The sequence below is a fragment of the Planomicrobium soli genome, from assembly GCF_003014655.1.
Classification (GTDB): domain Bacteria; phylum Bacillota; class Bacilli; order Bacillales_A; family Planococcaceae; genus Planococcus; species Planococcus soli_B.
Window position 1 is genome coordinate 112,700 of the sequence record NZ_PYAT01000005.1, and the last position, 115,343, is coordinate 228,042.

A 115,343-nucleotide genomic window follows, 5' to 3' on the forward strand; every position below is an offset into this window, starting at 1 on the left:
GACAATCGTGTCGATGAAACAAGAGCTGGCTAACGGCAAAGGATTGTCTCCTGCTTTTATCGAACGGCACCAGGAGAAATTGTCGTGGAGCTGCCTGTCGCTCTGCCAGAATTTGCCCATGCAATTGATTAGCCGCCATCAGCAAAAAGTGGATTGGCATGTGATTACCCGAGTGCAAGTGCTGTCAGAAAAATTTATCGAAAAACATCGGGGAAAAGTAGAATGGGCAACCATTTCCTTCCATCAACAGCTATCAGAACGCTTCATCAACAAGCACCAAGAGAAAATGAGTTTCATCTCAGCAGAACAGAAACGCTCAGAAGCTTTTTTATATACGCATTTGGATAAGATGGACGCCGCTTCTATTATCGAAAACCAAAACTTGTGCACTGTAAAAAAGTATGCGGAAATGGATGTTTATGTAATAGCAAAAAATAGGCGGAAAAAATACATCATTCAGTTCCATAACCCAGCAGACACTCATGAATTCCATAAAGTGGGAGAAGAAGAGCTGTTTGAGTACTTGGCGGAAAACGATATGTTTGAAGTTATTGAAAAGGACTTCCCTGAACTTACTCTTGCAGAAAGCGAAGGGTAAAAATAAGGACACTCCAGTTCTCTGCTTAAAAGATAATGTTGGAGGCACTAATGGCTTGAAATTTCTTTATCTGTGGCCATTCTTTCGGCAAAGCTGATTTGGAAGTAAGGGGATTGCTCTTCTTTAAAATAGAAGTCTTTTCGATATTTAAAGCCAATCAAATCCGTACTAGTTTTTCATTGTTGGATTTTGTCATTTTGTTCACTTGCTCTTCACATTTTGATAATCAGCATGGCTATATGATTTACAAATCTTCCACGAAGAGTATAATTACAAGTGGAATGAGGCATCAATCTAAAGTTTTTATTGAACTCAAGATGATCCAAACCTTTTAATGAAAAGCTAGCAGTTTTCTCATCATTGGAAGCAGCATGTTTCCTCGAGTTAACGAAGTAGGTGGTTAATATATGGATAAGCAAGAAACAGTTGTTGAACATTTAGCGGAGTTGAGGAAACGGCTAATTATTATTGTCGTAGCTTTTGCAATCTCTTTGGGAATTGGTTTTGCAACTGCTGAAAGAACTTTACAGTTTATTAAAATGCAGCCGACTGCTGCCCATGTAGAATGGAACGTATTTGCTTATACAGACGGAATCATGATTTACTTGAAATGTGCGTTGCTGTTGGCGCTGCTGATTACATTGCCGATTGCATTGTATCAAATTTGGCAATTTGTAAAGCCAGGTTTATCCCAACAAGAAGCAAAAGGCACATTCTTTTTTATACCAGCTTCTTGCCTGCTGTTCGCGGCCGGTGTTAGCTTTAGTTATTTCATTTTGTTTCCACTAATGCTAAATTTCATGTCCGGCATTAACCAATCTATTGGTGCGACGGAAACATATGGAATGAGCCAATACTTTACGTTTATGTTCAACCTAATTATTCCTGTCGGCATTGTGTTTGAAATGCCGGTCGTCATCATGTTCTTGACGAAATTAGGAATTGTCACTCCTTTTACTTTGCGTAAAATGCGTAAAGTAGCGTATTTTGTACTGGTTGTAGTGGGCGTTCTTATTTCACCGCCAGATTTCATTTCAGATATATTGATCATCATTCCGCTATTCATCTTGTTTGAAATCAGTATTTTTGTTTCCAGTTGGACATATAGACGGAAACTCAAACATTACGAAGAGCTTGCTAAATAATACTCGACCCTTAGGAGGGAAATTCATGCAAAACATTGGTGTACCAGGTCTGATCTTAATTCTTATCATTGCTTTGGTTATTTTTGGACCAGCTAAATTGCCGCAACTAGGAAGAGCTGCCGGACAAACGTTAAGAGAGTTCAAAAACTCAACAAAAGGCATTATGGACGATGTAACAGATGAAGTTAAGACAGATGAAAAAAAAGATAAAATCGAAAAATAAATCCTGAAACATAACCGCCTTTCGCATCTGCGAAAGGCGGTTATTCTTTCAATTGGCGCATAACACGTTATAATAGAAGAAAAAAATGAAAGTTGGGCGATTAATGGCGTTTACTGATTTGTCGATAGCGAAAGATGCGAAGATTTTGCCGATACAGACTATTGGAAACCGAGCGGGAATTCCAGAAGATGCTTTAGAGTTATACGGGAAATACAAAGCGAAGATTAATGTAGAGTTATTGCCGGCGGCCGAAAAGCTTGGGAAAGTAGTGCTTGTTACGGCAATTAGCCCAACTCCTGCAGGAGAAGGGAAATCGACGGTAACAGTAGGGCTGGCTGATGCATTTAATCAGCTAGGCGAATCAGTCATTGTGGCATTGCGGGAACCTTCTTTAGGACCAGTCATGGGTGTTAAAGGAGGCGCGACTGGCGGCGGTTTTGCCCAAGTCTTACCGATGGAAGACATTAACCTTCACTTTACTGGCGATATTCATGCTATTACATCAGCCAATAATGCATTGGCTGCATTTATCGATAATCAGTTGCACCAAGGAAATCCGCTGAATTTAGATCCGCGTCGGATTACATGGAAACGCGCTTTGGATATGAATGACCGTGCACTTCGCCAAGTAACAATAGGCCTTGGCGGTCCTGCCCAAGGCATTCCAAGACAAGACGGATTTGATATAACTGTCGCTTCTGAAATCATGGCAGTTTTATGTTTAGCCACTTCAATGGAAGACTTGAAAGAACGGCTTGCACAAATGGTCATAGGCTATACTTACGATAAAGAACCTGTTCTTGTACGTGATTTAGGCGTGGCTGGAGCGCTTGCATTGCTGCTAAAAGATGCTTTTAAACCAAATCTAGTGCAGACGATCGAAGGTACGCCGGCAATTATCCATGGCGGGCCGTTCGCCAATATTGCGCATGGCTGCAATTCACTGATGGCGACGAATACCGCACGTCAGCTTTCAGATGTGGTCGTAACCGAAGCAGGCTTTGGTGCTGATTTGGGAGCAGAAAAGTTTATGCATATTAAATCGAGAAAAGGCGGCTTCCATCCTGATGCTGTTGTAATCGTTGCGACAGTCCGTGCTTTGAAGATGCATGGTGGCGTTGATAAAACGTTGCTTGGAGAAGCAAACAGCGATGCAGTTCGTCGCGGAATGGTCAATTTGGCAAAGCATGTTGATACAATCCGCCAATTTGGCGTAGAGCCGGTTGTGGCATTGAACCGTTTTGTCACTGACACAGCTGAAGAAATTGCGGAAATCATGGACTGGGCAAAAGGCCAAGGTGTGGCAATCGCCCTGACAAATGTGTGGGAACAAGGCGGAAAAGGCGGCCTGGAGCTGGCGAAACTTGTTAAAGCCGAACTGGAAAGACCGACAGACTTTGCCTTCCTTTATGAGGAAACTGATTCGGTAGAAGAAAAACTGCGCGCAATTGTCCAAAAAGTATATGGCGGTGCCGATGTTCTTTTGTCCGATAAAGCGCAAAAACAATTAGTGGATATAAAAAAATACGGGTGGGATGAATTGCCGATCTGTATGGCAAAAACGCAATACTCCTTATCCGACCAGCCGAAATTGCTAGGGCGTCCGGAAGGCTTTACCATTACCATCCGGGAGATTATGCCGAAGCTTGGCGCGGGCTTTTTAGTTTGTTTGACAGGCGACATCATGACGATGCCGGGCTTGCCGAAACAGCCGGCAGCTTTAAAGATGGATGTTGGAGCAGACGGAGAAGCCATCGGATTATTTTAACAACAAAAAGCCCAAAAGCGCTGCTGCTTTTGGGCTTTTTGTTGAAAGGGGGATATATGGATATAAACCATCACGTAACTGTCATTGATTTTATAGAAAAGGGGCATTCGCTTTATGTGCAAGTGGAAGTGTTTGATGGAGAAACAAACAAGCATTTTCGGGAGGAAGTACGTTTTTTGGATGATTTGCTTTACGGCGAATTGGTGCATCCGACAAAATCGCCATTATCCCAACCCTGTCGTACAGTGACGGTTGAATATTTGAGAAACCACTTTGGGCGCTAGGCCAAAGTGGTTTTTTGCAGTTCATTCAAATGCTTTTTGGGTTGTTGATAAAAAGAGATTGACGTCTTCTTGGGTAGTATCAAAAGATGTGACAAGACGGATTTCGTTTTTTTCAATATTCCAGATGGCAAAACCATAGGATTTCTGTAATTGGTGGATATGCTCAACTGGAATGCTCGCGAAGACAGCATTGGATTGAACGGGCTGAGTGAGAGCGATGCCGGGGATTTTCTGCAATCCTTCAGCAAGTTGAAGAGCCATGTTGTTTGCGTGAATGGCGTTTTCAAGCCATAGATTATCAGAAAACAAGGATTCGAATTGAACAGAGATAAAACGCATTTTAGAGCCTAGTTGCATACTTTGTTTGCGGATGTACTTTAACTCTGGCGCAAGTTCTTTTCTTAAGCAGACTACGGCTTCGCCAATCATCATGCCGTTTTTAGTGCCGCCAAACGACAGCATATCAATGCCGGCATCTGTTGTCATTTCTTTCAAGCTGCATCCGAGAAAAGCAGCCGCATTGCTGATCCGTGCACCATCCATATGAACCAATAAGCCGTTGGCATGGGCAAACGAAGTTAATTGCTTTATCTCATCAATTGTATAGACCGTGCCAAGTTCCGTGCACTGGGAGATGGAGATGGCTTTAGGCTGGCTGCGATGCTGGGAACCGATATGCACCAATTGCTGCTCAATTTGCGAAACAGTCAATTTCCCATCTTCTGTCGGTACGGTCAAGAGCTTTCCGCCGATAAAGCCTTCTGCAGCACCGCCTTCATCTGCATGAATATGGGCGCCTTCTGTGCAAATGATCGCTTGATGAGAACGGACCATCGCTTTTAAGGCGATAACGTTAGCTCCCGTTCCGTTGAAGACAAAAAGCACATCACTGTCTTCTCCAAAATGTTCACGGAATTTGATGGCAACGTTTGAAGTAAAAGAATCATCGCCATACGCTGGCGCATGCCCGTCGTTAGCTTTTGAAATTGCTTCTAAAATTAAGGGGTGAATACCGGAATTGTTATCGCTCGCAAACATTTTTTTCGTCATAAAACTCGCCTCCTTTGTTCAGTGTAATGTACTTTCCCATTGGAGGACAGCAGCTGAAGGAAATATATTATGAAGTGATTTCAAGATGGCTTTTACTGAATAATCTATAAAAAATTACTATTGTTAATAAAAATACAGAAATTTTGTGTTATTATAAATTTTATTAAAAGGAGGATGAAATATGGAAAACGCAAAGAAGCAAGGAACGTTTATACGCATCTTAAATGGAATAGAGCGGATTGGCAATAAATTGCCGGACCCATTTATGTTATTTGTTTATTTAGCAGTTCTGGTCATGATTGCATCGTTTATTTTCTCTCAATTTAATGCAGCGGTCATTCATCCGGGGACAGGGGAGAACTTGGCCATCCAAAACCTGTTATCAGGAGCTGGGCTCCAATTTATTTTAACATCAATGCTTGAGAACTTTACTGGCTTTGCGCCGCTTGGGCTTGTGCTTGCAATGATGCTTGGTATCGGGCTTGCCGACAAAGTAGGCCTTCTTGAAACGGCGATTAAGAAATCGGTATTGAAAGCGCCAAAAGCTATTATTACCTATGCAATTGTTTTTGTAGGAATCATGGGTAACATTGCTTCTGATGCTGCCACCATCTTGATTCCTCCTTTAGCCGCAATGGTTTTCTATCGAATCGGGCGCCATCCTTTAGCAGGCTTGGCAGCTGGATTTGCAAGTGCAGGCGCTGGATTTACAGCCAACTTGTTGATTGTAGGAACAGATGCGCTTTTGTCCGGCATTTCAACGGAAGCCGCAAAGATCTTAGATCCCTCAATTGTCGTAACGCCGGTTGATAACTGGTATTTTAATATCGTTTCTGTTTTTGTCCTAACTCTTGTAGGCGGACTTATAACAGAAAAAATTATTGAACCAAAACTTGGTACATATAAAGGGGAAGCTGTTGAAGCAGACATTGGAGAAGAACATCCGAAAGCTTCTAAAGGGCTTCGCAACGCAGCAATTGCGGGACTTTTATATCTAGGCGTCCTCCTTGCGCTTATCCTTCTTCCAGATTCACCGCTGCGCAATGAAGAGGGTGGCATGATTCCATCTCCGTTCCTAAGCGGCATTGTCCCTATCATATTGATTTTCTTCTTGGTTTTAGGCGTTGCTTACGGAAAAACTACGGGCGCCATCAAGCAAATAAGTGACATATCAAAATATATGACAGAATCCATCAAAGACCTGGCCGGCTATATTGTCCTTATTTTCGCAGCTGCCCAGTTTATCGCTTATTTCACTTGGTCCAATATTGGAACTTGGATTGCAGTAAACGGCGCAGAATTTTTGACAAGCATAAACTTAACAGGCATAACGGTAATTATTGGATATAGTGTTTTTACTGCTTTGCTAAACTTCTTAATCACATCCGGTTCTGCGAAATGGGCACTGGAAGCTCCTGTATTTGTACCGCTGTTTATGCAACTAGGTTACCACCCGGCATTTACTCAAGTCGCTTATCGGGTAGCCGATTCATCAACAAACATCATAACGCCGTTAAACCCTTATTTCATCGTGGTTTTATCCTTCATGCGTCAATATGATCCAAAAGCGGGGCTTGGCACGCTGATTTCACTGATGATTCCGTATTCGGTTATCTTCTTTATCACTTGGATCATCTTAATCTTAATTTTCTTCTATGCAGGAATTCCGTTTGGACCGGGAATTACACCATATCTATAAGAGAAAGAAGGAGAGTAAATGGCTACGGATTTACAACAAGCAGTTGAAGAGCTGCGTCCTCAACTTCAGACATGGAGACGCGATTTTCACAAGTATGCAGAGTCAGGATTCTTAGAAATGCGGACAGCTTCTATTGTTGCAGCGTATTTGGAAAAACTGGGCTATAAAGTAAAAGCGGGCAGTGAAGTGATGAAGGCGGAAGAGCGTATGGGGGTTCCGGATGAAGAGGTGCTGATAAAGCACGAGAAATGGGCAAAAGAAAACGGTGCAGATGAAAAATGGCTGCAGAAATTGACGGGTGGAATGACGGGTGTTGTTGGGATTCTTGAGACAGGAAAACCTGGCCCAGTCATTGCATTTCGTGTAGATATGGATGCCCTTGATATTCAGGAGGAACTTAGTGAAGATCATATTCCGTTTGCAGAAGGGTTTGCCTCAGTCAATGCAAACATGATGCATGCATGCGGCCATGATGGCCATACCGCTATGGGCCTTGGCCTAGCTTCCCTTCTTATTCAGCAAAAAGACCGTTTTAAGGGAACCTTCAAACTGATCTTCCAACCGGCAGAAGAAGGGACGCGCGGAGCCAAGTCGATGACGGAAGCGGGCATTGTCGATGATGTAGATTATTTTGTCGCTACCCATTTGGGCACAGGCGTTCCGGCAGGTGAAATTGTCGCGGGCAACGCAGGGTTTTTGGCTACGACGAAAATGGATGTAGTATTCAAAGGGAAAGCTTCTCACGCAGGAGGGCGACCGCATGAAGGGAAAAATGCCTTGATGGCCGCATCTACGGCAGTACTTGGCTTGTACGGGATTCCACGCCATGCCGATGGCGCTTCTAGAGTGAATGTCGGGGTCCTCCAAGCTGGGAGCGGGCGCAACATCATTCCTTCCCAGGCTCTTTTGAAGATTGAGACACGAGGCGAAACTTCCGAAATCAATGATTATATACGGGAGCAAGCATTGAATGTTTTGAACGGAGCCGCGACGATGTATGATACCGAAGTGGCAGTGAACATTGTCGGCGAAGCACGGAGCAGTATGCCAAGCCCGGAATTGGTTGAAATTGTGGCAAAAGCGGCAGGACAATCGCCGTTTGTCGAGAAGGTTACCAAGTTAAGCACCGATGCGGCCGGTTCTGAAGACGCCACTTATTTTATGGAACGGGTAAAAGAAAAAGGTGGTCTCGCTACATACATTATTGTAGGAACACCACTTGCTGCGGGGCATCATAACGAACGGTTCGACTATGACGAAGAGGTATTGCCAACAGGAGTAGACGTGCTAGCCCGAATTGCAGCTTCTCTTGCAACACAATGAAATCAATAAAGCCCGCTAAGAGACTGTGCTTCTCTTAGCGGGCTTGTTTTAATTTTTAATAGCAGATGGTTTTATATCTGCTGGGATTGGACAGACATAAGGGTTTTTTTCCCGTTTCTTTTCATGTTCCTCTTTGATTGCTTTTAACTCATCTGTGTTCTCAAGCAAATAGATTGCTGTCAGCGCCATTGCTGTCCCGGCACGAAGCATTCCGGAATGGGCAAACGGCGTAATGCCTTGTGTAACCATTTGCCAGGTGTGAAGAGGGGTCCCAATCGCCGCTGTTGCCGTCGTACATTGAGCAGTCGGTACAAGCCAGCTTACATCTGAAACATCGGTCGATCCGGAAAGGACTTCATCAGACGGAATGTATTCCGAAACGTCGTCGTATAAATACTTCCCTTCAAATTCAGTTCCGTCACCGGTATAGCCAAAACCTTTAAGTACTTCAACGGCACTTTTTTGTTCACCTTCGTTCAATGATTCCCAAATGGCTTTTGCAAATTGTTGATCTTCTTCACTCGCTGATCCCGCACCTGTCTCCACAAGGTATTGATGGAGTATTCTTTCCAATGCCCGGTTCGGCTCATAATTCGAACACGCTTTGTCGAATTTGACCGTCAACTTTGTCTCGGTCATAAGCGCAGCGCCTTCTGCGACTTTGCAAACGCGTTTATAGATTTCGTCTACCTGCTCAACTTTTGGCGCCCGGATCAAATAAAGGACTTCTGCGTCTGCTTGGACAACATTTGGCGAATAACCGCCTGTATTGGTGACGGCGTAGTGCATGCGGGCATCTGCAGGAACATGTTCCCGCAGGTAGTTGACGCCGACATTCATCAGTTCAACAGCATCCAATGCGCTTCGCCCGAGGTGAGGGGAATTTGCAGCATGGGAGGTAATGCCTTTGAATTGAAAATATACTTGATAATTGGCAAGTGTGCTGAGGTGCATAATGCTGTTCACTGGCGAAGGATGCCAAGACAGCGCTACGTCAAGATGGTCAAACACGCCTTCTCTTGCCATAAAGGTTTTCCCTGAACCGCCTTCTTCGCCAGGGCAGCCGAAAAACTGGACTGTCCCAGGCAAGTTGTGTTCTTCCATATATGCTTTTACAGCAAAAGCGGAAGAAAGGGCGCCTGTGCCGAGCAAGTTGTGGCCGCATCCGTGGCCAATCCCGCCTTCGACAATCGGTTTCTGCTCGGCAATATTAGCTTCTTGGCTCAAGCCGGATAAGGCGTCGAATTCACCTAGAAAACCGATATACGGTGCTCCTTCTCCAAAGGTGCCGACAAAAGCGGTTTCGATACCCGCTACATTTCGCTCAACTGCAAATCCTGCCTCCTCCAGTGCATTCGCCAGAAAAGCTGCCGATGCGTGTTCCTGAAAACGGGTTTCCGGATGGTTCCAAACATAGGAACTGATTTCTTCAAAAAGGCCTCTTTGTTTATTCATGTAATCAGTTACAAATGATTTAGTACTTGTCATTTAATAGCCACTCCTTTAAAAAGTATTATCTTCATTGTACCTGAATTTGAGTGAATTGATAAAAATTTCTGAAAATAAGGCGGGTTGTAGACGAAAAATGTTAGAATGGCCGTAACAGCTGCAATACTAGTCAGAAAAGAACGTAAAGAACGATGTGATCAGACGAACGTCTGCTTTTTCATCACGGCTTGAAAATAGATATACGTTAAGAAAGGGGCGGAATGATGAAGTTCCAGTCAACGGAAAATGATCGAATCTCTTTAGTGATAAGCATTTATCAAGGCGGTTTTGGCATGGTTAAAGAATTGCGTCAAATTACAACTGAGGAAGAAATAAGCGAAATTCACTTTACGGGTATAGCAAGAAACATAGAAGCATCTTCTGTTTTAGTGAAAGGATTCAATGTGCTTGAACAAAGTTATGCTGACGGTGCAATGAGCAAGAATACATTACTCGAAAAATACATTGGGCGTGAAGTAATAGTTCGTAACCAAGATACTGGGGAAGCAATGCAAATCCGCTTGCTGAGCGCTGTGGATGGTCTGATCGGAGAGCGGCCAGATACAAAAGAAATTATCATTGACCCGGCAGGAGAACTGATATTGCCGCCAATGCCGAAAGGACTTCTGGAAAAGCCGATGCTCGTTTGGCAAATGGCTCCTGGCGAGTTGGATCAGCATATCAGCGTGTCCTATATTGTACAAGGCATCGAATGGCGGACGAATTATATAGTGGAAATACAAGGAACCGCGCTATTCCTTACTGGATGGATGGAAATTCGCAATAATACAGGGATTGATTATGAAAATCCGGCAATAAAGCTGATAGCAGGAGAGGTGTACCGTCAACCGAAAACCATAGATTTTTCATTTGAACCGAAAATACACGAAAGTTCAATGAGTTCTTCCCAATTCGAGCAAGCTGATTTTGAAGACCATCCCAGCTACAAACTAGATCGGCCTATTTCACTATTAGATGGCCAGACAAAACAAATCAAGTTCCTGGAAGCGCATATAGAATCGTTTCGGACAATCTATGAAGTAGATAACTGGAGCGAGCGGGCACGCGTGAAAATAGAGTATGACAATAAAAAATCGAACGGCCTCGGCATTTCTTTGCCAAGAGGTGCAGTGAAAATTTTTCGCCACGACAAGAATAAGGAATTGGAATTTGTCGGAGAAAATGAAGTTGAATCTTCAATGGAAGAGGACATCGTTTCAGTCCTTGTAGGAGAAGCATTCGCTATTTCTTGTAGAAGCCATGAGAAAAAGCGGTGGCTACAAGAAGGGGTGGAATATGTAACGTATGGTTATGATTTGATGAACAATAAGCAGGAAAATGTCCGCATCCACATTAGCCATACTATACATGAGCCGATTTGGATAATGGAATCATCCACACATGATTACGAGATCAAAAATGCCGGCCATGTAAAATTCATTGTGCGTACAGCAGCGAAAAAAGCGACGGCGGTTGAATTTACTTACCGTGTGGATAAAAGATGAAGAGTAGATAGCTGTTTAAATTTTTCGGTTTTGAATGGGAAATGGTTCAAAAACCTACAAGATATCCGATCAATCTTCTAATTGAATTTCAGGTTTATACTAAGAGAAAAAGATTCCAGATACTTTTCAAGCTTTTTGGACAATCGAATAAAATAGCACCTCGAAAAGAGGTGCTGTTTGTTCTCCAACAACCAAATTAGTGTTTTTATTTTAACAATTAGTAATTGAACGGCATCCACATTTTCTAAACTCCTTTTTATTTAACCGGAAAAGCCATTACTTCCTCGTCTTCGCCGAAAACTTCGCCAGTTGGACGGAAACCGGAACGCAGATAAAGGGTACGGGCGGCATTATTGTCTTTATGGACGGTCAATCTGATTTCCCGGCATTCCGTGAAGCGGTCTGTAATCCAGCGCATCATCTTTTCTAGAGCAGCTTTGCCATATCCTTTTCCTTGATGTTTCTCATCGATCAGAAAGCCGTTGATCCAGTACATATCGCTTGTTCCTTGCTCATATGCGTGCATGATAAAACCGATCATTTGCTCGTTTTCATAAATGGCAAAAGGCAAATAAGTAACGTGGTCGCCATCTGGTTTAATGGCGATTTTCGCAAGGGATACCGCAACAGCCGGAGTAAAGCTGCGCTGGTCCTCTTTGACCTGAAGCGCCATGGCTTGTTCCCAATTCTTTCGGGTAACAGGCTGTATATGAACGTTCATTCTAACACCTCTTTCCAGTCAGTAAAGTAAAAGTTCGGTACTCTATGGAAAATTCCTTTTCTTTTTAAAAAAATAAAGCATGTTTACTTTTGGGAGGAGAGGAAAGAGTAATACAAAAATGTAAGCGCAAAGAGGAGTGGGAAAGTGGAACTTTTGAAAGTGAATGGGCAGGTTAATGTGAAAAAATTGGCGATCAATGTTTTGGTTCCTGTTGTCGGTGGGTCAATTGTTGGAGCCCTTGCTAACCGTGATTCGCAAGAAAAATACGCTAAACTCAAGAAGCCCTCATTCTCTCCGCCGCCGTGGGTTTTTCCGACAGTTTGGACTACGTTGTATGCAATGGTGGGAATCGCGAAATACCGGGCAGATGAAAAAGCGCAGCTTCATGATAACCGTGTTAAAACGAACATATCCTATGATGTACAGCTGGGCTTAAACTTTCTATGGTCCTTCTTGTTTTTCAAATGGGGACTCCGCGGCACCGCACTGGTTGAAATGGCCTTTTTGCTTGCTGCGGTGACTTTTACAGCATATGAGTTCAATAAACATGATAAAATCGCCGGAGCGCTCATGGTCCCTTACATTGGCTGGGTAGCTTTTGCTTTAGGCTTGAACTACTCTATCGTTAAACTGAATGCACAATAAATTAGGAGGGCATTGCCTTCTGAGCTTGTAGACAAAAGAATAGTTATTGTTTAAAGGAATAAATACACACATTTGATTAGAGCCTTATCGGCACCTCCGCTCCAGGGGGACGCTTTCCGCGGGCTCGCGCCAAACTAACTCGGGCAAGCCCGAGTGGATTTCGGCGCTTCGCTGTCCCGCAGGAAAGACGTTGGCCGATAGCAGTGAGGCCATGTCTTTGCGACGAAGCTAGCGAAGCGATGCAGGAGCACATCTTTGCCCTTCGCCGCCTTCCACTCCGGTGCCTGAAGCAAGAAGGCACGACAGGGCATCTTGCGCCTACCTTTGCTGAATCCCGGAACTTGAATGGAGGAAGTGGCCGGTCCGGTTGGTTTGATGCTTTCCTTTTCATCAATTATAAACTTTGTTTACAGTTTAGGAGGGCATAGCCCTCATTTTTTATTTTTGGGCTGAAGCTTTTTCAGTTCTTTGTTAAACTAGTCGTATTAAGGAAAAGTATTTTTCCAGGCAGAAAAGAGGTTGGATAGATGTTTAAGAAAATGGCTTCAGATGCTTTAGGATTATCGGATATAGGAAAAATCATTGATCCGCAGGATTACGATAAAACAGACGCTGATGATTATGTGATGAATGAGGACGGCGAAAAAATTTACTTTTTGATCAAAACCCGTGCAGATGAATATTGTTTTACGAATTTGGCATTGATCCATGTTGACGGTGACAGCGCTTTGTCCTCCAAACGGACATTGCGCCGCTATCCATATTCACAGTATGCTATTTCAGAAGTGATTCTTGAAACAGCAGGGAAAATCGATTTGGACGTAGAAATTGGCTTCCGTTTAGGTGCTGCAGCTTTCAAGATCGATGTTCAAAAAAACCAGATTGAGAAATTGAAGGATTTGTACAAAACGTTGTTGCGCATTGCTGAGATGACTTACGAAAATGCCATTATGATCGATATGGCAAGCCAAAGCTTGGACAAAGCGGTGACAGTGCTGCAAAACTCCCGTCCATCGAACGTTGAACTGGATGTCCAGTACTCCAAGCTGACCGATTTTGGCTTTACCTGGTTAAGTTCCGTCCGCAATCAATACCACGTAAAAGATTTCGGAGATGTTTTTGAAAAGTACATTAACAATTAAGTGAATAAATAAGAACTGGCATGCCTAAACGCGCATGGCAGTTTTTTTAAATGAACTGTGAGGCTGATAAGGACAGCAGTGTAGCCTTACTTTCCTTGCCAACAAAAAGTTAATATTTTTACAGTCCGGGTATCAATACGGTAACAACAATTTATACGGCGATTAAAACCGTACAAAGGAGAGTGCAAAATGGCGATTAAAGTGGCAGCTATTATAGGTAGTGTAAGGAAGGACTCGAATAACTTGAAGCTGGTGGAATACATGAAATCACGCTACGCGGACCAAATGGATATTGAGCCTATTCTGATCAACGACCTTCCGATGTACAACCCTGATACAGAGGAAAATGCGCCACAAGAAGTGATTGATTTTAGAAACAAGATCAAACAAGCTGATGCGGTTTTATTTGCAGTAGCGGAATATAATTTTTCGATACCCGGATCCTTGAAAAATGCCATTGACTGGCTGTCGCGCGGCGGTTTTGTGTTGCGGGAGAAACCAGCATTTATCGTCGGGTCTTCCATGGGAGTGCTCGGCAGTGTTCGTGCCCAAATTCACTTAAGGGAAATTTTGTCGAACCCATCACTCTCGCCGTGGCTGCTTCCAAACAATGAAGTATACATCGGTTCAGTCCATCAAAAATTGAACGAGCAAAACGAAATGGTTGATTCTGGAACCAGAGGGTTTTTGGATCAAGTAGTCGAAAATTTTCTATCTTTTTATAAGAGAATGGCCTAACTGCGAAATACCGCAAAAGCTTTGCAGCTTTTACGGTATTTTTTTTATTACTAAAAAAAAGTTAACTGATATATTGCATTTAGGTTAATGCCAATAAACCTTGGGAAATACAGGTTTTTGCTTGCAAATGGCGCTAAGACGCTAAAAAATGCCCATTATTTTTTTGGTTTTGATAAATAAAAGCAGTGCTATTTTCTTTGGAAAAGGCTACAATTAAGCTTGCGTGTATCAAGAAAGATGGACTCAAGTTTACTGTTTGTCTTTTGCGAGCAGCTTTTTGGTGAATTGTATCAGGAGGGAAAAACATGTTAAAAGAGATTTTTATCGGATTGTCTACAAATCAAATGTTGACAGCTGCGGCAAAAAAATACGGCTTAAAGCTTGGAGCCCAAAATGTTGTGGCAGGAACAAATGTTGAAGAGACGATTAAAAGCATACGGGAATTAAATGCACTAGGCATCAGTTGCACAGTCGATAACCTTGGTGAATTTGTTTTTGAAAGAGAAGAAGCTTTAAAAGCGAAAGACAGCATTTTAGAAGTAATTGAGGCCATCCATGAGAACGGGGTAGACGCTCACATCTCACTAAAACCTACACAAATCGGTTTAGATATTGATTATGATTTTTGCTATGAGAATTTGAAGGAAATTGTGGCTGCTGCAAGCAAGTATGACATGCACATTAACCTTGATATGGAAGATTATGGCCATGTTCAGCCTTCATATGATCTGCTGGAAACCCTTTTGGAAGAGTACAGCAACGTTGGAACAGTAATTCAATCTTATTTCTATCGTGCACAAGAAGATATTGAAAAACATAAAGATTTGCGTTTGCGTATTGTAAAAGGAGCTTATAAAGAGCCGGTTGAATATGCTTACCAAACACGTGAAGAAATTGATGCGAACTTCGTCCAGTTGATTGAATATCATTTGCTGAACGGGAAGTTCACTTCAATTGCAACCCACGACCACAATATCATTAACCACGTGATTGATTTTGTAGAAGAGCACAACATCTCACGCGAGAAATTCGAGTTCCAAATGCTTTACGGTTTCCGTAAAGACATGCAAGTGGATTTGGCAAAACGCGGCTATAAGTTCTGCACATATGTGCCATTTGGCGACGATTGGTACGGCTATTTCATGCGCCGGCTAGCAGAACGTCCGCAAAACTTGAACCTAGTTATAAAACAAGTGTTCAACAAACGTACTAACACGGCAATTGGCCTTTTTGCAGGCGCCTATGCGCTTGGCCGCCTGACAGCTAAGAAAAAATAACCGTCAAAAAGCGGCTCACCGGAATATTGGTGAGCCGCTTTTTTATTCGTCCGCTAACTTTCTCTTGCTGAAAATGAAAAAGTAATAGGCCGAAGAAATGATATACAGGCAGGCTGTAATGGTGAAAGCGTATGCGTATCCCCAGTAGGAGCCATACAAAATAACAAGGCCGGCTGCAACCGGACCCATTGTTGCCCAACCGACATTGAAGACCATTTGATTGACCGAGTTCGACAATCCTTTGTATTTATCATGGACCAATTCCATAGCGACAGCGCTTTGGATGGGATTAGCCGCATTCATCAATGCCTGACGGAACAGAAAACCGACAGAAGCAAGCAAAAGAGAAGATGTATAGGCAGTTAAAAGCAGAAACGGAATGGAAAGAACCTGAAAAAGAATCAAGGCCTTTACTTTGCCGGTTTTTCTTACAAGCACCGGACCAATCAGCATCGCTACGGCAGTCATAGCGGAACCGAGCGACAAAATCAATCCGATGTAAGCGTTGGATGCTTCGAAGCGGTTGGAAAAGTATAAATTCAGATAAGGAACCACCAATCCGGAACCTATGCCTACTAAAAGACTGGCAAATGAAAAATGGAAGATGATAATCAGGTTCTTCTTGAAATCTATATCAGCAGGATTGATGTCGATATGAGCTTCGGTTTTATCTTTTTTTGCAGCAATTCCGCTATGTAACCGTAAGAGCGGAAGGAGCCCCAGAGCAAAAAGAGCGGCACCGAAAAGCAGTGACCAGCGGATGGCTTCAACTGCGGCCATAGAAAGGAAAATTTGGAACGCATCTGAAATGACACCGCCAAGCAGACTGCCGATAACGTTAGCTATAGTCATCAACGCAAAATAAATGCTGAATAAGTGCACCCGTTCAGCAGAAGTTGAATTTTCTGCCAGGAAGGGAACGCCAGACACTTGGACGAACGCCATAAAAAGGCCGGTGAAGAAGGCTGCATAGACAAGCGGTGTTTCGACCACCGCAAAACTCCGGTAAAAGAGAGTGGCGGCACCTAGGGCAACTCCGCCTATAATAATCCACTTCCTACCGAATTTATCGCTTAAAAAACCTGCAGGGATGAGCGCAATCGCTGATGCTAAAGCGGTCATTGAAATTACTTGACCGTTCACTGTTTCAGGCATTCCCAATTCCTTTATGTATAAATTGTACATCACCATAAATACACCCAAGCCGATCTGGATGAGTACATTGGCTAACATAAACAATTTGATATTCCGGTTGAATGACGTGATTTTCAACTTCCAGTCGCGGAGCCAGCCCGGCATAAAATCCCACTCGTTTCACTAAGTATTTTCTTTTTATTTCGACTCTCTAAATATAAGGTTAAACCCATAGTAAATCAACTTATTTCAGCAAACTATAAATTAAGGGAAAGCCAGTTAAATGAAAATCAACAGTGTATATTTTGGGAAAGGGACCAAATAAAAGTGCAGTTATTCGATTTGAATGCCCACTTGTGAAAAATTATGCTGCTATAAAACCCTTATAGATTTCAGAATTTATTGAATTATATTTTAATTATGTAAACCTTGAAACGGTTTTTTCACGTGCTATAATAAGACCATTCTAATAGATTCACTCATATAATAGCGGGGATATGGCCCGCAAGTTTCTACCGGTTTGCCGTTAACAAACCGACTATGAGAAGCATTGAAATGATAGGACTATGCCTGTGTAAACCGGCATATTTCTTTTCGTTTCCTTTCGGCATCAAGCTCGAAGGACACTGCTCCGCTCATGGTATGAATGGATGCACGTTCTGAGGGCTATTTTTTATGCCTTCGGGCGTGACGAAAGGGGACCAGCTGCATGAAGCAACTACAGGAAAAAATTTTAACGGACGGCAAAGTGCTGTCCGAATCAGTATTGAAGGTTGATTCTTTTTTAAATCATCAAATCGATCCATTGTTAATGCAAGAGATTGGAGATGAATTTGCGGGCCGCTTTGGTAAAGAAGCCATAACGAAAATTCTGACAATCGAGTCATCAGGAATCGCTCCAGCTGTAATGCTTGGGCTGAAACTTGGCGTCCCCGTTGTATTTGCGCGCAAACGGAAATCCCTGACATTGATCGACCAATTGTATACAGCCAGTGTACATTCTTTTACAAAAAATGAAACAAACGAAATTTCTGTCTCCAAAGATTTTATTAAAAGCGACGATGTGGTGTTGATCATCGATGATTTTCTTGCTAACGGACAGGCTGTTCTTGGCCTTGTCGACATTGTGGAACAAGCGGACGCGGCACTTGCAGGCGCCGGCATCGTAATTGAAAAAGGCTTCCAAACAGGCGGCAGTATGATCCGTGAGCGCGGAATCCGTGTGGAGTCGCTTGCAATTATCTCATCGATGGCCAATGGCAAAGTAGAATTTCACCAGGAGGTTCCAACCGTATGAAGAACTCTTTAGGAGCAGCAGCTTTAGGTTTCCAGCATCTTCTTGCCATGTATGCAGGAGCAGTATTAGTGCCATTGATCGTAGGAGAAGCCCTTGGCCTTACACCCGAACAATTAACTTACCTAGTCGCCATCGACATCTTGCTTTGCGGTGTAGCGACCATTCTGCAAATCGTTAACAACCGATTTTTCGGTATCGGCCTGCCAGTAGTTCTAGGTTGTACATTCACGGCAGTTGCCCCTATGATTGCCATTGGAGCTGAATATGGAATATCCGCAATTTATGGTTCTATTTTAGCTTCAGGTTTGTTCGTTGTTCTGATCAGCGGGTTCTTCGGCAGGCTTGTTCGTTTCTTCCCGCCTGTTGTTACAGGGTCTGTAGTAATGATCATCGGAATTACATTGATTCCTGTAGCGATCAATAATATGGGCGGCGGCCAAGGAGCAAGTGACTTTGGTTCAATGACAAATATTGCATTGTCTTTTGGAACTTTGCTGTTCATCATTTTGGTTTACCGTTTCGCGACTGGTTTCATGAGAGCCATCTCCATTTTGCTTGGCTTGATTGCAGGAACAGTTGCGGCAACAATTATGGGGGTGGTTGATTTTACAGCGATCAAAGACGCTTCTTACTTCCATATGGTCGAGCCGTTCTATTTCGGAGCGCCGACTTTTGAATTGTCAGCAATTCTAACAATGTGTTTAGTAGCCATGGTATCGCTAGTCGAATCAACAGGCACTTACTTTGCATTGAGTGATATTACTGAAAAGAAATTGACTGAAAAAGATCTGTCAAAAGGTTACCGGGCAGAAGGTCTGGCTATTGTCCTGGGCGGAATTTTCAATTCGTTCCCATACACGACTTTTTCTCAAAACGTTGGCCTTATCCAGATGTCGGGTGTGAAATCGAGAAAAATCATTTTGATCACCGGATTGATGTTGATCACGCTGGGCTTCTTGCCTAAAGTGGCGGCAGCAACAACGATCATTCCGACTGCGGTGCTTGGCGGAGCAATGATTGCCATGTTCGGCATGGTCATCGCACAAGGCATTAAAATGCTCAGCAAAATCATTTCCGAGTCACAAGAAAACTCTATGATCATCGCTTGTTCTGTCGGTCTTGGCCTTGGAGTTACAGTAGTGCCAGAATTGTTTGCGCAACTGCCTTCAAGCATTCAGATTTTAACAAGCAATGGAATCGTAGCCGGAAGCGTCACGGCAATCGTTTTGAATATTGTCTTCAACATGCTTCCTTCTAAAAGAAAGCAGCAAGTTCGTATGCCGGTGCAAAAAAGTGCAATCAACCATTAATCCATATAAAAGAGCCTTCTGCTGAAGGCTCTTTTTTTAGGTATCAATCGCTTTTCGCCGACAAGAAACTTACTGTCTTTTTTAAAGTTTCCTGAGCATCGATTGTATCCAGTGCGTATTGATATTCGTGTTTCAGCTCTTTGCCGCTCCCTTTGAAAAATACGCTCTCTACTGCGACTCCCTGCAGTCTTAACGCTTGCACCAATTCCTCGGACTGCGAAGCAAACGGATCGCCATCTCCTACTGAAACAAATACTGGCGGAAAATCTGGTGTGATTTGTTTGACTGTCGACATTTCACCGATTCGAGGGAAAGATTCGAAGCGATGGGATCCTGTATATGTATTCAAGAACAAATCAATATTGGGAAAGCCGGTTGCCCTGACCGTATCCATATTGTATAAACCGCACATCAACAAAGCGCCTCTAAGCTGGCCAATCTGGACTGCTGGTTGGATATTCATCGCATTGGCCAACGGTTTGTTGGAAATCACCGCGGCCATTTGGCTGGCTATCTGAGCCCCAGCGGAATCGCCGCCGATAAACAAGCGGCTCATATCGCCGCCATACTTGCTAGCATGGAGCATCATGAATTCGAGTGCAGCATTCGCTTGAAGAATCGGTCCTGGATACAATTGATCGGGCGCTAGAGCGTAATCGATGTTAACCACAACATAACCGGCATTTGCAAGCGCCATGCCGTAATTTTGCCGGCTGTCTTTTGATCCGCCGACATAGCCGCCGCCGTGAATCCATAAAATAACTGGAAGAGGTTCCCTTTGATGAGCCGGACGGTAAATATCCAAAAAACTATTTTTCGTTTCCCCATATATCAAATCTTTCAAGACATGAACTTCTTTTTTTATGGTATTGATATTGGGTGTTGCACTGAAGACCGCAGAACCGGTAATTTGATCGGAAGCGGCAACATTTACAGAAGTCGCGATTTGCTCTGTTGATACGATGGTGAACAAAACGAACATCATGCAAAGAAAGACTCTTATTTTTCTGCGCTTATGAAAGCTTAAATAATTTCTTCTCATGCGACACTTCCTCTAACCCAGTAGTTTCTTTAAAGAATAGTAATCCCATCTTATCCGGGACTTATGGTAAAAAGATAGGGACTTTAGTATCGATATAGCTTTTACAAAAGAGAAATTTACTAAAAAGTGAATTATTATTTGAAATTCGGGTATAGCGGTAAATCATGTGTTTATTTTGCACACATAGAAGAGGGGATTAGATGTTTGGTGTATCAGACTTACTTTCATTAGTCATTTCAGCTTTCATCATTTTACCTGCGGTTGTATTTTTGAGAGAGACAGGATATTTAATTGTCAGTGGAATATTTGGGGTGAAAAATCCGAGGCTTACCATTGGAACAGGTCCACGGATTATTAAATTTGGAATAGTTGATATACGAAAATATTATCACCTTTACAGCTGGTTTTCCTATGATGCGCTTAAATGGAAAAATAATTTCGCATATATATGCATCTATGCAGGGCCTATTTTCATGAACTTGGCGCTGGCTTTAACGCTTAATGCCCTTTTAGCCAATGGAACGATTCAGGAATCTGTAAAGTTTTGGGATCGGTTTGTCTTTTATGCACTCTACTATGTATTATTTGATATTGTGCCAATGAAAACATTTAATGGCAGGCCAAATAATGGACTGATTATTTACGAATTGCTTCGCTACGGAAAGCGGATAGACTATAACCAAGAACCGTTCATCCCATCGACGACTGATGTGGAAAAACAGTATGAAGAAGAAATGGAAAGAATAGAAGAAATAAGAGAGCAGGAAAAAGAAAACACAAGTGTGCAGGAAAATGAGAAGATCGAGCAGCAAAAAGAGCAAGAAAAAGAAGAGTTGAAAGAACAAGAAGAGCAGGAAAAGAAAGAGGTAATCGAACAGCGGCAGAAAGGAAACTGACCATGTGGCCAGACAAGCAAATGCCAATCTGCCAAATAGGCAGTCAAATGCGCCGTATGGCATTGTCTTGAATTCGAGATAAATCGTGTTATACTAAATATTATTGCAACAATCGAACAGGAATTGAAGGAGAGATCATATATGACAAAAAAATCAATGGGCATTCATCACATTACGGCAGTTGTCGGAAATCCTCAGGAAAATGTAGATTTCTATGCAGGTGTCCTGGGATTGCGTCTCGTAAAGCAAACCGTCAACTTTGACGATCCAGGCACTTACCATCTGTATTTTGGCAATGAAGAAGCAGAGCCGGGAACGATCATCACCTTCTTCCCGTGGGGAGACGCCTATAAAGGGCGGATTGGCGATGGTCAAGTAGGCGTGACAACTTATGTTGTTCCGCCCGGCGCTTTGGATTTTTGGGAAAACCGTTTAGCAGGCTTTGATATTCCGGCAACGAAAAGCGAACGGTTCGGTGAGCAGTATTTGAGCTTTGATGATCCGCATGGTCTGCATTTGGAAATCGTAGCCAGACAAGACGGAAGAGACAGCACGTGGAGCTTCGGCGTAATCGGTCCGGACAAAGCCATTAAAGGGTTTGGCGGTGCGACGCTGTATTCTTCGAACGCCGAGAAAACTGCCGAACTATTGGAAACGGGAATGGGATTAGAACGGGTTGGAGAAGAAAGCGATTTGATTCGTTTCCGTTCAACAAGCGAGATCGGCAATATCATTGATTTAAAAAAGGCCCGCAGCAAAGCAGGGAAACTAGGTGTTGGAACAGTCCATCATATTGCATGGCGGGCAAAAGACAACGAAGACCAATTGGATTGGAAGCGGCATATTGAAAACTTCGGCCTTGGGGTTACGCCGGTGCAGGACCGTAATTATTTCAATGCCATCTACTTTAGAGAGTACGGCGACATTTTGTTTGAGATTGCAACGGACTCACCAGGCTTTGCAATTGATGAACCGCAGGAAGCACTAGGCGAAAAATTGATGCTTCCGCAACAATATGAACAGAACCGGGCCCGGCTTCAGCAAGAGCTAGAGCCGATTCAAGTACGTGTGTTGGATTAACTAAAAAACTGCTTCTCCCATTTTAAAACGAGTGGGAGAGGCAGTTTTTATTTTGAAACCATGCTTTTTAATACTAGATTAATGTTTTGTGGACGCTCAGCTAAGCGTCTCATAAAATAGCCATACCAGTCTTGGCCGAACGGAACATATGTGGTGAAGTTATAACCTTCTTTTGCCAGCTCTTTCTGCATCTCCGTGCGGAAGCCGTAAAGCATTTGGAACTCAAAGCGGCTGAACGGGATGTTATTTTGCCGGGCGAACTTTTTCACTTCATCAATGATGTTGTGATCATGTGTGGCAATGGAAGTGAATGCTTTGCCAAGAAGACGGCTTTTGATTAATTTCATGTAATTCTCGTCGATTTCCTGTTTGCCTTGCAAGGAAACTTCTTCGTTTTCTTTGTAGGCGCCTTTGACAAGTCGAAGCCGGACATCCTGCAAGCTTTCCAAATCTTTCTCTGAACGGTACAGGTACGACTGGATGACCGTTCCAACGTTGTCGTATTCCTGCAGCAATTCATCAAGCAAATCGAACGTCTGCTGCAGATGACCATAGTCTTCCATGTCGATGTTGATAAAAATATCGTAGCTGGCAGCAAGAGCAACAATTTCTTTCATGTTTTCAAGACAAAATTTATAATCGACGTCTAAGCCCACTTGAGTGAGTTTAATCGACATATGTGCGTTAACAGCATGAGCTTGGATTGCTTCTAGTGTTTCTAGAATATTTGTTTTCGCATGGAGTGCTTCTTCTCTGCTGTAAACGAATTCCCCGAGGTTATCAATAGTGGCACTAATGCCGTTGCTGTTCAGTTCTTTGACTGATTTCATCATGCTATCGATATCCGTCCCGGCGACAACTTTACTGGCCCCCAGTTTTAATCCCCATTTCTTAGCGCTACTATTCAATAGTTGATTTTTTGACAATGAAATAAAGAAGTCTCTCGTTAATCCCACTTTGTTTCCTCCTATACGTTGATAAGCGCCTGTTTTATATGCATCGCAGCAAAGTGAGCGTCCATAGTCGCTAAGCGGCGATAAAATGAAACTTTCATCAGCGGAGTTTCCTCGTTCCCGCTGTCCGGAAAATCAAGTCATCCATTCATGCTTGGAAAGCAGCGCAGCTGCATCCTAGCCTTTATTATAATCGATAGTTCCCAATCAGCCTAACTTTACCTAAAAGTAAGAAACCAGTAGAAATTCTTTAAGGAGCATTAGTCATATCAACAGAGAAATGAAGGAAACTTAGACAAAAAGCAGACAAAGGGCAACCCTTTGTCTGCTTTCAGTTATCACCAATCTTTTGAGCTTTTTTCCATAATGCCAAGTTCTTTCATTAAGCTCACAAAAAAACTATCGCGATTGCTCTGAAAAGCATTTTCCGTGCACGTGGATTCAGCTGGATAATTCAAATCACGGGCTTCTTGCAGCGTGGATTCTTCAAGGAAGTTTGTCGCGTTCGATTCTTCAAAGCAGGAATAGGCAATGTAGGTCCGGTGTGAGTGTTCCAAAATAACTCGTGTTTGGGGGGATGGCCGGTTATCACGCGGCATGAAAAAGAGCACAAGAAGAACGGCTGCCATCACGGCCGCTATCCATAGCCATTTCTTGTTTTTGCCCATACTTACTCCTCCACCAAGATTTTGATGTCCGAAATGATGTCGTCGACTGGCGGTTTAAGGCCGTCATAGTATTTCATCACCACTCCATTTTTGTCGACAAGAAAAAATGAAGTGCCGTGCATGGCCTGATCTTGATCTTCGGGTTTTCGCGCAATCGTCCTAAAATTTTCCATGGCAAACTGGTCGATCGTTTCCGAAGAATAGCCGGTAAGCAAATGCCAGCTTGATAAATCCGCGCCGTAATTTTCTGCATAGGACTTTAACACTTCAGGAGTATCAAAAGCCGGATCAGCTGTAAAAGAAACAATTTTCACATTAAGCCCTTCTTGTTTCAACTGCGCCTGAAGGTCGGTCATGTTTGCCATCATCGGCAAGCAAACCGTCGTGCAATTTGTAAATACAAAGTCAGCCAGCCATACTTCGCCTTGTAGATCGGCTAGGCCCACTTGTTCATTTTCCTGATTTGTAAATGTGAAATCTTCGACTTCCCAGTTTAATGGATCTTTTATCGATTGTCCGCATCCTGTGAGGATGAGGGAAAGAAGCAACAGTGAAAAAAGCCAGACGTTTTTTTTCAAGGTTCCTCGTCCTCGCTTTCTGTAACTAGTTTTGTTCTCCATAAGCGTAGTAGAAATGCTGCTTTCAAACAAGTGCTTTACAGGGGGAATATGTGTAAACATTTCGAACAGCCTCCATATTTAATGGAAACAATCAATTTTATTAATTATTTTCTGACTATTTTGCATTTTTTCAAGGGATTTCTAAGCTGTTTGTAGAATACTTAGTAAGAAATGACGAGGAGCGGCAGTCCTTTTGGAGGTGTTAAATTGATTAGCCACACAAACTCTTTGACGCAAGAAAAATTATTGGACTTCCATGAAGGTCGAATGATAGATGCTTACCGGTATTTTGGTTCGCATATCAAAGGCGACGAAACAACTTTTACTGTTTGGGCACCAGATGTAACAACAGTCACAGTAATTTGCACCAATATCAAAGATGATATAGAAGAAAGATTTCCAATGGCTACCCATCCGCTCGATTCGACTGTTTGGCAAATATCCGTGCCGAGAATGACGATGGGCTATCGGTATGAATATGAAATCGAAACGCTGCAAAAAGAAAAGCTTCGCAAAGTCGATCCTTTTGCTCGCGCAAGTGAAAAAAGGCCGCAAAGCCGTTCAATTGTGCAACCGGAATCCATATACGTTTGGCCAGATTCGGTTCTTGCCAATAAGAGAGCGCCAAACCCACAACATTATGAAGAGCCGATGGCAATTTATGAATTGCATATCGGCACATGGAAGCGAACAAAGAGCGGCCGATTTTTAACATACCGGGAATTAGCTGAAGAAGTAATTCCATATGTGAAGAAGCAAGGCTTTACCCATATTGAGGTCATGCCCATTACAGAACACCCTTTGGACGAATCGTGGGGGTACCAAACTACCGGCTATTTTTCGCCTACAAGCAGGTATGGTTCCGGGGACGATTTAAAATATTTTGTACAAAAATGTAAAGAAAATGAAATTGGCATTTTTCTTGATTGGGTACCTGGCCACTTCTGCGTAGATCTTCATGCATTGGCTTTATTTAATGGCACGCCGCTATACGAGGAATCGAGGCCGGAGCGCAGGATGAATCCGGATTGGGGGACGTTGAACTTTGATGTGCGCAAGGGGGAGGTAGTCAGCTTTCTCTTATCAAGCAGCCATTACTGGCTGGATGAATTTAAGTTTGACGGTTTTCGGATGGACGCCTTGGTTAATTTGCTGTTTGTTCCAAATGATCCAGATCGAACTCATAACAAGGACGGGGTGGCATTCCTTCGGACGTTGACAGCTTCACTAAGGCACCATCACCCGGAAGCGGTGCTTATTGCAGAAGACGCCTGGCATTATCCGAAAGTAACCGGGGACATTGAAGAAGGCGGAGTGGGATTCCATTACAAATGGAATTTTGGCTGGATGAATGATGTCCAGGAATATATGAAAACGCCGCCTGCAGAGCGCTCCCGTGTTCATGGCAATATAAATTTCTCGATTTTTTATCATTACGAAGAACGTTTTATCTCGACTTTTTCACACGATGAATTTGTACATGGCCAAGGATCTTTGCTTAACAAACTTCCTGGCACTTATGAAGAGAAATTTCATCAACTGCGTCTGCTTCTTGGGTTTTGGGTTGCGCATCCAGGAAAGAAGTTGCTGTTTATGGGACAGGAGTTTGGCCATTTTGACGAATGGAAGTTCCAGCCTCAATTAGACTGGCACTTGTATGATTTTAAAGCCCATCGGCAAATGGCGTTATTTACAAAAGAATTATTAACTTTCTATAAAGGGGAAAAAGCCTTGTTCGAGCTGGACGATAAACGGGAGGGCTTCCAGTGGCTTGATGCAGACAACAGCAAGCAAAGCGTGGCTTCGTTTGTCCGCAGAGGGCGCTCGCCGGAAAATGAGTGCATCATCATCTGCAATTTTTCAGACAAGCATTACCCGGATTTCCAGGTTGGGGTTCCATCAAAAGGCGTTTACCAACAGATATTTTCGACAGATTTTGCTCATTACGGAGGGAATAGTGAACAGCAACCTGTTCTGGTCCTTGCTAGGGAAGCTCCCTTCAATAACCAAAGCCAATCAATTGAAATAAATCTGCCCGCCTTCACCATGAGCATTTGGAAGAAAAATTGGGATAGGAGTGAAGTTGAATGAAGACCGAAATCGTGGCTATGCTTTTAGCAGGAGGACAAGGAAGCCGGCTTAAATCACTGACGTATAACATTGCCAAACCTGCCATTCCATTTGGCGGGAAATACCGGATCATCGATTTCCCCTTATCAAACTGCATGAATTCAGAAATCCATACTGTCGGTGTTCTGACCCAATACCAGCCCCATGTACTGCACAATTACATCGGACTTGGAACACCTTGGGATTTGGACCGGCGCAATGGCGGCGTAACAATGTTGACGCCTTACGCTGCGATGGGCGGCATCCGATGGTACGACGGAACAGCCAACGCTATTTATCAAAACATCAATTATTTGATGGAACATGATCCCGAATACGTCATCATTTTATCTGGCGATCACATTTATAAAATGGATTACGGCATGATGCTCGATTTTCATAAAGAGCAGCAAGCTGATGCCACCATCTCGGTCATCGAAGTGCCATGGGAAGAGACCCATCGATTTGGCATCATGAACACTGATGAAAACATGGAAGTAATCGAATTCGTCGAAAAGCCGAAAGATGCAAAAAGCAATCTGGCTTCGATGGGCGTTTATATATTCAATTGGCAGAAGTTGAAAGATTATTTGGTATTGGACAATGAAAATGAAGATTCTTCCCATGACTTTGGCCATGATATCATCCCGTTGATGCTTGGCAAAGGAGAAAAATTAGTTGCTTACCCTTATAAGGGATACTGGAAAGATGTGGGGACAGTAGAAAGCTTATGGCAAGCCAATATGGACTTGTTGAACCCGGAGTCAGGATTGAACTTGCATGATCCGGCCTGGCGCATCTTCTCTTCGAACCCTCAGTTGCCGCCGCAAGTAGTTACAGAAACGGGCTATGTTCAAGAGTCTTTTGTCAACGAAGGCTGTGTTATTGAAGGGGAAGTAGCTAAATCAGTAGTTTTCCAAGATGTTTATGTGAAAGAAGGGGCGGTTATTCATGATTGCGTCATCATGAGCGATGTAGTTGTAGGAACCGGTGCAAAATTGTCGAGAGCAATCGTTCCTCCATCTTTCAACGTTCCAGATAACTTTGAAATACAAAACCAAGAAGGCGAGATCATTTTATTAACAGATGAGATTATCGAGAAATGGAAAGGAAGTGGTGAACATGCGTTTGATGGCAATCGTTGATGCAGCGGTTAGAATGCCTGGATTGGAAGATTTAACGATGTACCGTTCGACAGCCACTGTCCCTTTTGCAGGACGATACCGGCTGATTGATTTCACATTATCCAATGTGGTCAATTCCGGCATCAACTCAGTCGGCATTTTCCCCACTAATCCGTTCGGTTCACTTTTGGATCATGTTGGAATGGGGAAAAGTTGGGATTTGGACCACAGAAAAGATGGGTTATTTCTTCTGCCTCCTACGCAGCTGAATGGGGGACACTTGAGTGTTGGCACTTTTGCGGCGTTGGAAGAACATAAAGCTTTTATAACGAAGAGCAGACGGCCGTACGTTGTCATTACAAACTGCTATACGGTTTCCCAAATCAAATATCATAAGATGCTGCATGCTCATGTCGAGTCGGGAATGGACATTACTGAAGCTGTCAGCGGAGACATTTCATTGAAAAGCTACATCATGTCCAAAGATCTTTTGATGGAGTTGATAGATGTCTACAAAGAAAAACGAATTATCAGTGTAGAGGACCTTGTCAATTTGAAAAAGAAACCTTATACGTATGGCCGTTTTGAATACGAGGGTTATGTAGCCGTCATCGACTCAATTCAAAGTTATTTTAGTGAATCAATGGCTTTGTTAAATGTCGATCAATGGAACGAGTTGTTTATCCATGACTGTCCTATTTATACAAAAGTAAAAGATGAACCACCAGCCCGGTATTTGAAAGGTTCGTTAGTGAGACGGGCAATGCTAGCTAATGGCGGGACCATCGAAGGAACAGTAACAGAAAGCATTCTTGGAAGGGCAGTTATAGTCAAAAAGAATGCGAAGTTGGATCGCTGCATTATCATGCAAAAATGCTTCATTGGAGAAGGCTGCGATTTATCCTATGTAATTGCCGATAAAGACGTCTACATTGAAGCAGGAGTAGTCTTGCATGGGACAAAAGAAAATCCAATTGTCTTGCGCAAAGGGGAACGAGTGTTGAAGGAGGAAGTTGGATGAGAATTGTCATGGCAGCAGCCGAGTGTGCCCCTTTTGTAAAAGTGGGAGGGCTTGGTGATGTAATGGGGGCATTGCCAAAAGAATTGGTGGAGCTGGGCCATGAAGTAATGGTCATACTCCCAAAATACAACTTAATTCCAGAGAAATACGAAGAGGAATTCTCGTTCGTTAAAGAAATTGAAATTCCGTTTAAATATGACAAGAAAAAATGTGGAATTTTTGAATATGTACAAAATGGTGTACGGTTTATTTTTCTGGAACATGATAATTATTTTAAGCGGGAACGTGTTTATGGGCATACCGATGACGCCGAACGCTACGCTTTTTTTAACCGGGCAGCCTTGGCAGTAATGCAAGTTTTGGATTTTAAAGCGGATATATTGCATGTCCATGATTGGCATGCAGCAATGATGCCATTCTTGGTAAGGGAAGATGAACAGTTCCGAGAATTCAATGAGAACATCAAAACAATGCTGACAATCCATAATCTATTTTATCAAGGGCCTTATTCTAAAGAGGTTTTTCTTTCAAATTACGAGATGGACGAACGTTATTTTGACGAAGGCATAGTTGAATGGAATGGCAAGTTCAATATGATGAAGGCCGGTTTGTTATATGCTGACTGCATAACTACTGTCAGCCCTACTTATCGGGATGAAGTCCTTACAGAAAAGTATGGGGAAAAATTGCACCCTTTGCTTCAGGAACTAGAAGCGAAATTTATCGGCATAATAAACGGCATCGATACACTTGCTTACAATCCGGCGACTGACTTAATGATTGAAAAAGAATATGACCACACCAGTATGGAAGAAAAAGCGGCAAACAAACGGGCGCTTCAGAAAAAGTTCGAGTTGCCGGTACGTGGGGATATTCCTTTGTTGACCATGGTGTCAAGACTCTCCAAGCAAAAAGGCATTGATGTTTTAATGGAAACCTTACCGGAAGTAATTGAGAAATTCGATGTGCAATTTATGTTGTTGGGAACCGGCGAAGAAAAAAATGAACGATTTTTCCGGCAGTTAGCAGAAGATTACCCTGAAAAAGTAGGGATTTATATCGGTTTTGATGAAGCACTTGCCCACCTAATGTATGCGGGAGCTGACATCTTTTTGATGCCTTCACATTTTGAACCTTGTGGATTAAGCCAGTTAATTTCAATGCGCTATGGTACTGTTCCCGTAGCCAACAAAACTGGCGGCTTGAAGGATACTATCGAAGAATATGATGAAAATAGCCATAGCGGCACGGGCTTTCTTAGCGACTTTTCACAGGAGGAATCGTTTTCCGGTGCATTGGAGCGGGCTTTATCACTGTATTCAAAACCGGAACATTGGGAGAAGATCAAGCAAAATGGAATGGCAGGCGACTATTCTTGGGCGCATTCTGCAAAGGAATATGCGGAGGAATACGAGAGGATAGCCAGAGGGTGAGGATGCAGTATGTTCTATTCGAAAGAAGAGTTTAAAGAAGAGTTGACAAAGCGCTTGGCACAAGACGATGGAAAGAAAGAGCCGCGTATAGCATATGCAGTACTTGGTGCTATGGTGAAAGAAATGGTGGAAGAGGAATGGATTCGAACAAAAGAGCGCTACGAAAAATCTGAGGCAAAGCAGTTATATTATTTTTCAATCGAGTTTTTAATCGGCCGGCTGCTTGGACAAAATCTTCATAGTATGGGGATTTTCACAATTGTGCGAGAAGGATTAGAGGAACTCGGCTATAGCCTGGAGGATTTCGAAGAAATGGAGCCGGAACCTGGACTTGGCAATGGGGGTCTCGGCCGGTTGGCTGCTTGTTTTTTGGATTCTCTTGCAGCTTTGCAGTTGCCGGGCCATGGCTGCGGAATCCGTTACAAAGGCGGTTTGTTCACCCAACAGATTGAAAATGGATTTCAGATGGAAATCCCAACAGATTGGATAAAGGAAACAGAAAATTGGGAGGTCAGAAGAGAAGATCTGGCGGTGGAAATCCCGTTTTATGGCCGTCTGCATCCGCATCTTACAGATATAGAATGGGTCAAAGCTGTCCCGTACGATATGCCGATTATCGGCGCATCCGGCGGAACAGTGAATACGCTGCGGCTTTGGCAAGCTGAAGTTTCCGAGCGTCCGCTTCCGGCGCATAAAGATTTCGAGGAATATACGGTAGAAACTGCGGCGATTTCCGACCGCCTCTATCCTAACGATTCCCTGGTTAGCGGAAAGATTTTGCGTTTGAAACAGCAGTATTTTATGTGCAGTGCTTCTCTTCAAATCATCTTAAAAACCTTGCCTTCTTCGGTTCGGCAACTGCCCGATCAAGTGGCAATCCAAATCAATGACACTCATCCGGCCATTGCAATACCCGAATTGATGCGCCTGTTGCTTGATGAGGAAGGGTTAGATTGGGATGAAGCTTGGAATCTTACAACTCGAACAATTTCCTATACAAATCACACCATTCTAGGAGAAGCAATGGAAAAATGGGATAGCCATTTGCTGGCGACATTGGTTCCGCGTGTCTATGAAATCATCCAGGAAATTGACCGCCGTTTTAAAGCACAGCTACAAGAACAGCATTGCAAAGAAGAAGTGTTCAAAAAAATGTCCATCATCGACAATGGCATTGTCAAAATGGCTGTGCTGGCTGTAGTAGGCAGTTATAAAGTAAATGGAGTGGCTCAGCTTCACACGGACATCTTAAAAAATCGGGAAATGAAAGAATTGTACAAACAGTTCCCTGAAAAATTCCACAATAAAACCAATGGAATCACCCACCGTCGCTGGCTTATCAAAGCCAACCCGGAGCTAACGAATTTAATCAAAGAATCTATTGGAGAAGAATGGATAAAAAAACCAATTCTTTTAAATGATTTGGACAAGTTTGTCGGTAATCCTTCTTTCCAGGAAGCCTTAAAAACGGTAAAGCAGACGAAAAAAAATCAGCTGATTGCCCATGTTGAAAAAGCAGGGGACAGTTTGATTGATCCGCATTCCATCTTCGATATTCATATCAAACGGTTCCATGGCTATAAACGCCAATTAATGAACATTCTTCATATCCAATCGCTTTATGACCGCATCAAAGAAGACAGCACTTACCGGCCTTATCCACGGACGTTCTTCTTTGGGGGAAAAGCGGCTCCTGGCTATGAATTTGCCAAACAGGTCATCAAACTGATCAACGTCGTGGCGGATAAAATAAACAAAGATCCTTTAGTACGCAAACACATTCATATTGTTTTTGTGGAAAATTATAACGTTAGCCATGGCGAGAGGATGTTTCCCGCCGCTGATGTCAGCGAACAGATTTCGACTGCTTCCAAGGAAGCTTCAGGTACAGGAAATATGAAGTTTATGATGAATGGTGCAGTGACTTTGGGGACTCTTGACGGAGCCAACGTTGAAATCGTCGAGCAAGTCGGCAAGGAAAATGCATTTATTTTCGGATTGCATTCGCAGCAAATCATGCAGCTTGAAAAGCACAAAACATACCGGGCACAAGAAGTGATTGCGCAAAATCAGGAGTTGGAGAGCCTCACAGCACGGCTGTTTCGCGGTGAACTTTCTAATGGAAGTGAAAACATCAGCTTTATCCACAAACAGTTAGTAGATTTAAACGACCCATATTTTGTGCTGAAGGATTTCAATAGCTACGCTGCCATGCATGAAAAAGTACTGGGAGCATATGAAGACCCACAGTTGTGGAGTAGAATGTCGATAAAAAACATTGCAGAATCCGGCGTTTTTTCCAGCGACCGCACTATCCAGCAGTATTCGGATGAAGTATGGCACCTCGAGAAAATTTTAAGTACATCTTGAGATTTGAAAGGATGGTAATGGAGTGGATAAATCATTCAATAACACGGATCTGGAAGATTACAAAGAAAGCGGGGTGTTGAAAGGGAAAGTGGCACTTGTTACCGGAGGCAGCAGCGGCATTGGCCGCGCCGTGTCTATCGCGTATGCAAAAGAAGGCGCAAAAGTGGTGATTGGTTACCTGGACGATGAGGAATCAGCCAATGAAACGATAAAAGTCATCGAAAAATATGGTGGGGAAGCAAGGGCGCTGAACGCGGACTTGAGCACCTCGGACAACTGCAACCGGCTGGTCCAGTTTGCAATGGATGAATTTGGCCAGTTAGACGTTGTGGTCAACAATGCGGGCTTTCAATATCCTCAAACATCCCCTCTCGATATTTCGGATGAACAATTGCTGAAAACTTTTCAGATTAAAGTGTTTGCCATGTTTTATGTTACCAGAGCTGCCCTGCCGCACTTGAAAAAAGGGAGCCGCATCATCAATACGGCTTCCATCAATGCTTACCAAGGGCATTCAGATTTGATTGATTATGCAGGTGCCAATGGAGCCATTGTTTCCTTGACCCGTTCCTTGGCACGGCGCCTGGTCGATCAGGATATTGCAGTTAACGGCATTGCGCCGGGACCAATTTGGACACCGCTCATTACGAAAACGTTCGAAGACATCAATCCGGATGTGGCGGAAGATTTCGGGAAAGATGTACCTGTAGGCCGTCCTGGGCAGCCATATGAATTGGCGAAAGCTTTCGTTTTCTTGGCAGATCCGCAAAACTCATACATGACCGGCCAATTTTTGCATATAAACGGCGGCGGTTATATGTCATCGTAATACTTCAATTAGAATAATTAGAACAAGGCCGTTCCGGAACTTCCGGGCGGCCTTTTAAGTTGCGTAAGTAAGATGAAGAATGGCCGGGAAGGTGAGAGCAGAAAAAAAGGAATACCTTATGGTAAAATGCAGTATGAAATGAGGGAAAGCCTATGAAGAAAAAATGGCTGATTTTCTATAGCATACTGATTCTATTGCTGATGGCTGCCTGCATTCGGCCAGGAGAAAAAGCGGAAGTGGCCAAGCCTAAAAAACAAGCGGCTCAAGAACAGCAAAGCGGCGGCTTACAAGTGCACTTTATTGATGTGGGGCAGGGAGACGCGACATTGCTCGTAACAGAAGAACATACGATGCTTATTGATGCAGGTGATTGGAATTCTACGGCCACAATCGATTATTTGAAACAACAGGGAATTGAAAAAATCGACATCGCTGTCGGGACCCATCCTGACTCTGACCATATCGGGCAATTGGCAGATGTTATCAATAACTTTGACGTAGGGGAAGTGTGGATGTCGGGAAATGAAAGTACGTCCAATACGTTCATTAATACGTTAGAGGCGATCGACTTGGCGGGCACCGATTACTATGAACCGCGAAGCGGGGAAATATTTGATTTGGGCGCCATGGAAATTGAAGTGCTGTATCCGGAAAAAGCCACTGGAAAAGCAAATGAAGAGTCGATTTCGATGAAACTGACTTACGGCGATGTCCGTTTTGTCTTTACAGGAGATTCCGGGGTTAAAGAAGAACAAAATATGATTGATAGCGGAATGGAATTGGATGCGGAAGTTTTGCATTTGGGGCATCACGGTTCCAATACATCTACTGGCAACGCGTTCTTAAAAGCAGTATCACCTGAAATTGCTGTTTACAGTGCAGGTGAAGGAAATTCATATGGACATCCCCATGCAGAAGTATTGGCAGCGGTGGAAAACGCTGGAGCGGAAGTATACGGCACCGACGTCAATGGGACGGTCATTGTGCAGACAGACGGCAAAACATACAGCGTGTCTGTTGAACGGAACGGAGTTGCAAAGGAAGGGAAAAACCGGTGCATCGATTTGAATGCAGCGTCTTCTTCAGAATTGCAGGAAATTGAAGGGATTGGATCCGCTTTTGCAAAAGAGATCATAGCTGAGCGGCCGTTCCGGACAATTGACCAATTAACTGAAATCAAAGGCATAGGGCCTGGAAAACTTAAAAACATTAAAGAACAAGGTCTTGCTTGTGTGGGGGGATAACAGGATGAAAGGGATGCTTGATCGAATCGAAGATGACTCCAAGGCAGTTATTTTGGTGGAAGAAAGCGGCAGGGAGATTATTGTTCCAGTTTCTCAATTGCCTGAAGGAAGTCGGGTGCATTCATGGTTCACGATTACGATGGAAGAGGAAGAGGTAGTGTTGATTGAGGTTGACGAACCATTGACTCAGGCAAAAGCAGCTCACGCACAGAATTTGATGCAGCGGCTAAAAAGGAAGTCGGGTAGCCGTTTTAAAAGAAGATGAAATGAAAAATCCCCGCCTCCTTTTTGGAAGGACGGGGATTTTTGAACTTTATCCTTTCTCTGTCAGTTCTAACTTGTAATCTGCTACTTGATCTTCTTCATAAAGGTTTGTGATGGAAGTTGAGTAGTTGGAGATAGCTGCAAAAAAGTCCAATTCTTTTTCAGGCACTTGAATACGGAATTCCATCTTATACAACAAGACAGCAATGTCGTGATACTCGGCGCTTGTCACTTTAAAGTCAAAGGCGATTTTTCGCTTGGTCTTTCCGGAGGCATCATCAGTAATGGTTTCTTCCTGAAAACTCAACGCATCAATTTTTGTATCGTCAATCCATACCAAAGTCATTTTGCTTCCACCTTTCAATTTTCTTTCAAGCGGGAATTTTCGATTGCCTGATTGGCAAGCTGTGCTTTGACCATATCTTCCATCGGTGGATTATACAGGCCGGCCCGTACGTTCAAATAATGGCGGTGCATTGGATTTGATTCCGACAAAGCGCGCGAACCGACAATTTTCATCGCTTTATCAACGATGTTGATCGCTGCATTGGTGACGGCAATTTTTGTGACATTCAGCGCTTCATCCATGTCAGCCTTGTCTTTAGCATGTTCATAACGTTCGACCGTTCCGTAAAGCATATGGCGTGCTGTAGCCAATTCTAGCTCCATTTCGCCGATGGTCTGCTTAATGTTTGGTGTTTCGGCTATAGGCTGGCCAAGCGATGCAGGAATATAACTTGATGCAAATTGAATTGCATATGTCCGTGCTGCAGCAGCAATGCCAATATAGCAAGCCGGGATATGAAGGAGCCATCCTTTTGCAATTGCCTGGACATTCGAAGGTTTCAATAGGTAGGAAGCGGGAACGCGGACATGATCCAAGACAAGTGTGTGGCTGGCAGTACCTCGCATTGCGAGCATGTCCCATGATTCTTTGATCGATAAACCGGCCATCTTACGCGGAATAATGACCGTCACCACTTCCTTGTTTTCCACAGTGGCGGTCACGAAGAAATAATCGAGGACAGGGGATAGCGATGTGTAGGTTTTTTCTCCGGTGATAACCCATTCATCCCCGTCCAGCACTGCAGTCGTTCTTGGCAATGCACCGCGTAGCGGACTTCCTGCATTGTTTTCAGTGGCAGCGGTGTTGATAAGTGCCCCGTTCCGTATTTTTTCCATTAACCAGACGGCCGATCCATGATGCCAATGGCGATTTTCGGCATACTCGAGGACGATGCCGACAGACCATCCAATAGACAGGCCAGTAGAGCCAGACCCTTCTGAAATAGCTTCTTGGGCAAGTATGTATTCGTAAAGGCCAAGTCCTTGGCCGCCAAATTCTTTTGGCAATGTTAGCGTATGGTAGCCGATTTCCTTTAATTTGGCTATATTCTCAAAAGGAAAAGAGCCAAAAGCATCCAATTCCGGTTCGCGCTTTTGGAAATCCGTTTGCAGTTTTTTTAGTTGATCCAGCAACTGTTGCTGCTCGGGCGTTTTTATGAACGAATCCATCAGGGTGTGCTCCTTTCGGTTTTCTTATCTAAAACCATAACATGAAAAGCCGCCGAAGCGGAATTGCATGCTTTGGCGGCTTGGAGTTTTGAGTACATGATCAAACTGTAACGGTTTTTTTATTGTATCGGAAGGCGGCGACAATGATCGCCCCAACCAGGAAAAAGCCAAGATATCCGACAATCGGATAAAAATCGCTGACCAGGCCTTTGAAACCAACAAAGCTTAAGATGAACGAAACCACTCCGGTAATGACAACAAAAATCCGGAATTTCAACGTGCCCAATGTAAAAAAGCGGGCTGAAAATGCGAAAACCATTCCGACAGCTGTATTGAAAATCATTCCGAATAGGATGATCGACATGATAAAGCCTAAAATAGGTGAAATATCATTTGCAATTTGCAACATCGGCATATCGGCATTGCCGACTACATCGATTTTTGAGAAAATCGCCAAATGACTTAATATAATAAGTACCCCAAGGCCGAGGCCGCCAATTAAACCGCCGCGTGCTGCAACTTTCTCATCTTTCTCGGTGCCGCCCATTACGATTGCCATAGAAGCGCCTAACGCGATATTGAAAGATACATAATTGAAAGCGGATAAAAACCAGTTTGAGACGGCAGATTTCTGTTGCTGGGCAATTGCGTCAAGATCGGCAAAAGAACCGTCCATTGTCAACAAACTGTATATTGCCAGCCCGATAACCATTAAGATTAGGAAGGGAGTCACGCTGCCGATTATGGCGATGACTTTGTGGACATTGAGCATAATAGTGACAATGACCAGCACCGTCATCAATATACTGCCGACGATTGCGGGCAATCCGAATTGTTGTGAAAATAAGGAACCTGCTCCTGCAATCATGACCACTCCCACACCAAATAGCGTGAAAATAATAATGTAGTCAACTACTCTTCCGAATGTTTTTCCGCTAATGCCGTAAACGACTTCTTTATGGGAAGTGGTCTGCATCCGGCTGCCGAGAAGTGTTAAATTCATACCTAAATAAGCGAATAATGCCGTGGCGATAGCAGCGATAACGATACCGAGCGTACCAAAACTTGTGAAATATTGAAGGATTTCCTGCCCGGAGGCGAAACCTGCTCCAACGATAATGCCGATAAAGGCACTACCCATTTTTATACTATTCTTCATCCTGCTCCCCCTTGATGCCTTACAAAAAAGCTGCAACTCTATATTTTCGAAAATTAAACTTATTCAAATATAGCAAAATCAAGCAGTTATATCAATAAGTAGAAGGTTTCTTCTACATTCACGCCTATTTTACTAAGAAAATGGAAGATATATATATGAGTCTGAATTTTTTAAAATATATAAATATATCATTTTGTTGGATAGAAATTGCTTCGTTCAAGTGAAGAAATATTAAGAAATGAGATTAAGCGAAACCTATTCAAAGGTGTTTCGTATAACAGTAAAAGGAGGAAGAAACTTGAAGAAATATATTGTATTCATATGTAGTTGTATAGTGCTGTATATACCTTTACAGCTTTTATCAGGCTGGATTTTAACAGCTTTCTTTGTTCCTGACATATCTTCAGCCATCAATAAGGCGAGCCATGAAGCAAGTTTTGGGCAGACCTCCATAATTCCGTTCCTTACCACTTTATCAATTGCAACATTGGCCTACTTTTTTTCTCAACACTTATCAATAACAAATAAAAAAAATCCTGTTAAATAGGCGATGCTTAAATAAGGCATTGCTTTTTCTTGTTCTTCGTTAGAAAGAATTTGTGAAGAAATACAATCAAACAGGTGGTTTGATTTGTAACTGTTAGGGCCGCTCTTTTTTACACCTGACTGTATTTTAGTATGTGGTAGAAGTATAATTGAGGCGGCACTCTTTATACGGAAACGCCCAAATAAAAAAACCTTCTCTCCAGGGGAGAGAAGGTCTTTTATGCTTACTCGTCTTTAGTTGCGATGATTACCAATTTTCCTTTATCGAGCTCTTCTTCGTATTCTTCCGCTTCTTGATCAGATAAACCGACTGCGGCCATTTTAGCGCGGAGTTCATCTCCACGAGAATTTGTGATATTTTTCATGCCATTCAGGAAGCCTTGTTCTTTCACGCCGACACTTTCAGTATCTAGCGCTTCCGTGATGTCCGCTTCTCTGCGCTTGTCATGCGCGAAAATATAAATATTGTCATCGTCATAACCTTGGCTTTGTAGTCTTTCAACCTCGGATTTTGCTTGCACTGCGTTTTCTACTGTTAGTTTTACTGTCATAGTAATCCCTCCATTCGAATATCACTCATCTTCTACATACCACACATAAAGAGGGGCTAAACAAGAGGATTTTGATTAGAATGGGTATACTGAAGAAGACAAATTGGCAAAGGGGCGATTTCATGAAAATTATACCAGTTGGAATTTGGGGTGCTTTTCCGAATAGAAACGAGGCGACTTCATCTTTTTTGATTGAACAAGATGGTTTTCGCTGCCTGGTTGATTGTGGCAGCGGTGTATTGGCCGCAGTGCAGAACTACACGGAATTGCGCGAGATCGATGCTGTAGTTATAAGCCATTATCATACAGACCATATAGCAGACATCGGGGTTTTGCAACATGCTGCGATGATTGGCATGCAATTAAAAGAGTGGAATAATCTACCTTTGGCAATTTATGCCCATGATAAGGATTCTGATGCTTTTGAAAATCTTTCTTTCAAAGGCGTTACAGAAGGCCGCCCGTTGAATGTGAATGAGACGGTTCGTATCGGTCCGTGGGAAGTATCATTTTGCGAAACTGTGCACCCGGTGTATTGCTTGGCACTTCGCTTTTCCTCCAATGGCAAGTCCGTGGTCTTTACTGCAGATACGGAATGGACAGAATCCTTGATCGGTTTTGCAAAGAATGCGGATCTGCTGGTAGCAGAATCGAATTTATATGAAAAGTATATTGGGGTTATTGAAGGGCATATGAGCGGAAGCCAGGCAGGTACACTTGCGGAAAGAGCCAACGTGCGGAAATTGTTGCTGACGCATTTGCCGCAGTATGGAAACCTCGAAGAAATACTGCATGCAGCCAAATCAACTTATAGTGGCGAAGTGGATTTGGCCGAAATCGGCAAAACTTATGATATATAAATTTGGAAAAGGAAGCACCGTTTTCACGGTCCTTCCTTTTCTTTCGCAAAGTTTCTGCCTAAGTGTGTGAGTTTTCAATAATTGGGGAACAAAAAGAATAACAGGAGGCGGGAAAAGCCAAAGGGATGGAGAGGGGTAAAGACTTTTTCCGGTTGCTAAAAAAGGAAGGAATCCGCTTTTTAGCAGCTCGTGTTGACGGCATTGTTGTAGTTATTATAATTATTGTTTCTTTATTAATCGGAACCATCGGGATGGGAGTACACCTTCATTTGTTTTGAAAGAACAATCGAAAAGGGGTGAAAGGTGCCGAAGATTAAATTGACGCATGACACAATGTTCTGGAGAAACGCCGCTTTCTTGGCAGCTCAGGCAGAAAGTTTGTATTCAAGATTTTCTGGTTTTATGCTTAATGCAGAGCTATAGAAGAAAGGGCGTTACGCAATGAGCAAAGAAACAACAGCAATGCCGGTGTCTGTACTGGATTTGGTACCGGTGCGTGAAGGATATACAGCCAAAGAAGCGCTACAGGATATGGTTGGATTGGCGAAACATGTAGAAAGCTTGAACTATCGGCGGTTTTGGCTGTCCGAGCATCACAACACTCCGACGCTCGCAAGTTCAGCGACTTCTATTTTAATCGCAAAAGTTCTTGATAATACACAAACAATTGAAGTCGGTGCCGGTGGCATTATGCTGCCGAATCATACGCCGCTTGTCGTGGCAGAACAATTCGGGACGCTGGAAACAATGTATCCCGGACGCACTAACCTAGGGCTTGGCCGGGCACCTGGAACCGATATGAAAACTGCACATGCTTTGCGCAGAACGACTCAGGAAACGGCTTTCGTTTTCCCTCAAGACGTTGTCGAGCTGCAAAATTACCTAAAGCCGGCTGAACATCAAGATATGGTCAATGCATATCCAGGGGTCGGGACAGAAGTGCCGATTTTTATATTGGGATCCAGCACGGCCAGCGCGCAATTAGCAGCACGCCTTGGCTTGCCATATGTATTTGCAGCTCATTTTGCACCTCAGCAATTGGAACAGGCACTTAATATTTACCGCAATGATTTCGAGGCATCAGAGTATCTTGCGGAACCGTACGTTATGGTTTGTGTTAACGTGATTGCCGCAGAAACCAATGAAGAAGCTGAACTTCTTTCCACTTCAAGTGATTTGTTTTATTTGAATGTAGTGAGAGGCACAAAAAATCCTCTTCAACCGCCAGTTGAAACAATGGATGGCCAGTGGAGCTTCTATGAAGAAAGCATGGTACGTGGCATGTCAAAATATACATTCAAAGGAGACCGGAACACCATCAGCGAGCAAATCAACCGGTTCCGCGGGGAATTAGGAATTGATGAATTGATGGCGGTGTCTTATATATATGATCAGGAAAAAAGAAAGCGATCTTATGCAATTTTGAAAAACGCAGTAGAGCAGTAAGAAAACGCTAGGAGGAAACCTGGATGAAAGTTGGGATTATTGGAGCAACTGGAAAAGCGGGAAGCCTTATTATGAAAGAAGCGATGGTAAGAGGGCATGAAGTAACAGCCATCGTTAGAAATGCGCAAAAACTTGAGCGGCCAGATGTAAAAGTGCTTGAAAAAGAGATTTTCCATCTGACTGCAGATGACTTGAAGCAATTTGATGTAGTGGTAAATGCATTTGGTGTGCCGGTTGAAAAAGCGGAACAGCATGTAGAAGCTGGAAAATTTTTAATCGAGGCATTAAAAGGTGCACCGAGTACAAGGATGATTGTAGTCGGTGGCGCGGGAAGCTTGTTTGTCGACGAAGCGAAAACCACGCGTTTTTATGAGACGCCGGAATTTCCGGAAACATTCAAAGCAATCGCTTTAAACCAAAGCAGAAATTTGGCGGATTTAGAGGCCTCAACCGGAATCCAGTGGACTTTCTTGAGTCCGGCCGCTTTTTTCGACTCGGAGGGAAAGCGTACAGGTTACTATCAATCCGGCGAAGACGGATATATCGTCAATTCCAAAGGGGAGAGCTACATCAGCTACCGGGATTACGCCATCGCTTTGGTTGATGAAATCGAAGCCCCAAAACATAAGAACAAGCGATTTACGGTTGTATCAGAAGGCGAATAAGTGACCTGTAAACAGGGGCCAGCCGATCATATCGATGCGGCTGGCTCTTTTATAAATCAATCACACAGAAAAGTGAAGTTTGAAAATAATGGATTGCCACTAAACGTTCACGTTCCATCCATTGTCAGCCATGGCTATCATGTATAATAAGAAAAAATTGATTAGTTAAAGGCGGTAAAAGTATAATGGAATTTTTATATTTTCCGGAAGACAAGACCGAATATATTCCCGGAATCATTTCCGTTATTGTAATATTCCTCTTATCACTTGTTATTATGTGGCTTCTAGTAAGAGCTTCAAGAAAACAAGTGCAGCAATTAGAAGATCAAGGGTATACAGTAACGCATAATAAAGACAGCGATAAGAAAAAAGAGTCCTGACAATGTCAGGGCTTTTTTGGTCTTCCGGAAAATGGTGTATACTGAATACCAATATGACACATGCAGAAATTGGAGAATGTTTTAATGAAAAATTTAGCTGGTGGTATTCAGTGGGCGGTATTTCTTTTAGCTTCGTCAATAGCAGCTCCGATTGCAATCGCAAGTGTTTTTGGAATGGATGCAGGAGACACGACCTTATTTGTCCAGCGCACTATTTTCGTACTGGGGGTTGCTTGTCTTATACAGGCATTTATCGGCCATAAAATGCCAATCAATGAAGGGCCGGCCGGTTTATGGTGGGGGATCTTCATTGTCTATGCCGGATTGATCGGGATGATGTATCCGACAATGGCCGCTTCCTTGCAGGCTCTTCAAAGCGGCCTGATTTACAGTGGAGTTCTATTTATGGTTTTTGCATACACAGGCCTTGTAGAAAAGATGAAAAGCTTGTTCACGCCAACGATTACTTTCATCTACTTGTTGTTGCTCGTTTTGCAGTTGAGCGAATCTATTCTTAAAGGGCTGCTCGGAATTGTGGCAGAAGGAGATCCGATTGATGGCATAATCGTTTTTGGAGCGGTATTGGTCATCGTGATTACATTTTATTTAATGGGCCATAAAACTGCTTGGGTCAATCGCTATTCAGTGCTTTTGGCCATTTCTGCTGGCTGGTTGATATTTCTTCTATTGAATAAAACGCCGAATATTGCATTTGGGGAGAGTTCGACCTTTTCACTCCCGAAAATGTTTGTTTTCGGACCGGTTATTTGGGACAGCGGCATGTTCGTGACCGCACTATTCCTCACGATTCTGCTTATTGCCAACATGATGGCCTCGGTTCGTGTCATGGAAACGTTATTAAAGAATGAGTTCGCTATCGTCAAAAAAGACAGGGTCAAACAAGCTTCTGTAGCCTCAGGTCTTAACCAAATCCTGGCCGGCGCATTTTCTTCGATTGGACCAGTCCCGATCTCCGGAGCTGCCGGTTTCGTAAGCGCCACGAGAACGCCCTCGCTAAAGCCTTTTGTAATTGGCGGTATTCTAGTTGTATTAGTCAGCTTGTTCCCGGACATCATGGCGCTGCTTGCAGCATTGCCTGCACCAGTTGCTTATGCGGTCATTTTTGCGATTTTCACTAAAATGGTTGAAATGGCATTCAGCGAATTAACTGAAGCAGAAGATCGGCAGCGCGCTTATAAAGTTTCGGCGTTTGGTTTGATGATCGGCGTCGGGCTTATGTTCGTGCCGTCTGAAAGCATGGTCAACTTGCCCTCTGTCCTGGCTGCCACATTGTCGAACGGATTGATTGTTGGAACAATGACGGCGATCGCCGTTGAACAAGCCTTAAAATGGAGCAGTGCCAGAAAATGAAAAAAGCCGGACAAATACTGTCCGGCTTTTTATTATTTCACTTTAATTTCGTCTGTAAGTTTGACCAGTTCGTCTATTAGCTCGCCGATATAAGCAATGGTATCGCGAAGCGGTTGTTCGGTCGTGATATCTACGCCAGCCATTTGAGACAGCTCTACAGGTGTTTTTGTGCCGCCAGCTTTTAGTACTTCGATCCAGTCATCGACTGCCGGTTGTCCTTCTTTTAAGATGCGCTTGGATACTTGTGTGGAAATCGTCAAACCGGCACTGTAAGTATATGGGTATAAGCCCATGTAATAATGCGGCTGGCGCATCCATGTTAATTCCGCTCCAGGCGTAATTTCCACAGCGTCTCCCCAGAATTCTTCAAGCACATTACGCTTTAAAGTATTCAAAATGCCGGCGTTGACGCTTTGCCCGGCGTCAATGCGCTCATACACTTTGCGTTGGTAAGCCGCTTCAAGCAAATGCGTTACAAAATTGTGGTAGTACGTTCTGGCGACGATGGAAGAAATGACCCAGCGCTTGAATTGCGGATCTTTCGAGCTTTCAAGCAAGTGATTGGCAACGAGCATTTCATTCATTGTTGACGGTGCTTCTATAAAATAGAGGGAAGGGCGCGCATTGAAGACATTCTGCTCGCGGTTAGCGTTATAGAAATGTCCCGCATGGCCAAGTTCATGAGCTAAGACGAACACTTCGTTCATGCGCCCTGTCCACGAAATCAAAATATACGGATGGTCGCCATAAGGGCTTGAGCAGAAAGCGCCGGTCGATTTTCCGGTGTTTTGCGCAAAATCGATCCATCGTTCTGAATACGAGCGGTCAACCATCTCCAAATAATCAGGCCCCATGATTGCAAGGGCATCATCGATGTATTTTTTAGACTCTTCAACCGTGATTTCCGGTTCGTAAGAAGGGTCTAATGAAATCTTCAAATCTGCGAACGTCATTTTGCCAAGACCATGAACTTCTTGCAGCAATTTCGCATACTTTCGCATATGAGGCGCAAGTTCTTTCATGATTAAATCAATTTGGCGATTGTATAGGGAACGATCGACTTCTTGATTGAATAATAGGTAATCAAAAATGGTATCGTAGCCGCGCAAATCTGAGGTTGTTTTTTCAGCCTGCAGCTGCATATCGTAAGTTTTTGCTGTCGTGTGCTGGTAATCTTTTAACTTATTTGAAAACGCGGTAAATGCAGCGCGGCGGATTTCGACATCCGGTTCTGCTTCCCAGTCTCCTTCAAATGATACGTAGCTGAGCGGATAGCTTTTGCCTCCTGCTTCAAAATCGTCAAACTTCATGTCGACCATCTTTGTTGTATTGTATAAGCCGTAAGGTGCACTGAAAGTGGAAGAATAAGCGGCTAACGTTTTTTCTACTTCAGGATGCAATTGATATTGCTTTTTGCGGATCAACTTCTCCAGGTAAACTTTAAACTCATCAGACTCTTTCATGGCCTGCTGAAGTGTTTCTTCAGGTAAATTCAGAAGTTCGCTGTTTACAAAGGACAACTTGCTGCTAATTTTTGCGGCGACCGAGCCGAATTTGCTTGAAAGCATTTGAGCCGCATCATCCGTCTGGTCGGTGCTTAATACCAAGCTCGCGTATGTACTCAAAGGAACCAATTTTTCATAAAGCGCGGCATATGCAGTCAGTGCTCCAACTATGGAAGAAGCATCTTCCATTTTCCCTGAATGCTGCTGCTGAAAAGCATCGGTCTGTTTTTCGAGCTCCGATAGGGCTTGATGAAATTCTTCTTCTGAAGAAAACAAACTTGTTAAATCCCATGTATCTTCTAGGCGCACTTCTGAACGTGCCGGCAAACTCTTGACCATAAAACCACTCCTTTTATTACGGATTACGAACTAATTACTAGTATAGCCTCCATAAAAGGAAAAGTAAAAAAATAATTAAAATTTAGTAAAGATTCTAATAAATTTTTAAAAAAGAGGTTTAAAAGAAAAGTGGAAGGGTATTTTACTTATACAAGGCAGAACTACCGTAGGAAGAAACGAATAAACGAGCAATTGAGAAAGATCGTTTATAATCGCCTTCAGACGAGGAATTGCACAGCCTTGGCGGAAAATTTGCTTTACTGGCGATTTTCACTCTCGTCGAGAAACAATGTTACAAGTAGTTTCTTAATGGAAAGTGTACCAAAAGTAAGATGTAAGTTTTTTGTGTAAGTGCATTTGAAAGACTGGCTGCCACTAATCGTCACCTAATGTAGATGTGAATCCACATGCCGGAATGGCAACTAGCAGTCAGAGCAAGTGAACTGTAAGAATGACGAGGGTTTGTTATTCGTCAGAAGATGACAGTTTGTAGAAGGAATTTAACTGAATTTTCCGCGTGCAGAACCCCCTTTAAGAAGAGGGGAAGCAACAGGAAAAGCATGATCTGATGAAAAGGATCATGCTTTTTCCTTTGGAATTTTTAGCGGCATGAAGCATCAAGCTTCATAGCCGTTTTTTTTCTGTAGTTTAAAAGGTTCGGAATAGTCCGTTTAGTTCAACGATACTATGATAGAATAAAGAAAATTTATTTCTATTACCATACATAATATTCATTCCCGTATTATAAAGGCCTTTCCTGAAAATATTCGACTAAAAGAAAAGAGGTACTTTCATGACGATAAATAATAGACAGGCGATACAAGACGATTATGCAGAAGCATTTGCTTGGTGTTATGGCTGCGGACGTTTAAATCCATCTGGCCACCATTTTCGTACGAGCTGGTTCGGGGAAGAAACCATGACTTTTTATGAACCAAAGGAAGAACATACGGCCATACCAGGTTTTGTCTATGGAGGGCTGATCGCTTCTCTTATAGACTGCCATGGCACCGGTTCGGCTTCATTGGCTTTGCATCGAAAAAATGGTTTTGAACCAGGAAGCGGAGAAGAGCCGCCGCGCTTTGTCACAGCATCATTGCATGTAGACTACAAGAAGCCGACTCGCCAAGGAACTCGATTGAAAGCTGTTGGAAAAGTTGAAGAAGTTCATCCAAAGAAATTCAAAGTTACAGTTGAAGTGTTTGCAGAAGACACGCTTTGTGCAACGGGTGAAGTGGTGGCTGTAGTGATGCCGGCTTCTTTCGGTAATTGAAGATGAATTGACTGTCAGGTTGATAGATTTTCTGTCTTTTGAATTTAGCAGGAATTTTATAACCTAGTTTACTAGTAAGAATAAAAGGTTTTGTTGTATAATACGTTTATTCTATAAAAATTGAATATTTAAGCTTTTGGATAAAAAGCATTGAGGTCAAAATAAATGAGTTCCTGCTTTCTTGGAAATGAAAATCCGAAAAGCGAATACCACTTCATAGATGAGAGGAAGCGAGTAGAGATGAGATATGGTTTTTGGATGCCGATTTTTGGCGGATGGCTTCGAAATGTAGAAGATGAAAATATGCCTACCACATTTGAATACGCAAAAAAAGTGACGCAGTCAGCAGAAAAATGGGGATATGATACAACGTTGATTGCTGAACTGAATTTGAATGATATAAAAGGAGTGGAAGCTGATTCGCTTGAAGCTTGGTCGACTGCAGCAGCAATTGCCGCTGTAACTGAAAAGATCGAAATTATGACAGCTATCCGTCCAGCTTTCCATAATCCTGCTGTTACAGCTAAAATGGCAGCGAACATTGACCAAATCTCAAACGGGCGCTTTACGTTAAATGTCGTTTCCGCATGGTGGGCAGAAGAAGCACGCCAATACGGCGGCGAGTTTACAGAGCATGATGAACGCTATGAACGGACGGACGAATTTTTGGAAGTAGTAAAAGGCATGTGGACGCAAAATGAGTTTTCTTTTAAAGGGAAATATTATGATATCCAAAATGCGCACCTGGAGCCAAAGCCGGTGCAGCGACCGAATCCGATTTTGTATGCAGGCGGGGAAAGCCCGCGCGGCAAAAAATCGATTGTCGAGAACTGCGATGCTTATGTAATGCACGGCGGAACAGTAGAGGAAATCGAAAAGAAAATTCAAGATATGAAAGACCTTCGCCAAGCAGCAGGGAAAGAACCATTGCAATCATTCGGCATGGCCGCTTATGTAGTATGCCGTGATACGGAAGAAGAAGTTAAGGAAGAATATGCACGCATTGTCGATATGAAAGACGCGAGCGGTTATGTTGGCTATAACGATTTTGTCAGCAAATCGCAACTGGAACAGCAAGTGAAACTAGAAGATTATTCGGTGTCCAACCGGGGGTTGCGTCCGAATTTGATCGGTACGCCAGAACAAATTGCTGACCGAATTCTGGCTTATGAAAATGCGGGACTTGATTTGTTGCTTCTGCAATTTTCTCCGCAGCTGGAAGAAATGGAACGCTTTTCGAAAAAAGTAATGCCGCTGGTAGAAGAAAAACGAAAAGCGCTTGAAACGCTTTCTAAATAGGAGGACTTTTTCATGACTGAAAAAATATATGTAATTCACGAAAATGAAGAATGGACAACACATTTATTCAAACGACTTGATGAGCTTGGCTTGCCTTACGAAAATTGGTTTACGGATGAAGGCTTAGTGAATTTGAACGAAGCACCTCCTGAAGGCGTGTTTTACAGCCGAATGAGTGCTTCTTCCCATACACGCGGTCATCGCTACGCACCTGAGCTGGCGGAATCTTTGCTTGTTTGGCTTGAACACCACGGCCGCAAAGTCTTTAACGGAAGTCGGGCACTTCGCCTAGAAGTCAGCAAAGTCAATCAGTATATGGCTTTGAACGCAGCAGGCATCCGTACTCCTAAAACGATTGCGGCGAACGGCAAAGAGCAAATTGTCAAAGCGGCAGAAAAATTGGGTGAATCCTCTTTCATCATTAAACATAACCGCGCGGGCAAAGGCTTGGGCGTGCAATTATTCCATTCCATGGCAGCGTTGCATGAACACCTGGACGGCGGCGGTTTTGAACCGTCTATTGACGGAATTACGCTTGTCCAGCAGTATATCCAAGCGCCGGAACCGTTTATCACTCGATGTGAATTTGTTGGCGGCAAGTTTGTCTATGCGGTGCAAGTGGATACTTCTGAAGGCTTTGAATTATGTCCAGCGGATGCTTGCAGTATCGAAGATTTGTTCTGCCCGGTCGGCGAACAAGCAGAAGAAAAACCGAAATTCCAAGTGGTAGAAGGATTTAATGACCCGATTATTGAAAAATACGAAGAGTTCCTTCGCCAGAATAATATCACTGTGGCGGGAATCGAGTTTATCCGCAACAGTGCAGGGGAAATCTTCACTTATGATGTGAATACCAACACCAACTACAATTCAGATGCAGAAGCAGCTGCCGGCAAGTTCGGCATGCTTGAACTTGCAAAATTCCTTGGGAAAGAACTTCAAAGCGTAAAAGTGACTGTCTGAAATCGGTCGGGCAAAAACCGGGCAGCGGCTAGTAATAGCTGCGTCCGGTTTTTTCTTTGTGTTTACTGCATGGTCTACCGGGGAAAATTTCTATAAGAACCAGATTGCATACGGCAAAGGGGTGGCAATGATGGAAAAAGAAAGAAATGAAGAAGAACTGATTGAGCCGGAGGAAGAGGAAGAAGAAAAAGAGGATGAATCACGTTTTGATAAAATTTACAGCAACATAGCTTCCAACCGTTATGAAAACCTTCGAACCAGTTATATTGAAAACAAGGCGAAAGAATTGAGAAAGAAAAAAAGATAAAAGATCGGGTGCTCCAAGCACTCGATCTTTTATTTTTTATGGAGCTTTTGTATTTCTTCAGTTACCGCAAAAGCCAAATCGTCATTCCCGAAAACCTGCAGTACTTCTAAAAGAGTACCGCTGTCAATTGCCAGTTCTTCTTGCCCTGCCTCTTCGACTGCCTTTAATAGCGCTTCGTTTTGCACTTGGCCGGGATAGGCGCTTTGGTACAAAGCGATAGGATCTATACCGTGGTTCAAACACCATTGCGCATAAAGTTGAATCATCATTTCTTCATCTTGCTGGTATTTTTTGATGATGAACTCTTCGCGGTCCTTAAAGTCCATATGTCTTTGCTCCTTTCCTGTTGTTCTGTTTGTTCTACCATACCAGACAATTTTATCGATTGCATGGACTTCTGGTGCTATTTCCTCTAAAATCTACAGAGTATAAATAATAGGATTGGAGGGGAAAAGATGAAATTAATTCAAGCACGCAAAGGGCAATTTGTTTATTACAACAATGAGCTGCATAAAATTTATTCCATTAAGCCCCTAGCTAAAAAGTCGATTTTGATGTTTCGGATCAAAGATATGGAGCAAGTGGCGAGCAAGGCGGAAGAAGTTACCTACTACAAACCGAAGCATATGGATTCGCTGTTATTTTTAGGGGCAAAGTATACGCTTCGTGAAGACCGTACTGCAGAAGAAGGCGGTTATATTTTAATCACCAAACCGGATCCGGATTATATGGACCACTATGCCTTGAACGAGTTTGAAAAAGTTGAAGCGGTTGAGGGGAAAGATGTGATAACGACACGCCAAAATACGGTGAAATCCCGGGAATTTTATGTCATGGTGCCTGGCGAGGAACCTGGCAGCAATGACATTACCTACCAGGATAAATCGAAAGTGTCTGCAGAACAGTTGGAAGAAGATGCAAAGCTTGAAGATGTGATAAAAGAAAAGCACGCGTTAAGGCCTTCTGTTGGTGATGTGTATTTGAATTTGGACAATGGAGCGACTGCCATGGTAGTGGCAATTGCGCAAGAAGAAGTGACACTTGGGACAGGGGACCGCTTGACGATCCATGCGTTGTATAAAGCCGACAACTGGCATTACTTATACAGCCTCAACGACGGCAGTTCTATATGAAAAAAGGCAGACCTCAGACGGTCTGCCTTTTTCTTTGAATTTAGACTTTGAGAATACGCATAGAAAAAAGCGCAACAACTAATCGACCACCTGGTTGTCTACTTCTAAAGGAACTAATGCTTTAGTTTCATCGATAAATATAAACGCGTCATAACGCTGCGAGATTTTGGATGGAACGTAATTGCCATAAGCTTCAAAATCCGGGTTGTAGACGACGCCGATAGCACGGTGGCCAATCCAATCTTCAAATAGCGAACGGTTCTCTTTATCGAAAATTAAAAATTTATCATTAGCGCCGGTTCGATGCAAAACCTCTTCCCATGAATTGATTCGGGCGGGAGGGACGGCAATCCGCTCATATGGAGATCCCCAGGAATCTGCTGCGATAACAGTGCCGCGATGTGTTCCGAAACCGATAGCAAAGACATCTTGCGGGTGGTTCTGCTCCCGCAGCACTTGTCCGACATTGAGCATGCCGTCTCTTTTCATATCGGTTGCCCGCGCATCGCCGATATGGGTATTGTGCTCCCAAATGATAATTTTAGCGTCGCGCCCATGGTAATCCCGAACTTCATTGATGGCTTCGACCATATGCTCATCGCGGATATTCCAAGAAATTTCACCGCTTTGAACCATCGCCCGATAATAATCTTCCGCGTTTTTGGCGACAAGGGCGTTAATCTCCAAGTTCAAACCACTTTCCTGATCATCTTTGTAGTGATGTTCGTTGTTTCGAATCGATGTTAAAAGATTGGTTACTTCATCGACGCATACGTCAGAGAAATTTGCTGACGAAATGGCGTATTTCTCAGGTTGGCGGTTAAAAGGCTCAAAGCAGGAAAATGCTTTTTTCGCTAAATCCAAGTCTCCTCCGGCGGGGTTTGTAGTGGTCAAGTACTGGACAACCTCTTCCATCGATTCCCACAGGCTGTATACGTCAATCCCATAAAACCCGACCTTCTGATCGTGAGTTGCGTTATAGTTTTTCAGCCATCGGGTAAACTCGGCAATTTCTTCGTTGGCCCACATCCAAGTCGGCCATCGTTTAAACGACTGCAGCACTTCCTCCGCGCATTTGCCGCTGCCGTCATATCCCCGAATATAGCGATTGACTTGCTGTGATGATGGCCAATCACCTTCAACTGCTATTAACGTGAATCCTTTTTCTTGGATCAGCCTTTTCGACAGTTCAGCCCGGACAGTATAAAACTCGGAAGTACCATGGCTCGCTTCTCCAAGCATGACAATCTTTGCATCTCCGATGGCTTCAATCAGAGGCGTCAAATCTTCTGAAGTCTGAAACGGCTGTGAATATTTTCTGACTGCTTCCTCAAACGGCTGGGACACGGGTGAAAACCCCTTTCTGCTGTTTGTCTCTACTGTTCCCCCAAATAAAGGCGTAAAACAACCTGCATCAAATAGGGAAGACAAAAAAACATCCGCTATCGCGGATGTGGTTTACTTTTCCAAGACGTCCTGAAAATCAGGAGTTTTTTCTATGACAGCGCTGGCGAATGGACATTGAGGGTCAATGGTCTTTCCTTCTTGACGTGCATACTGTACAACTTCTGCCACCAATTTTTTGCCAATTCCCTGGCCTTCCAGTTCCGGGGAGACAACGGTATGGTCCACTGTCAATACATCGCCATTTGGTACATAAGAAATAAACGCCATTTCTTCTGAGTTGTCCAAAAAGGAAATTTTATTGTTTTCATGCTTCATATCCATGTTCAGTTCCTCCTTTAATTTTGGATTTTATATATGTATTCCCGTTATTTGATGAGATATTCAATGGAAAAGGCAACTTCCTTCTGAATTTCGCCTTGAATTTTCTCGCGTTGAAGAACATACTAATGGCATAATTGCACTTTCTTCTTTCAGGCCATATAAGCGGAAATCAGGTTTAGACGGTTCTGCCGAGAGGGGCGACGAGACATGGATAACCTTATCCAAACAGAAGGATTGACGAAGCGTTATAACGGATTTCAGGCAGTCAGAGATCTTTCGCTATGCGTGAAAAAAGGGGAGATTTACGGTTTTATCGGATTGAACGGCTCTGGAAAAACAACCACCATCCGCATGCTTTTAGGGATGGTCAAACCGACTGCTGGAACTTGCTTCATTAGCGGGGAAAAGGTGAACCTTAAAAATTATGCTATTTGGGAAAAGGTCGGTTATATGGTCGAAACACCATATGCTTATCCGGAGCTTACAGTAAAAGAAAATCTCCATGCTTTTCGCAGGCTCCGTTTGATTGCTGACCCTAAAGTGGTAGACGAAGTGATGGATAGGCTGAAATTGACGCCGTATGCAGATAAAAAAGCGAAAAACCTTTCGCTGGGAAATGCGCAGCGTTTGGGAATTGCTAAAGCTCTTTTGCACAAACCTGAGATTTTAATTTTGGATGAGCCGGTTAATGGGCTAGATCCGGCAGGCATCGTAGAAATTAGAGAATTTCTTCAAGAACTGGCTTGTAATGAAGGGGTAGCCATTTTCATTTCAAGCCACCTGTTGACAGAGATCGCTAAAATCGCAACAAAGGTGGGCATTATCCATGAAGGTCGGCTAGTTCAGGAAGTAGACGCTATTAAGTTGCATCATCTTTTGAATCAGCGCCTTGTGCTGGATATGCGTGAAAAAAAAGCGGGCCTCGAAGCGTTGGCTTCAGCTGGGTTTGCTCCTTTCCTGAACAAGGCGGGATTTATCGAAATCTACTGCAAGGAAGCCATTCATCACCCGGATGATGTGGCTCGCTTTCTTGTTTATCAAGGACTTGCTCCGACTAAACTAGCGGTGGAAGAAGAGGACTTGGAGTCTTACTTTCTTCGGGTCATCGGACAGAAAGGAGACAGGCTCTTATGACCCCTATATTGGCTGCGTTGCAGGTGGAAACGCTGAAACTGCGAAAATCCAAACTGCTCTGGGCGGTTTTAGCCGCTTTCACAATTGCTCCTTTGATGGGTGGATTTTTCATGTTCGTTTTGAAAAATCCGGAGTTTGCAAAAACCACTGGTTTGCTTGGTGCGAAAGCCCAAATTGCAGGAGAAGCCACTTGGAAAGCCTATTTTTCAATGCTAGCCCAAATTATCGCGGTAGGGGGAATGCTGATCTTCGGCTTTGTTGCTAGCTGGATTTTTGGCAGGGAGTATACAGACCGGACGATAAAAGACCTTTTGGCTTTGCCATACCATCGGGGAATTTTGGTTATCGCCAAGTTCTTGACGGTTCTAGCGGCAACAACTCTGTTAAGTGCATATGTGGTGGCTTTCGGTATTTTCATAGGGTGGGGAATCGGCCTCGCCGGATGGTCGGCGGCTGTTTGGCAAAAAGGGCTTTTCGTTCTATCGATTACCACTTTGCTGACCATCAGTTTAAGTACGCCCCTGGCTTTTTTTGCAAGTTGGAGCAGAGGTTATTTGGCTCCTTTAGGTTTTATGGTTTTGATGGTCGTTTTTTCACAAATTATTGCCGCTATCGGATATGGAAATTATTTTCCATGGTCTATTCCGGCCCTTTACAGCGGCATTGCTGGAGAAGAGTATGCGTTGAAAGTAGGCAATGCTTTGATCGTTCTTTCTACCAGTTTAGCGGGGGTGGTTGCTACATTAGTTTGGTGGCTGTACGCGGATCAATATTAAATGTTTTGCATTTTCACTGCTAAGTTCCACTTTAAAAGGGTATAACAAAAGCAACGAGGTGATGAAATGGAGAAACAGCCATTAGCGGAAACAGCAGTCAATCAGATCGAGAAAGTATTCGGAAAGTATCCAGGATATCGGCGTGCTCATGCCAGAGGAGATGTCTACGAAGGAATCTTTTCAGCAAATGGTTCAGCGTCAGACTTTACAATAGCACCGCATTTCCAGCATGGGGAAGTCAAGGCGCTTGTCCGATTTTCCCATAGCTCACCAGACCCGACTTGGACCGATATCATGTCCCCGGTAAAAGGCATGGCTGTCCAGTTTCGATTGCCGGAAGGAGCTGTGGCAAATATCGTAGGAGTGAATTCGCCTATTTTCATGGCGAAAACACCTGAAGTGTTTACTGAAATGCTAACCATCATTAAATCGTTCAAGAACGGAAAACCCCGTGTATTGGATTTGGCTCAACTGGTTGCGAAATATCCTGAAAGCAGAGCTGCCATCGATATTTTGGGTAAAATGCATGCGCCTGCCAGTTTTGCTACCGGGCGTTATCACGCCATACATGCTTTTTATTTTATTGACGCACAAGAGAACAAAAGGCCGATCAAATACGAATGGGAACCGGAAGCAGGAGTGGAAACGTTATCGCTGACGGGAGCCGTTTCACTGTCAATTGAATATTATAAGGCTGATCTTGAAGACCGGCTTGTTCGAGGACCGGTAGCTTTTCAACTGAATGTCGTCTTTGGGGAAGAAGAAGATCCAACGGATGACCCGACGCAAGAATGGCCGGCAGAACGAAAGAAACTCACAATTGGCCGTTTGATGATTACTGGAAAAGCGGAAAACGCCGAATCGACCATTTTTGATCCAACTGCGGTAACCGAAGGGATTGAATGCTCGGAGGACCGGATCCTGAATTTCCGCAAAGATGCCTATTCCGTTTCTTATGACCGGCGAACGAATGGCATGTAGAAAAAGAACGCTGATGATAAGCGGGCAGATCCAGATGGCAAATATCGGAACGATGAAAAACCATTGATGGATTAGCCTGGACGATTTGGACAATATAAAACACCTCCGAATGGGCACACTTTACAAAGTGCTGGGATCGGAGGTGTTTTTTGTATGCTAACGGATTAGTCTTCATCTTCATCTTCTACCACGTCTTCTTCTAATTGTTCGTTAGTATCTTTTTCTTCTGAAGGCTCTTCTGTATCATCGTCTCCTCCAACAGCTGGATTGTCATTCTGCAGATCATCGTTGTCGTTGTTGCCGGAGCTGCAAGCAGCCAATAAAAAAGATAAAAAACCAATTAGCATTAGCTCTTTCCATTTTGAGATCACGCTTTTGCCTCCTCTATTCGTTCTTCATCTTTTATACCCCTTTTTTCTGATTTAAAGCACTTTCTCCATTTATTCTGATGCAGGCGAGGCTTGGCCGCATTTACCCCAGTGGGATTGCCCGGAAACTATAAAAAAGAGCCGGGAAGGGCTCTTCGGGGTCTAATACAATTGGCCTTGGCGGTATAAAATAGTGGATAATCTCCGCACCGAATGGATGTAACAGTTTTGGCGAAGAGGAAACGGATCTCCGAAAAACTGCGGGAATATCAAATCCATTGTGTTTTTCATTTTTTCCAGCAACATCCGGTAAACTTCTTCTTCCGAATAGAATTGGGTCTCCCGCCCTTGCAGCCATTCAAAATAAGAAACGATTACACCGCCTGCATTCGCTAAAATATCAGGAATTATGATAACCCCTTGTTCACTCAGGTATTCATCCGCTTCTTGCGTGACTGGAGCGTTTGCCCCTTCTACTATAACCCGAGCCTGAATAGCTTGCATATTGCCAGAGTGAATCTGGTCTTCCAAAGCAGCGAGCAGAAGAACATCGACAGGCAAGGTCACTAACTCATCCCGTCCTCTAATTTCCGCTGTTACATTGGCTTGTTGAAGCTGTTCTTCTGTATTCGGCAAATCTCCACCATTTGCGGAGGCGAATTCGACCAGTGTCAGGATATCCAGCCCATCTGCATTGTATAATGTAACATTTCGATCGCTGACAGCTACAACTTTGTTATTGATGTGGGTGCTCTTGTAAGCTTCAAGCGCCGCAACAGATCCAACGTTTCCAAAGCCTTGGACAGCCATCGTCAAGGGCCGGCCATAGTGGGCTAGAGCAGTTGCTGCAAATATATTATCAGACGAATTTAATTGCTGTTCGTTTTCTTTTATAAAATCATGAAGCAAATAGTGGAAAGTAAAGTAAACGCCTTTTCCTGTCGCTTCTCTTCTGCCTAATGAACCGCCATTTTCAATGCTTTTTCCGGTAAAGCTTCCAAGATAGGCGCTGCCATTGGTTATTTTTTTATACTCTGTCATCATCCAGTCCATTTCCCTTGCACCTGATCCGACATCAGGTGCGGGAATGTCCTTGTCGGGCCCGATAACGTCTGAAAAATAGCGGACGTATTTACGGGCTATAAGATTCAATTCTTTTTCCGAAAATTTACGCGGATCCATCACAATGCCGCCTTTACCGCCACCAAATGGAACGCTGTGCAGCGCGTTTTTCAACGTCATCAGAAATGCCAAGTTGATAACTTCTTCTTCATTGACGCTTTCGTGGTAACGGATGCCGCCTTTGTATGGGCCGAGTGCATTATTATGCTGCACACGAAAAGAGGGAATCCGGACAACGCGGCCATCATCCAATGGAATGCGGAGAAACGATTTGTGTATTTTGTTAGGAGTTGAAAGAATGGAACTTAATGAAGTAAACGCTTGATTTCTCATTTGCCCTTGCAGCTCCGGCAAGAACTCCTGGTTTTCCAGCAAGGCATCCAAAGAATCCTGAATAATCGATTTCGTTTGTTTTTCCATAAGACCGAGCACCTCCATTTTTTGCTTTCTTTTTCCTATACCCTGCGCTGTAAAAGTTATGTATGCAAAAAAACCGCCTTCCTTTAGAAATATGGAAGACGGTTATGCATCATTTTTTAGGTTTTGCCAATTTCAATTCAGCGTTCAATGCCTTGAATAGAGCAATGACCATTAAGATTATGATGAACGAAAACGGCAAAGCTGCAATAATGATGGTATTTTGTACGGCAGTCAGCCCGCCTACAGAAAGCAGGATTGCGGCGACGAGCGATTGGGCAATGCCCCAAAGAATTTTAATTTGATTGCTCGGCAATAACGATCCGTTTGTCGACTGCATTCCCAACACGAAAGTGGCGGAGTCTGCAGAAGTGATAAAAAATGTACTGACAAGCAAAATGGCCACGATGGACATCAATGTACCAATAGGCAATTGGTTAAATGCTGCGAACAAGATTTGTTCAGTTGGAAAAGCAGTCAGATCAAAGCTGCTTTTTTGAATATCGATAGCGGCTGTGCCAAAAGCGGCAAACCAAATAGCAATAAATACGGTTGGCGCGAAAACCACGCCAATCAGAAATTCTCGGATGGTCCGTCCTTTTGAGATGCGGGCGATGAACATACTGACAAATGGTGCCCATGAAAGCCACCAGGCCCAATAAAAGATGGTCCAAGAGTTTAACCAGTTACGGTTTTCTGCATTTAGTGGAGCCGATTGGAAACTAAGGCCGATCAAGTTTTGAAAATAAGCGCCAAAAGTTTCGGTGAACATATTTAAAATGAGAATCGTCGGACCGAGAACTAAAACAAGGATTAGCAACGTGATGGCAAGCACCATATTAGTATTGGACAAATATTTGATTCCTTTATTGAGCCCTGACCATGCGGATATAATAAAAAGGATGGTAACGACGCCAATAATGATCATTTGAGCAACATAGCCTTGCTCAATGCCAAACAAATAAGCAAGCCCTCCATTAATTTGAGCAGCGCCGAAGCCGAGTGAAGTTGCTACGCCAAAAACTGTTGCGAAAACCGCAAGCACATCGACGAGCGTCCCTAAAGGGCCTTCCATCTTCTTGCCGAAAATCGGCTTCAATGTTGATGAAATTAATGCAGGTTGCCCTTTTCTGAATTGGAAAAAGGCGAGCGACAAAGCTACCATTCCATACATTGCCCAAATGTGGATGCCCCAATGGTAATACGCGCGTTGCAGCGCTTCTTTAAAAGCTGCATCTGTTCCGAGATCAGCAGTGGCAGGCTGGATGGCAAAATGGGAAAGTGGTTCGGAAGCTCCATAAAAAACAAGTCCAATCCCCATTCCCGCTGAGAACAGCATGGAGATCCATGATACAGTCGAGAATTCAGGCCGGTCAGAATCTTTCCCTAGACGAATTTTTCCGTACGGGCTAATAATGATGATGAAGGTAAAAATCAATAGTAATGCCATGAGCATCAAATAATACCAACCGAATGAGGTGTCGATAAACGACCGGATCGTTCCAGACGCTTTTTCAAAACTTTCTGGCGCGATAACTCCGAACGCAACCGTTAGTACAATTAAAACGAATGTGATATAAAACACTTTTGAAGCTTTCTTCATAAATTTCTCCTCGTAATCCTTTTTGATAAAGACAAGTTTTAAGGTTATCGAAGACGATAAAATTAGTCAAATGTCAAAAAAATCAATCAGGCACTTGGAGGCCTGATTGATTATCCCCATTCATCCAATTGTTCTTCTTCAGTCACGACACGGAGGTCGTCTGCTGTAATCGTCAATACTTCGTAATCGGCTTTTTCAGCGTACCGTTCGGCTTCTTGCTTAATGAATTTAGGTGACCCGTCTGTTTCTTCATCATATACAATAAGAATGCCGTCGGAGTTTCTCAGGAAAAACTTATTCTTTTCGATAAATTGCCATGGCGCTTCGTAAGGTTTATTGGTCAAGCTTCGATGAAAGTCCGCGCTTTCGATGATCGTGCGGTATTTCTCCTGCTTGTTTTCATTCCAATTTTTTTCTTGTTCGAGAAAAGGGGTGAGCACGGCATATTTCAATTCCGGAAACTCTTTTTTCATATCGATCACAACCTCGGCCGCCCAAGTTTCAACGCCGAGCTGGCCGCTTACAATAACCCACTCCAGCCCTTCATCAACTAGTGAACGAAGACGGTTTTCCAGTGCTTTTTTGATAAAACGAATTCCAGGATTTTTATCATCGAATATCCCCATTTCATGTTGTTTGTATCCAGTTACCACCAAGCGTTTCAACATAGCAGCAGCCCCTTTCCTTTATAAGGATAGTTTAACATGGGAACGCCTTACTTTCTGTAGAGTTAGCTGGAATAGTCAGTCCAAAGACAGAATAATAAAAAAATTTATGTTAAAATGCTTTCATAAAAGGGGGGAGAGTTATGGTCAGTATAGATGATGTGAAAAAAGCTCAGCGGGAACTAAAGGGCATCATCCGCCAAACACCGGTTTTAACTTCGGCCTTACTGAATGAAAAAAGCGGAAACCGTATTTACCTCAAATCGGAACATCTTCAAAAAACCGGCTCCTTTAAAGTGCGCGGCGCTGCCAATGCGGTCATAGATGCGGTTAGAAAAGGTGCTAACTATGTAACGGCAGCTTCATCCGGTAATCACGGACAAGCAGTAGCATATATTGCGGCCGAATTGGGCATTCATGCAACGATAGTAGTTCCTGAAGACGTAAACCGTGCAAAAGTTGAAGCGATCAAAGCGTATAAGGGGGAAGTTGTGTATTGCGGCACCACTTCCGCTGAGCGGATTCCAAGAGCAATCCAGATCGCTGAAGAGAACACTGGATTTTACGTGCCGCCTTATGACCATCCGGACGTTATTGCAGGACAGGGAACAGTTGGGTTGGAACTGATCGATCAAGTGCCAGAAGCCGATATCATAGTGGTCCCGGTCGGTGGAGGCGGTTTGCTCGCCGGCATTCTGACAGCCGTTAAAGCCGCTAAGCCACATATAAGAGTGATTGCGGCAGAACCGGAAATGGCTAACGATACGTACTTATCGATCAATAACAATAAAATTACAGCAATTCATGGCACAACGACGATTGCGGATGGGCTGCGGACCTCCCAGCCGGGCAATCTGACCTTTCCGATTTTGCAGAAGCATTTGGACGGGATTGTTTTAGTATCAGAAGACGAAATCAAAAGAGCGTTCCAATTTATGCTTGAGCGGACCAAGCAGCTAATCGAACCTTCGAGTGCAGTGGCAATTGCCGCTATTTTCTCTGGCAAGCTCGAGACAGCCGATAAAAATATTGTTGCTGTTTTGTCAGGGGGCAATGTGGATTTGCATCAAGTGAAAAACTTTTTGACGGAATCTTCTACTGTCTAAAAAGTGATAGTAGCAGATATAGAAACATACATTATGAATCGAGCATATTGCATGAGCGAGAACAAAGAGCCGCATAAAAAATTAGCCAATGATGATTTGAAGTTGAAAGCGGCACAAACGGTAATCTAGACGGAAAATTTTAAAAAGCAGGTCAATCAGAAGAAGCACAACAAAGCCCAGATGAAAAAGTAAACAAGCGCCAAGACAATCGAAAATCAGCAGGGCCATCAAGTAAAAACTTGATGGCCTTTTTATTTGCGCTTTGAAAGCGCCTTGCATTAGAAAAATGAAAACGGTAACATGTAATTAATATTCTGAAAATACTAACTAGTTGGTATGCAACTTAACATATCAATAAGATAGGGGATAAGCTGATGAACGTGATGGATTTGTTTAACCTTGAGGGAAAAACAGCTATCGTTACAGGAGGTGGACGCGGACTTGGAGCGCAAATAGCTGAAGGTTTTGCTGAAGCGGGCGCGAATGTGGTCATATGTTCCAGGAAAGTGGAATCTTGTCGGGAAATGAGCGATAAGTTAAAGAAAAAAGGGGTGCGCTCATTAGCGATTGCTTGTGATGTCACCAATCCGGAAGACGTAAAAAATGTAGTGAAAAATACAATACTGGAATTCGGGACAGTTGATATTCTAGTGAATAATTCCGGTGCCACATGGGGAGCGCCGGTTTTGGATATGCCGCTTGATGCTTGGCAAAAAGTCATGAATGTTAATGTCACTGGAACCTTTTTAATGAGCCGCGAAGTAGGAGAGCCGATGATCAAACAGGGACGCGGAAAAATTATCAACATCGCTTCTGTCGCCGGTCTTGGAGGAAGCGATCCCCGGTTTATGGATACCATCGGCTACAACACAAGCAAGGGTGCAGTCATCACATTCACTAAGGATCTCGCCGCTAAATGGGGCCAATACAACATCAACGTCAATGCATTAGCCCCGGGCTTTTTTCCAACCAAAATGACTGAAGCATTGATTGAAAAGAGGGGGCACCAGCTTCTGGAACATACTCCTTTAAGGCGGTTTGGGACAGATGAAGACTTAAAAGGCGCCGCCTTGTTCTTGGCATCGAAAGCATCAGATTATATCACCGGAGATGTTGTTATTGTAGATGGCGGCATGCACGCTGTATAAAAAGCGTATTGGAAAGAGGAGGAACAACATGGCACATGAAACAACTGTAAAGGTACGGTTCAGCGAAACAGACGCCCTTGGACATATCAGCAACATCAGCTATTTTATTTATTTGGAACAAGCCCGGACCGATTTTTTTGAGGAGCTTGGGCAAGGCACGGACATTGCAGATTGGAAAATCATTCTTATATCAGCTCATTGCGATTTTCTCCGCCAGGGCTATTTCAGCCAGCGACTAAAGATTCTCACGGAAGTGAGCAGAATTGGGAACTCCAGCTTTATGCTGGTGCATCAAATAATGGATGAAAAAACAGGTGAACTGATTGCCAAAGGAGAGGCAGGGGCAGTTTACTTTAATTTTAAAACACAAAAAAGCGAAAGGTTGCCTGCAGAATTAAGAGCAAAGCTCGAAAAGCATTTAATAGAGGAGAAGGGCCGCTATGGAAGATAAAACAACCATTTATGATGGCGGAGGTTTTCTTTGCGGGCCATCAAAAGCAGAAAGCCTCTTTACTCCGGAAGATTTCACCGAGGAGCATCGTCTGATTGGCAAAATAGCAAAGCGTTTTCTCGAAACCGAAATACATCCAAATAATGAAGCTATTGAACAACAAGATTTTACACTGGTCAAAAGGCTTCTCAAAAAAGCAGGTGATTTGGGTCTTCTAGGACACAGCATTCCCGAAGGATACGGAGGACTCGGCTTAGACAAAATAAGCAAAGGTTTGGTCGGTGAATCACTGGGTTCAGCAGGCGGGTATGGCGTTGCCCACTCTAATCATACGTGTATTGCCACATTGCCAATTACCTATTTTGGAACGAGAGCACAAAAGGAAAAGTACTTGCCGAAACTGGCGTCAGGCGAATGGATTGGGGCGTACTGTTTAACAGAACCCGAAGCGGGATCCGATGCCTTATCTGCTAAAACAACAGCTAAACTTAATGAAGCCGGTACCCGCTTTATCTTAAATGGCACGAAAATGTTCATTACAAACGCTGCTTTTTCAGATACGTTCATTGTTTACGCCAAAATAGATGGCACGGCGTTGAGCGCTTTTATCGTGGAAAAAGATTTTCCTGGTTTATCTCTTGGGGTAGAGGAGCAGAAAATGGGCATTAAAGGATCTTCAACACGGACGGTCAGTTTTGAAGACTGTGAAGTGCCGGCGGAAAATCTTCTAGGCGAACCAGGGAAAGGCCATGTTATTGCGTTGAATGTATTGAATATAGGACGTTATAATCTTGGTTCAGCATGTATGGGAGCCGCTAAATATGGACTGGAACTGGCATTGAAATATACGAAAGAACGCAGGCAGTTTGGCAAAGCGATTGCTGATTTTACCGCAACACAAGAGAAAATCGCAAATATGGCTTTGCGCATTTATGCGGCCGAATCGCTTCAGTACCGGACAGCCGGATATTTGGAAGGTGCGCTTGGTGGATTATATGAATCAGAAGACCAAGGGCTAATTGCCAAGCAGATGATGGAATATGCTGTAGAATGTGCAGTTTGCAAAGTATATGGTTCTGAAACATTGGATTATATTGTCGATGAAGCTGTCCAATTACACGGTGGCTATGGCTATATCAAGGAGTACAAAATTGAGCAGATGTACCGGGATTCCCGTATCAACCGGATTTTTGAAGGGACGAACGAAGTGAACCGACTGCTGATTCCAGGAACTTTTTTTAAAAAAGTTGCCAAAGGGGTTATTCCTTTTGAACGGTTGGTCGGGGGGGCACTGACAGAAATACGCTTACCAAAAATTGCAGCCATTGGTCCCATTTCCCGGGAAATAGAAGCGGTCCATGCCATTCGACGGGTTTTCCTTCTTGCAGCAGGTTTGGCATCAGAAATCCACGATGTAAAATTGGGGGAAGAGCAAGAAACGATTATGAAGCTAGCCGATATCGCAATTGCGCTTTTTGCAGTGGAATCAGCTGTTATGCGTACCGCAAAAGCGCTTGAACGCAACGGAGAAAAGGGCGAAGAGCTGAAAATTGCGCTAACAAAAGCGCTTGTTGATGACGCGCTCTTGGAAGTCGAAGTGGCTGCCCGTAAATTGATCCAAGGCTCTGCTTCCGGCAAGCAAATGCATGATGCTGTTTTAGCTGTGACAGGAGAACTGTGCCGGTTGCAGCGTGAAGGCAGAACTCTGACGAAGCGGCATATTGCAAAACTAATGATCGATGCCGAGCAGTATGTAAATTAAGGAGGAAGCTGGGAAACAAACACTATACGTAAGTTTTGGAAAGTAGACTGTACCGGATTTCCTGATCACCAACTGCTATCCAGATCATTTCTAAAGAATTACATGAAAAAACAAGAGCAAAATGATTTATATGGAAAGGATGACAAGCGATGAAAATTCTTGTAGTAGGAGCTGGAGGAATAGGAGGTTATTTCGGAGCAAGACTTTTAGAGGCTGGGCAAGACGTTACATTTTTAGTACGCGAGCGGCGCAAAAAGCAACTCGAAGAAACCGGTTTGAACGTACATAGTGTGAATGGAGATGTTCATTTGGAGCCGAAACTGGTAACAGCTGAAAATTCGGTTGACCAATACGATCTGATCATCTTAACAGTAAAATCATATCAATTGCCGGATGCTATTCAGGACATTCGCCCGTTTGTCGGTAAAGAAAGCATGATTCTTCCACTATTGAATGGCTTTGCGCATATTGGTGAATTGGCAAATGTTTTTAGCGAAGAACAGGTGCTTGGCGGCCTGTGTTTTATCGAAACAACACTTGATCACGAAGGGACCATTATCCAGACGAGCCCCATGCATCAACTTGTTTTTGGAGAGCGTTCCGGTGAAGAAACAGAGCGTATTTTAAGGGTGAAAAAAGCGCTAAGCGGCACAAAAGCAGATTTTGCATTGAGCCGGAACATCATACAGGACATGTGGCATAAATATTTGTTTATCGCGGCAATGTCAGGGATTACAGCATCGATGGAGTCACCGATTGGCCCTGTTCGGGAACTGGAGAGCGGCAAGCGGACGATTAGCGCTTTATTGGAAGAGTTGACAGCAGTCATGAAAGGAGCAGCTGCACCAATTAAAGAAACTATTGCCGAAGAACAATTTAAAAAAATCATGTCCCTAGACCCGGGAATGAAGTCATCGATGCAGCGGGATGTTGAAAAAGGGCATTCGATAGAAGTGGATCATTTGCAGGGATATTTGCTGAAGAAAGCGAAGTCTCAACAATTGGCAGTGCCTGTCTTAGAAACCATCTATACAAAATTGAAACTGTATGAGCTTCAGTAAGAAAAAAGCAAGTAAATTCTCCTGATAACGTTTACATTATTCTGAATATTGTCTATGCTTATTTTACAAGCTTACTTAGACTTGTAAAAAATAAGAAGGAGTTGAGGTGTTTGAATGCTATTGTCCTTGCTGTCATCGGAATCTTTATTTTTGCATTAGGTTATCGTTTTTATTCTAAGTTTGTAGCAGAGAAAATTTTTAAACTTGATCCGAATTATGTTACACCGGCACACAAGTTCAAAGATGGAGTTGACTTCGTCCCTACAAACAAATTTGTTTTATGGGGCCACCATTTCACCTCCGTGGCCGGAGCTGCCCCGATTCTCGGACCGGCAATCGCGGTTTACTGGGGTTGGTTGCCTGCAGTTTTATGGGTAGTCCTTGGAACTGTTTTTGCTGCAGGTGTCCATGATTTCGGAACACTTGCGCTATCGGTACGAAACAAAGGGCAATCGGTCGGCACGCTGGCACACCGTTTGATCGGCCAGCGCGGAAAGATATTATTCCTATTTATTATTCTAATACTCGTGTTGATGGTCAACGCTGTGTTCGCCTGGGTTATCGCGAACTTATTCATTTCTTTTCCAGCGAGCGTGCTGCCGGTATTTATTCAAATTCCACTTGCTCTTTGGATTGGGCATGCGGTTTACAAGAGAAATAAAAAAATGTTGGTGCCATCGCTTGTCGCTCTGGCTGTCATGTACATTACAGCCATTGTTTCGAGCCAAGTCAGTTTTCTGCAAATTGATTTGGTCCGTTATATGGGTGGTGAAGAAGGAGCGGGACTCTTTGGGCTGGGTGCGATCTCTACCGCCTTCTTTATCTGGATCGCCATTTTAATGATTTATGTGTATATCGCTTCTACCTTGCCGGTTTGGAAATTGCTCCAGCCGCGTGACTTTATCAATTCACACCAATTAATAGTAGGGCTGGGTATTTTGTATTTGGGCTTATTGTTCACCAATCCTCAAATCACAGCGCCGATTTCCAACCCGGACGCGAACGTTTCATGGTTCCCGCTGCTGTTTATTACTATTGCTTGTGGAGCAATTTCCGGATTTCACGGGCTTGTTTCATCCGGAACTTCTTCGAAACAGCTGGACAAAGAAACCGATGCGCGCTTTGTCGGTTATCTAGGGGCTGTTGGAGAAGGGATTTTGGCTTTGGTTTCCATTATTGCGGTTATCACGTTCTTCCCGAACCGTGAAGCTTTCTTTGCTACTTACAGCAGCTTCCAAGCAGCAAGCGGAGCGGGCCTTGGTACATTTATTCAAGGAGCCTCCCAGTTGGCGGAAGGACTGCTGATCCCGGCAAGCGTCGCTGCGACAATCGTTTCAATTATCGTAGTATCGTTTGCTGCAACGACGCTTGATACATCAGTCCGGCTGATGCGCTACATCATTTCAGAACTCGGCGTTGAGTACAAAGTCCCTTCTTTGGAGAAGAAACATGTAGCGACAACGATTGCTGTTGTGGCAAGTGCTGCTCTTGTGCTGCTTCCTGAAGGGCCAAACGGTTTCGGTTCCGGCGGATACTTATTGTGGCCGCTCTTTGGAACTTCTAATCAGCTGCTGGCTGGCATCAGTTTACTGCTGGTTTCCATATGGCTGAAAAGACTTGGGCGAAGTTATGTAATTACGATCGTACCGATGATCTTCCTGATGTTCATGACGTTATGGGCGATGTTCCAACAGGTCTTCCTACAATGGGCCTGGTATGCAGATTCGCCAAACACATTGCTATTTGTTTTCGGATCGATCATTTTCGTCTTTACACTCTGGATCATCCTGACTGCAATTCAGGCATTGATGAACCCGCGTGGTACAGGAATTTCAGAACTGGATCTGGATTAAACTGACTAGAAGGGATCATGCTTACATGATCCCTTCTCTTTATACATATGAAGGAGGCGTGCAGACATGCTGGATAAGCTGAAGAAACTCATCGCCTATTACGAAGAAGTATTGGAACTGCCGCACCGCACCGAAATTGCACGTGAATTACGCGCTGAAGACGATTTGTTTTTACTGATGCTGTACTCAGAGATGCTCGGCATTCCAAATCCTGCCTATTATTATACATTGGAGCTATATCCGTATATGATTGAGGAATTTCACGATTGGCACTTACGGATGGGCATGGAAAAATCCCCTTTAAGCGGCATCCGCTGCTGTTAGGCAAGAAAGAAGTGAGGCGGAGAAATGGACGTTCTATCAAAAAGCATAATTTTTGTCGGTGGCAAAGGTGGCGTTGGAAAATCGACATCAGCCGCTGCCATTGCATGGGAATCCGCAAAGAATGGCTATAAGACCTTGCTGATTTCTACAGATCCGGCTCATAATGTCGGTGATATTTTCAATCAGCAAATCGGTGGCAGAACGCAAAAGATTGCGGAGAACCTCTATGCACTGGAAATCGATCCGGAAATCGAGACGGAAAAGTACATAAAAGGGGTCAAAGAGAATATTAAAGGCACCGTCCATACGAGCATGATGGAAGAAGTGAACCGCCAGCTTGATACAGCTAAAGCGTCTCCTGGAGCTGATGAGGCGGCACTGTTTGATAAACTTATCCATATCATTTTGGAAGAACGGCAAAACTTCGATAAACTGGTATTTGATACAGCACCTACAGGGCATACAATCCGTCTATTGACTTTGCCGGAACTGATGGGTGTCTGGATTGAAGGGTTGCTTGAGAAAAGACGCAAAACGAATGCAAATTATACGGCTTTGCTGAATGATGGCGAACCGAGGGAAGACCCGATCTACGATGTGCTGCGGGAACGGCAGGAGCGTTTTTCAAAAGCACGGGAAGTGTTGCTTGACGAAAGCGAAACTGGCTTTATTTTCGTACTCAACCCGGAACGGCTGCCGATTTTGGAAACACAGAAGGCTCTCGAGTTGCTGCATAAATACCATCTGCATGTTAATACGCTTATCATCAATAAAGTATTGCCCGAAGAAGCAGATGGCGAATTTCTGCGTGAAAGAAAAAAGTACGAGCAGCAGTACCTCGAATTGATTCGCAAAACATTCCCTAAACAGGAACTCATTTTCATTCCGCTGTTTTCCAGGGACATTATCAGCATGGAACAATTGGAGTTATTCAGTAAACAACTTGTCTAGGAGGTTGAAGCAAGTGAAAGCATTTGTCATCGAATCTGGGAAATTGAAAGTGAAAAATATGAATGAACCACAAGCGAAAGCCGGGGAAGTGGTCGTCGCATTAAAGACAGCAGGGCTTAACCGCCGGGATTTGGGGTTGCCGAAGCGTTATGGTGATCGCCCGGAAGAGCTTATCATCGGATCTGATGGGGCAGGGATTATTGAAGTGATTGGAGAAGGGGTCAGCAGATTTTCTGTCGGCGACGAAGTGTTGATCAATCCAGCACTTCGCTGGTATGACAATAGTGATGCGCCTCCACAAGGTTTTGATATTCTCGGTATGCCGGATCATGGCACTTTTGCCGAAAAAATCGCCTTGTCTGCAGAACAAATTGAGCCAAAACCGGATTACTTGTCTTGGGAAGAGGCAGGTTCCTTGGCGTTGGCAGCGATGACCGGCTACCGTGCACTTTTTACAAAAGGCGAGCTAAAAAAAGGGGACACAGTGTTTATCCCTGGAGCGGGCAGCGGTGTGGCAACCTATCTTATTCAATTTGCGAAAAATGCCGGAGCAAAAGTCATCGTGACATCAAGAAGTAAAGAAAAACTTGAACAGGCGAAAAGATTGGGGGCAGACATTGCCATCGATACAGCAAGCGATTGGAAGGAAGAGCTTGCTGAAGAAACCATTGATCTAGTCATCGACAGCGTCGGGCGTGCAACCTTTAACCGCTCGCTTGAAGTATTGAAAAAAGGTGGACGCATCGTGATTTTCGGAGCGACGACCGAAGACAATGTAGATTTCAACCTACGCCAATTTTTCTATGGCCAGTACCAGCTGTATGGATCAACGATGGGCAGCAGGGATGAACTGCGGGCCATGCTTTCCCACATCGAAGAGCACGGAACGCATTCGCTTGTTGACAAAGTGTTCCGTTTAGAAGACGCCCAGGAAGCATTCGATTACTTGGCTGAAGGAAAGCAATTCGGCAAAGTTGTTTTGCAGATTAGCGAATAAAACCGTGAAACCTTTCGACCAGTCAGCCGTATTATAGTTATTAGAAAATGACTGGAGATGAAACAAATGCAAAATACCGGATTAAAAGTGCTTGTCCACGCCAGTGCCTTTTTTGCTCCGTTTTTAGTGCCGATTTTCGTGTATCTCATCACGTATGACCAGGAAGTGAAGAAGCTGTCGATCCAGGCCCTATTGTTCCAAATCGCCATGGGAGTCCTAATCTTTATTTCATCGCTGCTGACCGTTATCTTGATCGGTATCCCGATGTTAATCGTCTTCGGAATCATGACAGTTATTGTCCCGATCCTCGGCATCATCAGAGCATTGAACGGCGACCGTTTCGATTACCCGATTGTAGGAAGCTGGTACCAATAAAAAAAACGTCCTTAAGGACGTTTTTTTTATTGCGACGAAGCTAGCGAAGCGATGCAGGAGCAATAAGTTTTGGTTTTTTATTGCGACGAAGCTAGCGAAGCGATGCAGGAGCAATAAGTTTTGGTTTTTTATTGCGACGAAGCTAGCGAAGCGATGCAGGAGCAATAAGTTTTGGTTTTTTATTGCGACGAAGCTAGCGAAGCGATGCAGGAGCAATAAGTTTTGGTTTTTATTGCGACGAAGCTAGCGAAGCGATGCAGGAGCAATAAGTTTGGTTTTTATTGCGACGAAGCTAGCAAAGCGATGCAGGAGCAATAAGTTTTGGTTTTTTATTGCGACGAAGCTAGCAAAGCGATGCAGCGCTTTTTCATGTCTCGAGCAGCTAAAACTTTCATTGAAGTCGTATTTTGTGGTTAATGGAGCATATTTTACTTGTAACTGTGAATAATCCAGACAAGCAAAAAACACGGCCATCCTAAAGATGGCCGTGTTTTCTATTCGAAAATGTAAGACAAAGCTTTAAGTGCTTGATCAACGGTTTCAACGGTAGCACTGGATTTGCGGGACAACTCTTTTAACGGATGATGCAATTTTTCAGGGCGGACGATAATCAGCGGCTTGCCTGCTGCAATGGCGGAACTGGCATCCATGGCAGTGTTCCACTGTTTATATTGTTCGCCGAAAAAAGCGATGACCAGATCCGCTTTATGGATCAAAACACCGGTGCGCAAGTTGTTGAAGCTAGATGCAGTCATGTCTTTAGCCAACGCATTGGGTTGTTTCCCTAAGATTTCCTCGCCGATACTGTCCGAACGCTCATGGTCTTCCATCGGCCCGACAAAATCAACAGGGAGCCTTAATGCCAATGATTTCTTTTTGAGTTCTTCACGCCACGCGCTGTGAATTTCACCAGCCAGATAAACAGTCAATCTCATGTTAATCCCTCCGACACCCATTTCTTTCAGTTTAACATACTTGGGAGACGGATTAGATAATAAGGCGTTCTTTCCGCGTTACCGGAATCAATGAAAGCACATTCTCCACTTTAAACGTGCGCTTCTTGTTCCGCAGAAAGCAATAGGCCTGGAATGTATCGCCACTCACTTTCAGGATTTTGATTCGGCGTTTGCTGATAGAACCGTCGTTTGCCATATACATCATATCGATCAGCTGCTGATGTTTAAATGCTTTGAGAACCTGTGCTTTCATGATTTTCACTCCTTCGAATAGAACGTTTGTTCTTATTATAAACCATAATCTAAGGAGAAACAAGCAAACGGATTTCGTGTATAATGGAACGAACATATATTCTTTTAACCCTGGAAAGGAGCAAAACCATGAAAATTTTTCATACTGCCGATTGGCATTTAGGCAAGCTGATCCAAGGGGTCTACATGACAGAAGAACAGCGTTTTGTCTTGAATCAATTGATTGCCGCCATAGAAGAAGAACAACCCGATGCTGTTATCATTGCAGGAGATTTATATGATCGGGCAGTGCCGCCGACAGAAGCGGTCAATCTGCTTGATGAAGTGCTTGCCAAGATCGTTCTGGAATTGAACACACCGGTGCTTGCCGTAGCTGGAAACCATGATAGTCCGGGGCGATTGAATTTCGGCAGCCGCATCATGAAGATGAACAATATTCACATCGCGGGGCATGTGCAAAAAGAACACACGCCGGTCGTCTTAAAAGATGAGCATGGAGAAGTTCATTTTCACCTTGTCCCGTATACCGATCCTTCAATGGTCAAGTACACGCTTGAAACTCCAGAAGTCCGTTCGCATAACGATGCTATGAAGGCAATCACGGAAAATATTAAGAAGTCGCTTGATTCGGCTGCCCGGCACATTTTTGTCGGCCATGCATTCGTGACGCCGCATGGCGAACAGGAAGGTAATACGAGCGATTCGGAGCGTCCACTGTCGATTGGCGGAGCTGAACATGTCGCTGCACATCATTTCGAAGCTTTTCATTACACCGCGCTTGGCCATTTGCACAAAGCTCATTATGTATTGAATGAGACCATCCGTTATGCCGGATCTCCTTTGAAATATTCGATTTCAGAAGAAAATCACCAAAAAGGTTTTCTTGTTATTGAAATGGATGCCAGCGGCGGAGTGGCGGTTGAAAAGCGTTTATTTAGACCGAACCGGAATATGCGGACGGTTGAAGGTACAATGGATGAAATCTTGAAGCATGAACTCAACGAAGACTTTGTTTTTGTCAAACTGTTGGATGATGCACCAATCTTGTATCCGATGGAAAAAGTCCGTTCGGTTTATCCGAACGCCATGCACGTGGAGCGAAAGAACTTTATCGGCACTGCTTCTCAGGGCGCTACAGGAGGAGCCCGCCGGAAAATGGATTCGCTGTCATTGTTCAAAGCGTTTTATGAAGAAGTGAAAGGCGAGGCGGCTTCAAAAGAAACAGAAGAGATTTTCAAAGATGTGCTGAATGAATTTTTAAATGAAGAAAGCGATAAAAAAGAAGGGGTGAACGTATGAGACCCTTAAAGTTAAAACTGACTGCGTTCGGGCCATACAAGCAAACGGAAGTGATTGATTTTGCCGATTTGCAGGGCAATCAGCTGTTTGTTATTTCAGGCAGCACCGGTTCAGGGAAAACGACTATTTTTGATGGCATCTGTTTTGCGCTCTACGGATCTGCTAGCGGGTCGGACCGAAGCGAATCGCGGATTTTGCGCAGCGATTTTGCAGATGACGGAACGCATACATGCGTCGAAATGGAATTCGAGATACATAATAAGGTGTATCGGATTTTACGCCAGATGAGCCATGTTAAAAAAGGCAACAAAAGCCCGACCGGTGAACGCTATGAATTTTTCGAGAAATGCGATGGCGGCGAAAAACCGTGCGTAGAGCGCCAGATTGTTTCGGAAATTAACCGCCGGGTGGAAGAAATCATCGGTCTGACCCAAAACCAGTTCAGCCAGATCGTCATGCTGCCACAAGGCGAATTCCGTAAGCTGTTAACTTCGGAAACTGACAACAAAGAAGAGATTTTGCGCAAAATTTTCAAGACTGAACCATACAAAATGATTAGCGAACGATTAAAGCAAAAAAAAGACGTGGCTGCCAAAGCGTTCCAGCTGGAAGAGCAGATTCTAGGCAGCCATATCCGGAGCATAGCATCTTCGCTGCCAAAGCGGGATTCAGCCATTTTCGAATTGCTTACACGCGACCACTACAATGTCCATCAAGTAATAACAGCTCTTGAACAAGAAACAAAGTTTTATAAAGAAAAGATTGATGTGGATAAAGCGGCATATCAAACTGCTTATCAACAGCATACGATGAAGCAACAGCTTTTCCATGAAGCAAGGCAATGGAACGATCGCTTTGCCGAGCTGGCGGAAAAAGAAGAACGTTTAGAGCGGCTGACCGCAGACCTTCCAGCTTATGAAGAGAAAGAGCGGCGCTTGCAGCATGCAGAACGTGCAAGTTTGATCGAAGGATTAGAAAACTTCTATAAAGAGCTGCAAACCAATGAAGCTGAGAAACGGGATCTTGCAAAAGCGGCACGGACAAAAGCGCAAGCCGCTTTGGAAGAATGGCAAGAAGCAGAAGCGGAATATTTGATGCAGGAAAAGCGGCAGGGCGAGCGGGAACAAATCCGGATCCAACTTCTTGAGCTGCAAAACAAGTTGCCTGCTGTACAAGAATTGGACGGAAAGAGGGCGGAACTTACTCGCCTTGAGGTACTGGCAAAACAAGCGGAAACCGGTGCGAAATCAGCCGAAGAAAAATGGCAGACTGAAAAACAAGTCTATAACCAATTAGCGTTGCAAGTAGCAGAACTGGAACAAAAAGTTGAAGTATTTGACGAGAAAACCGCCAGATTGACCGAACTGAAAGACAAGTGCCGCATAGCAGCTGAGTTGCTGAACGCACAAGTGAGCTGCACAAAACAGGAAAAGGAAAGCCGGGCGATGGAAGAATTGTATCAGGTGGCTGCTGCGGAATACGCGGAGCTGGAATCAAGCTGGTTTGCGGACCAAGCGCGTGTCCTTGCTGAGCAATTGCATGAAGGCGAAGCCTGTCCGGTATGCGGCAGTCTGGAGCATCCGAACAAAACGGGGAATCTACATGAATCAACGGTATCGAAAGAGCAGCTTGATTTTGAAAAGTCCAAACTTGTCGAAGTGGATAATCAATTCCGCAATGCGTCGGCACGATTCATGGCACTTACTGAACAAGTGGACAATAAAAAACAAGAAGCGCGCAAATTCGGGTTAACTTCGGAATTGGCAGAAGAAGAATACGCAAGCCTTGAAGCGGCCAGAAAAGAATTGGATGCGGAAGTCGCAGAATTGCAAAAAGACAAGCAGAGACTGCGCGTTTTTAAAGAAACTCTTGGGCAATCCGTACGGCAAGTTGAACAGCTGGAACGGCAAAAAGAAGAGACGATGGCATTCATGCAAAAACAGCGGGCAGAGTTTGACACAGCGGCAGCTGTTTTCGAACAGCAGCTGTTGTCAATTCCTGAAGAAATACGGACGCTTGCTGTTTTGCAACAGAACATCCGTTTAGCTCTTGCTGAAAAAGAGCGGCTTGAAAAATTATGGGTCCAATCCCAACAGCGGTTCCAGACTGCAAAAGAAGGCAAAGCTTCTGCTGCTGTAGCGCTCGAGCACTCCGAAAATATAGCGGCAGAAACAAAAAACAAAAGGGACCAGGCTGGGCAGCAATTCTTCACAGCGCTCCAAAAGTCGGCGTTCGAATCGGAAGCGGCTTACCTGCAAGCAAAACTTGGAGAAACCGAGCAAGTAGCGTTGAAAAAAGCGGTAGAAACCTACAAGCAAAGCCGTCATACATTAGTTGAACAAGTAAAAGAGATGGAAATTTTGCTTTCGGGGCAAGAAAAGACAAATACGGTTGAACTTGAAGCAGAGCTTGCTGAATTAAAGCGCGTTTACGAACAAGCTTTTGCCGAGCTGAATCATTCTAAAGAATTTGAGAAAACAGCGGTGGTTCTGATCAATAAGATCGCACAAGCTACTAAACAAGCAACAGAAGCAGAACAGGAAATGAACCGGCTTGCCGATTTGCACGATATGATTCGTGGTCAGAACCCATTGAAAATTTCATTTGAACGCTACTTGCAAATTGAGTACTTGGAGCAAATCATCCATTCAGCCAATGAGCGCTTAAAAGACTTGTCGAATGGCCAATTTTATTTGATCCGCAGCGACCGCCAGGAAGCACGCGGTAAACAAAGCGGTCTGGGACTCGATGTTTACGACTCGTACACTGGACAAACTCGTGATGTTAAAACCTTGTCGGGCGGTGAGAAGTTCAATGCTTCCCTATGCCTTGCACTTGGCATGGCGGATGTTATTCAAAGCTTCCAAGGAGGAGTAGCGATCGACACCATGTTTATTGATGAAGGTTTCGGTTCCCTGGATGAAGAGTCACTGAACAAATCCATCGAAACGCTGATTGATCTTCAAAAGTCCGGCCGAATGATTGGCGTTATCTCTCATGTCCAGGAATTGAAAGCGGCTATTCCGGCAATTTTGGAAGTGAAAAAGTCGAAAGAGGGGTATAGCCAAACCCGCTTTTTGCTTAAGTGACAAGCTGTTTCGATAAGTAAGTAAGCTTTTGGTGTTTAAATCCTTCCTGAATAGTGAATGACAAAAGTAACAGATGGTTCTGGAAGGAGAAAACATGGATACACTTCTTTATTTTTTCTTTACGGCGGCTTATCTCATATTGCTGATATGGGGCTTAAGCCAACAGAAAAAATGGAATATGATGTCATTTCTTTTTGCGGTAGTGCTTGGGCTTGTTTACGACAATGGCATAATTGCACTCGGCAAGTTTATAGGAGAAGGAGAGCTGCTTCAGGCGTTAAGTGTGCCGCGCTTTTGGATCCATGCTTTCTTGACGCCGACACTCGTGCTGTTTTCATGGAGCGCGTTAAAATGGGCTGGCGTGGAATGGGCAGAGAAAAAAGCAGTTTTAATTTTTACCGTTTTATACACGCTCGGGCTTGTCGTAATCGAATACATTTTTGAAACAGCCAATCTCACGTTGAAAAGTGCAAGCGAATATGGAGTTTTGCGTTATGTCTCAGCAGAACCCGCAACAGGACCTCCAATTATGGTCTTGCTTTTGACGGCCGTACTCATCTTTTCGGGGGCAATACTATGGAAACGAACAGGTTGGAAGTGGATGCTAATTGGTTCGGCCGTGATGGTCATCGGAAGCGCAGTCCCTATACCGGTTAACAGTTCTGCAGCAACCAACGGGTTCGAATTATTTTTGCTTTTTACGCTTGTCTGGACGAAAATTCATTTAGAATCTAAGAATGCTCGATCATGATCTGCAAACCGCTTAAAGGAGTTTTTTCTATGCGAAATTTCAGCTTCAAAGGCCGCATCATTTATTTTTCTGTAATTACAGTGATCTGCCTAGCTTTTTTCAGTCTCCAGCTTTTCGCAAATTCCGAAGGCTCTCCAGGTGCAGGTTCAGTCACCTTGCTAATCTTGTGGGGGTTGATGGCTGCGTTTGGTATAGGAGGGATCATTTTTAGCATCATACAACAAGGCCGTCAGCGAAAATGACGGCTTTTCGTTTTTCATAAAAAGCAGGACAATGGCTCAGAAAGCAAAGGGAAATATGATAGAATTTAACAATAGTAGCAGAGATGGGAGTGGAAGTTGAATGACCAAAAAATTGAGTGTTCCAGATTTGATCAGTTTGATTGAACCGGGAGCGGATATCATCATTCCAATAGCAAACGGAGAACCAATTCGGTTGCTTGATTTATTGGAGGAGAATGCAGATAAATTAAGTGGTGTAGCTATACACCAAATGTTGGCTTTGCGTCCTCGTTCGTATATTGAAGGTCAGTTCGAACAACTGAAACACGTATCCTATTTTCTTAGTGGAGCAACAAGAAAAGTGTACCAACAAGCAAAATTGGAGCTTGTGCCGAATAATTTTCATGAAGTTCCAAGAATGCTGAAAAAAATAACGAAAATGTCGATGATTATGACTGTCGCTTCCCCAATGGATGAACATGGCTATTTCACATTAGGAACGCAGGCGGATTACGTAGCTGAATTTATCGGTACCGTTCCTTTTGTATTGGAAGTAAACAATCAAATGCCAAGAACTTATGGTCGCAATCAAATCCATATTAGCCAAATCGCAGGCTATATTGAACATAATGCGACATTGATCGAAGAAAAATCTTCTCAAATCAGTGAAAAGGACATTCAAATCGCCACATCGGTAACTGCAGATATTAAAAACGGAGATACACTGCAAATTGGCATCGGCTCAGTGCCAAATGCAGTCATCAGCATGCTGAAAGATCATCGCCATCTAGGAATACATACCGAAATGCTGCCAGATGGCATTGTGGATCTGGTGAATGCGGGGGCAGTGGACGGAACCCGGAAATTTACGCATCCCGGCAAAATCATTGCGACTTTCGCCTATGGAACTAAAAAATTATACGACTTTATCGACAATAATCCGGGAGTCGAATTTCTTCCTGTTAGCTTAGTGAATGATCCCCGTGAAATTGCTAAAGAGAAAAATATCGTATCGATCAACGCCACAACTGAAGTGGATTTGTTCGGACAGTGCGCTTCCGAAACGGTAGGCGGCAAATACTATTCGTCGAGCGGCGGCCAGATTGATTTTGCTAGAGGCGTCCGGTTTGCGGAAAACGGCAAAGGTTACATCTGCATGCAGTCGACTGCAAGAAACGATTCCATCTCACGCATAAAACTTGATTTGGCTCCCGGTTCAGTTGTGACAACCGGGAAAAATGATGTTGATAATATTGTGACAGAGTACGGCATTGCGCGCCTTCACGGCGTGTCGCTTTCCGAACGCGCGAAACGCCTGATCGGCATCGCACATCCAAACTTCCGCGAAGAACTATTATTTGAGGCGAAAAAACGGGGCATCTTGATTTAACGGTGAAATTAGGGAGTCTTCATGGCCGGTCCGGTAGGGCGTCTCTCTTGAATCCAAGAGGCGGCGAGCAAATCGCTTGGAATTGTTGCTGTTCATTTAATTTAACGGCAATTAGGATTGCTATCATTTTTTACAACAAATGGACGATGATTAACCACAAGACTTCCGAAAACTAAACGAAAAAAAAGCCTTCTGTTTATTCAGAAGGCTTTTCTGTTACTATGAAAGTACAATGAAAAAGGAGAATTATGAGCAATGGGCCAAATCAGCAGGGAATTATATGAGTTTATGATTCAAAATAAATGCAATCTGACGGAGGAGTGGCTCGACAAGCGAAGCAAAGCAGATGGCTCCCCTTATTCGAAAAATGTGGCGATAGAAATGGAAGAACGGCTGAAAGTACAGAACGCAAAATTCATCGAAGCAGTTTCTTTGGTATTTATACAAGAAAGAGAAGAATATGGCCACTCCATCGAAGATTGGATTTCAGCAATCGCTCAAGAGCGGGTCCAACAAGCAGTTCCGCTTCACGAAGTAATTGCCCAACTGCGGATTTTCAGGGGCATTTACTGGGACTTTGTCCGGAAATTCTTTGAAGAGAACCCTAATGCTGTAAGTGAGGATGCATTACGTTGGAGCGAAGCGATAAACCATGCTTTTGACTATGTTATTGAAAGTTTTGCTATTCGTCATTACGAAGCAACCCAAAAAATCTTGGCCAGCCAACAAGCCATGATCAACGAACTGAGCAGTCCGATTATTCCCATTAAAAAAGGAGTGGGAATTTTGCCGCTTGTCGGCGATATTGATACCCACCGAGCTAAAGTCATTATGGAGACTGCACTCGAGCAAGGAGTAAAGCAACAGCTCCATACGTTGTATATCGATTTATCGGCAGTGGCAATTATCGATACGATGGTGGCGCAGCAATTGTTCCAATTGATGGCGTCATTAAAAATAATCGGCGTTCAATCGGTGCTTTCCGGCATTCGTCCTGAAATCGCCCAAACGGCGATAACACTTGGCGTCGATTTCAAAAACGTCAAAGTCCAAGCCAATTTAATGCGCGCATTGGAAACATACGAAGGCTAACCATAAAAAAGCCTGTTCTTCTTGTTGGTAGTGACCCCTTAAAGTTAGATTTGGACTCTAACTTTGGGGGTGCACTACCTTGCTTGAGAAGAACAGGCTTTTTTTATTTTTAAGCTAAAACATAAAAGTAAACGGCAATGAAATGGCATAGGCTGCCAAGCAAAATAAAGATATGGAAAATCTCGTGAAAACCTAAATACATGGATGATAAAAAATTAGGTTTTAATCCATAAATGATACCGCCAATTGTATAAAAGAGCCCGCCAGCCACTAACCAAAGCAACCCGCTAAGCGACATGCTGGCAGCAAGCGGCACAATGGCGAAAATGATGATCCAGCCCATGGCAATGTAAAGTGCAGTTGAAAGCCAACGCGGAGAGTGGAACCAAACCATTTTGAAAAGAATGCCGCTGATGCCAAGTACAGCCACAAAGGCAAACACTACCCAGCCGACCGTTCCGCCAAGAGCAATCAAACAAAATGGGGCATATGAGCCTGCGATCAATGCATAAATCATCGAATGGTCAAGTTTCCGAAGAAAAGCTATTGTTTTTGGTGTGGCAATCGCTGCATGGTAAATAGCAGAAGCAGAATAAAGGCACATTAAACTGATCCCGAAAATCATGACGGCTGCTACATGCAAACCTGGAGCATTGGCATATGCAGCTTTTAGTAGCATGGCACAAAATGCGATAAACGATAGAACAGCCCCAGTTAAATGGGATAATGCATTAAAAGGTTCTCTTATATATGTAGTCATTTAATATGCTCCTCGCTTTATGTAGTTATTAAAACTACTTATGATGATATATGTATGCAATTCAGTAGTCAAGCTTGGAGAATTTGTAATGATAAGTTAAACTATTGAATATCAAGCAACACGCAAGGAAGTGGACAATTGGACAATTATAAAGGAACCATTGATAAAAAGGATTTCCAAAATCAGATTCAAATAGAAGACATTCCAAAAATCGATTTATACATCGATCAAGTAATCCAATTGTTTGAAACAGGTTTTGCCGAATCCAAGAGAAACGAAAAGGAAAAAATTTTGACCAAAACAATGATCAATAATTATGCCAAAGGAAAGCTCTTTTACCCGCTTCATAATAAAAAATATTCCCGCAATCACGTTATGTTAATCTCTCTGATCTACCAAATGAAAAGTGTCTTGTCGATAAATGATATTAAAGGCGTGCTTGATGGCATCAATGAAAAAGCTGTTCAAAAGGACTTGGATTTGCAGCCATTTTACGCAAGCTACTTGCACCTCCAACAAGGCAATATTGCAAGTTTTGCCAATGAGCTTGAACGCCAGGAAAAAGAAGTGGCCGTGCAGATGCAGGAAGCCGGAGAAATGGAAGAATTTGAGCGAGTGCTTTTAATCGCTTCATTGGTCCATACAAGCAATTTGTACAAACGGGCGGCAGAAAAACTGTTGGATGAGATGAGCGAAGGGGCGGAAAGCTAATGTCAAAAATTCTAATTGATGCTGATGGATGTCCAGTGGTGGATCAGACCATTGCGGCGGCCAAACGCTTTGGGCTGCCAGTCCTGTTATTGTGTGATACCGCCCATGACATGCAGCGGGAAGGGGCGGAAACGATCACTGTTTCTAAAGGAGCGGACGCGGTCGACTTTGTTTTAGTTAATCGGGTCCTAAAAGGCGACGTAGTAGTCACGCAGGATTATGGATTGGCGGCTATGGTCTTAGCGAAACAGGGCTATCCTATTGATCAAAATGGGCGTGTTTATTCAGAAGAAAATATTAATCAGCTGCTTCATGGCCGGCATGTAGCGAAAAAAATCCGCCAAGCGGGAGGCCGTATGAAAGGCCCGAAAAAACGCCGGCCGGAAGACAATGAGAAATTCGAAAAAAGCTTGGTTGGTTTACTTGAAGCTGTTACCGCTAAATTTGAAGGATAGAGTCGGCAACAGCCTATAGACTCTGTCTTTTTTAATTAAACCGGTTTTTGATCCGTAGTGGAACCGGCAATGACTAACTTTCAGCTTAAAGGGAATACGAAGAAAAAGGACTTATTCGGCTGAAAGGGGATTAGCATGAAAAAAATCTTAATCGCGGTAACGAATCATGCTTCACTAGGAGTTCCAGGGAAGATGACGGGGTTGTGGCTGAGAGAACTGACGGACTTTTATCATGAAGTGAAAAATGAATTTGAAGTTGATATCGTCAGCACGGCTCCGGCACGGGTGCCGATTGACCCGAGAAGTCTGCTGGCTGTTCTGACCAATAAAAAAACGCGTCATTATTATATGGATGACAGCTTGATGGACCACTTGAAAAAGCCTTTAGTTCCAAGCCAAGTTGATGGACATGAATATGATGCCATATACTTTACCGGCGGACACGGTACTATGTGGGATTTTCCAAATAACAGTGAACTTCAGGAGTTGACTAGAACCATTTTCAAAAACGGAGGAATTGTATCAGCGGTATGCCATGGGCCGAGCGGCTTGTTAAATGTGCATCTGACAGGTGAGCGCCCCCTTCTTTCCGGACATGTGGTCACCGGATTTACTGACCGGGAAGAAAAACTGATGGGGTTATACAGCTATATTCCATTCTCGCTTGAACAGACTATGAAGGAACAAGGTGTTCTTTTTAAGCAAGCTCCACTTCCGCTGACGGAATGTGTGGTGGTGTCCGGAAAAATTGTGACAGGCCAAAATCCTGCATCCGCTAGAGGGGTAGCGCTTAAAGTGATTGAACAGATGCAAACAGAAACACCCTAAGCGTTTAACTTTTTTATGGGCAGGGTATTTGGGGGTAACATGTTAAAGCGGCGGAGACTCATTTTTTATAACAACAAGCCGGCAAGCCGTCCTTTTATAAGGATGGCTTTTTATCCCGAAAAGAAAAAGGAGGAAGTCGGATGTCATTTATTCGGAATGTGGTCATTGAAAATGCACCTTATTATGTCGATCAAAAAGAAGCTGTAAGAGTCGTAAGAAATCTTTTTGGCGGACATTACGAAGACATTGAAAGGCTGCTGCGGGTTTTTGGCAATGGCCAGATTGAAGGGCGGTATTTTGCAGCTCCGCCCGAGTGGTTTGAAAAAGAGCATGGACTTGAGGAAAAAAATCAACGGTATGTAGAAGAGGCGGTGCGAATGGGTAGCCGCGCCGTTTCTCGTTGCCTGGAAGAGTCAGGTGTGCAAAAAGACGAAATAGACGCTTTTATTTTTGTCTCGAGTTCCGGTATGTCGACGCCCACAATCGATGCGCGGATCATGAATGAGTTGCGGTTGCCGCCTCATATCAAGCGGATTCCTCTATGGGGGTTAGGCTGTGCAGGAGGGGCGTCCGGAATTAGCCGTGCCCATGATTACTGCCGCGCTTATCCTGATGCGAAAGTGCTCGTATTGTGCATCGAATTATGCAGCTTGACGTTTCAGCGATCTGATACTTCAAAAAGCAATCTGATTGGAACTTCGTTATTTGCGGACGGAGCCGCATGCGCTCTTGTAACAGGAGAGCGGGCTCAAATTTCAGGAGCCGGTTTTTTCATTAAAGAAACCCAATCAACGTTGATGCAAGATTCGGAAGATGTGATGGGCTGGGACGTAAAGGATCAGGGCCTTCACGTCGTTTTCTCTCGAGACATCCCCAAAATCATCGAAAAGTGGCTGAAACCCAATGTGGATCTCTTCTTAGAAAAAATTGGAAAAACTTCTTCGGATATCATTCATTTCGTTGCTCACCCTGGCGGAAAAAAAGTATTGGCCGCTTACGAAAAATCTCTCGGCATCTCCAATGAGAAAACGGACATCTCCAGAAATGTGCTGGCGAACTATGGCAATATGTCTTCGCCGACGGTGCTTTATGTTCTCAAGGAATTTATAGAACAACAGCCAAACCGAGGGGAAGAGGGGCTATTGACGGCCCTTGGTCCCGGTTTCAGCTCGGAAATGCTTTGGCTTGAATGGGGAGAAGTAGGTCAATGACTTTTTTTTGGATCGTCTTCGGCTTTGTTATTTTGCAGCGATTGTTTGAACTTGTATATGCCAAGTCCAATGAGCGAAGGATGAAACAACAAGGCGCCATTGAAGCGGGAGCTTCCCACTACAAGTGGATTGTCCTGCTCCATGTGCTCTTTTTCGCTTCCTTGCTTTGGGAAGTGATGTATACGGGAGCAGAGAGAAGTGGATCTTGGCTCTTCTTTTTATTGATCTTTATCATCGCGCAAATTTTACGCATCTGGGCTTTGTCTTCCTTAGGGCGTTTTTGGAATACAAAAATCCTTGTGCTTCCTGGAGCGGAAAAAGTGAAAAGTGGCCCCTACCGGTGGATTCCTCATCCGAATTACGTAGTTGTCGCTTTGGAAATCGCTTCCTTACCAATGATTTTTGGAGCATGGCGCACCGCTGTAATATTCACGATAGCAAACGCCTTGCTGCTGTTGTTGGTCAGGATACCGGCAGAAGAAAAGGCGCTACAGCAATTGAAGGGTAGCTGAATTGAAAATCTTTTGTTTTTGTAATTAAAAATAGATTTATTAGGGTATAGAAAGAAAGAGAAGAATTATAAAGTTTATATATGTGGAGGGATTTAGATGAAAAATTCAACAATGAACACAGTGATAGGAAGTACTTTAGCTGCAGCAGCCGGTTTTTTTGTTTTTCGGGCGGTTCAAGCAAAAAAACAAGTGCACGTTGCAGAAGATGTAGATATGCGCAATAGCCAGGAAGTCGATAAGCGTGAAAGCCCGGATGCGGATGTGGATCCTGCAGAAAAAGGTTTGACGGAATTGGACAGTGCTTACCGTGATGAATGGCAAGCAAACGGCTTTCCGCAGACACATCGGGAAATGCGCGAACTGGAAGAGGATAAGTAACCAGCCTTTAAAGAGCGGAAGCGATGATAGCCTTGCTTTCGCTCTTTTTTGATGAATTTTATTAAGAACGCCATAAAAAGGAGGTAGAGGGAATGTGGATAAGAAAACCGTTTTTTGAATACGCAACAGGAGTCCTTCTTATCGCTATTATTTTATTTTTTCTTGGGCGAATCGATTATGTATGGTTGCCCTTTAAAATTATTATCGCAACAATCTTTGCCCCTATTCTTATTGCCGGTCTTTTGTATTACATCATTCGGCCTTTTCTTAGGTTGTTGATGCGATATATGCCAAAGCACGCTGGAATTATTGTTTTATTCATGCTTGTGGCTCTTGTCATCACAACATCCGTCTATTTTCTTGGACCATTAATAAAAACCCAAGTTGAAAGCTTAGCAGAACTTGCGCCGGAACGAGTAGAGGAAGTAACAGAGGAATCGGAAAACGCCCTTTCGAAAGTTCAGTTTGCCGGAGTTTCAGGAAGAGAATTGAAAAACCAGGCACTTGGGTATGTTGAAAATTTATCGAATGGATTAATGCAAGATGTGGTGGATATTGCAACGATGGTCATGAATGTGGCTCTCGTCTTGATCATCGTTCCGTTTATTTTGTTCTTTTTACTGAGGGATGACGAGAAGTTGGTCCCGCATCTAATGAAATACCTTTCGGAAGACCGGAGATTGGAAGGCAGAAAAGTGTTGAAAGATGCCGATCAGGCTCTTTCTACTTATATTGTCAGTCAACTTATTGTAGCGGTGGTAGTGGGAGTCTTAATGTATATAGGATACATAATTATTGGGCTCGAATATGCATTCACGCTGGCAGTATTTGCAATGTTCCTTAATATTGTGCCATTTCTTGGTCCAATGATTGGTGTCGTGCCTGCTCTTTTTGTTGCATTGATCAGCCCGGAACCTTTTATGGCACTGAAGGTGCTTATTGTGCTCTTAGTCGTGCAGCAGCTGGAAGGGAATTTAGTGACTCCGAATATTATGGGCAGCCGTTTGAACATCCATCCTCTGACAATTATTTTATTATTGCTGGTGTCGGCAGCACTTTATGGGTTTATCGGCCTCTTGGTTGCTATTCCGGCCTATGCCGTATTTAAAACATTGGTGCACAATTTCAGGATCTTTATGAGGCTGCGAAGAAAGCGGGAAATTGCAAATGGGGTAAGCGGTAAAAGTTGATGGCTTTCTCATTACGCATTGGCCTTTCTTTTCACTTGTATAGTATGGTCATTTTCCATAATCATAAAATCATTAAAAAAACCGGCTTGGATTTGAATCCAAGCCGGTTTTTCGTTTTATTCTTCGTCAAAAACATGAACTTTAGTCATTTTGTCGCCATTTTTCATGGCTTTAGCTGTTTCAAGCCCTGAAGTTACTTGGCCAAAAACTGTATGCACGCCGTTAAGGTGCGGTTGTGGTTCGTGCACGATAAAGAATTGGCTTGAGCCAGTATCTCTGCCCGCATGTGCCATTGAAAGGCTGCCTGCTTGGTGTTTATGCGGATTGCCTTCAGTCTCACATTTGATGTTTTTGCCGCTGCCGCCAGCACCAGTGCCAGTTGGGTCGCCGCCTTGGGAAACGAAACCAGGAATAACACGGTGGAAGGTAACCCCGTCATAAAATCCGGAATTTGCAAGTTCTTCAAAGTTCTTTACTGTGTTTGGTGCTTCATTCGGGAAAAGTTCGAATTCGATCTTTTCGCCATTTTCCATATGGATGTGGCCTTTTTTCGCCATTTTCAACATCTCCTTTTTAGTTGGTTCATTTTCCAGTATATCGATTTTTAGCTTTTGTGTATAATCTTACGTTTACTACAAAGCTTTAAGCAGGCCGCCGTCAACTACGAGCGATTGGCCGGTCAAGTAAGAGTTCGCAGAAGAAGCGAGGAAGACCACAATCTTAGCAAATTCTTCGGGATCTCCAAACCGGCCGACAGGGATTTCTGATTCGCTTTTTTGGATGATTTTTTCAATCGGCACTTGCTGTCTGTCTGCCGCGAGTTGGTTCAGCTCCGCCACCCGGTCAGTAGCGATGCGCCCGGGACCAATTGTATTGACCATGATATTATCGCCTGCAACTTCGCGCGCCAATGTTTTCGAGAATCCGACCATTCCGGCACGAAACGTATTGGATAAGATTAATCCGTCGATTACTTCTTTAGTGGAAGAAGAGGAGATGTTAATAATGCGTCCGAATTGCTGCTTCTTCATATGGGGCAGAACTGCGCGTGCCGTCCGGATATAGCTTAAGAGATTCCGGTCAAACGCATTGTACCAGTCAGAATCGTCAACTGCGCTAAACCCGCCGGCTTTTGGTCCGCCTGTGTTGTTGATCAGTACATCTATGCGCCCGAACTTCTGGATGACGAATTGAAAAAGCGATAGAATATCGTGTTCTTTGGACATGTCACAAATACGCAGATGGACATCGCTGTTGCCTGTACGCTTTTGAATTTCTTCTTTTGTCAGTTTCAATGCTTCCTGGCTGCGGCTTGAAATGACGACGGTAGCGTTTTCTTTAGCAAATTCCATCGCAGCTGCTTTTCCTAACCCTTTGCTTGAAGCCATGACTACCACTATTTTCCCTTTCAATCCTAAGTCCATTTTGATTCATCCTTTCCTTCCTTCTAGTACTCTTAGTGTACCGAAAGCTGGAGCAACTTGCAGAAATTTAAGGCAGCTAAACATATTTTAATTTTCGGGTTTCCGTCATAAGTCCAATAGCGAGAAATAGGGGGGATTGTGCTAAAATATAGGTATTGATTAAAATTAGGAGTGTTATAAATGGAAGAACGTGAAATTTTCGATATTACAATTATCGGAGGCGGGCCAACAGGATTGTTCGCTTCCTTTTACGGCGGTATGCGCAAAATGAAAGTAAAGATTTTGGATAGTTTGCCTCAGCTTGGCGGCCAGCTGTCAGAGTTGTACCCTGACAAGTTCATTTACGATATTGGCGGATTTACAAAAATTTTAGCAAAAGACCTTGTCGATAACCTAGTGGTTCAGGCAAACTACGGAGACCCAGCTATTTGTCTGGAAGAAACAGTGGCAACAGTTGAGCGCGATGGTGACATTTTTGTTATTGAGACGGATAAAGGCTTGCATTACACAAAATCGATCTTGCTTACAGCTGGTGTCGGAGCTTTCCAACCACGCAAATTAGGCATTGATGGCTCGGAGCAATTTGAAGGCAAAACATTGCATTATGGAGTAAAAGATTTGGCGATGTTCCACGATAAAAAAGTGGTTGTTTTAGGCGGAGGCGATTCTGCAGTGGACTGGGCGATGATGCTTGAAGACGTAGCGGAGCATGTAACGTTAAGCCATCGCCGGGACAAAATGACAGCGCATGAAGCAAATATCGATGTGCTTATGCAATCAAAAGTAGAAGTCAAAAAACCTTTTGGGGTAAAAGAGCTGGTTGGCGATAATGGCCAAGTCCGCGAATTGGTCCTCATTGATAAAGAAGGCAACGAAGAACGTCTGGAAGTTGACCACGTTATTGTCAATTACGGAAACATCACATCTCTTGGCCCAATCAAAGAATGGGGCCTTGAAATGGAAAAAAACTCAGTAGTCGTCAATTCCAAGATGGAAACAAGCATTGAAGGCATTTACGCTGCAGGCGATATTGCAACGTATGAAGGGAAAGTTAAATTGATTGCTGTCGGATTTGGCGAAGCGCCAACGGCCATTAACAATGCAAAAGCTTATCTAGATCCGAAATCCAAACTCCAGCCGCTTCATAGTACAAGTGTCTTCAAGTAAATTTCAATACAGTAAAAAAAGCGCCCTGACAAAATAGGGCGCTTTTTTCTATGAAATTCTCAGCTTTCATGCAAGTAGATAAGCCATTCGTTATTTAAATGGGAATAAAATAATACAAAAAATTTAAATAGGATTAATTTTATTTTTTATCAAAGTATTTCCAGCTATATTACAAGCCGTAATATATCATACTTTTACGTAACGTAATTGATAAGTTTAAACCGTCTTCCTGTCATCTTCCTGAAATGTTAAGGTGTTATGATGCATTCAGACAGTGAGAAGGAGGAATTTCATTTCATGAAAAAACAAATTATCACGTTCACGGCAGTTGCGGCATTAAGTGTAGGTTTAGCAAGTCAAGCTAGCGCTAATTCATCGTATAAAGTAGAATCCGGGGACACGCTTTGGAGTATTTCTCAAGAGCGGAACGTATCAGTGGATCAATTAAAAGGGTGGAATGGTTTGTCATCGGACATCATCTATCCTAATCAAGAACTTGAAGTAGCAGGGCAAGAAAAACAACAACAAGCAGCGGAAAAATCTTCGTACATAGTACAAAGTGGAGATACGCTATTCAAAATCGCTCAAGCACACGGGATTTCACTGGATGCTTTAATGAGCTGGAACGGCATTACAGGCCATTGGATTTATCCAGGAGATAAATTGGTAGTCAAAGGCGGAACGCCAATTTCTGTACCAACACCAGTTGAATCAGCAGCACCAGCAGAAAAAGTGGAAAAAGCAGCAGCACCGGCACAAAAAGCAGCAGCACCGGCTAAAAAAGCAGCAGTAACAAAAGCTTCTGCAGAACCGGTTTCTGGTAAAGAGATGACTGTAACGGCAACAGCCTATACTGCATTCTGTGCAGGTTGTTCAGGAATTACAGCTACAGGACAAGATCTTCGTTCAAATCCGAACCAAAAAGTAATTGCTGTAGACCCTACAGTTATTCCACTTGGTTCTAAAGTTTGGGTAGAAGGATATGGAACAGCTATCGCTGGAGATACTGGCGGAGCAATCAAAGGCAATAAAATTGATTTGTTCATTCCGTCACAAGATGCAGCCATAAATTTTGGCCGCAAAACAGTTAAAATCAAGATTTTGAAATAAGCAAATAATGCTACAAAGCCGAGGTGTTCATTCCCTCGGCCTTTTTTTATGGGGAAAAAGAGAGTAATATGTAAGAGAATTTTCCACTTTTCTGATTTTTCTAATTTTTTTTATTGAATGTATGGTTTAATAGAGTTATCCTCAAGTTAAAAGCGAATAATATTTTTAGAAGTTTTGTGGAAATTAAGTACAACAATAAGAGGAGATTCTTTTCTATATGATAGTTGGGTTGTTTTCTGAAGCGGCTGTCTCGTGTTCTTTGAAGGAATAGAAGTGTTTTAAATTTTCTTCAAGCTCAAGTTACATTGCCATGCTGGGATTTGCTATAAATAAAACTAAAACATAATATTTACTTTCTGATAATAACTTATAGCACAGTAAGCTCTTTTTTTCTTGTAGCTTTAAAATTTCTTAAAAAATCTATCTGTTAAATAGTTGTAATATTTAAAATATGGGGGGTCAAAAGATGGCAAAGAAAGAAAAGAACTTTTCTAGACGCGATTTTTTGAAAACTTCGGGTATCGCTGCCGGGGCTTTGATTGGAGGCGGAGTAATCGGAGGGTTGATTGGGCCAAATGCTGGAGGAACTGGGTCTTCAACTGCAACAGTGCCTTCAGGTGCAACCGGAGGTATTCTTCATCTTCAATTTTTCACGAATAATGAGGAATTCCAAATTCTAATGCAAGCTACAGAACGGATTTTCCCCGAGGATGAATTGGGGCCAGGAGCAATCAGATTGAATGTTCCATACTTTATCGACCGTCAATTGGCAGGGGCATATGGTGAAAACTCAAAAGAATACATGCAGCCTCCTTTTTATGAAGGGGAGAGGACTCAGGGGTACCAGAGCCGTTTAAGAAGAAATGAAATATTCCGGCAAGGCCTTCAAGCCATGCAGACTGAAGCGAAAAATCGCTTCAATGCCAATTTTGTGGATCTTGAAGGAAGACAGATGGATGAAATTTTAACAGCCTTTCAAGAAGATGAAATCAAGATGAAGGGAGTTTCCTCTTTATTCTTTTTCAGGTTGCTGCGGCAAGCGACTTTGGAGGGTGCTTATTCAGATCCGGTTTATAACGGAAACGCAAACATGGATGGCTGGAGAATGAAAGGTTTCCCTGGTCATCAAGCGGCTTATATTAACCAGGTCGACAGTGAAAAATTTCAAGAAATTGAACCGCGCTCACTGGGCATGTAGCACAGCATACTTGGAGGGATTTTAATGGTGACAACTTTAGAAAAAGTTGATGTGGTGACAGTAGGTGTGGGTTGGACGGGCGGGATCATTGCAGCTGAATGTGCTAAAGAAGGCCTGAAAGTAGTGGGTTTGGAGCGCGGACGTGAACGAAGCACAGAAGATTATTCAATTGTTCACGATGAATACCGCTATGCTATCCGCTATGAATTGATGCAAGATTTATCAAGAGAAACCATTACATTCCGTAATAGGCGAAATCAACGAGCTTTACCGATGCGGCAGATGGGTTCTTTCTTACTTGGTGAAGGTCTAGGAGGTTCTGGTACTAACTGGAATGGCCAGAACTGGCGTTTTTTGCCTTATGATTTCCAAATTAAGACAATGACGGAAGAAAAGTATGGAAAGAACAAACTTTCCGCTGATTATACCATTCAAGATTGGGGCATTACTTACGATGAACTGGAACCTTATTTTACCCGGTTTGAAAAAACGGCAGGAATTTCAGGAGAAGACACCAATCCATTCTGGGGAAAGCGATCGGAAGGATTTCCTACTCCTCCTATGAAGAAAACACCCATTCTGAAAAAGTTTGAAACTGCTTCGACCAAGTTGGGGCTTTCGCCTTTCATGATGCCGTCGGCAAACTTATCGGAAGCGTACGAAAATCCGGATGGAGCAAGAATCAATGCCTGCCAGTATTGTGGATTTTGTGAACGCTTCGGTTGCGCGTATGGGGCAAAAACATCCCCGGAAGTCACCGTTGTTCCAACAGCTCTCAATACAGGGAATTTTGAAGTCAAGTACAATGCAAATGCAGTGGAAATACTAAAAGAAGACGATAAAGTTACAGGAGTCCGATATATTGATACGATAACATTTGAAGAGTTCATCCAACCAGCGGAAGTAGTTGTTCTGACTAGTTATATCATGAATAACGCGAAGTTGCTGATGGTTTCGGATATTGGTGAACAATACGATCCGGAAACAGGGCGCGGCACTCTCGGAAAAAACTACGGTTACCAGATTCTCCCGTCCGCTACTGGCTTTTTTGACGAACAGATGAATACCTTTATGGGAGCCGGAGCACTTGGTATGACTGTAGATGATTTTAATGGCGACAATTTTGACCATAGTGATTTGGATTTTATTCATGGAGCGAGTTTGTCCATCACCCAAACAGGGCTAAGGCCAATTTTGCATAATCCTATTCCACCGGACACGCCTTCTTGGGGAGCGGATTTCAAGAAAGCTTCCATTCATAATTTCACAAGAACTTTGAATATCACCGGACAAGGTGCCTCAATGCCTTTCAAAGAAAATTACATGTCGCTTGACGGTACGTACAAAGACATTTATGGCGTACCCTTGCTGCAGTTAACGTATAATTTTACCGATCAAGATAGAGCGTTGCATGCCCATTTAACACAAAGAGCCGGAGAAATCATGCAAGAGATGGGAGCTAAAACTGTAGTAGGCGGCAACCCGATTTCTGATTATGATATTGTTCCTTATCAAACGACTCATAATACTGGTGGAACAATAATGGGAACTAACCGCGATGACAGTGTAGTCAATAACTACTTGCAACATTGGGATGCAGAGAATCTATTTGTTGTAGGGGCAGGGAATTTTGCTCATAACGGCGGATACAATCCAACAGGAACCGTCGGGGCACTTGCTTATCGCTGCGCAGAAGGAATTATCAAGTATAGCAAAGACGGAGGGGCACTCGCCTAAAACAGGAGGTAATGCATTATGTTTTCATCTATTGGAGTTCCAGGATTGATCATTATTCTAGTCATCGTACTTATTCTTTTTGGGCCGAAGAAATTGCCTGAAATTGGAGGCGCTGTCGGAAAGACGTTATCAGAGTTTAAACGTTCTACAAAAGGGATTATGGACGATGAAGATACAGAGCCGCAACCTCATCAACCGGCACAAACTACGATCCAACCGCCGCCGGCAACACCTGTACAAGCAGCAGCCACTGATAAGAAAAAATCTGAAACACTATGAAGGTGGTTAAATGGATCCGTATGGAGAACGAAAACTGATAAGTCCGTTGCATAAAAAAGCGGTTCCGCCAGAAGAGCCTATAGAAAAAAAGAGCACCGAAATTCCGAAGCAGCCTGAACCGCCAATAAGAGAACCGGATAACCATGTAGAAACGTTGATCGATCATTTAGGAGAGTTGAGAAAGCAGTTAATAAAAAGTGCTTTAGTCTTCTTCGTATTTTTGATCTTGGTCTTTTCTACCATCAACTACTGGTTTCCTTTTATCGTCAAAGGGCACGATCTGGTTATTTTGGGACCGATGGAAGTGATAAGATTCTATACCTCCATCTCCATGACATTGGCTCTAGGCCTTTCCTTGCCCTTCCTTTGCTATTTCTTATGGCAATTTGTAAAACCAGGGCTAAAGGAAGAAGAATCGAAGTTCATCGGCTTGTACTCTCCTGTTATGCTTTTCCTTTTTCTTATAGGCATTGCTTTCGGCTATTTCATTGTTAATCCATTAAGCTATAATTTTTTGCTTGGAATGGGAGCTGTCAATTTTGCAGTGATGATTTCAGCGAGTGAATATATTCATTTCTTGATCATTACAACAGTTCCTATAGGATTGATGTTTGAATTGCCGATTGTTGCTTTATTTTTATCATCAATTGGCTTGCTTACTTCAAGCACGATGAAAACCATCCGGAAATGGTCTTATTTAGTGATTGCGATTATCGCTGCTATAATCACTCCGCCGGATTTTCTCAGTCAGTTTATTATCATGGTTCCAATGATTGCTTTATACGAGACAAGCATCTATTTGATCAAACGAATTGAAGTGAAAAAAGCGAATATCGAATCTTCCACTATCTAAGTGGAAGGAAAAAGGCTGTGCTGAAGCACAGTTTTTTCTTTTAAATAGAAAGAAAAATTAGAATTTTTATGGAAACTGCCAGGAAACTCCTATACACTAGAAAAGAACATGAAAGAGTGTAGCGAACCAGCAGCATATACACTATAATGAGGAGGCTATTAAATGACCGTAGAACTTAGAGAAATCAAAGATTTAACAACGGTGGATGTCTCGAAATTAGTGGAAGAAAGCGAAGCTGAAGGCTATCGTTTTCTTAAGCGATTGGTCAGCCAGTATGAAGATGGCACCAATACGTTCAACAAAATAGGCGAAGTGCTTTACGGCGTATGGGACGACAAAGAGCACCTTGTAGCTATCGGCGGTTTGAACCGGGATCCGTATTCAACTAAAGGCGGTGTAGGAAGGCTTCGCCGATTTTATATTTCTCAGCATGTGCGCAGACAAGGCATTGGTACGATGTTGCTTAAAGAAATCATCAATCATGGGCGTGGCCATTTCAGCGAAATCGTGGTGCGGACTGATTCTGCTAATGCCGACGCCTTTTACCGGGCCAATGGATTTTCAGCAGATCTTGGATTGCCGGAAGCGACACATAGTTTAAGACTGAACGATGCATACAGCAAAGCGGCAGAATAGATAAAAGAGAGAGCAACGGCTTGCAGCGGCAAGCCGTTTTTTCTTGTATATGCAGTTAGGGGGAGTGAAGATGAGAAAAGTGGAGGTCGTTGAATACGACCCGGCATGGAAGAAGCAGTTTGAAATAGCAGCAAGCGAAATCCGAAAGGTTTTAGGAGAGGGATGCTTGACTGTTTATCATATCGGCAGTACGTCCGTGCAAGGCATGGCGGCAAAACCGGTAATTGATTTGATGCCAATTGTCCGGGATATAGAGAAAATTGATGATTTCAACTTGGAATTGATGGAGTTGGGATATGTAGCCAAAGGCGAAAATGGACTTGCCGGCAGACGCTATTTTGAAAAAGGCGGAGATGAAAGAACCCATCATGTCCATATTTATCAGGAAGGAAGTAAAGAAATTGTGCGCCATTTAGCATTTTGCAGCTATCTTCAAGAAAATCCTCATGCAGCAGAAGAGTACAGCAGATTGAAAAAGAAGCTAGCAAGAGAATATCCTGATAACATTGAACTGTATATTGAAGGAAAAGAATTTTTAGTGCTGCAAATTGAAAAACGATCAATGGGAGAGATTTGATGGAAATGTCGAACTGGAAAGGCGCAGCAGGAATCTGCGTTAACGATAAAAACGAAGTATTACTGGTGCTGCAAGGCCCGCCAGGGGAAGAAAAAAAATGGGGGGTGCCTTCAGGCGGCCAAGAAGCTGGAGAAACGCTCCGGGAAAGCTGTGAGCGGGAATTCCAGGAAGAAACAGGTTTAAGTGTCCGGGCATTTGAAGAATTGACGGTGAAAAGGGGGACTTATGAAAATGCGGCTGTATCATTTGAACTCCATTATTTTAGAGTGGAACTGACAGGCGGAGAAATTATGGTTCTGGCAGATGATGAATGGATTGCAGATGTTGCCTGGAAACCGATTGAAGGATTAGCAGAACTGAATTTGGCTTATCCGGATGATATTCCGCTTATTGAATCGCTCGTAAGAAATTAAAAAGAAATACATGAAACAGCTCTTTTTTTAGTTCTTTTAATTAGCCTTTCAACATGCTTTCTATTAAAAGATAAGAAGATTCAATAAAGTACACTTATCAGTCAAGTTCCTTCATTGAAACTGGCTGATTTGGTATTTCTTTAGACAGGTAGATATTTCCATATATTTACAGCGTCGCTTCCCGCTATACTTTGTATGCGCCTCCTGCTAAATGCGACAGTAAGATTACACTAAAAGCAAAATGGGTATTTATAAGGTAATCATTATCTTAGGAGGAGCAGCGATGAAAAAAGGCGATCATGAGGGCGAAGAGCTGATTCCGAGAGTTGAGCCGCATCGGGATACACCACCGTCGCCTGAACAAGATTTTGATTTGTTGCCGAATAAGGAACTGGAGTACAAAGAAAACTCAAATCAGAAGTACAGAGATACCGATCAAAACGAGGATAGCGATAAGTAAAGCAAGCCTGCGGCGGCTTGCTTTTTTAATCTGGAAATAAGGAGGGGTTTTTGATGCCGCACCATCAATTTAACCATTCGATTTGGCGGGAAGTAGATTTAAAAGATGAAGATTTTCGTGATTTCATGCCTGAAAACCAAAAAATGCATTCATGGATTCAGGAATGCGGGAAGATCACCGCTAATGTCTTACATACCGAAACTTCCATACCGGGGCATGAAGCAATTTGGGGTTCATTGGTTTTTAGGCAAAGTGAACAGCACCGAAGTGCTCGTGATATCTTTCACTTTTATCTTTCTAAAGATGTATTAGTGACAAATGAGCTGGCTTTTGAAACAGACGAGGATTTAGACGAAGAAGCTATTCTTCGGCAAATGCAGAATGCCTCGTCTTCAATTGAGCTTATGATGATTATGCTTGGCAAGATGTCTAATGCCATCCTCCGAAAAATCGACCTTCTCGAAGAGCGCCTTCATAATCTGTTGTGGGCTATCGAAGAGAAAAATAACAAGAAAACATTTGAAGAAATTCAAAGTGTCCGCCATAAAATATTTCTTTGGAAACATCTGGTTATCGGTTTTTTGGAAATCAAAATGGCTATACCGGAAGTGTTTGGCAGAACCGTTCAAGAAGAGCCGGAATTTTATCGCACGTCGATGCGCATTGAACGCTGTGCCATGCTGATTGATTCGTATGAAGATGAAATCAATAACTTGGTTGATATGGAAAACGTTATTGCCAGCTATCGAGGAAACGAAATTGCTAAAACTTTGACCGTCTTAGCGACCCTGTTCACTCCCCTTATGGCTTTTGGTGGATTATGGGGCATGAATTTCGATAACATGCCGGAACTGCACTGGTCATTTGGTTATCCGATGGCGCTTACACTCATTGTCTCAACTACAGTGGTACTATACCTTTACTTAAGAAGACGCGGCTGGATCGGCGATGTATTGAAAACAGCCCATCCAAAGTCCAAATATAATGGGTAGCAGACGAAAAACGGGAATAAAACTCCCGTTTTTTATTTTCAAAAAAAGAAAAGAATATTCTGTTTTTTTATTGACGGCATCTTTCGCTTCACCTATGATAAAAGAAATGAACGAAGGAGGTGGGTAAGATGAATCAAACTGGTAAGCGCATGACGGATTGCGAAGAATACTTGTATATCCTTCATGGCGTCTTTTTCACTGGATTTGCTGCAAGGGACAAGTCTGTCCTTTTTCAGTCAATTTCATGGAGTGAAAATAACCAGTAAGAGACATCTGCCTACGAACGGATTCAAGGGGGCATGCGTCTGTGCATGCCCTTTTTTGTATGGCTTAGTCTCTTCAACGAAAGGGAGAGAACGATGATTATTAGCCAATTTCAACAAATCATGTGCCATTTTGCGACACAAAAATTATTCAATCATATAAAAGGCGAGGTTGCCCTAGGTCAGCGAATCGGTTTGGTGGGCCGCAACGGAGAAGGAAAAACAACCCTGTTGAATGTGCTGGCCGGCCATTTGCAGCCGACTGAAGGAACGGTTACCTGGCAGAAAGGAAGTGCTGTAGGACTGTTGAAGCAATCACCGGATGAAGAGGGCGGGATTTCGGTTTATCAACTGCTCTTGGATGTTTTTTCGGAGCTTGCTGCAGTTCAAGAACAGTTGGCTGCGATGGAGAATGCGATGGCTACAGCTTCTGCAGGAGAGATGGAAAAGCTGCTCTCGCGTTATGGCAGAGTGCAAGATGACTTTATCCAACGGGGTGGCTATGAAATCGACGTACGAATCGATCAAGTGCTGAATGGCTTGAAAATCAAGCAATTGAAGTCTGAAAAATGGGGGCATTTAAGTGGCGGTGAGCGCACAAAAGTAGGGCTTGCCAAATTATTGCTGCAAGAACCGGATTTGCTGTTGCTCGATGAACCGACCAACCATTTGGATTTGGAAGCCATCGAATGGCTGGCGGGGTTTATTGTCCATTATAAAGGCACCATTGTGCTGGTTTCGCACGATCGCTACTTCCTGGATGAAACAGTGACCCATATTTGGGAATTGGATCAGGGCGATTTAATCCAATACAAAGGAAACTATTCAGCTTATGTAAAAGAACGAGAAGCGAGATTATTGATTGAATTCCAACAGTACCAAGACCAGCAAAAGAAAATACAGAAAATGAAAGAAACGATTAAGCGGCTAAAAGAGTGGGCGAACAGAGCAAATCCGCCAAATGCCGGCATGCACAGAAGAGCCAAAAGCATGGAAAAAGCATTGGGGCGAATTGATGTGCTGGACCGTCCAGTTTTGTCGAAAAAGCAAATGGCCCTTGATTTCCAAGCGAAAGACCGAAGCGGAAAAGATGTAGTCCGGATGGAAGAGGTTTGGAAAGAATTCGGCGACCGTATCTTATTCCACGACGTTTCCATGCACATTCGCTACGGGGAACGTGTGGCGATTGTCGGATCTAACGGGACTGGGAAGACGACACTTTTGAATATGATTTTAGGAAACGAGCCGGTGGATGCTGGAGAGATCCGTTTAGGCACCGGATTATCAATCGGCTATTTGTCCCAGCATACGCTTGAAATGGACAATGACCGTACCATTATCCAGGAATTCCGCGATATAGTGCCGGTTTCCGAATACGATGCCCGTCCGATCTTGGCGAAATTCCTGTTTTTCGGAAATATGGTGTTCCAGCCCGTCCGGCAACTAAGCGGCGGCGAGCGGATGCGGCTCCGGTTGGCTCAATTGATGCACATGAACCATAATTTGCTCGTATTGGATGAGCCGACAAACCACTTGGATTTAGAAGCGAAAGAAGTCATGGAAGAAGCGCTCGCTGATTTTCCGGGAACCATCATCTCGGTATCCCATGACCGCTATTTCCTCGATAAGCTTTTTCCGGTGACGTACTGGCTGCGCGACGAGACGATTGAACGATTTGATGGAAATTATACCTTCGCAAGAGAAAAGAAAAAGGCGATAGCCATCAAGTAAATGAGTTGGTTAACCGATGATCAGGGAATGGCACCTAAAGTGCGATTCCCTTTTTTGATGGAGTGAAAATGTAATGTCGATAGGCGGAATAGTTTTATGTCATAATGGGTATAAAGTAAAAACCAAATTGATTGATAAGGTGGAACGCTATGGCCGCGATAGGAACAATCCCAGAACCAATTTCATTATTGCACGCGCTGGATCATATTGGTGAAACGATTATTATCGCTGATAATTCATATACAATAAGATGGATGAACTCCGAGGCATGCAGATTGCTGTCGGAAGTAGTACCGTTATTTGGCATCGCCGATTGCCAGGCGCTTATCGGCATGAATATGGACAGTTTTCACAAACAGCCGGAACGCCAAAAAAGGCTCATGGAAGGATTGAACGACACTCACCGATCCCGGATCAGCATCCGCAACGAGTTTGTAACGGACATTGTGATTACACCGATTAAAAATAGTGAAAACGCAATCGAAGGTTATATTGTTATGCTCATGGATGTAACGACGCAAGCAGAAGAACAAAAACGGAATGAAAAGCTGATCAAGGAATTGTCCATCCCGATTCTAAGCGTTTGGGAGAAGACAATTGCATTGCCACTCATCGGCGAGTTTGACAAAGATCGTTCTGACCAATTGCTGGCTACGGTACTAGCGGAATGCTCGAAAAAAGGCATAGAGCACGTTCTTGTCGATTTGAGTGGCATCACGGAATTTGAAAATCAAATCCGTTATCAAATCCAGATGCTGACGGATAGCCTGAAGCTCATCGGAACCGATTGCATTTTAGTTGGCATAAGCCCTAAGCTGGCAATGTCTATTGTCTCTTTAGGAAGCAAGACGAAAACGTTCAGTACGGCTTATGAAGGATTAAAATACATCATCAATCATCAGGAAAAATAAAACAGCTTATCCGCTTGGCCGGATAAGCTGTTTTATTTGGTTTCAACCGGTTTTACCCAGGCTTGGGACCAGTTTTGGATTTCATCCATGACAGGTTTCAACGCTATCCCTTTCTCTGTTAGCTGGTATTCGATGCGCACGGGTGTTTCCGGATAGACAGTACGGGTAACAAGACCGTTTGCTTCTAAGTTTTTTAACCGTTCAGACAAGAGGCGGCCGCTTATTCCGATAGATTCGGTCAATTGGCTAAAGCGCTGTGGCCCTGATAACAATTGATATATGATTAAGCCGGTCCAACGTTGGCTCAAAATTGAAATGGCACTTTCAAAGCGTGGGCAAATTAGGGAAGTATCCATGTTCCTCACTCCTTTCCCCTATAATAGCAAAAAATATCGTAAATTAAAAGAATAGGGTTACTTGACAACTATTTATTATTAAAATATCATAAGTTACATAAAGTAACTGAATGGGAGGGGAAGTACTGTGAATTTTCACCAAAAACCAGTCACTTACGTGGCTGAAGTAGGATTAAAGGTATTAGATCTAGAAAGAATGATCCAATTCTATACGGAAACAATCGGTTTTGAATTATTGTCCCGAACAGAAAAAAAGGCGGGGCTTGGAGCAGAAGGCAAGACGCTGCTGGTGCTTGAGACAATTGATGGGCTGATGCCGAAAAGTGAGCGCTATGCCGGCCTCTATCACTTTGCGATTTTGCTTCCGAACCGGGAAGAGCTCGGGAAAGTGCTGCTTCATCTGCATTACCGGGGAATTGAGCTTGGGTCCTCGGACCATTTGGTGAGTGAAGCATTGTACTTGTCTGATCCAGAAGGAAATGGGATTGAAATATACCGTGACCGGGACGCGGAGGAATGGGATTGGGATAACGATGAAATCAGGATGGCAGTTGATCCCTTGGATGCGGAAGGGATTATCAGAGCTGCACAGGAGTCCGGTGGAACATGGCAGGGAATTCCGGATGGCACTGTTATGGGACATATTCACTTGCATGTATCGGACCTTGCACAAGCAGAACAATTCTATGTGGATGGCTTGGGATTTGAAATTGTAACTTCGATGGGGCGGCAAGCGCTGTTTATTGCCGACCAGAAATACCATCACCACATCGGATTGAATGTTTGGAACGGCGTGGGCATTCCGGCGCTTCCTGAAAAAACGGCAGGATTGAATTACTATACCTTAAACGTTGCTGCAGAGGAAAAAAGAAAGAGGATAGTTGATCAACTTCGGCATATTGGTTCGGAAGTCGTAGAATACGAAAAGTACATGGAAACAAAAGATCCAGCCGGAAATGTGATTCGGCTGACCGTCTAATCTTCTCGAGTGCAAAAGCTCGTGTAAAAAGCTAAGAAGCTTGATGGTCTTGGATGGATTCGAAAAGTCCTGTAAAAAAACCGGAAAATCATGTGGGATCCCGAAAAATTCATGAAGAAAATGTTGGGAACTGTATTTGATGGATATTGTTTGAACGAAAAAGGGTGGCTGAGATCGTCAAAGAACGATTTCGACCACCCTTTTATATTAATCGCGAAAAGGTCTCTCGCAACTGCTGTCCAGATTTATATAGAAGTTCGTTATTTCATATGCTGATGCAACTATTGGTTTTAAAGCGAATTCGCTTTGGGTGGCTATTTCTGCAGAATGATGTTGGCGCATTTCGATATAAGCATACATTCTTTCATCACTTTTCCATTCCTCGAGAGGGTTACCGATGAAAATCATGAGTATCAATCCAAATGCACTGACGATCAAAGTGATGCCCAAAAGTGAAAGGAACCCCTTCATTGTAGTAATCCCGCCTTTTTGTATCTGCTTTTTAATAAGAACGACAAGTATGGCAAAAAAGTTCCCGGTTGTAGAAAAATGCCAGTTACGGGATACTGTAAAAAGATATCAGATAACGAGAGGAGGACAAGGATGGTTTCATTAAAAACACCTATTTGCGAGTTGCTGGGCATTGAGTATCCTATTATCCAGGCGGGGATGGCGGGAGGACCGACAACTGTAGAGTTAGTGTCAGCTGTCAGCGCAGCAGGAGGACTAGGGACGCTGGGCGCCGCGTATATGGAGCCGAAGGCACTCCACTTGGCTATCAGCGACATTAAGGCACGGACGTCAAAACCGTTTGGCGTCAATTTGTTTGCAACTGAAGCAACAGATGACTTTTCGCGTCTTGAGGAAGTGCAGCAAGTCTTGAACTCTTTTCGTACGGAGCTTGGAATTGGTGGTCCACCTGCTTCATTGGCTTCTCCGGATTGGAGCTCCGAGCAACTTGAAATTTGCTTAGAGCTTGATGTGCCAATCATCAGCACGGCGTTCGGCCTTTTGTCGGCAGAGCAGATGGCACAGGCCAAAAGCAAAAACGCCAAAATTATCGCGATGGTGACGACTGTGGATGAAGCAAAGTTAGCAGAACAAGCAGGCGTAGATGCTATTGTCGCCCAGGGCAGTGAAGCTGGCGGGCACCGGAGTACATTCAAGCTGGCCAATCATCCTTACGGCGCGCAAATCGGGACTATGTCGCTTGTGCCGCAAGTCGTTGATGCGGTCAATATTCCGGTCATTGCAGCTGGAGGCATCGCGGATGGCCGCGGGCTTGTAGCTTCGCTTGTCCTTGGTGCGCAAGCTGTTCAGGTTGGAACACGTTTTCTTGCCTCAGAAGAATCTGCTGCTCATAAAGTGTACAAACAGTCTTTGTTTGACAGTACGGAAGAAAGCACGGTTATCACTAAAAGTTTTTCCGGGCGTCCGGCACGCGGCATTAAAAATCGTTTTATCGAAGAGTTCGAGCAGGCGAAAATCGAGCCGTTGCCATTTCCTTCTCAAAATACCGCCACAAAAGATATTCGGGCAGCAGCGTCAGAAAAGGCGAATCCGGAATTTATGTCCTTATGGGCGGGCCAGTCGACGCGCATGCTGACCCAGGAAATGAAGGCTGCCGATATTGTTCGGGAAATTATGGAACAAGCGGAACAACTGGACTTCAAAAAATAACAGCAAGCTGGCGTGCAATCACTTAGATGATTGTACGCCAGCTTTTTTTATGGAGTGCCCACAATACTTTTTGTTTTAGGATTAATGTTTCCCAAACATGAGTCTTGCTTTTTCTTGGTGAAAAGCATCAAGTGAAACTTCTCTTTCGTCTATCCGTATAAAAGGAGGGAGAGAATCAAAAAAAGAGGGGAATTATAATGGGAAATATCATCTTGTTTGCATTGATCGCTTCTTTAGCCGCTGCATTGATCGTTTCGCCGTTGGCAGAAGGCAAGAAGACAAAGCGCAGCAAAGAAAAAAGCACTTTGGCAACCCGGCTTGTGGGTCTTGCGATCACCTTGCTTTTTTTCACGGCATTGATCGCTGGGTACTATTATTTCACGAATTTGGACCGCAATTTGTTATCGCTTTGGCCACTGTTGATTCTAGCTGCGGGGCTCGGTGTATTCGCTTCAAGCGGTATTGAACAAAAAATAAAAGGGCTGATCTTTGCAGCTTCGCTGGTTTTAGGGGCATATGTTTTAGCTGCTCCGTTGTTTAACGCGACGGAAAAATTCAAGTCCGTCGAAATGGATGAACAAGTGGAAATAACAGCATTCGATGAAACACAAACACCGGCAAGCGTGCCCCCGCAATTCGCACGCAATAAAATGAAAAAAGCGTTTGGACAAGTGCCGAATACAAGCTATTATGAATTGGGGAAATTGCAGATTCAGAAAGTGGATGGACAATATGTTTACATTTCGCCGGTCGAATTCTCCGGGTTTTTCAAATGGTGGAATGGGGAGATTACACCCGGGTATTTTACTATGAGTGCAACTGATGCGGCAGCCAATCCGAAATTCATGAAAGCTGACATGGCGTACACTCCTTCTTCTTATTTTAATAAAAATTTAGAGCGGCATATGCGCATTGAAAATCCGGAAGCGATTTTTTATGGTGATCCGCAACTTGAAATTGACGATAGTGGCAAACCATTCTATATCCGATCGTTCGGGGAATTCATTTCGGCACGAAACGGGTTCAAGGTAAAAGGGGTTGTCGTGGTGGACCCGGCATCGGGAGTGGCTGAAACGTATTCATTGGCTGAAGTGCCAGAATTTATCGATGGGGCCGTTTCTCCTGAATCGGTCAGTTTGGAAAATAGCTATTATGGTGAATATGTGCATGGATTCTGGAATAGCATTTTTGGCAAAAAAGATGTGAAGTTGCCCTCAGATGAAGGAACGGAAGCCAACGTAAGCCCGGTATTTGACGCAGCGGGCGACATGTTCTATTTCACGGACTTTACCAGTCCGAAAGAAGGAGTCGACTCAATGCTCGGCTATTCCTTGACGAATGCGCGGAGCGGGGATTCAACGTATTTCACGGGCAATATGGAAGACTCCTATATGGATTCGGGAGGAAACTTGCAGATTATCGAAAAGCAGTTTATTGAAAAAGAATGGTCTGGAGCTATGCCTGTGCTTTATAACTTTTACGGTGAAACAAGTTGGCTGACGCCAGTGCTCGATTCCAACGGCTTTTTGCAGAACTATTTTATCGTCTCGGCAGCAAATCCGGAGATCTCGGTTTTTGCCGCCACCCCAAATGATGCATTACGTTTATATAAGACGGCTCTTCAGCGGGGCGGAAGTACAGTTGATGGCACATCAAATGCTGAAGAAGCGCAAACAGCAGGGGTTGTTGAACGGGTATTCAAAGAAAAAAATGGCGACTTCACTATAATTTCATTTTTGTTGAAAGATGGGAAAAACTACATTGTCTCTTCTGAAAAGGTGCCTTTGGCCATCTACTTGCAAGAAGGCGACAACGTTTCTTTAACCTATTCGGAAACAGGGGAATTGTTCCTGCCGGTAAGAGAACTGACAATTAAAGCAATTGAATGAGCGGAAAAGCCCTATTGTTATTATGCATAGGGCTTTCCTTGTAATCTGTTGAGCGTTATTGCTTTATAGTTGCAGCAATGGCAATTAAAATGAAGGGAAGAGGTGATGCACTTGCGGAAACTGTTTTGGTTGCTGATGATACTGATGCTTGCATATGTGGCGCGTCCGTTATGGGAAGAAAAAGCCAGTGAATATGTAGATTTGAGCTTTTTAGATTCTGTTGACCAGGCCATTGAGAATGTAGCGGAACGTCCGGAAGTTGAAAAAGTGCTCGATAGTGCCAAACAAATCACCGCCCGCCTTAGCGGAGAACTTCAGTCATTGGTTTCGGAAAATGCGCTAGAGATTCCCGAAGCCGTGGCCAAACCCGATATTGCAGAAACGGATTCTCTTTTTGCTATCCATAATATAACGCTCGGCATGACGAAAGAAGAGGCACAGGCAAAAGTGGGCTTCCCCCTGCGATTGATGCGGAACGAGTACGGAACAGATTGGCATAGTTACCATAAAGATTATCAGAATTACGTCTTGCTTTCTTACGATCAAGAAGGAAAGGTCAATGGGATGTACACCAATCAAGCGCTTATTTCTTCGACTGAACACCTGTCTATGGATTCAACGAAAGAAGAAGTGCGGAAAGCCCTTGGAACCCCTCTGAAGCACTTGCGAAAAGGCAATGTCCAATATATCTTGGATACTCGGGACGAATATGATTTGTACAAGATCGACACTATTTACGTTACGGTTTTTTATGATATCCATGAAGGAAATACTGTCACGGCCATTCAGGTCATTCACGAGGATTTGGAGGAAAAACGGCGAGGAATCTATGCAGATCCAAGTGATGAGCTGCGAAAAGGTTCGGAATTCCTGTTGTTTGAGTTGACTAATTCAACGCGCATCCAGCGCAATTTGCCGCTTTTGAAATGGAATGATGAAGTTTCTGGAACCGCACGGAAACATAGTGAGGACATGGCGGCCAATAATTATTTCAGCCACACGAACCAGCAAGGAAAATCACCGTTTGACCGCATGGAAGAAGACGGAATCCGTTTTTTTGTAGCAGGGGAGAATTTGGCGTATGGCCAATACAGCAGCATCTTTGCGCATGAAGGACTAATGAATTCCATGGGTCACAGAGAAAACATTGTAAAGGCTGATTACGGCTTTTTGGGAGTCGGGGCGGCATTCAATAAAGAAAATCAGCCTTACTTTACAGAAAAATTCTTTAATCGCTAATTTAAGGCATCTGCATATTGCGCAGATGTCTTTTTGTTTTGAAATGTATTTTTGTACGATTAAAAATAGAATCCTTTGATTGACGTTAGAAGAAGGAGCTTTCGTGGTAAACTACTTTTATATTGAAAAAGAAGGGAAGTGCATGAGTTGACAAGTAAACTTTGGTTTCAAGCGGGTGTCGGCATCATACTTGCTTTAGTCATTATCCGTTTATTCATAGAAGTACAGGCAATATTTGATCCGCTGTTCATCATTGCTCAAACAATATTTGTGCCATTATTGCTTGGGGGCGTGCTTTTTTATTTAACGAGGCCCCTTCTTTATTTTTTTGAAAGGAAAAAACTTCCGAAATGGTCAGGTATTTTAAGCATTGTTCTGCTCATTGTGCTTGTGTTCTGGCTATTATATGTAATGGTTGGCCCAATTGTTAGCGACCAAGTCAATACGTTGGTTGAAAATGCACCGGAAATAATTGAAGGTACTGAAGGCTATGTTCAATATTTATTGGAGCAGCGAGATCGATTGCCGGCTTCAATTGAAGAACAGCTCAGTGGGGTAACAGAGCAGTTTGGCGCAAGAGCCGCTGGAATCGGAACATGGGTGCTGACATTTTTGATGAGTTTCGTGTCTGGCTTGTTCACACTCGTACTGGTACCGTTCTTCCTGATATATCTTCTGATTGATCATCATAAGTTTGTGCCGTTTATTTCCGGTTTCTTTAAGGGCTCACGCAACCGGTGGATCCGTAAAACAATGCATGATGTTGATCAAACCTTGCAAGCTTATATCCAGGGGCAGCTGTTTGTCAGCTTTTTAGTTGGTGTTATGTTGTTGATCGGATACTTGGTCATCGGCCTGGAGTATGCCTTATTGCTGGCTATTATCGGCATGGCCACAAACGTCATCCCATTTTTAGGACCTTATATTGCTGTTATTCCTGCGGTTATTATTGCTTTGGTACAAGATCCGATTAAGGCTGTGTATGTCATCATTGTCATGTTCGTCGCTCAACAAATCGAAAGCAGCTTTATTACGCCGAACGTAATGGGCAACGCATTAGATGTCCATCCGCTAACTGTTATTACAATCATCTTGGCAGCCGGAAATATCGCTGGGTTATGGGGCATCATTCTAGCTGTACCAGTCTATGCAGTGCTTAAAGCAATTGTTAAAAATATTTACGCCATGCGCCAGGAAATTGGGCACACTGTTGTAAAAGACGTGGATTAAAAAAACCTGTGGACTTGTTCCACAGGTTTTTTCTATGGAAAGTAAATTGCTTGACGTAAGAAAGTTTACCCCCTAAACTGTTAATTAGTTTAGGGGGTAAACTTTATGGATGAAAGAATAATAGAAGCAGTCGATCTTTTTCAGGAAGTAATGTTTTATGGAACAGAGCGCGTTATACGGGCAGTGGATAATCCGTTATGGAATGAATATTCACCAGAGCAAATTCAAACGTTAAAGCTAATCAGCAAAGAAGAAAAAATCACTTCGAGCCGTTTGGCTTTGCTGCAGTCGGTCCATAAAAGTGCCATTTCCAGCCGCATAAAAAAATTGCTGCAAAAAGACTTAATCCGAATTGTTCAAACAGAAGACCGCCGGGAAAAATTGCTGGAATTGACAGAGGCGGGAAAAGAAGTGCTTGAGCAATCTGACAAGGTGTTGACGGATTATATTGGCAAGCTTTTATCCGATCAAGTTGAAGATGAAGAAATTGAGCAGTTTTTGATCATTTTTCGCAAGTTGAAAGAAATTATAAAAATGGATGGAGTGTAAGGAATGCGTACAGTACTAAAATTAAAATGGCCGATTACCATTGGCTTGCTCGTTCTTACAGTCGCCTTGTTTTTATTGGCGCCTAATCTGGCGGAACAAGCCGAACAAGCAGGATCGTTCCAGCTTTCCGATCAAGCATCATCTCAAATTGCAGCTACGATTTTAAGTGATGCCGATGCATCCGAGCAGACCATCTCACTCGTCTTTCCGCTAGAGGACGGGATTGACGATTCAATACGGGACACGCTTGGACGGATGGTAAGTGAAATTGAGGATTTAGGCGATCCGGTTACAAGCGTCCTTAATCCAGTGGAAAGCAAAGAGTTAGAAGAACAATTGGTTTCAGAAGACCAAAAAACGGTCCTGATGCCGGTTATGGTTGATGGAACAGATGAAGAAGTGAACGCGGTAGCTGATGAAATCCGGGAAACCATTCTTCCGGCAGACATGACAGCATATATAACTGGAGAAGCTATCATCAACAATGATGTCAACATCAGTGCACAGGAAGGTTTAAAGCGCACAGAAATCATTACAGTCGTGTTGATTTTCGCCTTGCTTCTAGCGGTGTTCCGTTCTATCGTTACGCCGTTCATTCCGCTTGTTGCAGTCGGAATTTCGTACTTGCTTAGCCAATCGATAGTTGCATATTTCATCGACTGGTTTGGTTTCCCGGTATCGAATTATACTCAGATATTTTTGGTAGCAATCTTGTTCGGGATTGGAACTGATTACTGTATCTTGCTTTTAAGCCGCTACAAAGAAGAACTGACGGCTGGACACGATACAGCAGAAGCTATTGTCAACACGTATAAAACTGCAGGCAGAACGCTATTCATCAGCGGCATTGCCGTATTTATTGGCTTTTTTGCCATCGGCTTCGCCGAATTTCCGATTTTTAAATCGGCTGTTGCAGTAGCTGTCGGAATTTTCGTCTTGCTTCTTGTCTTGTTTACAGTCGTGCCATTCTTTATGGCCTTGCTGAAAGAAAAACTTTTCTGGCCGGCAAAAGGATCGGCTTCGCACAATGACAGCAAATTATGGATTTCGATGAGCAAACTGTCCATCAATCGTCCGTTATTGTCAATGTTAGTGGTGGCCATCATAACAGTTCCGCTCTTATTCACATATGACAACTCGCTTTCTTTCAACACGGTCGATGAGATTGGTTCGGAATATGAATCGGTTAAAGGGCTTCGCGCCATTGAAGCCGGTTTTGGAAAAGGGGATTCTTTGCCGGTACAGGTGATTGTAAAATCCAAAGATTCTCTTGCAACAGAAGAGATTGTGCCATATTTCGAATCACTCAGCCGTGAAATCGAGAAAATCGATGGAGTTGAAGCGGTGCGCACTGTTACGCGTCCGACTGGAGATGTTATTGAAGACTTGTACGTCGACAAACAAATCGGCTTGCTGGCTGATGGCATTACAGATGCGCGCGACGGACTTGGTGAAGTCGAGGAAGGCTTGAACGAAATTGAAACGAATCTTGCCGGAGTAAGCGCTCAAACCAACGGTGCTGGCGGACTTGATCAAGCGGCATCTAGTCTCTCTCAAATCAATCAACAGCTCGCATTGACTAATCAAGGCCTGCAGCAAACTGGCAATGTACAACAGACTGTAGGGGCATTAACCGGCATTAGTGGCGGATTGGCGCAAATTGAACAAGGATTGGCTGGAGCAGCCGGACAAACAGGCGAACTTGGTGCCGGCCTTTCCCAGCTTGCTGATGGAGTCGGTGCTTCTAATGAGGGCATCATTCAAATTCAGCAAGGTTTGACCGACGCGACAGACATGATGCAGGAAATGAGCAGCAGCCAAGCGGCTGGTGATACCGGGCTTTTCATTCCTGACGGTACGCTTGAAGCTGAAGAATTTGCTCAAGTGCTTGACCGCTATTCGTTTGCAGACGGCACAGGCATGAAACTGGAAGTAGTGTTGGCTGAAGATCCATATTCGCCAGAAGCAATCGACATCACGGCTGAAGTTAAAGATGCGGTAGACCGCACAGTGATGTCGACACCACTGGAAGATGCAGAAATTGCCTATAGCGGCATTTCAAGCATCAATAACGATTTACAGGAAGTTTCATCAAGCGACTTTACCAAAACGGTAACGATCATGTTGATCAGCTTGTTTATCGTGCTGGCGATTTTATTCCGTTCATTGATCATGCCTTTGTACATGATTGGTTCGCTGCTGTTGACCTACTATACATCGATATCAATCGCGGAACTGATCTTTGTCAATGGATTGGGCTATGATGGAATCAGCTGGGCAGTACCGTTCTTTGGTTTTGTTATGTTAGTCGCACTTGGCGTCGACTACTCTATTTTCCTTCTGGACCGCTTCCGTGAAGAAGCGCACCGTGGAGTGAGTGTCCGCGAAGCGATGAGCATCTCAATGGCTAAAATGGGCACAGTCATCATCACAGCGGCCGTTATTCTGGCTGGTACATTTGGTGCCATGATGCCATCCGGCGTCCTCAGCCTCATACAGATTGCCACTATCGTAATCACTGGCTTGCTGCTTTACGGCTTGATCGTCTTGCCGCTATTGATACCGGCAATTTCAGTATCGTTCGACCGCGGTGTCTGGTGGCCGTTCGTCGATAAAAAAGTGAAGAGTTAATGAAAAAAGCTGCGTTCGCGCAGCTTTTTTGTTTGGTTGCGGGTTCCAAAAATTGCTTCATGAAGTTTTTGGTTTTTACATGAAGTTTTTGAGTTCTTACATGAACAATCACCCTCTATACAGGTGCTTCGGCCGCTTTTACATGACTAAACACCATTGTTACATGAATCCCATCCAAAGCTCTTCCTTTTTCATGCTATAATATTCAAAGATTGAACCATAAGAAACGGGGTAATAACATGTTAACTTTTGAACAAAAACTGGAAATCATCGAGTCTTTTCCGGAATTGACGCGTAAAGACGTTTCCATGAAGCGTGTGAATTTTCACTTTGAGGAAAGCTTATATGATAAAAAAACAGTGGTGTACCACCTTCACCCGAACGGCAACGGCTTTGTTTATGTTGGCGACTTGCCGCATTATGAAGCAGACGATAAAGGCTTTGTCAACATCCGCGAGTTTAATGAAAAAGAACTGCGCTCCATTATTGCTGATGCACTGGATTACTTATCGCTTGAGCCAGAACCGCCTTATGAGAAAACATGGACAAACCGCGAAAACGTCAAATTGCTTTTGGCTTACGAAGAACCTTTCTGGAACATCTACACAGGTAAGAACCTGGAAGAAAGTTTCGGTACTTTTGATGATGCGAAAGAATACCTGCTTGACCAAGGATTCCGGGAGAAAAACTAATGGATATCCGGCGTTTGCCTAATACGGAACCACTGCCGATGGATCTGCTGCTTGAAGCGGATCCATTGGAAGAGCTGGTTCGCGCCTATGCTGCGTTCGGTTATTGTTATATTGCAGAAGATAAAGGCGAGCGGCTCGGTACTTATGTCCTCGTACCGCTCAATAAAACCACCATAGAAATAAAAAATATTGCACTCGCAACAAGTGCCAGAGGAAAAGGCTACGGCAAAGAGTTGCTAAAGCATGCACTCGCTGAAGCACAGCGCCTATGCTATGAAACAGTGGAGATCGGTACGGGAAATTCGAGCATCAATCAGCTCGCCTTTTATCAGAAGCTCGGATTCCGCATGGTCTCCATCGACCGGGATTTTTTTGTTCGCCATTATCCGGAACCAATTTTTGAGAATGGCATTCAGTGCCGTGACATGATCCGGTTGGAGTATAAAATTAGCCCGCTTTAGCTGGAAAGCTTTTCATGCTGTGTCTAATAACAAGCACGTGACTAACCTCAAAGTGGAAACTAAAATTTATCGGAACGTTACTCGGGAGCCGCGCGCTCCTTTTCTTTTTGGCATGAAATAGAGGAAAATCCCAATGAATTTCGGTATGCTTGTCATAAGGGGTGAGGACATGTTTAAAAAAGTGACCTTATATACAAATCGGTTAGAAGAACTGAAAGGCTTTTACGAATACCAACTAGGCTTTCGCATTGTTGAAGAGGACAATACAAGTTTTACACTCGCAATTGGGGAATCACAATTGGTCTTTAAAGGATCTGAACAGAACGCGTTCTATCATTTTGCCTTTAACATTCCAGGCAACCAGTTCACGCTCGCCAAAAGCTGGGCAAGTTCGCGCGTCACCTTGAATCGCCAAGATGGCATGGACGAAATCTTTTATGCTAATTTCAACGCCGATGCTTTTTATTTTCAAGACCCCGCTGGCAATGTTATTGAATTTATTGCACGACGGACGGTTGACCGGATGGGGGACTTTACCGTTGACTCGCTCCTGAATATCAGCGAAGTCAGCATCACTACGCCGTATGTAAAAGAAATTGGTGAACGTTTAGAGGATATGGACATCCCTGTCCGCGGCAATAAAGGAATAGATTCCACGACGCTGAACTTTTTAGGAAGAGACGATGCTTTTTTGCTGCTTGTGCCGCCAAAACGACTCTGGTATTTTTCAAAACAGAAAAGCGAAACCCATTCGTTATCAGTGGAACTAACGGATGGGCGCCAAATCGATATTGCCGAAGACGGCAGATTCCTAGAAACAGCTCCTGCTAATCCCATATCCGATAAATTGGAGGATATGGATTTCTCAGGTGTTGCTTTGCTGAAGCGAAACGACACTTGGTCTACGGCAAAAGGGATGGCCGACAGAGCCAATGCGCGGCCGAATGCTATAGACACGCGCTTTGGCATTGCTTCCGGCTGCAAGATTTTCACTGCTGTTATCGTTTGCCAGTTGGTAGGGGAAGGGCAGTTGTCCTTTGAGGCAGAGCTGTCTGAATTGCTGCCGGAGCAATTTCCGGATTTTCCTGTAACCATCCACCAATTGCTAACGCATACTTCAGGAATTCCAGACTATTTTGATGAAGAAACGATGGGTGATTTTGAAGAATTGTGGCTTGAACAGCCAATGTATCTGATGAAAACTTGCAGCGATTTTTTGCCGTTCTTTCAAAACAAGCCGATGATGTTCGCGCCGGGTGAACGCTTCCATTACAACAATGCCGGTTTTATCGCTCTGGGTCTTGTAGTAGAGAAGTTAACAGGACAGCCTTTTATAAAAGCGGTGGAAGAACGGGTTTTTGTTCGGGCGGAAATGGGGGACTCTGGATTTTTTCAATTGGACCGGCTGCCGGTTCAAACAGCTTTCGGCTATATTGATGAGGAAGAAGGGGCATGGCGAACCAACCAATATGCGCTCCCGATTGTTGGCGGGGCAGATGGTGGGGCTTTTGTGACTGCACATGACATGGCGCGTTTTTGGGAACGGCTGATGGATTATACTTTGCTTTCCAAGGACATGACACACCGTCTGCTCACTTCCCATGTTTCTGAAGAAAGTGGCAATTATGGCTATGGGGTTTGGATCAAGATGCAAGACAGTGCTGTAGTTAAATACCACGTCATGGGCTACGACCCTGGAGTGAGTTTTCATTCCGGCTATTATCCGAATAGCGGAAGCATATTGACGGTGCTATCAAACAAAAGCAAAGGTGCTTTTGATGCGATGGATTTAATCGAAAATACACTGCTCCTGACTGAACAAACTTGAGATGAAGGAGTGACAACATGGACGGAAAGAAAATCGCGCTAATGATTGCCATCGGGACTCTGGCAGCGTGTATTTTGATTTATTTAGTATTTCAACTTTATTTCACAATGAATCCTCAACAGTAAAAAGCACAGCTTGACTGTGCTTTTTATGTACAGAAAAAACACAAAAAAATGGGTTCCTCCGAAGAGGAACCCATAAATAGTTGGTTTTAGATTAAGCTTTAACTACGTTAGTAGCTTGAAGACCGCGTTGGCCTTGCTCGATGTCAAAAGTAACTTCTTGACCTTCGTCTAATGATTTGAAGCCTTCGCTTTGGATTGCAGAGAAATGTACGAATACATCGTCGCCGCCTTCGCGTTCGATGAAGCCAAATCCTTTTTCTGAGTTAAACCATTTTACTTTACCGTGTTCCATGTGTGTTTCCTCCTCGTATGCGTGAGCATACATTGTATTACTATCCTTGCTCAAATCTTGCAGATATACATCTGACACTTTTAAAAAAGTTATCCGAACAAAAATAATTCTTCCTTAGAATATCATGGCTTCTCACAAAAAGCAACCCATATCCTTAGATTGTCTAAATTTTTTATAAAAGGCACTTTATATTTAGTAGTAAAATAGAGAATAGAAAAGAAAAAGGAGAGGTAGAATGTGGAAAAAATCGTAGTTATGGGTGTATCTGCAGGAGTAGGGAAATCGACGTTTGCGGCCAAGCTTGGAAAGAAACTTTCTCTTCCGGTTTACCATCTTGACTCCTATTATTGGAAACCGGGATGGGTGGAAGCTGCGCCTGAAGAATTTAAAGTAAATCAAGAAACCATTGTACAAACCGATAAATGGATAATTGACGGAAATTATACGGCAACTGCTGGCGTCCGTTTAAAAGAAGCGGACACTTTGATTTACTTGGAGCTGCCATTGCCGGTCTGTCTGTACAGAGTTCTAAAACGATGGTTGATCAATATAGGCAGAACACGGCCGGATTTGGCAGAAGGTTGTCCAGAAAAGATGGACTGGGCATTCTTAAAGTTTATAGTTACTACATATTCAGCGAGAAAAGTGAAGATGCGTGAACGGATGAAGGCATTTCAGAACGTACGCCCTGGAAATACCGTCATTTTTCTGACATCCAAAAAACAGATAGCGGACTTTCTAAAAGACGTTGCAAAAGTTTAAAATATGTTTATAAAAAACAGCGAAATCGTATAAATATTTAGTCAATTTGCAGACGAGTCCTTTAACAGGTGGTATGCTAATTTATACAAGTTACATAAATCAATCATTAGGAGAATGTACAATGGAGTTCTTGTATGAAGGAACGATAATCAACCAAACGCTTCATAAAAAACAACCCATGTATATAAAACGTTTGTATTTGGAAGACTTGCCGATAATTGAGCATGTTCAGGAAACCGTAATCGAGTCGCTTTCTGAAAAAGAATCGCTTCAACCGTTATCGACAGAAGAGTTCCTTTTTATTTTAAATGAGCGAGGTGTTATGGTAGGCGCTTTTGCGGAGGATCAGTTGATCGGATTCCGTGCTTTATTGGTGCCGGAAATTGATAGAGAGCACTTAGGGTATGATATTGGACTTGCAGAAGAAGAGTTTCCTAAGGTCATCTATCAAGAAATTTCTGCAGTACTTCCCGAATACAGAGGCAATCGGCTTCAGCAGACACTGGCGGAAGTGGTAATGAAAGAACTGCCTCTTCTGAAGGAACAGTTCCGCTATGTTTGTTGTACGGTAGCGCCAATGAACATTCCTAGTTTAAAAGATAAATTCTCACAACATATGTATATTAAAGCGCTGAAACGAAAATACAATAATATGGAGCGCTATATTTTCATGAAAGATTTAAAAGATCCGCCGCTTCGTTTTACGGATTACATCAGTGTAAAACTGGACGATTTTGATAAACAGCGGAAACTTCTGGAAGAAGGCTATGTCGGCCTCGGATTCCAGCTTGTTGGAGGTTTCTACGAACTTCAATTTGCAAAACCCATCCTCTAAGAAGTTTATAATCCATTAAACAAAGGCAGCCATCTTATGATGGTTGTCTTTTTATAAAGTGTTAAAGAAAGAGCTGGCCCCTTCCTTGCTGCCGGTTGGAGGGCGCTCGACCTTACGAAAACTGTTGCTGGTGCATCTGATGGCAAGGCGGTCAGCTTTTAAAATTTGTATTAAAAGGGTTCTGCAGCGCATTACTGCCGTATAACTTATCTTTTTTTATAGATAGCTGTATATTTTCTGAAACTTTATTCATCTTTTATCGTATTACAAGTATGGAAATAAAATAACTGGAATGGGAGGTTTTGGAATGGAGCTGTTTGGGCTGGCCATGGAGCAACTGTATATGTATACCCTCATTATTGCAGGGGCCTTGACAGTGCTTTACGTGTTTTTTGGCGATATTGCTGATGGGGGAGAGGCGTTGCCTTTCTTGAATCCGACAGTAATTTTGGCATTTTTCACTTTGGCAGCTGCGGCAGGATATTTACTCGAAATCGGAACGGGGTTGGATAGCTTAGCCATACTCGCCATCGCTTTAGTGGCAGCGGTACTTTTGGACTTTTTGCTTTATTTCTTTGTTTTACTGCCGCTGTCCTCAGCGGAATCGTCCATTGCATATACAGAAGAGTCACTTCTGGGACAGGTCGCGCGTGTGATTATTCCGATACCGGAGAATGGATATGGGGAAGTCGTCATGGAAACGTATGGCGGCATGATTGCTAAGCGGGCTACGGGTTATGATAATGAAGCCATCGGTCAGGACGAGCAAGTACTGATCATTGATATCAAGGACAATACTCTTTATGTAAGAGCTTATAAACCGATAAGTTTCGTCGAGAAAAATCAATAGGGGGAATAGACATGGAAATTGGAATGGGTATGATTGCAGTGGGAATTGCAGCATTTGTGATATTGGCAATCATTGGAGTTTATATTACGAAATACAAGACGGTGGGACCGGATGAAGCATTGATTGTAACAGGCAGTTATTTAGGAACAAAGAATGTTCATACCGATGATTCAGGAAACCGCATTAAAATTATTAGAGGGGGCGGGACATTCTTGCTTCCGGTTTTCCAACAGGCAGCGCCGCTTAGTTTGCTTTCAAGCAAACTGGAAGTGACGACGCCGGAAGTGTATACCGAGCAAGGCGTTCCAGTCATGGCGGATGGCACAGCCATCATCAAAATCGGAGGGTCGATTTCTGAAATCGCCACAGCAGCAGAACAATTTTTAGGTAAAACAAAAGAGGACCGGGAAAATGAAGCAAAAGAAGTATTGGAAGGTCATTTGCGTTCTATCCTCGGATCAATGACAGTAGAAGAAATTTATAAGAACCGCGACAAATTCTCACAAGAGGTACAGCGGGTTGCTTCACACGATTTGGCGAAAATGGGCCTGATCATTGTTTCCTTCACGATTAAAGATGTACGTGATAAAAACGGCTACTTGGATTCACTTGGTAAAGCGCGGATTGCGCAAGTTAAACGTGATGCTGATATTGCAACAGCGGAATCGGAAATGCAAACTCGCATCAAACGGGCGGAAGCCGGAAAAGATGCACAGCGCGCCGAAATCGAGCGAGCTACTGAAATTGCAGAAGCGGAAAAAGAGAATTTGCTGAAAGTCGCAGAATATAAACGTGAACAAGACAGCGCGAAAGCCCGGGCTGACCAAGCTTACGAACTTGAAACAGCACGTTCGAAACAAGAAGTCGTCGAGCAGGAAATGCAAATCCGCATTATCGAGCGCCAGAAGCAAATCGAACTGGAAGAGAAAGAGATTCAACGCCGTGAGCGCCAGTACGATTCAGAA

At 43.5% G+C, this 115,343-nt stretch carries 118 protein-coding genes and 1 riboswitch (2 of these 119 running past the window's edge); of the genes, 90 read left to right on the plus strand and 28 right to left on the minus strand.

Features of this window, described 5'->3' with window-relative positions; genetic code table 11:
- The 5 genes from B0H99_RS08050 to B0H99_RS08070 all read left to right on the plus strand — a co-directional run.
- Positions 1–598, plus strand: the 3' portion of a protein-coding gene (locus B0H99_RS08050) for a hypothetical protein (protein WP_106533135.1). The gene continues 356 nt to the left of window position 1, outside the view; only the last 598 of its 954 coding nucleotides appear in the window; the start codon falls outside the window, past its left edge; the stop codon is at positions 596–598.
- 407 nt (positions 599–1,005) lie between these two features.
- On the plus strand, positions 1,006–1,743 hold the full coding sequence (gene tatC / locus B0H99_RS08055) for a twin-arginine translocase subunit TatC (protein ID WP_106533136.1): 738 nt from the start codon (positions 1,006–1,008) through the stop codon (positions 1,741–1,743).
- A 25-nt stretch (positions 1,744–1,768) separates the two neighbouring features.
- Positions 1,769–1,966, plus strand: coding sequence for a twin-arginine translocase TatA/TatE family subunit (locus B0H99_RS08060; RefSeq protein WP_106533137.1), 198 nt, complete (start codon positions 1,769–1,771; stop codon positions 1,964–1,966).
- Positions 1,967–2,069: 103 nt separating this feature from the next.
- Complete coding sequence (locus B0H99_RS08065; protein WP_106533309.1) at positions 2,070–3,734, plus strand: formate--tetrahydrofolate ligase; 1,665 nt, start codon at positions 2,070–2,072, stop codon at positions 3,732–3,734.
- Positions 3,735–3,790: 56 nt separating this feature from the next.
- Positions 3,791–4,018: a hypothetical protein gene (locus B0H99_RS08070; RefSeq protein ID WP_245894459.1), complete on the plus strand. Its 228-nt coding sequence runs from the start codon at positions 3,791–3,793 to the stop codon at positions 4,016–4,018.
- A 21-nt stretch (positions 4,019–4,039) separates the two neighbouring features.
- On the opposite strand, the gene B0H99_RS08075 is transcribed toward B0H99_RS08070, so the two are convergent.
- Entirely contained in the window at positions 4,040–5,068 is a 1,029-nt protein-coding gene (locus B0H99_RS08075; RefSeq protein ID WP_106533138.1) for a threonine aldolase family protein, read from the minus strand.
- 181 nt (positions 5,069–5,249) lie between these two features.
- Between B0H99_RS08075 and B0H99_RS08080 the strand changes: the two genes are divergently transcribed.
- Positions 5,250–6,767 carry an AbgT family transporter gene (locus B0H99_RS08080; protein WP_106533139.1) on the plus strand — a complete coding sequence of 506 codons (1,518 nt, stop codon included), beginning with the start codon at positions 5,250–5,252 and terminating at the stop codon, positions 6,765–6,767.
- A gap of 18 nt (positions 6,768–6,785) precedes the next feature.
- On the plus strand, positions 6,786–8,090 hold the full coding sequence (locus tag B0H99_RS08085) for a M20 family metallo-hydrolase (RefSeq protein WP_106533140.1): 1,305 nt from the start codon (positions 6,786–6,788) through the stop codon (positions 8,088–8,090).
- A gap of 48 nt (positions 8,091–8,138) precedes the next feature.
- On the opposite strand, the gene B0H99_RS08090 is transcribed toward B0H99_RS08085, so the two are convergent.
- The gene (locus B0H99_RS08090; protein WP_106533141.1) at positions 8,139–9,578 is read right to left on the minus strand and encodes a M20 family metallopeptidase; all 1,440 of its coding nucleotides are present in this window, start codon (positions 9,576–9,578) and stop codon (positions 8,139–8,141) included.
- Positions 9,579–9,802: 224 nt separating this feature from the next.
- On the opposite strand from B0H99_RS08090, the gene B0H99_RS08095 reads away from it, so the two are divergent.
- A complete protein-coding gene (locus tag B0H99_RS08095) occupies positions 9,803–11,083 on the plus strand; it encodes a DUF4139 domain-containing protein (protein WP_106533142.1) in 1,281 nt (426 codons plus the stop codon).
- A gap of 256 nt (positions 11,084–11,339) precedes the next feature.
- On the opposite strand, the gene B0H99_RS08100 is transcribed toward B0H99_RS08095, so the two are convergent.
- Entirely contained in the window at positions 11,340–11,804 is a 465-nt protein-coding gene (locus B0H99_RS08100; protein WP_106533143.1) for a GNAT family N-acetyltransferase, read from the minus strand.
- Between the two features lie 144 nt (positions 11,805–11,948).
- Here B0H99_RS08100 and B0H99_RS08105 point away from each other — a divergent pair, with 144 nt between their 5' ends.
- The 4 genes from B0H99_RS08105 to B0H99_RS08120 all read left to right on the plus strand — a co-directional run bounded on the left by B0H99_RS08105 (position 11,949) and on the right by B0H99_RS08120 (position 15,606).
- Positions 11,949–12,449, plus strand: a complete 501-nt coding sequence (locus tag B0H99_RS08105; RefSeq protein WP_106533144.1) for a TspO/MBR family protein — start codon at positions 11,949–11,951, stop codon at positions 12,447–12,449.
- A gap of 527 nt (positions 12,450–12,976) precedes the next feature.
- A complete protein-coding gene (locus B0H99_RS08110) occupies positions 12,977–13,591 on the plus strand; it encodes a PH domain-containing protein (protein WP_106533145.1) in 615 nt (204 codons plus the stop codon).
- A 189-nt stretch (positions 13,592–13,780) separates the two neighbouring features.
- Positions 13,781–14,329, plus strand: a complete 549-nt coding sequence (locus B0H99_RS08115) for an NADPH-dependent FMN reductase (RefSeq protein ID WP_181313619.1) — start codon at positions 13,781–13,783, stop codon at positions 14,327–14,329.
- A 305-nt stretch (positions 14,330–14,634) separates the two neighbouring features.
- The gene (locus B0H99_RS08120) at positions 14,635–15,606 is read left to right on the plus strand and encodes a proline dehydrogenase family protein (protein ID WP_106533146.1); all 972 of its coding nucleotides are present in this window, start codon (positions 14,635–14,637) and stop codon (positions 15,604–15,606) included.
- Positions 15,607–15,648: 42 nt separating this feature from the next.
- On the opposite strand, the gene B0H99_RS08125 is transcribed toward B0H99_RS08120, so the two are convergent.
- Positions 15,649–16,905, minus strand: a complete 1,257-nt coding sequence (locus B0H99_RS08125; RefSeq protein WP_106533147.1) for an MFS transporter — start codon at positions 16,903–16,905, stop codon at positions 15,649–15,651.
- 294 nt (positions 16,906–17,199) lie between these two features.
- A riboswitch (purine riboswitch) is annotated at positions 17,200–17,301 on the plus strand.
- Positions 17,302–17,449: 148 nt separating this feature from the next.
- Between B0H99_RS08125 and B0H99_RS08130 the strand changes: the two genes are divergently transcribed.
- Positions 17,450–18,037, plus strand: coding sequence for a xanthine phosphoribosyltransferase (locus tag B0H99_RS08130; protein ID WP_106533148.1), 588 nt, complete (start codon positions 17,450–17,452; stop codon positions 18,035–18,037).
- Positions 18,034–19,347 carry a nucleobase:cation symporter-2 family protein gene (locus B0H99_RS08135; protein ID WP_106533149.1) on the plus strand — a complete coding sequence of 438 codons (1,314 nt, stop codon included), beginning with the start codon at positions 18,034–18,036 and terminating at the stop codon, positions 19,345–19,347. Before B0H99_RS08130 ends, B0H99_RS08135 begins: the two co-directional genes overlap by 4 nt.
- Positions 19,348–19,390: 43 nt before the next feature.
- Here B0H99_RS08135 and B0H99_RS08140 read toward each other — a convergent pair whose 3' ends face one another.
- On the minus strand, positions 19,391–20,332 hold the full coding sequence (locus tag B0H99_RS08140; RefSeq protein ID WP_106533150.1) for an alpha/beta hydrolase: 942 nt from the start codon (positions 20,330–20,332) through the stop codon (positions 19,391–19,393).
- A 257-nt stretch (positions 20,333–20,589) separates the two neighbouring features.
- Between B0H99_RS08140 and B0H99_RS08145 the strand changes: the two genes are divergently transcribed.
- Positions 20,590–21,285 carry a hypothetical protein gene (locus B0H99_RS08145; protein WP_106533151.1) on the plus strand — a complete coding sequence of 232 codons (696 nt, stop codon included), beginning with the start codon at positions 20,590–20,592 and terminating at the stop codon, positions 21,283–21,285.
- A gap of 141 nt (positions 21,286–21,426) precedes the next feature.
- Positions 21,427–22,365, plus strand: a complete 939-nt coding sequence (locus tag B0H99_RS08150; RefSeq protein ID WP_106533152.1) for a ring-cleaving dioxygenase — start codon at positions 21,427–21,429, stop codon at positions 22,363–22,365.
- Positions 22,366–22,412: 47 nt separating this feature from the next.
- Here the strand turns inward: B0H99_RS08150 and B0H99_RS08155 are convergent, their stop codons facing one another.
- The 3 genes from B0H99_RS08155 to B0H99_RS08165 all read right to left on the minus strand — a co-directional run bounded on the left by B0H99_RS08155 (position 22,413) and on the right by B0H99_RS08165 (position 24,666).
- Positions 22,413–23,321: a proline dehydrogenase family protein gene (locus B0H99_RS08155; RefSeq protein WP_106533153.1), complete on the minus strand. Its 909-nt coding sequence runs from the start codon at positions 23,319–23,321 to the stop codon at positions 22,413–22,415.
- Positions 23,322–23,656: 335 nt separating this feature from the next.
- Positions 23,657–23,986, minus strand: coding sequence for a hypothetical protein (locus tag B0H99_RS08160; RefSeq protein WP_106533154.1), 330 nt, complete (start codon positions 23,984–23,986; stop codon positions 23,657–23,659).
- Between the two features lie 2 nt (positions 23,987–23,988).
- A complete protein-coding gene (locus B0H99_RS08165) occupies positions 23,989–24,666 on the minus strand; it encodes an SCO family protein (protein WP_425440382.1) in 678 nt (225 codons plus the stop codon).
- 147 nt (positions 24,667–24,813) lie between these two features.
- On the opposite strand from B0H99_RS08165, the gene glgB reads away from it, so the two are divergent.
- From glgB to B0H99_RS08205, 8 genes are all read left to right on the plus strand, one after another.
- The gene (gene glgB / locus B0H99_RS08170) at positions 24,814–26,697 is read left to right on the plus strand and encodes a 1,4-alpha-glucan branching protein GlgB (protein WP_245894460.1); all 1,884 of its coding nucleotides are present in this window, start codon (positions 24,814–24,816) and stop codon (positions 26,695–26,697) included.
- Complete coding sequence (locus tag B0H99_RS08175) at positions 26,694–27,860, plus strand: glucose-1-phosphate adenylyltransferase (RefSeq protein WP_106533156.1); 1,167 nt, start codon at positions 26,694–26,696, stop codon at positions 27,858–27,860. The genes glgB and B0H99_RS08175 overlap by 4 nt, the downstream gene beginning before the upstream one ends.
- Positions 27,838–28,860 (plus strand): GlgC family sugar phosphate nucleotidyltransferase, encoded by a 1,023-nt coding sequence (locus B0H99_RS08180; protein WP_106533157.1) that lies wholly within the window; start codon positions 27,838–27,840, stop codon positions 28,858–28,860. The genes B0H99_RS08175 and B0H99_RS08180 overlap by 23 nt, the downstream gene beginning before the upstream one ends.
- On the plus strand, positions 28,857–30,293 hold the full coding sequence (glgA, locus tag B0H99_RS08185; protein WP_106533158.1) for a glycogen synthase GlgA: 1,437 nt from the start codon (positions 28,857–28,859) through the stop codon (positions 30,291–30,293). The genes B0H99_RS08180 and glgA overlap by 4 nt, the downstream gene beginning before the upstream one ends.
- Positions 30,294–30,302: 9 nt before the next feature.
- Positions 30,303–32,663, plus strand: a complete 2,361-nt coding sequence (gene glgP, locus B0H99_RS08190) for a glycogen/starch/alpha-glucan family phosphorylase (RefSeq protein WP_106533159.1) — start codon at positions 30,303–30,305, stop codon at positions 32,661–32,663.
- 22 nt (positions 32,664–32,685) lie between these two features.
- Positions 32,686–33,492: an SDR family oxidoreductase gene (locus B0H99_RS08195; RefSeq protein ID WP_106533160.1), complete on the plus strand. Its 807-nt coding sequence runs from the start codon at positions 32,686–32,688 to the stop codon at positions 33,490–33,492.
- Positions 33,493–33,644: 152 nt separating this feature from the next.
- Entirely contained in the window at positions 33,645–34,736 is a 1,092-nt protein-coding gene (locus tag B0H99_RS08200) for an MBL fold metallo-hydrolase (protein WP_106533161.1), read from the plus strand.
- 4 nt (positions 34,737–34,740) lie between these two features.
- Positions 34,741–35,001: a DUF3006 domain-containing protein gene (locus B0H99_RS08205; RefSeq protein WP_106533162.1), complete on the plus strand. Its 261-nt coding sequence runs from the start codon at positions 34,741–34,743 to the stop codon at positions 34,999–35,001.
- A 48-nt stretch (positions 35,002–35,049) separates the two neighbouring features.
- Here the strand turns inward: B0H99_RS08205 and B0H99_RS08210 are convergent, their stop codons facing one another.
- From B0H99_RS08210 to B0H99_RS08220, 3 genes are all read right to left on the minus strand, one after another.
- Entirely contained in the window at positions 35,050–35,346 is a 297-nt protein-coding gene (locus B0H99_RS08210) for a DUF3219 family protein (RefSeq protein WP_106533163.1), read from the minus strand.
- Positions 35,347–35,360: 14 nt separating this feature from the next.
- The gene (locus tag B0H99_RS08215) at positions 35,361–36,515 is read right to left on the minus strand and encodes an acyl-CoA dehydrogenase family protein (RefSeq protein WP_106533164.1); all 1,155 of its coding nucleotides are present in this window, start codon (positions 36,513–36,515) and stop codon (positions 35,361–35,363) included.
- Positions 36,516–36,615: 100 nt separating this feature from the next.
- Positions 36,616–37,674: a YkvI family membrane protein gene (locus B0H99_RS08220; RefSeq protein WP_106533165.1), complete on the minus strand. Its 1,059-nt coding sequence runs from the start codon at positions 37,672–37,674 to the stop codon at positions 36,616–36,618.
- A gap of 298 nt (positions 37,675–37,972) precedes the next feature.
- On the opposite strand from B0H99_RS08220, the gene B0H99_RS08225 reads away from it, so the two are divergent.
- Positions 37,973–38,221, plus strand: a complete 249-nt coding sequence (locus B0H99_RS08225) for a hypothetical protein (RefSeq protein ID WP_106533166.1) — start codon at positions 37,973–37,975, stop codon at positions 38,219–38,221.
- 223 nt (positions 38,222–38,444) lie between these two features.
- Here the strand turns inward: B0H99_RS08225 and B0H99_RS08230 are convergent, their stop codons facing one another.
- Positions 38,445–38,771 (minus strand): YflT domain-containing protein, encoded by a 327-nt coding sequence (locus B0H99_RS08230; protein ID WP_106533167.1) that lies wholly within the window; start codon positions 38,769–38,771, stop codon positions 38,445–38,447.
- A gap of 122 nt (positions 38,772–38,893) precedes the next feature.
- Here B0H99_RS08230 and B0H99_RS08235 point away from each other — a divergent pair, with 122 nt between their 5' ends.
- From B0H99_RS08235 to B0H99_RS08255, 6 genes are all read left to right on the plus strand, one after another.
- The gene (locus B0H99_RS08235; RefSeq protein ID WP_106533168.1) at positions 38,894–39,631 is read left to right on the plus strand and encodes an MBL fold metallo-hydrolase; all 738 of its coding nucleotides are present in this window, start codon (positions 38,894–38,896) and stop codon (positions 39,629–39,631) included.
- Positions 39,632–40,072: 441 nt separating this feature from the next.
- On the plus strand, positions 40,073–41,077 hold the full coding sequence (locus B0H99_RS08240; protein ID WP_106533169.1) for an LLM class flavin-dependent oxidoreductase: 1,005 nt from the start codon (positions 40,073–40,075) through the stop codon (positions 41,075–41,077).
- A 23-nt stretch (positions 41,078–41,100) separates the two neighbouring features.
- A complete protein-coding gene (locus B0H99_RS08245; RefSeq protein WP_106533170.1) occupies positions 41,101–41,742 on the plus strand; it encodes an NAD(P)-dependent oxidoreductase in 642 nt (213 codons plus the stop codon).
- The gene (locus tag B0H99_RS17825) at positions 41,743–41,889 is read left to right on the plus strand and encodes a hypothetical protein (RefSeq protein ID WP_181313620.1); all 147 of its coding nucleotides are present in this window, start codon (positions 41,743–41,745) and stop codon (positions 41,887–41,889) included.
- A gap of 38 nt (positions 41,890–41,927) precedes the next feature.
- Complete coding sequence (locus B0H99_RS08250; RefSeq protein ID WP_106533171.1) at positions 41,928–42,122, plus strand: hypothetical protein; 195 nt, start codon at positions 41,928–41,930, stop codon at positions 42,120–42,122.
- Positions 42,123–42,206: 84 nt separating this feature from the next.
- Positions 42,207–43,493, plus strand: a complete 1,287-nt coding sequence (locus B0H99_RS08255; RefSeq protein ID WP_106533172.1) for a purine/pyrimidine permease — start codon at positions 42,207–42,209, stop codon at positions 43,491–43,493.
- A gap of 32 nt (positions 43,494–43,525) precedes the next feature.
- Here B0H99_RS08255 and pepF read toward each other — a convergent pair whose 3' ends face one another.
- Positions 43,526–45,337, minus strand: a complete 1,812-nt coding sequence (gene pepF, locus B0H99_RS08260) for an oligoendopeptidase F (protein ID WP_106533173.1) — start codon at positions 45,335–45,337, stop codon at positions 43,526–43,528.
- A gap of 793 nt (positions 45,338–46,130) precedes the next feature.
- Between pepF and B0H99_RS08265 the strand changes: the two genes are divergently transcribed.
- From B0H99_RS08265 to B0H99_RS17830, 4 genes are all read left to right on the plus strand, one after another.
- Positions 46,131–46,610 carry a PaaI family thioesterase gene (locus B0H99_RS08265; protein ID WP_106533174.1) on the plus strand — a complete coding sequence of 160 codons (480 nt, stop codon included), beginning with the start codon at positions 46,131–46,133 and terminating at the stop codon, positions 46,608–46,610.
- Between the two features lie 240 nt (positions 46,611–46,850).
- On the plus strand, positions 46,851–47,909 hold the full coding sequence (locus B0H99_RS08270) for an LLM class flavin-dependent oxidoreductase (protein ID WP_106533175.1): 1,059 nt from the start codon (positions 46,851–46,853) through the stop codon (positions 47,907–47,909).
- Positions 47,910–47,921: 12 nt separating this feature from the next.
- Entirely contained in the window at positions 47,922–48,872 is a 951-nt protein-coding gene (locus tag B0H99_RS08275) for an ATP-grasp domain-containing protein (RefSeq protein ID WP_106533176.1), read from the plus strand.
- 130 nt (positions 48,873–49,002) lie between these two features.
- Entirely contained in the window at positions 49,003–49,179 is a 177-nt protein-coding gene (locus B0H99_RS17830; RefSeq protein WP_181313621.1) for a hypothetical protein, read from the plus strand.
- Between the two features lie 29 nt (positions 49,180–49,208).
- Here B0H99_RS17830 and B0H99_RS08280 read toward each other — a convergent pair whose 3' ends face one another.
- The gene (locus B0H99_RS08280; RefSeq protein WP_106533177.1) at positions 49,209–49,505 is read right to left on the minus strand and encodes a hypothetical protein; all 297 of its coding nucleotides are present in this window, start codon (positions 49,503–49,505) and stop codon (positions 49,209–49,211) included.
- 129 nt (positions 49,506–49,634) lie between these two features.
- Between B0H99_RS08280 and B0H99_RS08285 the strand changes: the two genes are divergently transcribed.
- Positions 49,635–50,312 carry a hypothetical protein gene (locus B0H99_RS08285; protein WP_106533178.1) on the plus strand — a complete coding sequence of 226 codons (678 nt, stop codon included), beginning with the start codon at positions 49,635–49,637 and terminating at the stop codon, positions 50,310–50,312.
- Positions 50,313–50,390: 78 nt separating this feature from the next.
- Here the strand turns inward: B0H99_RS08285 and B0H99_RS08290 are convergent, their stop codons facing one another.
- Together B0H99_RS08290 and B0H99_RS08295 are read right to left on the minus strand one after the other, a co-directional pair.
- Positions 50,391–51,659, minus strand: a complete 1,269-nt coding sequence (locus tag B0H99_RS08290) for an erythromycin esterase family protein (RefSeq protein WP_245894461.1) — start codon at positions 51,657–51,659, stop codon at positions 50,391–50,393.
- Between the two features lie 111 nt (positions 51,660–51,770).
- Positions 51,771–52,040 (minus strand): GNAT family N-acetyltransferase, encoded by a 270-nt coding sequence (locus B0H99_RS08295; protein ID WP_106533179.1) that lies wholly within the window; start codon positions 52,038–52,040, stop codon positions 51,771–51,773.
- 207 nt (positions 52,041–52,247) lie between these two features.
- Between B0H99_RS08295 and B0H99_RS08300 the strand changes: the two genes are divergently transcribed.
- The 3 genes from B0H99_RS08300 to B0H99_RS08310 all read left to right on the plus strand — a co-directional run bounded on the left by B0H99_RS08300 (position 52,248) and on the right by B0H99_RS08310 (position 54,931).
- A complete protein-coding gene (locus tag B0H99_RS08300) occupies positions 52,248–53,174 on the plus strand; it encodes an ABC transporter ATP-binding protein (protein ID WP_106533180.1) in 927 nt (308 codons plus the stop codon).
- Positions 53,171–53,950, plus strand: coding sequence for an ABC transporter permease (locus tag B0H99_RS08305; RefSeq protein WP_106533181.1), 780 nt, complete (start codon positions 53,171–53,173; stop codon positions 53,948–53,950). The genes B0H99_RS08300 and B0H99_RS08305 overlap by 4 nt, the downstream gene beginning before the upstream one ends.
- 66 nt (positions 53,951–54,016) lie before the next feature.
- The gene (locus B0H99_RS08310) at positions 54,017–54,931 is read left to right on the plus strand and encodes a catalase family peroxidase (RefSeq protein WP_106533182.1); all 915 of its coding nucleotides are present in this window, start codon (positions 54,017–54,019) and stop codon (positions 54,929–54,931) included.
- Between the two features lie 164 nt (positions 54,932–55,095).
- Here the strand turns inward: B0H99_RS08310 and B0H99_RS08315 are convergent, their stop codons facing one another.
- The 4 genes from B0H99_RS08315 to B0H99_RS08330 all read right to left on the minus strand — a co-directional run bounded on the left by B0H99_RS08315 (position 55,096) and on the right by B0H99_RS08330 (position 59,109).
- Positions 55,096–55,302 (minus strand): hypothetical protein, encoded by a 207-nt coding sequence (locus tag B0H99_RS08315; protein ID WP_106533183.1) that lies wholly within the window; start codon positions 55,300–55,302, stop codon positions 55,096–55,098.
- A gap of 159 nt (positions 55,303–55,461) precedes the next feature.
- Positions 55,462–56,841, minus strand: coding sequence for a Glu/Leu/Phe/Val family dehydrogenase (locus tag B0H99_RS08320; protein WP_106533184.1), 1,380 nt, complete (start codon positions 56,839–56,841; stop codon positions 55,462–55,464).
- A gap of 109 nt (positions 56,842–56,950) precedes the next feature.
- Positions 56,951–58,441 (minus strand): glycine betaine uptake BCCT transporter, encoded by a 1,491-nt coding sequence (locus tag B0H99_RS08325; protein WP_106533185.1) that lies wholly within the window; start codon positions 58,439–58,441, stop codon positions 56,951–56,953.
- 110 nt (positions 58,442–58,551) lie between these two features.
- Positions 58,552–59,109, minus strand: coding sequence for an SLOG family protein (locus B0H99_RS08330; protein ID WP_106533186.1), 558 nt, complete (start codon positions 59,107–59,109; stop codon positions 58,552–58,554).
- A gap of 140 nt (positions 59,110–59,249) precedes the next feature.
- On the opposite strand from B0H99_RS08330, the gene B0H99_RS08335 reads away from it, so the two are divergent.
- From B0H99_RS08335 to B0H99_RS08380, 10 genes are all read left to right on the plus strand, one after another.
- Complete coding sequence (locus tag B0H99_RS08335) at positions 59,250–60,212, plus strand: threonine ammonia-lyase (protein ID WP_106533187.1); 963 nt, start codon at positions 59,250–59,252, stop codon at positions 60,210–60,212.
- Positions 60,213–60,586: 374 nt separating this feature from the next.
- Positions 60,587–61,360 carry an SDR family oxidoreductase gene (locus tag B0H99_RS08340; RefSeq protein ID WP_106533188.1) on the plus strand — a complete coding sequence of 258 codons (774 nt, stop codon included), beginning with the start codon at positions 60,587–60,589 and terminating at the stop codon, positions 61,358–61,360.
- Between the two features lie 28 nt (positions 61,361–61,388).
- The gene (locus B0H99_RS08345; RefSeq protein WP_106533189.1) at positions 61,389–61,811 is read left to right on the plus strand and encodes an acyl-CoA thioesterase; all 423 of its coding nucleotides are present in this window, start codon (positions 61,389–61,391) and stop codon (positions 61,809–61,811) included.
- Positions 61,801–63,573, plus strand: a complete 1,773-nt coding sequence (locus B0H99_RS08350; protein ID WP_106533190.1) for an acyl-CoA dehydrogenase family protein — start codon at positions 61,801–61,803, stop codon at positions 63,571–63,573. Before B0H99_RS08345 ends, B0H99_RS08350 begins: the two co-directional genes overlap by 11 nt.
- A gap of 149 nt (positions 63,574–63,722) precedes the next feature.
- On the plus strand, positions 63,723–64,634 hold the full coding sequence (locus tag B0H99_RS08355) for a ketopantoate reductase family protein (protein WP_106533191.1): 912 nt from the start codon (positions 63,723–63,725) through the stop codon (positions 64,632–64,634).
- Between the two features lie 110 nt (positions 64,635–64,744).
- A complete protein-coding gene (locus B0H99_RS08360; protein ID WP_106533192.1) occupies positions 64,745–66,487 on the plus strand; it encodes a carbon starvation CstA family protein in 1,743 nt (580 codons plus the stop codon).
- 66 nt (positions 66,488–66,553) lie between these two features.
- A complete protein-coding gene (locus tag B0H99_RS08365) occupies positions 66,554–66,811 on the plus strand; it encodes a cory-CC-star protein (protein ID WP_036810625.1) in 258 nt (85 codons plus the stop codon).
- A 24-nt stretch (positions 66,812–66,835) separates the two neighbouring features.
- Positions 66,836–67,762 carry an ArsA family ATPase gene (locus B0H99_RS08370; protein WP_106533193.1) on the plus strand — a complete coding sequence of 309 codons (927 nt, stop codon included), beginning with the start codon at positions 66,836–66,838 and terminating at the stop codon, positions 67,760–67,762.
- A gap of 13 nt (positions 67,763–67,775) precedes the next feature.
- Complete coding sequence (locus tag B0H99_RS08375) at positions 67,776–68,759, plus strand: zinc-binding dehydrogenase (protein ID WP_106533194.1); 984 nt, start codon at positions 67,776–67,778, stop codon at positions 68,757–68,759.
- A gap of 66 nt (positions 68,760–68,825) precedes the next feature.
- A complete protein-coding gene (locus B0H99_RS08380) occupies positions 68,826–69,134 on the plus strand; it encodes a DUF4870 domain-containing protein (RefSeq protein ID WP_106533195.1) in 309 nt (102 codons plus the stop codon).
- A gap of 494 nt (positions 69,135–69,628) precedes the next feature.
- Here B0H99_RS08380 and B0H99_RS08385 read toward each other — a convergent pair whose 3' ends face one another.
- Positions 69,629–70,069: a YtoQ family protein gene (locus B0H99_RS08385; protein ID WP_106533196.1), complete on the minus strand. Its 441-nt coding sequence runs from the start codon at positions 70,067–70,069 to the stop codon at positions 69,629–69,631.
- A gap of 52 nt (positions 70,070–70,121) precedes the next feature.
- Positions 70,122–70,343 (minus strand): transcriptional regulator, encoded by a 222-nt coding sequence (locus B0H99_RS08390; RefSeq protein WP_106533197.1) that lies wholly within the window; start codon positions 70,341–70,343, stop codon positions 70,122–70,124.
- Positions 70,344–70,471: 128 nt separating this feature from the next.
- Here B0H99_RS08390 and B0H99_RS08395 point away from each other — a divergent pair, with 128 nt between their 5' ends.
- The 6 genes from B0H99_RS08395 to B0H99_RS08420 all read left to right on the plus strand — a co-directional run bounded on the left by B0H99_RS08395 (position 70,472) and on the right by B0H99_RS08420 (position 78,184).
- On the plus strand, positions 70,472–71,641 hold the full coding sequence (locus tag B0H99_RS08395) for an exonuclease SbcCD subunit D (protein ID WP_106533198.1): 1,170 nt from the start codon (positions 70,472–70,474) through the stop codon (positions 71,639–71,641).
- Entirely contained in the window at positions 71,638–74,730 is a 3,093-nt protein-coding gene (locus B0H99_RS08400) for an AAA family ATPase (RefSeq protein WP_106533199.1), read from the plus strand. The genes B0H99_RS08395 and B0H99_RS08400 overlap by 4 nt, the downstream gene beginning before the upstream one ends.
- Positions 74,731–74,824: 94 nt before the next feature.
- Entirely contained in the window at positions 74,825–75,481 is a 657-nt protein-coding gene (locus B0H99_RS08405; protein WP_106533200.1) for a hypothetical protein, read from the plus strand.
- Between the two features lie 29 nt (positions 75,482–75,510).
- A complete protein-coding gene (locus B0H99_RS08410) occupies positions 75,511–75,723 on the plus strand; it encodes a hypothetical protein (RefSeq protein ID WP_106533201.1) in 213 nt (70 codons plus the stop codon).
- Positions 75,724–75,823: 100 nt separating this feature from the next.
- Complete coding sequence (locus B0H99_RS08415) at positions 75,824–77,092, plus strand: acetyl-CoA hydrolase/transferase family protein (RefSeq protein ID WP_106533202.1); 1,269 nt, start codon at positions 75,824–75,826, stop codon at positions 77,090–77,092.
- Positions 77,093–77,347: 255 nt separating this feature from the next.
- On the plus strand, positions 77,348–78,184 hold the full coding sequence (locus B0H99_RS08420; RefSeq protein WP_106533203.1) for an STAS domain-containing protein: 837 nt from the start codon (positions 77,348–77,350) through the stop codon (positions 78,182–78,184).
- 109 nt (positions 78,185–78,293) lie between these two features.
- Here B0H99_RS08420 and trhA read toward each other — a convergent pair whose 3' ends face one another.
- On the minus strand, positions 78,294–78,944 hold the full coding sequence (trhA, locus tag B0H99_RS08425) for a PAQR family membrane homeostasis protein TrhA (RefSeq protein WP_106533204.1): 651 nt from the start codon (positions 78,942–78,944) through the stop codon (positions 78,294–78,296).
- Between the two features lie 138 nt (positions 78,945–79,082).
- On the opposite strand from trhA, the gene B0H99_RS08430 reads away from it, so the two are divergent.
- The 7 genes from B0H99_RS08430 (at position 79,083) to B0H99_RS08460 (ending at position 84,229) form a co-directional block, all read left to right on the plus strand.
- Entirely contained in the window at positions 79,083–79,655 is a 573-nt protein-coding gene (locus tag B0H99_RS08430) for a DUF1836 domain-containing protein (RefSeq protein WP_106533205.1), read from the plus strand.
- Positions 79,655–80,110, plus strand: a complete 456-nt coding sequence (locus B0H99_RS08435; protein WP_106533206.1) for a YaiI/YqxD family protein — start codon at positions 79,655–79,657, stop codon at positions 80,108–80,110. Before B0H99_RS08430 ends, B0H99_RS08435 begins: the two co-directional genes overlap by 1 nt.
- 135 nt (positions 80,111–80,245) lie before the next feature.
- Complete coding sequence (locus tag B0H99_RS08440; RefSeq protein ID WP_106533207.1) at positions 80,246–80,938, plus strand: type 1 glutamine amidotransferase domain-containing protein; 693 nt, start codon at positions 80,246–80,248, stop codon at positions 80,936–80,938.
- Positions 80,939–81,078: 140 nt separating this feature from the next.
- Complete coding sequence (locus tag B0H99_RS08445) at positions 81,079–82,149, plus strand: type III polyketide synthase (RefSeq protein ID WP_106533208.1); 1,071 nt, start codon at positions 81,079–81,081, stop codon at positions 82,147–82,149.
- On the plus strand, positions 82,146–82,661 hold the full coding sequence (locus B0H99_RS08450; RefSeq protein WP_106533209.1) for an isoprenylcysteine carboxyl methyltransferase family protein: 516 nt from the start codon (positions 82,146–82,148) through the stop codon (positions 82,659–82,661). The genes B0H99_RS08445 and B0H99_RS08450 overlap by 4 nt, the downstream gene beginning before the upstream one ends.
- Positions 82,662–82,757: 96 nt before the next feature.
- Positions 82,758–83,039, plus strand: coding sequence for a hypothetical protein (locus B0H99_RS08455; RefSeq protein WP_106533210.1), 282 nt, complete (start codon positions 82,758–82,760; stop codon positions 83,037–83,039).
- 92 nt (positions 83,040–83,131) lie between these two features.
- Complete coding sequence (locus tag B0H99_RS08460) at positions 83,132–84,229, plus strand: AI-2E family transporter (RefSeq protein ID WP_106533211.1); 1,098 nt, start codon at positions 83,132–83,134, stop codon at positions 84,227–84,229.
- 116 nt (positions 84,230–84,345) lie between these two features.
- On the opposite strand, the gene B0H99_RS08465 is transcribed toward B0H99_RS08460, so the two are convergent.
- Positions 84,346–84,786, minus strand: a complete 441-nt coding sequence (locus B0H99_RS08465) for a peptidylprolyl isomerase (protein WP_106533212.1) — start codon at positions 84,784–84,786, stop codon at positions 84,346–84,348.
- Positions 84,787–84,861: 75 nt separating this feature from the next.
- Positions 84,862–85,653: an SDR family oxidoreductase gene (locus tag B0H99_RS08470; RefSeq protein ID WP_106533213.1), complete on the minus strand. Its 792-nt coding sequence runs from the start codon at positions 85,651–85,653 to the stop codon at positions 84,862–84,864.
- A 180-nt stretch (positions 85,654–85,833) separates the two neighbouring features.
- Between B0H99_RS08470 and B0H99_RS08475 the strand changes: the two genes are divergently transcribed.
- From B0H99_RS08475 to B0H99_RS08530, 14 genes are all read left to right on the plus strand, one after another.
- On the plus strand, positions 85,834–86,820 hold the full coding sequence (locus B0H99_RS08475; RefSeq protein ID WP_106533214.1) for an NAD(P)/FAD-dependent oxidoreductase: 987 nt from the start codon (positions 85,834–85,836) through the stop codon (positions 86,818–86,820).
- A gap of 297 nt (positions 86,821–87,117) precedes the next feature.
- Positions 87,118–87,930: a LysM peptidoglycan-binding domain-containing protein gene (locus B0H99_RS08480; RefSeq protein WP_106533215.1), complete on the plus strand. Its 813-nt coding sequence runs from the start codon at positions 87,118–87,120 to the stop codon at positions 87,928–87,930.
- 466 nt (positions 87,931–88,396) lie between these two features.
- Positions 88,397–89,128 (plus strand): gluconate 2-dehydrogenase subunit 3 family protein, encoded by a 732-nt coding sequence (locus B0H99_RS08485; protein WP_106533216.1) that lies wholly within the window; start codon positions 88,397–88,399, stop codon positions 89,126–89,128.
- Between the two features lie 24 nt (positions 89,129–89,152).
- Positions 89,153–90,865 carry a GMC family oxidoreductase gene (locus tag B0H99_RS08490; RefSeq protein WP_106533217.1) on the plus strand — a complete coding sequence of 571 codons (1,713 nt, stop codon included), beginning with the start codon at positions 89,153–89,155 and terminating at the stop codon, positions 90,863–90,865.
- 18 nt (positions 90,866–90,883) lie between these two features.
- Positions 90,884–91,144, plus strand: coding sequence for a twin-arginine translocase TatA/TatE family subunit (locus B0H99_RS08495; protein WP_106533218.1), 261 nt, complete (start codon positions 90,884–90,886; stop codon positions 91,142–91,144).
- Positions 91,145–91,154: 10 nt separating this feature from the next.
- Positions 91,155–91,997 carry a twin-arginine translocase subunit TatC gene (tatC, locus tag B0H99_RS08500; protein WP_106533219.1) on the plus strand — a complete coding sequence of 281 codons (843 nt, stop codon included), beginning with the start codon at positions 91,155–91,157 and terminating at the stop codon, positions 91,995–91,997.
- A gap of 162 nt (positions 91,998–92,159) precedes the next feature.
- The gene (locus B0H99_RS08505) at positions 92,160–92,633 is read left to right on the plus strand and encodes a GNAT family N-acetyltransferase (protein WP_106533220.1); all 474 of its coding nucleotides are present in this window, start codon (positions 92,160–92,162) and stop codon (positions 92,631–92,633) included.
- A gap of 70 nt (positions 92,634–92,703) precedes the next feature.
- Positions 92,704–93,210, plus strand: coding sequence for a GrpB family protein (locus tag B0H99_RS08510; RefSeq protein WP_106533221.1), 507 nt, complete (start codon positions 92,704–92,706; stop codon positions 93,208–93,210).
- Positions 93,210–93,623, plus strand: coding sequence for an NUDIX hydrolase (locus B0H99_RS08515; protein WP_245894463.1), 414 nt, complete (start codon positions 93,210–93,212; stop codon positions 93,621–93,623). Before B0H99_RS08510 ends, B0H99_RS08515 begins: the two co-directional genes overlap by 1 nt.
- Positions 93,624–93,906: 283 nt before the next feature.
- The gene (locus B0H99_RS17835) at positions 93,907–94,083 is read left to right on the plus strand and encodes a hypothetical protein (RefSeq protein ID WP_181313622.1); all 177 of its coding nucleotides are present in this window, start codon (positions 93,907–93,909) and stop codon (positions 94,081–94,083) included.
- A gap of 53 nt (positions 94,084–94,136) precedes the next feature.
- Positions 94,137–95,075, plus strand: a complete 939-nt coding sequence (locus B0H99_RS08520) for a magnesium transporter CorA family protein (RefSeq protein ID WP_106533222.1) — start codon at positions 94,137–94,139, stop codon at positions 95,073–95,075.
- Positions 95,076–95,203: 128 nt separating this feature from the next.
- Positions 95,204–95,341: a hypothetical protein gene (locus B0H99_RS17840; protein ID WP_181313623.1), complete on the plus strand. Its 138-nt coding sequence runs from the start codon at positions 95,204–95,206 to the stop codon at positions 95,339–95,341.
- 93 nt (positions 95,342–95,434) lie between these two features.
- A complete protein-coding gene (abc-f, locus tag B0H99_RS08525; RefSeq protein ID WP_106533223.1) occupies positions 95,435–97,069 on the plus strand; it encodes a ribosomal protection-like ABC-F family protein in 1,635 nt (544 codons plus the stop codon).
- A 149-nt stretch (positions 97,070–97,218) separates the two neighbouring features.
- The gene (locus B0H99_RS08530) at positions 97,219–97,980 is read left to right on the plus strand and encodes an STAS domain-containing protein (protein WP_106533224.1); all 762 of its coding nucleotides are present in this window, start codon (positions 97,219–97,221) and stop codon (positions 97,978–97,980) included.
- A gap of 32 nt (positions 97,981–98,012) precedes the next feature.
- Here B0H99_RS08530 and B0H99_RS08535 read toward each other — a convergent pair whose 3' ends face one another.
- Positions 98,013–98,336, minus strand: coding sequence for a winged helix-turn-helix transcriptional regulator (locus B0H99_RS08535; RefSeq protein WP_106533225.1), 324 nt, complete (start codon positions 98,334–98,336; stop codon positions 98,013–98,015).
- 127 nt (positions 98,337–98,463) lie between these two features.
- Here B0H99_RS08535 and B0H99_RS08540 point away from each other — a divergent pair, with 127 nt between their 5' ends.
- A complete protein-coding gene (locus B0H99_RS08540; protein WP_106533226.1) occupies positions 98,464–99,315 on the plus strand; it encodes a VOC family protein in 852 nt (283 codons plus the stop codon).
- Positions 99,316–99,522: 207 nt separating this feature from the next.
- Here B0H99_RS08540 and B0H99_RS08545 read toward each other — a convergent pair whose 3' ends face one another.
- Complete coding sequence (locus B0H99_RS08545) at positions 99,523–99,786, minus strand: hypothetical protein (RefSeq protein WP_106533227.1); 264 nt, start codon at positions 99,784–99,786, stop codon at positions 99,523–99,525.
- Between the two features lie 132 nt (positions 99,787–99,918).
- On the opposite strand from B0H99_RS08545, the gene B0H99_RS08550 reads away from it, so the two are divergent.
- From B0H99_RS08550 to B0H99_RS08590, 9 genes are all read left to right on the plus strand, one after another.
- A complete protein-coding gene (locus B0H99_RS08550; protein ID WP_106533228.1) occupies positions 99,919–100,995 on the plus strand; it encodes an NAD(P)H-dependent flavin oxidoreductase in 1,077 nt (358 codons plus the stop codon).
- A gap of 197 nt (positions 100,996–101,192) precedes the next feature.
- The gene (locus B0H99_RS08555; RefSeq protein WP_106533229.1) at positions 101,193–102,884 is read left to right on the plus strand and encodes a hypothetical protein; all 1,692 of its coding nucleotides are present in this window, start codon (positions 101,193–101,195) and stop codon (positions 102,882–102,884) included.
- A gap of 105 nt (positions 102,885–102,989) precedes the next feature.
- Positions 102,990–104,123, plus strand: a complete 1,134-nt coding sequence (locus tag B0H99_RS08560; RefSeq protein WP_245894465.1) for a CAP domain-containing protein — start codon at positions 102,990–102,992, stop codon at positions 104,121–104,123.
- 147 nt (positions 104,124–104,270) lie between these two features.
- A complete protein-coding gene (locus B0H99_RS08565) occupies positions 104,271–105,353 on the plus strand; it encodes an AI-2E family transporter (RefSeq protein WP_106533231.1) in 1,083 nt (360 codons plus the stop codon).
- 105 nt (positions 105,354–105,458) lie between these two features.
- A complete protein-coding gene (locus B0H99_RS08570; RefSeq protein ID WP_106533232.1) occupies positions 105,459–105,902 on the plus strand; it encodes a MarR family winged helix-turn-helix transcriptional regulator in 444 nt (147 codons plus the stop codon).
- Positions 105,903–105,905: 3 nt separating this feature from the next.
- A complete protein-coding gene (locus B0H99_RS08575) occupies positions 105,906–108,533 on the plus strand; it encodes an MMPL family transporter (protein WP_106533233.1) in 2,628 nt (875 codons plus the stop codon).
- Positions 108,534–108,772: 239 nt separating this feature from the next.
- Entirely contained in the window at positions 108,773–109,225 is a 453-nt protein-coding gene (locus B0H99_RS08580) for a hypothetical protein (protein WP_106533234.1), read from the plus strand.
- Positions 109,225–109,686 carry a GNAT family N-acetyltransferase gene (locus B0H99_RS08585; RefSeq protein WP_106533235.1) on the plus strand — a complete coding sequence of 154 codons (462 nt, stop codon included), beginning with the start codon at positions 109,225–109,227 and terminating at the stop codon, positions 109,684–109,686. The genes B0H99_RS08580 and B0H99_RS08585 overlap by 1 nt, the downstream gene beginning before the upstream one ends.
- A 169-nt stretch (positions 109,687–109,855) precedes the next feature.
- Positions 109,856–111,514, plus strand: coding sequence for a serine hydrolase (locus B0H99_RS08590; RefSeq protein WP_106533236.1), 1,659 nt, complete (start codon positions 109,856–109,858; stop codon positions 111,512–111,514).
- 216 nt (positions 111,515–111,730) lie between these two features.
- On the opposite strand, the gene B0H99_RS08595 is transcribed toward B0H99_RS08590, so the two are convergent.
- Positions 111,731–111,931, minus strand: a complete 201-nt coding sequence (locus tag B0H99_RS08595; protein WP_106533237.1) for a cold-shock protein — start codon at positions 111,929–111,931, stop codon at positions 111,731–111,733.
- A 237-nt stretch (positions 111,932–112,168) separates the two neighbouring features.
- Between B0H99_RS08595 and B0H99_RS08600 the strand changes: the two genes are divergently transcribed.
- The 4 genes from B0H99_RS08600 to B0H99_RS08615 all read left to right on the plus strand — a co-directional run.
- On the plus strand, positions 112,169–112,693 hold the full coding sequence (locus B0H99_RS08600) for a P-loop NTPase family protein (RefSeq protein WP_106533238.1): 525 nt from the start codon (positions 112,169–112,171) through the stop codon (positions 112,691–112,693).
- Between the two features lie 121 nt (positions 112,694–112,814).
- Positions 112,815–113,528, plus strand: a complete 714-nt coding sequence (locus tag B0H99_RS08605; protein ID WP_106533239.1) for a hypothetical protein — start codon at positions 112,815–112,817, stop codon at positions 113,526–113,528.
- Positions 113,529–113,835: 307 nt separating this feature from the next.
- Positions 113,836–114,378, plus strand: coding sequence for an NfeD family membrane protein (locus tag B0H99_RS08610; RefSeq protein WP_106533240.1), 543 nt, complete (start codon positions 113,836–113,838; stop codon positions 114,376–114,378).
- 11 nt (positions 114,379–114,389) lie between these two features.
- Positions 114,390–115,343: the 5' portion of a flotillin lipid rafts scaffold protein FloT gene (locus B0H99_RS08615; protein WP_181313624.1), read on the plus strand. Its footprint extends 567 nt past the window's final position; the window shows 954 of its 1,521 coding nt (coding positions 1–954); the start codon lies at positions 114,390–114,392; the stop codon falls past the right edge of the window.

Excerpts from the sequence above, each read along its gene's own strand:
- B0H99_RS08450 (WP_106533209.1), top strand. The coding sequence starts at position 82,146 with ATGACTTTTTTTTGGATCGTCTTCGGCTTTGTTATTTTGCAGCGATTG.
- B0H99_RS08370 (WP_106533193.1), top strand. The coding sequence starts at position 66,836 with ATGGACGTTCTATCAAAAAGCATAATTTTTGTCGGTGGCAAAGGTGGC.
- B0H99_RS08235 (WP_106533168.1), top strand. The coding sequence starts at position 38,894 with ATGAAAATTATACCAGTTGGAATTTGGGGTGCTTTTCCGAATAGAAAC.
- B0H99_RS08480 (WP_106533215.1), top strand. The coding sequence starts at position 87,118 with ATGAAAAAACAAATTATCACGTTCACGGCAGTTGCGGCATTAAGTGTA.
- B0H99_RS08245 (WP_106533170.1), top strand. The coding sequence starts at position 41,101 with ATGAAAGTTGGGATTATTGGAGCAACTGGAAAAGCGGGAAGCCTTATT.
- B0H99_RS08065 (WP_106533309.1), top strand. The coding sequence starts at position 2,070 with ATGGCGTTTACTGATTTGTCGATAGCGAAAGATGCGAAGATTTTGCCG.
- B0H99_RS08340 (WP_106533188.1), top strand. The coding sequence starts at position 60,587 with ATGAACGTGATGGATTTGTTTAACCTTGAGGGAAAAACAGCTATCGTT.
- B0H99_RS08390 (WP_106533197.1), bottom strand. The coding sequence starts at position 70,343 with ATGAAAGCACAGGTTCTCAAAGCATTTAAACATCAGCAGCTGATCGAT.
- tatC (WP_106533219.1), top strand. The coding sequence starts at position 91,155 with ATGGATCCGTATGGAGAACGAAAACTGATAAGTCCGTTGCATAAAAAA.
- B0H99_RS08090 (WP_106533141.1), bottom strand. The coding sequence starts at position 9,578 with ATGACAAGTACTAAATCATTTGTAACTGATTACATGAATAAACAAAGA.
- B0H99_RS08505 (WP_106533220.1), top strand. The coding sequence starts at position 92,160 with ATGACCGTAGAACTTAGAGAAATCAAAGATTTAACAACGGTGGATGTC.
- B0H99_RS08380 (WP_106533195.1), top strand. The coding sequence starts at position 68,826 with ATGCAAAATACCGGATTAAAAGTGCTTGTCCACGCCAGTGCCTTTTTT.
- B0H99_RS08230 (WP_106533167.1), bottom strand. The coding sequence starts at position 38,771 with ATGACAGTAAAACTAACAGTAGAAAACGCAGTGCAAGCAAAATCCGAG.
- B0H99_RS08495 (WP_106533218.1), top strand. The coding sequence starts at position 90,884 with ATGTTTTCATCTATTGGAGTTCCAGGATTGATCATTATTCTAGTCATC.
- B0H99_RS08115 (WP_181313619.1), top strand. The coding sequence starts at position 13,781 with ATGGCGATTAAAGTGGCAGCTATTATAGGTAGTGTAAGGAAGGACTCG.
- B0H99_RS08355 (WP_106533191.1), top strand. The coding sequence starts at position 63,723 with ATGAAAATTCTTGTAGTAGGAGCTGGAGGAATAGGAGGTTATTTCGGA.
- B0H99_RS08445 (WP_106533208.1), top strand. The coding sequence starts at position 81,079 with ATGTCATTTATTCGGAATGTGGTCATTGAAAATGCACCTTATTATGTC.
- B0H99_RS08365 (WP_036810625.1), top strand. The coding sequence starts at position 66,554 with ATGCTGGATAAGCTGAAGAAACTCATCGCCTATTACGAAGAAGTATTG.
- B0H99_RS08205 (WP_106533162.1), top strand. The coding sequence starts at position 34,741 with ATGAAAGGGATGCTTGATCGAATCGAAGATGACTCCAAGGCAGTTATT.
- B0H99_RS08555 (WP_106533229.1), top strand. The coding sequence starts at position 101,193 with ATGGGAAATATCATCTTGTTTGCATTGATCGCTTCTTTAGCCGCTGCA.
- B0H99_RS08345 (WP_106533189.1), top strand. The coding sequence starts at position 61,389 with ATGGCACATGAAACAACTGTAAAGGTACGGTTCAGCGAAACAGACGCC.
- B0H99_RS08130 (WP_106533148.1), top strand. The coding sequence starts at position 17,450 with ATGAAGCAACTACAGGAAAAAATTTTAACGGACGGCAAAGTGCTGTCC.
- B0H99_RS08420 (WP_106533203.1), top strand. The coding sequence starts at position 77,348 with ATGGGCCAAATCAGCAGGGAATTATATGAGTTTATGATTCAAAATAAA.
- B0H99_RS08465 (WP_106533212.1), bottom strand. The coding sequence starts at position 84,786 with ATGGCGAAAAAAGGCCACATCCATATGGAAAATGGCGAAAAGATCGAA.
- B0H99_RS08075 (WP_106533138.1), bottom strand. The coding sequence starts at position 5,068 with ATGACGAAAAAAATGTTTGCGAGCGATAACAATTCCGGTATTCACCCC.
- B0H99_RS08550 (WP_106533228.1), top strand. The coding sequence starts at position 99,919 with ATGGTTTCATTAAAAACACCTATTTGCGAGTTGCTGGGCATTGAGTAT.
- B0H99_RS08160 (WP_106533154.1), bottom strand. The coding sequence starts at position 23,986 with ATGGGCAAAAACAAGAAATGGCTATGGATAGCGGCCGTGATGGCAGCC.
- B0H99_RS08490 (WP_106533217.1), top strand. The coding sequence starts at position 89,153 with ATGGTGACAACTTTAGAAAAAGTTGATGTGGTGACAGTAGGTGTGGGT.
- B0H99_RS08605 (WP_106533239.1), top strand. The coding sequence starts at position 112,815 with ATGGAGTTCTTGTATGAAGGAACGATAATCAACCAAACGCTTCATAAA.
- B0H99_RS08350 (WP_106533190.1), top strand. The coding sequence starts at position 61,801 with ATGGAAGATAAAACAACCATTTATGATGGCGGAGGTTTTCTTTGCGGG.
- glgP (WP_106533159.1), top strand. The coding sequence starts at position 30,303 with ATGTTCTATTCGAAAGAAGAGTTTAAAGAAGAGTTGACAAAGCGCTTG.
- B0H99_RS08095 (WP_106533142.1), top strand. The coding sequence starts at position 9,803 with ATGAAGTTCCAGTCAACGGAAAATGATCGAATCTCTTTAGTGATAAGC.
- B0H99_RS08455 (WP_106533210.1), top strand. The coding sequence starts at position 82,758 with ATGAAAAATTCAACAATGAACACAGTGATAGGAAGTACTTTAGCTGCA.
- B0H99_RS08100 (WP_106533143.1), bottom strand. The coding sequence starts at position 11,804 with ATGAACGTTCATATACAGCCTGTTACCCGAAAGAATTGGGAACAAGCC.
- B0H99_RS08595 (WP_106533237.1), bottom strand. The coding sequence starts at position 111,931 with ATGGAACACGGTAAAGTAAAATGGTTTAACTCAGAAAAAGGATTTGGC.
- B0H99_RS08515 (WP_245894463.1), top strand. The coding sequence starts at position 93,210 with ATGGAAATGTCGAACTGGAAAGGCGCAGCAGGAATCTGCGTTAACGAT.
- B0H99_RS08220 (WP_106533165.1), bottom strand. The coding sequence starts at position 37,674 with ATGAAGAATAGTATAAAAATGGGTAGTGCCTTTATCGGCATTATCGTT.
- B0H99_RS08280 (WP_106533177.1), bottom strand. The coding sequence starts at position 49,505 with ATGGACTTTAAGGACCGCGAAGAGTTCATCATCAAAAAATACCAGCAA.
- B0H99_RS08475 (WP_106533214.1), top strand. The coding sequence starts at position 85,834 with ATGGAAGAACGTGAAATTTTCGATATTACAATTATCGGAGGCGGGCCA.
- B0H99_RS08585 (WP_106533235.1), top strand. The coding sequence starts at position 109,225 with ATGGATATCCGGCGTTTGCCTAATACGGAACCACTGCCGATGGATCTG.
- B0H99_RS08325 (WP_106533185.1), bottom strand. The coding sequence starts at position 58,441 with ATGAAGAAAGCTTCAAAAGTGTTTTATATCACATTCGTTTTAATTGTA.
- B0H99_RS08575 (WP_106533233.1), top strand. The coding sequence starts at position 105,906 with ATGCGTACAGTACTAAAATTAAAATGGCCGATTACCATTGGCTTGCTC.
- B0H99_RS08385 (WP_106533196.1), bottom strand. The coding sequence starts at position 70,069 with ATGAGATTGACTGTTTATCTGGCTGGTGAAATTCACAGCGCGTGGCGT.
- B0H99_RS08285 (WP_106533178.1), top strand. The coding sequence starts at position 49,635 with ATGAAATTAATTCAAGCACGCAAAGGGCAATTTGTTTATTACAACAAT.
- B0H99_RS08535 (WP_106533225.1), bottom strand. The coding sequence starts at position 98,336 with ATGGATACTTCCCTAATTTGCCCACGCTTTGAAAGTGCCATTTCAATT.
- B0H99_RS08210 (WP_106533163.1), bottom strand. The coding sequence starts at position 35,346 with ATGACTTTGGTATGGATTGACGATACAAAAATTGATGCGTTGAGTTTT.
- B0H99_RS08125 (WP_106533147.1), bottom strand. The coding sequence starts at position 16,905 with ATGCCGGGCTGGCTCCGCGACTGGAAGTTGAAAATCACGTCATTCAAC.
- B0H99_RS08120 (WP_106533146.1), top strand. The coding sequence starts at position 14,635 with ATGTTAAAAGAGATTTTTATCGGATTGTCTACAAATCAAATGTTGACA.
- B0H99_RS08560 (WP_245894465.1), top strand. The coding sequence starts at position 102,990 with ATGCACTTGCGGAAACTGTTTTGGTTGCTGATGATACTGATGCTTGCA.
- B0H99_RS08470 (WP_106533213.1), bottom strand. The coding sequence starts at position 85,653 with ATGGACTTAGGATTGAAAGGGAAAATAGTGGTAGTCATGGCTTCAAGC.
- trhA (WP_106533204.1), bottom strand. The coding sequence starts at position 78,944 with ATGACTACATATATAAGAGAACCTTTTAATGCATTATCCCATTTAACT.
- pepF (WP_106533173.1), bottom strand. The coding sequence starts at position 45,337 with ATGGTCAAGAGTTTGCCGGCACGTTCAGAAGTGCGCCTAGAAGATACA.
- B0H99_RS08320 (WP_106533184.1), bottom strand. The coding sequence starts at position 56,841 with ATGGAAAAACAAACGAAATCGATTATTCAGGATTCTTTGGATGCCTTG.
- B0H99_RS08395 (WP_106533198.1), top strand. The coding sequence starts at position 70,472 with ATGAAAATTTTTCATACTGCCGATTGGCATTTAGGCAAGCTGATCCAA.
- B0H99_RS17835 (WP_181313622.1), top strand. The coding sequence starts at position 93,907 with ATGAAAAAAGGCGATCATGAGGGCGAAGAGCTGATTCCGAGAGTTGAG.
- B0H99_RS08255 (WP_106533172.1), top strand. The coding sequence starts at position 42,207 with ATGAAAAATTTAGCTGGTGGTATTCAGTGGGCGGTATTTCTTTTAGCT.
- B0H99_RS08335 (WP_106533187.1), top strand. The coding sequence starts at position 59,250 with ATGGTCAGTATAGATGATGTGAAAAAAGCTCAGCGGGAACTAAAGGGC.
- B0H99_RS08530 (WP_106533224.1), top strand. The coding sequence starts at position 97,219 with ATGGCCGCGATAGGAACAATCCCAGAACCAATTTCATTATTGCACGCG.
- B0H99_RS08405 (WP_106533200.1), top strand. The coding sequence starts at position 74,825 with ATGGATACACTTCTTTATTTTTTCTTTACGGCGGCTTATCTCATATTG.
- B0H99_RS08200 (WP_106533161.1), top strand. The coding sequence starts at position 33,645 with ATGAAGAAAAAATGGCTGATTTTCTATAGCATACTGATTCTATTGCTG.
- B0H99_RS08610 (WP_106533240.1), top strand. The coding sequence starts at position 113,836 with ATGGAGCTGTTTGGGCTGGCCATGGAGCAACTGTATATGTATACCCTC.
- B0H99_RS08110 (WP_106533145.1), top strand. The coding sequence starts at position 12,977 with ATGTTTAAGAAAATGGCTTCAGATGCTTTAGGATTATCGGATATAGGA.
- B0H99_RS08440 (WP_106533207.1), top strand. The coding sequence starts at position 80,246 with ATGAAAAAAATCTTAATCGCGGTAACGAATCATGCTTCACTAGGAGTT.
- B0H99_RS08590 (WP_106533236.1), top strand. The coding sequence starts at position 109,856 with ATGTTTAAAAAAGTGACCTTATATACAAATCGGTTAGAAGAACTGAAA.
- tatC (WP_106533136.1), top strand. The coding sequence starts at position 1,006 with ATGGATAAGCAAGAAACAGTTGTTGAACATTTAGCGGAGTTGAGGAAA.
- B0H99_RS08300 (WP_106533180.1), top strand. The coding sequence starts at position 52,248 with ATGGATAACCTTATCCAAACAGAAGGATTGACGAAGCGTTATAACGGA.
- B0H99_RS08060 (WP_106533137.1), top strand. The coding sequence starts at position 1,769 with ATGCAAAACATTGGTGTACCAGGTCTGATCTTAATTCTTATCATTGCT.
- B0H99_RS08180 (WP_106533157.1), top strand. The coding sequence starts at position 27,838 with ATGCGTTTGATGGCAATCGTTGATGCAGCGGTTAGAATGCCTGGATTG.
- B0H99_RS08310 (WP_106533182.1), top strand. The coding sequence starts at position 54,017 with ATGGAGAAACAGCCATTAGCGGAAACAGCAGTCAATCAGATCGAGAAA.
- B0H99_RS08305 (WP_106533181.1), top strand. The coding sequence starts at position 53,171 with ATGACCCCTATATTGGCTGCGTTGCAGGTGGAAACGCTGAAACTGCGA.
- B0H99_RS08410 (WP_106533201.1), top strand. The coding sequence starts at position 75,511 with ATGCGAAATTTCAGCTTCAAAGGCCGCATCATTTATTTTTCTGTAATT.
- B0H99_RS08175 (WP_106533156.1), top strand. The coding sequence starts at position 26,694 with ATGAAGACCGAAATCGTGGCTATGCTTTTAGCAGGAGGACAAGGAAGC.
- B0H99_RS08400 (WP_106533199.1), top strand. The coding sequence starts at position 71,638 with ATGAGACCCTTAAAGTTAAAACTGACTGCGTTCGGGCCATACAAGCAA.
- abc-f (WP_106533223.1), top strand. The coding sequence starts at position 95,435 with ATGATTATTAGCCAATTTCAACAAATCATGTGCCATTTTGCGACACAA.
- B0H99_RS08415 (WP_106533202.1), top strand. The coding sequence starts at position 75,824 with ATGACCAAAAAATTGAGTGTTCCAGATTTGATCAGTTTGATTGAACCG.
- B0H99_RS08330 (WP_106533186.1), bottom strand. The coding sequence starts at position 59,109 with ATGTTGAAACGCTTGGTGGTAACTGGATACAAACAACATGAAATGGGG.
- B0H99_RS08510 (WP_106533221.1), top strand. The coding sequence starts at position 92,704 with ATGAGAAAAGTGGAGGTCGTTGAATACGACCCGGCATGGAAGAAGCAG.
- B0H99_RS08275 (WP_106533176.1), top strand. The coding sequence starts at position 47,922 with ATGACTGAAAAAATATATGTAATTCACGAAAATGAAGAATGGACAACA.
- B0H99_RS08250 (WP_106533171.1), top strand. The coding sequence starts at position 41,928 with ATGGAATTTTTATATTTTCCGGAAGACAAGACCGAATATATTCCCGGA.
- B0H99_RS08295 (WP_106533179.1), bottom strand. The coding sequence starts at position 52,040 with ATGGATATGAAGCATGAAAACAATAAAATTTCCTTTTTGGACAACTCA.
- B0H99_RS17830 (WP_181313621.1), top strand. The coding sequence starts at position 49,003 with ATGGAAAAAGAAAGAAATGAAGAAGAACTGATTGAGCCGGAGGAAGAG.
- B0H99_RS17840 (WP_181313623.1), top strand. The coding sequence starts at position 95,204 with ATGAATCAAACTGGTAAGCGCATGACGGATTGCGAAGAATACTTGTAT.
- B0H99_RS08145 (WP_106533151.1), top strand. The coding sequence starts at position 20,590 with ATGTTTGGTGTATCAGACTTACTTTCATTAGTCATTTCAGCTTTCATC.
- B0H99_RS08485 (WP_106533216.1), top strand. The coding sequence starts at position 88,397 with ATGGCAAAGAAAGAAAAGAACTTTTCTAGACGCGATTTTTTGAAAACT.
- B0H99_RS08435 (WP_106533206.1), top strand. The coding sequence starts at position 79,655 with ATGTCAAAAATTCTAATTGATGCTGATGGATGTCCAGTGGTGGATCAG.
- B0H99_RS08265 (WP_106533174.1), top strand. The coding sequence starts at position 46,131 with ATGACGATAAATAATAGACAGGCGATACAAGACGATTATGCAGAAGCA.
- B0H99_RS08520 (WP_106533222.1), top strand. The coding sequence starts at position 94,137 with ATGCCGCACCATCAATTTAACCATTCGATTTGGCGGGAAGTAGATTTA.
- B0H99_RS08215 (WP_106533164.1), bottom strand. The coding sequence starts at position 36,515 with ATGGATTCGTTCATAAAAACGCCCGAGCAGCAACAGTTGCTGGATCAA.
- glgA (WP_106533158.1), top strand. The coding sequence starts at position 28,857 with ATGAGAATTGTCATGGCAGCAGCCGAGTGTGCCCCTTTTGTAAAAGTG.
- B0H99_RS08580 (WP_106533234.1), top strand. The coding sequence starts at position 108,773 with ATGTTAACTTTTGAACAAAAACTGGAAATCATCGAGTCTTTTCCGGAA.
- B0H99_RS08270 (WP_106533175.1), top strand. The coding sequence starts at position 46,851 with ATGAGATATGGTTTTTGGATGCCGATTTTTGGCGGATGGCTTCGAAAT.
- B0H99_RS08070 (WP_245894459.1), top strand. The coding sequence starts at position 3,791 with ATGGATATAAACCATCACGTAACTGTCATTGATTTTATAGAAAAGGGG.
- B0H99_RS08135 (WP_106533149.1), top strand. The coding sequence starts at position 18,034 with ATGAAGAACTCTTTAGGAGCAGCAGCTTTAGGTTTCCAGCATCTTCTT.
- B0H99_RS08240 (WP_106533169.1), top strand. The coding sequence starts at position 40,073 with ATGAGCAAAGAAACAACAGCAATGCCGGTGTCTGTACTGGATTTGGTA.
- B0H99_RS08080 (WP_106533139.1), top strand. The coding sequence starts at position 5,250 with ATGGAAAACGCAAAGAAGCAAGGAACGTTTATACGCATCTTAAATGGA.
- B0H99_RS08460 (WP_106533211.1), top strand. The coding sequence starts at position 83,132 with ATGTGGATAAGAAAACCGTTTTTTGAATACGCAACAGGAGTCCTTCTT.
- B0H99_RS08570 (WP_106533232.1), top strand. The coding sequence starts at position 105,459 with ATGGATGAAAGAATAATAGAAGCAGTCGATCTTTTTCAGGAAGTAATG.
- B0H99_RS08085 (WP_106533140.1), top strand. The coding sequence starts at position 6,786 with ATGGCTACGGATTTACAACAAGCAGTTGAAGAGCTGCGTCCTCAACTT.
- B0H99_RS08165 (WP_425440382.1), bottom strand. The coding sequence starts at position 24,666 with ATGTTTACACATATTCCCCCTGTAAAGCACTTGTTTGAAAGCAGCATT.
- B0H99_RS08545 (WP_106533227.1), bottom strand. The coding sequence starts at position 99,786 with ATGAAGGGGTTCCTTTCACTTTTGGGCATCACTTTGATCGTCAGTGCA.
- B0H99_RS08150 (WP_106533152.1), top strand. The coding sequence starts at position 21,427 with ATGACAAAAAAATCAATGGGCATTCATCACATTACGGCAGTTGTCGGA.
- B0H99_RS08140 (WP_106533150.1), bottom strand. The coding sequence starts at position 20,332 with ATGATGTTCGTTTTGTTCACCATCGTATCAACAGAGCAAATCGCGACT.